Genomic DNA, 115,343 nt, shown 5'->3' on the forward strand with positions numbered 1-115,343 from the left:
CTGCTGAACTGTTAAATAATCCGAGTCCGTTACCTGAGATCACTGCACCCATACTTAAAAACTTCCTTCAAAAACATTATTGTTTATTTTTATATAAAGACCTTATCCAGTATTTTCTGAAAAAGTTTAGAAAAAATTTAAATGTATATGAAATTTCTTTTCTTACATCAGCTCAACGAGTACAAAACCGCTCTTAAGCCATTGTTAATACAACTATGAACAATCCGTATCAGCCCTCGGTAAAAAACTTAAACAGAAGCAGCGGAACAACCATCTATACCCTATATCACCTGTTCCATACGCAACCAAAGTAAAGCCCTTCAATGTAATAACACGTCAACTCACCACCAGCTTTTTAGCAAAAAACTACGATTAAACATTCACATAGTGAAAGAAATTCTTTAGACTAGCCTCGGACTATTTATTGAGACCTTTATGCTTCAACCATTTTCAAAAATACTGGTTATTTTTATAATGATGATTGCCTTTTTTGGGCAAGCTGCAGCGTATAGCATTTCTGTAACAATGAATGTATCAATGGACCCTCATTCGGTGATTGATACCGCCAGCATTGCTGCTGATAATTTAGCCACAACAAACAGTTCAAGCGATGATTGCTGTGACGTTGAATGTTGTGAAGCTGAATGTATTTGCCCAGCCAATACATGTACAACTACCCTATATTTGCCTCATGAAGAAGCTGGCGCTGAGTGTACTGCTTCATCGCACTCAATCTTTCCTCATAATACTCAACGCCCCACTCCCATAGTGAAATCACTTTTTCGACCGCCAATTGTAATCTCATAAGAGATGAGCACCGCTTATTCTTTTAAAAGTTAAAAATAATATAAATCAGTGCATTGCACACAATTTTTAGCGTTCTTTGAGGTCAAAAATGCTTCCTAAATATACCAAATTGGCAACAGTAGTGTTGCTAATACCTTCGCTTACTTACGCCAGTGAGCAGCATAATGAACATGAACACCATAAACATGAGCAAAAAAATATAGAGAAAATTCAAGTAACAGCCTCTCGGTTAGGTCGTATTGTTACAGAGTCAGCCACTCGCACCGAAATCATTAATGGTGAAGAAATTCAAGAGAAAGCACTGATGCGGCCAGGGAATATTTCTATGTTGGTGGCCGAAACAGGAGGCGTAAGAGTACAAAATACCTCGCCTGCACTCGGTAGTGCCAACATTCGGCTACAAGGGTTATTCGGTAGATACACTCAACTACTGAGCGATGGGCTACCCTTGTACGGCGGCCAAACCGCCTCTATTGGTTTGCTACAAATTCCTCCGACAGACCTCGCAAATGTAGAGATCATTAAAGGCTCTGCGTCTTCCCTGTATGGCGGCTCTGCACTTGGTGGAGTAATCAATCTGATTTCGCGAACGCCCTCTGACAAGTTTGAAGGTGAAGTACTTCTAAATGCAACCTCTAAAAATGGCCAAGACGTTACATCTTATTTTGCATCTCCATTAACTGATTCACTGAGTGCATCGGTCACAGCAGGGTTGCATCACCAGCAAGAACAAGACCTTGACGATGATGGCTGGATAGACCTAGCTGGGTATAAAAGGGCCAGTGTGCGCCCTCGATTATATTGGTATGGTGACAGTGGCGCCAATTTATACCTTACGTTTGGAGCAATGACAGAGCAGCGAGAAGGTGGCACATTGCCTAATGCAACCGTACCTGATGGAAACTTCTTCTTGCAAACACAAGACACCCTCAGAGTAGATAGTGGTTTTGTGTTTGATAAGCCGCTGGATGATGCTCTTAATATGAATATGCGTGGTTCCCTTACTCGTCAAGAACACCAGCATGAATTCGGTCAAGCATTAGATGACGACACGCACGAGAGCTATTTAATAGAATCAAGTCTATCAGGGTATCACGATGCAACCGCTTGGGTTATCGGAGTTGCGTATCAAGCTGACAAATTCAATTCTATTGCGTATCCAGAGTTTGACTACCACTACGAAGTCCCTGGGTTATTTTCACAACTTGACTATGATATTAACCCAGATACAGCGATATCATTGAGTGCACGCACCGATTGGCATAATGAATATGGCACCCAAGTAAGCCCCCGTATTTCAGTGCTGTACAGCCCTGAAAATTGGCTATTCCGAGGCTCATACGGGCAAGGCTTTTTTGCCCCTACCCCATTTATCGAAGACATTGAAGATGCCGGATTATCTCGGCTCGCTTCATTTGAAGGCCTTAATGAGGAGCGGGCCTCTACCGCTTCACTCGATATAAGCTATATCCTTGATAATATCGAAACCAGTGTGACCTTATTCGCTTCTGATATCGAAGACGCAACCGAGCTGCACACCATAGAGCAAGCTCAAAAAAATGCTCAAAAGCAAGTTCGTATTATTAATGCGATTGGTCAAAGTGAAATTCGTGGAGCTGAACTGTTGCTGCGCTATCGTTGGAGAGATATTAAATTTACCGGCAGCTATTTATACACAGATGCAAGCAAACAAGGGCAAACTGCCTTTGAGCGTACCACCTTAGCACTCACACCGGCTCACTCTGCGGGGTTAGTTGTTATGTGGGAAGAACACGGTAGTCATTTACTTGGGTTTGAAGCTTACTATACAGGAACCCAGCACTTAGAAGGCAACCCTTATCGGGACAAAAGCGACGCGTACTGGCATTTAGGCTTGTTAGGCCAAATCACCCTTGGTCACATTAGCTGGTTTATTAATGCCGAAAACTTACTAAACATCAGGCAAACCAAAGAAGACACGCTGATATTACCTAAGCAATCACCGAGTGGCCGATGGACAACCGATATTTGGTCAAGAAATGATGGTTTTACGGTCAATGCAGGTGTTCGTATTCAGTTTGGAGGTTAAACCCAATGTGAATCACAAAAGATAGACATAGAATACATTTTTCCTGTGTCTATCTCATTTTAACTCGTATTTAAACCGCCTTATGCCAAACGTAGATTGCAGTGCTCAATGGTCATTTCACTATTCGCAATATTATGACCTTTAACCTAAATTAGCCAATGCACTCGGTGACTCCCAGCCATAAATAAACTCTTTCACTTTATTTCCACAAGGGGTGTGCCAGTACCCATAGTCAATATTTTGTCCACCATGGTACTTGTAAAGCCGAATTGCCTGCTCATTACATGCGAGTACCTCAAGATACAAACCATCATTTTTATAATTTACAAAGGCCCATGACGCTGCCGCTATCAGCAATTTAGTACCTAACTGCTGGCAATACATCACCATAAGTTTCACGCCAACTCTGTGCATGCAATCGAGCAATATTTGATAAATTTTTAAGACTCGCTTCGCGAATGTCCATGTTTACACCTAGATCCTTTGATTATTTCACTACTTGTTTTATAAGCCAAAGCATATAATTTATCCAACACAGTCGACCTGCAACCTATGTGACTAAATAAACACAACGAAGCCATCATATTTACTCAGAGCACTCATCACTTTTTTGCTGTTAGGGTATTTATTCATCTTTAAACCGCCTGTCCAGTTTTCTTTTTTTCTTTTTCCTATACGGTTGAATAAATAAAATAATGCCGGTTATTGAAATAATAAGAACAACTAAAGAAACTGGCAGCATGAGCCAGATGTTGGCATTTTTCTCGAAGAAAGTACCATCATGAATTGACTCGATTAACTCTGAGTTACGTTGTGCTATGTGAAGTACCTTACCGGTCGTGCTATCAACTTGAATCTCTACACTATTGTGACTACGTATTTTCGTTATACCTTTACTCGGCCGAACATCTAGTCTGCGAATATCATCCCAATCAGTTATATTGGCACTCTCTACTGATTTAGCCACCGTCAGTATTTGCTCAAATGTCATTGTTGGCACCGTAAACTCCCCCTTAGCCGTCGGGGGTTGAATAAAGCTAAACTCTTTTTTGACCAGTAGCAAAATACCGGTGACTAATACCACAAGCAGCGGTAATGAAATAACAATACTCGCCCATTTGTGAATGCTTCTATTGGTTTTATATACACTCATTGCGCTTCTTTAAAACTGCCAGCTGGTTGATAACTTGAAACTTCGTTTAGGTTGAAATGCAGCATCTTCATCTAAACTCGCATAATATTCTTCATTGGTTATATTATTCACACTTAAACTCACACTGTGATGTACATTCAATTGATGCTCTAAAGATAAATCCCATACTGTAAAGCTATTTCGTACCTGCTCAGAGTTACCAACTTGGTTAACCTCTAAATAGTAGCTATAAGAATTTGTTAATGACCACCGTTCGAAAGTAAGGCGTGCTCTCCAACTTAACTTTCTAGGGTGTAAATCAGCTAATACTTGCCCTGAGTCATCTTCGCCAACTTGCTGCTGGTAACTTACTTCATGCTCTATGCTATCACTTTGATACCACCGCAACTCACTCTCAAACCCATAAACCTGTGCTCTACCTAAGTTCCGATAGCTCAGTTGGACATCATTAAGCGTGTAACGCTCAATATAATTGTTTAATTCATAGTGGTATAATGCGGTGTGGACGCTAATATGCTCTAGTGGATACCAAGTCACAAACAGTTGAGTACCAACGCTGGTTTCAGGCCTTAATGTTTGTTCACCAGCAATAACACCTCTAGGCGTTTTACCATAAAAAAATCGCTCCGTCAGCGTTGGATAGCGAAAACCGTTGCCAATATCTAATCCGGCCTTGAACGTATCAGACAAAGGGAGCTCGATGCTCAGTGATGCATTAAAGTGATTATCAACAGAACGTTCAGCTTGCTGACTGTGTTGCATCAACCAATCATACCTTAACCCCAGAGCAAGTTGCACATCCTTCCAGTGCCATTGTGTTTTGCCATACAGAGCAAAGTTATCTTCTTTGCCCGTCATCTCATTACTGATCAAGCTGTAACTTATGTCCTCTTTCTCACTATGAAGATGGTAATCACTGGTAATTTTTACCCCTTTACGTGATAGCCAGTCAATACCCCAGTAACTTTCTTGCTCTTTGAGTCTGATCTGATGTAGCCACTGGCCACCAAGTGTGTGGCTTTGATATTGCGTCAACCCATCGTACTGATCAAACCTGTGTGTTTCGCTATCCCAGTTTTGATAGTGATGAAAAAGTTTAACTGACCACTTATCATCAGCACTTACTTGAAGCTGTGCCAATGAATGTTGTTCTTGCGGGTAACTACTGACTTGTCGAATTGGATACTTGATATTACTTTTGCCAATATTCTTGCCAATGCTTGGCAACCAAGAAGCCGTCGTTGTATACCCATCGAACTGATGTTTGTACCTTAACAGTCCTGACACACGTTCAAACTCAGTGTTTAACACGTCACCATTAACAGCTTCGGCATCATTAGCCTGCTGATAAGCGAAAGCTGACGTAAAGTTATTATCTTGATGATTTACCGCCACGCTTATTCCTTGGTCAACACTTTGTCCAGATATCCTTAACACGGTTTTATCCAGCGACTCAGTACTCAGGCTCACTACGCCCCCCAACGCTTGAGAACCATATAAAGCGGAACTCGGCCCTTTAATAACCCTGCCTGTACTGAATAGCTGTGGTGCAATAAAAGAAGCCGAGTTACCTGCACGTCTGTCAGTAATAATAGGAATACCGTCTATTTCAGTTCTTATTCGCCCTCGACTAAAGCCACGAATAGAATAGCTTTGGAATTGGCCTCCTTGTCCACTTAGATTAACGCCCACCAGTGTCGATAGCTGATCAGCAATGGTGCGATTTAAGGTATAGGTAGACCTATCATCTATGTATGACATGGCGTGCTCTGTTCCGGCGATGACCAAAGGTTGTTTGGGCACTAAAATCTCAATGACTTCAAGCTCACTACCTTGCGCATAGACGAGCAAAGGAGCCGACATCAATATAAAAGAACTTATGGTTTTCATTGTAGAGATACTGCTTTATTAGCTGGTTATTAAATAATGATTTGGTAATGAAATTACACTGTGATCTTGTCTACTCTCAAACCCCGTTAAAAGGTAAGCGACACTGTAACAATGACAGTGTCGCTCATTATTGCATATTACTTAGTGATTAATGGTGCGCCCTTACTCCATGGACCACCCGCGTCAATAACTGACTTCTGAAGCTCAGGTATGGTCGTTTCTTGCAAACGTTTAATACGCGTACTTACATTGTCTAAACGTTTAATTGCATATGAAAACTGCTCTTTATGCTGCTTTGTTGGCCCATAAGAAGACCAATCTGCTGTCATAGCATAGCCTAAACGACTCGAAATATTAGCAGGCTTAGTGCCCATTCTATCTCGCGCATTCAACCCATTAAGTTCAAGATTAATCGCATTAATTTCTGTTTGAGCCTGCGCATAACGTGATTCCAATGAGGCAATATTGTTTGGCGTACGATCTATCGCCGTACGCAACGTCTGCATTGTCTTATTCAATTCACTTAGTACAGCATTCACAGCAGTGATCCGCTTTTGCGCTACCGCTATTTCTTTGCCGAACTTAAGTACCTCTTGATTAGCTGTAGGTAACGCACTATCAGTAATCGGTTTTAGCTCAAATTCTACCGCCTCAGCAAGTTGTGAAACAGCCCCATTAACGCGTTTATGCAAAGTCGCCGTATATATTCCAGGAATTGCCATTAAGCCAGCATTAAATGGGCTCCAACCTGATGATTCAACTCCCGTTACTGCTTTGCCTGTTGCATACGTCATATCCCAAGTTACACGATGTAGACCTTTGGTATTTTTACCCATAACTCGGTTCACAAACTTGCCCGCTGCATCTCGAATTTCAAGGTATACGACCGGCTTAGCTTCTTGATTCTCTTTTTCTATATCTTCCCAAGCTGGATATTTTGGATAATCCTGCGCTTTAACCATGTCTTTTTCGACCTTTTGACGGGCCTCTTTAATGGTTAATAAGCTTTCTTTCAAGAAGTAGGTTAAAGTTGCGCCATGCTCTGGATTTTTCGCTGCAAAACGATCATCCCCATCCGTATTCGTATGATTCGTATCTAACTGAAACCACTTAACGGGGCGACTAGGAGCCATGAGAAGTGCATCTTGCTCCATCGACTTTTCTGTTAATGCGCGCAGTGGTGCATAATCATCAAGAATATAAATACCACGACCAAATGTACCCGCTACTAAATCATTTTCACGGCGTTGTATTTTTACATCACGCGTTGCAATGGTCGGGATCCCACCGTCTAATTCAGTCCATTTCTGACCACCATCAACAGTAAAGAAAATACCAAACTCAGTACCAATGAACATCAGGTTTTTGTTTACATGATCTTGAACTATGCGCCAAACCAAATGTTTTTCAGGTAAAGTACTTGCGAGTGATTGCCAGCTTTTTCCTAAATTAGTTGACTTGATTAAGTAAGGTTTGAAGTCTCCATATTTATGATTATCAAGTGCGACATACACAGTGTTAGAATCAAATAAATCGGCTCGAATGTCATTTACATATGCGGTGTCAGGAATACCATCAATAGTACTAAGATCAATTTTTTTCCAGCTCTTTCCTGCATTTTTTGTCACTTGAATAAGACCATCATCAGTGCCTGCCCATAAAACCTTTTCATCAACGGGGCTTTCCGTGAAATTAGCAATGGTATGGTATTCAGACATCGCATAAATATCCCAACCAGCTTCGACTGACCACGTTCTCCCCATCACAGGCATATGCATTCGATTACCATTTTTAGTTAAGTCACCTGATATTGGTTCCCAACTGTCGCCTCGATCATCCGAACGCCATACCCTTTGTGATGCAAAATAAAGACGCTTGGCATCATGACTTGAAACATTAATTGGCGCATCCCAATTGAAACGTTCAGCCGGCTCGCCTGGACGAGGTTGAGGTTTAATGTATACGCCTTCTCTGGTTTTCAAGTCATGTCGCGTCAAGTTACCTTGCTGCCACTGAGAATACATAATGTTAGGGTTGCCAGGCTCTACAGCTGGTTGATGGCCATCGCCACCTAAGGTTAAAAACCAATCTTTGTTTTTAATACCTTCTTTACGCGTGGTACGAGAAGGGCCGCCTTGTGTTGAGTTATCTTGCGCACCTGCGTATACCGTATAGAAAGGTTCAGCATCATCAGGCGCTACTTTATAGAATTGAGTCAACGGCAAATTCGCCATAAAGCGCCAGTTGTCCATGCGGTCATGCGACATATAAATACCGCCATCAGAGCCAATTAAAACAAAATCAGGGTCAGTGGGGTGAAAAGCAAAGGCATGATCATCTACGTGTTTGCGCTTTGTATTGATTGGTATCCAAGTTTTGCCACCATCGTTAGAAACTTTGCTGTAATTACTGGCAATATAAACTCGATCGAAGTGGTGTGGGTCTGCAAAAATTTCTTGATAATAGTGTGGCCCAGTACCACCACCTACTTCATCAGATACTTTAGTCCAACTTGCCCCTCGGTTTTGTGAGCGGTAAAACCCCCCTTTACGGTTATCTGTCTCAATTGTCGCGTAAAGAACATCAGGATTTATAGGAGAAATTGCCATACCAATTTTACCCATATTGCCCGTTGGTAAACCTGTTTTCAGCTCAGTCCAAGTCTCACCACCGTCATCGGATGTGTGAATACCTGATCCTTCACCTGTTCCAACATAGGTAGCAACTGTTCTTTGCCGAGACCAGGTTGCTGCATACAATTTTTTCGGGTTTCGCGGGTCAATTAATAACGAAGTGACCCCAGTCCATTCATTTTCTGGTGTTAGTACTTGTTTCCAGGTTTCTCCACCATCTGTGGTTTTATATAACCCACGTTCGCCGCCACTACTCCAAAGTGGGCCTTGAGCTGAAACCCAAACTGTTTTTGAATCTGTTGGGTGAATGATAATATCTGAAATGCGTTCAGACTCTTTCAAGCCCATATTTTTCCATGTTTTTCCGCCATCTTCAGATTTATAAACGCCATCACCAAAACTAATATGACGACCGCCATTATTTTCACCTGTACCCACCCAAATAATATTGGAGTTGCTTGGGTCAATCGTCACATCACCTGTTGAATATACTGCTTGTTTGTCAAAAATAGGCGTCCAAGTCGTCCCTGCATTTGTGGTTTTCCAAACACCGCCCGAACCAACAGCTGAGTACCACGTTGATGGGTTATTTTGATCCACCGCAATATCTGCTATTCGCCCTGACATATAAGCAGGCCCAATATTACGCAGTTTCATTGCTTCGAAGGTTTTGCTACTAAAAATTGATTGTTCTTCATCAGACTTTGCTGCCAGCGCGTTAGAGGCAGCCAGCGCTAATGACACAGCTAACGCTGTTTTTAGGAGAGTTTTCATTTTCACACCAAAAGTTGTTTTTATTGTTTCCAATAGAAACATTACCCTAACATACGTCTAAACAGTGTAAAAAATCGCTCAAATTACAAAAAACAGAGTTTAATGAGATATTGTAACAATATATGTAATTGATGCATTCCCTCCTTTTTATGTTTCACCACTAGAATGTATCAATAGTGAGCTCAGTACAAAAATAATGTCGCTATCTTTCCTGTCCAACGACGGAACAAGAAAGTAAATATACTAACATCATGCGTAATTTACCCCACATATCATATTTTAAGCGAGTGCAATAAAATCGTAATTACTTCGCCAATATGATCTGCTATGGTTTTACTGGTTTTAAAAAAACAACAACAAGGACTTGATATGTACACTAAAACGATTAAAGCACTTTTATGGGGAACATTCATATCCCTCACAACTCATTCTCAAGCTCAAACTAAATCTGAAGAAGCCCCTCTGCTAATTATTGGTGCTTCATTTGCAAACGCTAACATGCCGTATTACAACGATCTTCAGGCACCACTTAATGGTATTGCCATAAACTCTGGTCGCTACCTATCTTTAGGCAACGCCCTTATCAGAGAACGCAGGCTATCGGGTCATGTAATTAACGAAGGCCAAGCAGGTGCAACAACATTTGACAGATTAACTTGTTTTCCTGGACCAGAATGTGTCGGTCCAGGTTGGGAAGGCTATGAAAAACAGTTTAGTAAAGCTTTAAGCCGCGTAACTTCATTTTCAGGAGAGGTTGCTGCTGAATATATTGTGATTATTCGTGGTAATGATTGTAATCATCCCGATGCATTTGGCATTCCTATGGCACAAACGAGCGAATGTACCTTAGAACAAATGGAGTCATACATCGATACCTTTGTAAGCGTGGCTAACCGAGCCTTGGCTGCCGGTATCACACCTATTTTTTCGAAAGCGCCAACCTATGAAGCAATTGATTGGGAAACAGTACGAGGTCGTTTCAACTGGCCATGGATCATCAGTAAAGATAATTATGAGGTTTTCTCTGATCTAAGGTTAAGCAGGTTACGAGCAGAAGTACCAAACGCAATATTTTTAGATGTTTGGCAAGGCTTTGAACCAATGGCGGACGGTTTACACCCCAATAGAAAAACAATGCAAAGGGCTGCAAAGCGAATTGCAAAAGCGATTAAGAAACATCGTAAAGAAAAAAGGAAATAGACCTTTCTATCCATATTACATTGGACGAGGGTTACCCATTATGCATAAACCATCAAAGTACATCAAAGCAATGCACAGTATTTTGGGCCAACCCTCGTAGAATCGCGGTCTATTTGTTTTTCTCAACATCGCTCTAAAGGCACAATCTTAGATTCATTTTCTAGATCTTTTACCTCAATAGAATCGCTCTTTTCGGTAAACATTACATGTCCTATCAGTTATAAAGTGTGACTGATTCATAGCCTGCTTTGGCTATAAATCCTACACCCTGACCTTTTTCCGTATTATCAGCATTTATAAATAGGGTTCGTAACTCTAAATACGCGTTGAATCTAACCAATAGAAAAGGAGCAGCTCAAAACAAGCGCGCCATCAACCTCTCTTCATTTACTTAATTCACGCCATATTTCATTATAATTTTTACAGTAAATTATTTTATCCTCATATTCATGGATAAAGTCTAAGATACGAACCATATTGTCTTGGTCAAATCCTTGATTCCACCAAAACATTTGCAGAAATGAGGCTAGCGATTCTTTTTGATAGTGACCCAACACAAACTTTCGTTTCAAAAAGCGTTTGAATATACGCCATTGCCTTAAAAGCGTGGGGGGATTTAAAATAACAATGAGATCAGCGTCACGAAATAAGCTTGCTAACCATTTGTAATAAACGCCTTCAACGATCCAATTATCGTGGGATAATATATGATTTAGCTTTTCTGTTCTTGCATGCTCGCTTGAACGAACATAAGCAAATTCATTTTTCTCCCAAAAGACGCTATCCAGATCAAACCCATTCAAGCCTGTTACCTGTTGAAGTTTCGCAGCACTAAACGTTTTTCCGCTGCCTGGGCCACCAATAATATGAATTTTACGATACTGCAAAACGACTCCCTCTATCTTAACATTGATATTCGAATTACATGTCTGCTATCAGCTGTAACCTACTATTCCGTATTGTATTGACGTTCAACCCGCCGGCTTTTTTAACTTCGAACATAACCAAAAGCTATAACCGACTCTGTTATTAGAATGCGTCAATTTCCCCTGTACATGTACAATAATAAGACAAACATAAGGTGACATATGAACATTAAAATCACGCAAACAATACTCATACTTGTAACATACTGGTTATCCTCGGTTGTGTATGTTGGTAAAACCCTCGCTGAGGTTGCCAATATGCTTGCCATGTCACCGTTCGATGCAGCCATACAGTTAGTGCAGCAAGGAGATGTACGTGTTGCGTCATTCAATATGGCTGAGTCAGACTTAACTGCATTTATGACCCAACCATGGGTCGTCACTTCCTCAGATGGTACGAATGGGCATCCGAGGAAGTTCGCATCATTTGCACAGAAGTATCACCAATATGTTAAAGAGAAAAAATGGCTCACTTTAACAGAGTATCTAAACCGCAGCACAACGCTGACGGCGAACATACTTGGGCTGGATAATAGAGGTAAAATCAAACTTGGTTTTCCGCAGATATAACCATATTCGACCCAAATACATTTCAAGGTGAGGCCGATTACCAACATTGGGATGCTATTTCAAAGGGTGTTCATACGGTTATTGTGAATGGCAAGATTACCGTTCACAATACCATTCACACAAACGCGCTTAGTGGGCAAGTTCTGCTTAAAAACAACTAGCATTCACCACAGGAAGGCGCTACATCTATAAGCTTTCCTGTGATTTTATTGTCGCATGCGCGTACGTTGTAACCCTACAAGCTGGCTTTAGCCTCTCATATTGGCCTCTATGCACTTTTATCCTGATGATAAGTCGGGTAATCACTGTAACCCGCCTCTGAACCGCCATACATAGTAGTAGGATCCACTTGATTCATTGGCCAATTGTTTTTTATCCGTTCAGGTAAGTCTGGGTTAGCGATAAATGGTCGTCCAAATGCAAAAAGGTCGCCATAGCCTTCATGTAATATTCTTAGTGCTTTTTCAACCGTATATTTACCTGCGTAAATGATCTTGCCTGAAAATAGCTGACGGGCGGTCTGATAGAACGCCACCGGTAAATCAGGGGCATTTTCCCAATCAGCTTCGGCAATCGATAAATATGCCAATCCGGCCTCTTCTAATAATCTAATTGCAGCGGTGTAGGTCTTTAACGGATCTGGTTCAACCAATCCTAAATATACCCGCTGCTCAGTGGTACTTTCAAATAGCGGCGCAAAGCGAACCCCTACTCGGCTCGCGCCAACCACCTGACTGACAGCCGCAACGACTTCTTTTAAAAATCTTAAACGATTTTCAAGCGAGCCACCATATTCATCCGTACGTTGATTTGTATGTTCAGAAATAAACTGATTAATCAGATAACCATTGGCACAATGTAACTCAACGCCATCAAAGCCCGCATTCAGTGCATTTTGTGCCGCAGCTGCATACATGTTCACTAAATCTTTTACTTCGGAGGTTTGCAACGCGCGAGGCTCGCTGGGGTTGGCCAAATCCCCCTCACCTGGCGCTGTTTCAACAAAAACCTTAACGGCATCGGCAGCCATGGCCGATGGTGCAACAGGCTTACCATTGTCAGGTTGTAAACTTGTATGAGATACGCGACCTACATGCCACAGTTGTGCAAAAATAATCCCCCCATTTTTGTGTACTGCATCAGTTACTAGTTTCCAGCCTTCCACTTGCTCTGGTGAATGAATACCTGGCGTCCAAGCGTAACCTTGCCCTCTAGGTTCTACTTGTGTGCCTTCAGTTACCATAAAACCCGCTCCCGCTCGCTGCGCGTAGTACTCAGCCATCAATTTATTTGGAATATTACCCGGCTGAGAGCTTCTTGAACGCGTTAATGGCGGCATTACAATGTGATTTTTCAACTCGTACGGGCCCAAAGTGGTGCGTTCAAAAAGAGCTTGGGTGTCAATATTTTCTTTTAACATGCCTATTCCTACTTATCTACTCAGCCTGCGTAACATCTTACTTAGACCAATTTTTTAATACTGCCAAAGCGCGATAAAACACGCTGTAACACAGCCAATTTAATTTGAGCCGCTAGCTTAGCTGCGCTAAGATACAAATAGAAACAAGGTTTGTTTGTATAGGCAACAAATATGAGTGGTTTACATAAATTAGAAATAAAGCAATTACGCATTTTAAGTGAGCTACTCGCGCTACAAAATTTGAGTAAAGTGGCACAGAAGGTTGGGTTAACCCAACAAGCGATCAGTGAACAGTTAAAGAAGCTAAGGGACATTCTGGACGACCGCCTATTTGTTCGCCAAGGTAATAAAATGGTACCCACACCCAGGGCACTCGCATTAGAAGCCCCGATAGCAGAGGTGCTGGTTCAGCTCGAGGACATTGTTAAGCCAGAGCATTTTGAGCCTGCAACCTATCAAGGCGTATTTTCTATCAGTGCAACCGACTACGCTACTCAAGCTTTATTACCTGAAGTGTTAAGTATTGTTAGGGCACAAGCGCCAAGTTTAAAACTCATTGTGCAAGACTTTGCAAGTGACAACGTGGTTGAATTAATGAGTTCGGGACAGTTGGATTTACTGATCAGCTTTCCTGACTTTATCCCTGATAATTTACCTTATGAATTGTTATTCGCAGAGCAACATTTATGTGTGGCAAGCAGGCAGTCGTCGTTGAACCAAAACACCCTGAGCATAGCCGATATCGCGAAGCAACCCCAATTAGTAGTCTCACCATCGAGGGCAAATCTAAAAGGTTCGCACGATCAATGGTTTGCTAATCTTGGACTAAAAAGAAACATCATCATGTCTGTGCCCAACTTTTCATCCGTGCCTGATTTATTATATGCGACGGATTTAATCGCTTTTTTTCCATCAAGATTACTGCCAAACAACAAGGTATCAATATTGGAAGTAGAGGCTCTGCCACCACCCTTTGAAGTCATTGTTGCATGGCATCCTCGTAGTAGCCAAAGTAAAATCCACCAATGGCTTATCGAACAGTTACGCTTGGTCATTAATCAACCTCGCACTATAGAGTAAGCATATACCGACATGGGTAAATAATTTAAGCCTTAAACCTATCGTTCATAGGGTAACAACCTCGTCTATAATGAGTTGGTACGATATTCGTTTTCTGCTTCATAAATTGCACTGCATAGTTTGAAATCCTGTGCTTTTTTGTTTGATGGTAGATTTTTCTCGTACATAAGAGTCAACTCAGTTAACTCTTCCATACCAAAATACCAATCCTCTTTTGAAATCCCATCTAAATAATTATGATTTTTAGATTTTAATTTAACCAAAGTGTTTTCAACTTTTCTCTCCTTCGCAACAATTGTCGCAGGTTTTGGTATGCCCGAATATGAATGCAGTTTAGAATAAATTTCTATGAGAGAAATAAGTCTATTAATCTTATAAACGTACATCTCAATAAAAAAGCTACTGGATCCCGACATCCAAGCTTTTAGAAAATGAACATCTTCTAGTGTGTAATTGGTTAAAGGTGAAGAATTTACGCCAGAATTAAAAGGGTCGCTTGATCGATCAGTTTTCCGATATTTTCCAAATTTAATTGAGCAAACATCAGTCCACAAATCATCATCAAATTCTGCATAATGCTTAGAGGTATTTGGTTTTTTAGAACGTTTATATACACTAAGAGCAGCTGGCTCTAAGATGTTTTTCATTGGGGTTAATGAATATCGTTTTGTCAATAGTTCCCCTTCTGAATAACCGGCTACCGCATATTCGATAGGTGCATCTATAGTAGATCCTAGATTAGTTTCTCGCACGGTATAGTCTCCCGCAGAACCATCTATACGGAACTTAACTTCGTAACCATTATGTGTGTCTCCAGATATATAACGGACAGTTTGATAGTCAGTAAATAGCTCCTGAATTCTTTGATATGACTCAATATCAAAGTCTACTAATGGATGATGTCCTAAAATAATCGTATCGTTTTCTTTCGTTATGAGGCCTTTAATAACTTTCCACTGAGGTATAGAGATATGTGCATTATCAGCTGCGCCATAACTCTTTAGATCCATCATCCAGCCTGAAGGCTTCAAAGCATGTCCTGGCGAATAAGAAGCGGTATCAACTATAATAATATCCACTGATTTATTTCCAAACTTAGCTTTTAGTTTTTGAACCAAAAAATTTCGCCAAGGAAAACGCTCTTCCCATTGGCTATCGTCATCGCTCAATATAGTCGTCCAACCCTCTTTTATGTTGTCCGTTTTTAACGAGTTTATGAAATCATCATTGTTTTCATGCTTTGTCCAGCAAACATTGCTCATATATCCTTTATGTAAGGCACCTGTTGATTTCTCAAAGTCAACACAGTTTACAGAATAACCTTCATATCCCAAATTATTTGAAATTTCTTCGATATCAACTGTTAGATCTCGTTTATGTATCGCAGAATTAACACCTATGGCATCGAGATAAAGCCCAATAAAGGAAACTTTGTCGGCGACATAAGTTTGGTATGTAGCATAATTACTAAAGGTTACTCGGCCAAACTCATCTGTTTTCGTTTTTACATCAACGCATGCTTGAGCCCAGCCAGCTCTTTCATCAAGTGGACCATTACCGGGCCAATAAATTCGTTTCGAAATTGAAATCGGTGACGTGATCCCAAGGTAATAGCCATCATGATTACCAGGTGCAACGAACCAAGGAACTCCTGAGTTATTTAGTGTTTTTTCAACTTGTTTAAATTCCCAAGTGCAAGAGTTGTTCAATATATCGCCACCATGAAGAATAAAGTCAAACTTATCCTTTTTGGAGATGTAACTTAGCACATCTAGTGAGAACGCATCTAAAGCCGGTTTGCGATGTGCTGTGTTAGCAATTTTCTCTACAATATTTCCTTGCTCTAGAATGGGTTCCGCAGTCACTAGCGCTTTTTGGTTGTCTGCAATCAACAATACTTTTATACCATCAATTGTTTTGCGATTTTCTTCCAATGCGTCCGACTCTTCCTCGAAAACAGGTACACTCTCTAAGGTTATGTGGGGCACAGTTGAAGAACATCCAACTAAAACATAGAATGCGATCCAAATTAATTTTTTTAGCAATTTATCAAACTCCATCTGCAAGACTATGATGTCCCGTTTTAATCAAGCCTAAAGCATATTCAGATAGCGGCTTGTACAAGTAATGAGCCCACAAACTCTTTATTATTATAAAGAATTCAGAGTCACTTTGCCCAAACTCGCTTACTGAGATCCTCGACTGTTCATACAGCAGCCTGACGCTCTATTGGACGTAGGTTCGTATGTTAAAGTAGCAGATAAGAGTGCAGAATCAACTACAACTAAGGCCTCTAATTTTGCAAGCAAGATTTACCTTAGATATAACGTCAATTGAAGTAAATCGAAAAAGAAATTGTAACGCATAACCCTCATAAAAAGTAAGAATCTAAAATATAATCATAACTTAGAGGGTTCCTTACGATTAACATAGTCCTCATCTATGTACTGGGAACAGACAAAGTAATAAACATTCTCAGGTTGCGTTACAGTTATAATGTTAACTTTTATCGCAAGCCAGCGTTGCTTTCAATTACATCCCTATGCCCCACACGGGCTCAGTACACCCCATGAGTTACAAAAACCACCCAAGTGGGAAAAAAGGTCATCAAACCTTTTCTGCTCTTGAATTATAAACTCATACGTCACTTTACTTTTTACCGTCACCGAGACATACCCTGATTCATCTCCTTCTTCAATCGAATCTTCATCAGGGTCTACAAAACTCGCGTTAGGCAACAGTTCTAAAATTGCAGCTCGCTGACCTTGATTTAATGGCCAAGACTCAAAGTCAATATTAAACTCAACGTCATGCACAGCGCTGAAGTCAAAGTTTCTTTCCTCTAACAAACGCAGTACATCTGCGTCGGAATCAGTCGGCCAACTGTTTTTCTCTATCATTAATGAAATCTCTTTTGTCTATCTGTGCAACCCACGGTATCACATATGATAATCATTTACATTATTGGTCAAGATTAAATTGCTAGAGATTTCGATATCAATAACCCACTTGTATATCGATTTAGCGCATTTTATTAAAACAACAAATTGACGTGACTTAAACATAAAACAATAATATCAGACAATTAGCTATAGCTTTTAGTCTCACCTGGCAAAGCTGCTCACATTTGATGTTGATGTCAACCTAAACTGAACGAACACGCAATGGCGTCGCCAACCTCTTTCCATAGACAGTGTTAAGGTTAACCTAGGCATGCCTTGACTCTGGAGTCTTGCAATATACTTGTTTTTACAATTTATACAGTCAACTGGCCTCATCCAATCAAAAGTATTATTTTTATTGTAAACACCTTCCTTTTATTCGCTTCGTTTTATTTTACAACACACAAAAACAACCAACACCAATTTAACATTCGTGACTTTTAAGATAATAAAGTGTATTTTGTCCCTGTTATATTTTTAAAATAATAAAAAGCAAATACTTAACTTTTAGCTGTATTGCCAAAATAATGAAAGGAAGCAAGGAAACGATATGAGTTATATCGCAGACACCAGTGCGCAAGATACAACAATAAAAAAATCCCGTTCACTAAAGAAGTTGATTGTGCCAGTTTTTGGCGTCGTTATCGCGGCAACCCTATTTTATCTATTTATACTTCCGCCAATCATCAATTGGACAAAAGGCACAAGTGCCGTACACAAAGAGAAGCTTAATATAGCGACTGTTGAACAAGGCCTATTTATTAGAGACCTTTCAGTACAAGGCAAGGTCACTGCGGCGCGTCGACCTACGTTATACAGCCCCGCACAAGGTACCGTAACGTACTTAGTTGAAGCAGGCGACAGCGTCATGTCACAACAAACGGTTGCCATCATCGATAGCCCCGAATTAAAGAGTGAATATAATCAACAACGAGCAAATTTGATTAGACTAAAAAACCAACTTGAACGTGAAAAGATTCAGGTAAAGAAGTCAAATTTAGAACAAGAGAACCAAATTGGTCAGGCACAAGTCGCACTCAATGCAGCCAAAAGAGAAATGCGACGCGCTAACGAAGCCATGAAAAATAAAGTGATCAGTGACATTGATTATCAAAAAGCCAGTGATGATTTACAAAATGCCAAGCGTGAATATGAACACGCAGTAAAAGAAGTTGCATTGGTAAAAGAGAGCCAAAAATTTGAAATTAAAACCCGTGAATTAGAGTTGCAATCTCAACAAGTCAAAGTGACTGAATTGAAACGTCAGGTTGATGGTTTAAAGGTCACATCACCGGTGACTGGTCTAGTAGGAAACTTAAATGCACAACAAAAAAACTCGGTGGCTAAAAACCAATCTCTTTTGAGTATTGTTGACTTATCTGAATACGAACTCGAAGTGCAAATCCCTGAAAGTTATGCGGATGACCTCGCCTTAGGCATGGAGGCCGAAATTACCCTCAACCAAAGCATGTATCAAGGTGAATTAGTCGCCATATCTCCCGAAATCACTCAAGGGCGTGTTCAAGGTAAAGTACGTTTTAAAGACTCGAATTTAACTGGCCTGAGACAGAACCAACGCTTAACAACGCGGATTATTCTAGAACGCAAACATAATATTCAATACCTCCCTAGAGGTCAGTTCTTAAAAACCTATAACGGGCAATTTGCTTATGTTGTAACCGATAATTCAGCAGTTAAAACCGCCATAAAAATAGGCTCACGTAGTCTAGGTAAAGTAGAAGTGATATCTGGCTTAAAAACAGGTGATACTGTGGTGATATCTGATTCAGATATTTTCAAAGACGCACCAAGCGTACGTATTTTACAATAAAAAGGAATAGTAATGTTAAAAATGAAGAGTTTATCAAAAGCGTTTGTAACGGATGCAATAAAAACGCAAGCACTTCACCCATTTGATCTCACTATAGAACAAGGCGAATTTGTCAGTATTATTGGTCCTTCAGGTTCAGGGAAAACAACCTTTTTGAATATTGCAGGGTTATTAGAAGAACACTCCGACGGTTTATATGAGCTGGATGGGCAGAATGTCGCTCAGTTTACCGATAAGAAAAAATCCGCCTATCGAAATGAAAAAATTGGTTTTGTATTTCAAAGCTTTAATCTCATACCGGAGCTAAACCTCTACGATAACGTTGACATGCCTTTACGCTATAGAAAGTTTAACCGTGATGAGCGGCACAAACGCATTATGCAAGCACTTGAGCAAGTCGGATTAGCGGGACGAAAGAGTCATTACCCTACACAACTCTCTGGAGGTCAACAACAGCGTGTTGCGATTGCTCGCGCTATAGCAGGCACTCCTTCCGTTATTCTCGCAGATGAACCAACGGGTAATTTAGACTCTAAAATGGCTGAAGGCATTATGTCCTTACTGAAAGACATCAATGCAGCTGGCACAAGTATCATCATGGTGACCCATGATAATGAACAGGCAGCTCAGGCTAACCGCATAGTACAAATTAAAGACGGTCACCTATCTGACTACACACACAATAAAAAAGCCATCGCGTAAGGGCATAACATGTATTCTTATTACTTCAAGCTCGCCCTGCTCAGCTTGCGTAAAACGCCATTACTAAGCCTTTTAATGGTGATAATGATCGCGATTGGCATTGGTGCAACCATGACCACCTATACTGTCAGCTACATGATGTCTCAGGATCCTATCCCAAATAAAAGTGCAAACCTATATCAGGTTCAACTAGACAGTTTGGATTACGAGTTTGCTGATGGCGATACATTGCCTATCACTATCTCATATCAAGACGTCCAAGCATTATTAAAATCTGACATACCAAAAAACCACGTTGCACTGAGTGCCATTCAAGAAGAGATCCGCCATATAAATAACAAAGATATAGAACCTAGAAGCTTGGAAGTTCGCTCAACTACCAGCGACTTCTTCAATATGTTTGAAGTTCCCTTTTTGTTTGGCGCAGGGTGGAGCGAACAAGATGGCAAAGATGCTGCCCAAGTTGCCGTGCTATCCAAAGAAACTAACACTTGGCTTTTTAACGGTGAAAACTCGGTTGGCAAAACATTTTATTTCGGTAAAGACACGTATCGTGTCATTGGTGTATTAGACGATTGGAACCCCTTACCCAAGTTTTACGCCCTTCAGAATGAAGCGTTTAAGAAACCAAATGGTATATTCATTCCCTTCAATACCCAAATTCAAAATGAACTGCTGACTTTAAAGTTAATGAACAATTATTGCTGGAAAGAACCAGATGATCAGTCCTTTGCATCTTTACTGGTATCAGAATGTATGTGGGTCGTTTTCTGGGTTGAACTCTCGAATAAGAAAAGCCATGATGAATATCAAACATTTATAGATAATCATGCTAAAGAGCAGCAATCTTTGGGGAGATTCCCACGTCGTATTTTCAATAAACTTTTACCATTGAAGCAATACTTGATAGTTGAAGAAATTATAAGCGATGATAGTAAACTGGCCGTGTGGTTAGCAGCCCTATTTCTGTTGGTCTGTTTGCTTAACTGTATGAGCCTCATGATAGCCAAGTTTGATGCCAAATCAGGTGAAATCGGATTACGTCGTGCTGTCGGAGCAAGCCAACAGGATATTGTCAAACAATTTGCAATTGAGTTATCAGTGATCGGTTTCGTGGGTGGGTTACTGGGATTGTTGCTTGCAAAGCTTGGGCTTATTGCCGCAGCCAACACATACCATTACCTGCACTCAGGGCTAATGCAAATGAACTCTCAACTAACTCTTGGCACAGTACTATTGGCGGTTATATCGAGTTTAGTGTTTGGCCTTTATCCAATCATCAAAGCAAGTTACATGCAGCCCTCCAGCCAACTTAAAAGCTTATAGGATAAAGAACATGCGTGATTTTTTACCCATAGTAAAAACATTTAAAAAGAAAAAAACGACCCCTGTTTTATTGGCATTTCAAATTGCTGTTACATTCATGGTACTTGTCAATGCCATTTATATGATTTCAGAACGAAACGACTTAATCGCAAGCCCTGTCGGCGTCGACATTAAAAATACACTTACCGTAATTACTAATTTATCTGACGAGCACGGTGATTTAGTCAATCAACTAGAAGACGATTTACTTGCATTAAAAAATATTCATGGCGTCATCAACGCCGCGCCAATGACAGCACTTCCGCTTGAAGGCTGGGGGTCTTATATTGAGTTTAAACTCGTACCCGATGAAGAATATGTTGCCTTTGGCGGATACTTTGGCTCAAACGAGGACGTGATTGATGCGTTAGGGCTTACCTTAGTCGCTGGTGAAAACTTCTCCCCTTCTGATATTCAAACGGCTGAGCGAGATGGTATATATAAACCCGCAAAAATACTGATAACCAGAGCCTTGGCTGAAAAAATATCTCCCAATGATTGGCGAGACATACTCGGTAAAAATATATACTTCTATAAACAATCTCACGAGGTGATTGGTATCATTGAGCGATTGCAAAATGCATGGAGTTCTTGGAGTGCTGTTGAATACACCGTAATTTCGTCGGTACGTGAGTCAAACCATAGCCAACGTTATATAGTTCGCGTTGAACCTGATCAAATGGACTACGTCATAAAAGCGATACCGGCAGCTTTACTCACGCATGCTTATAAACGCATAGAAACAATTGAGCCTTTAAGTGAAGTGAAAAAACGCAGTTATCAAGAAGACTTAGCAACCAACCAATTACTCACATCGGTCTGTATTGGCCTCACCATCATTACCCTATTTGGGATCTTAGGTCAGGCTAGGTTTACAATTAACAGACGAGTAAAACAAATTGGCACACGACGTGCGCTTGGTGCCAGTAAATCTCAAGTAGTGCGTTATTTTATGCTAGAAAATGCCATCATCTCAACTATAGGTGTGGTTATTGGCATACTCACCGCCATCATATTAAACAACCAATTTGTGGAACTACTTGCAATCACACCTGTCCCGCTAAACTTTTTACTGTTCGGCGCTATTGCGATTGTGTTGCTTGGACAAATCGCAGTCGCTTATCCTGTTAGTCAAGCGGCCAAAGTGTCTCCCGCAATCACAACCAGAGGTGCGTAAGCTCTCTCCCCTAGCAGCCTTAATTATGCTAGGGGAATGCGTTTTTTTAATGAGAATTCAGTTTTTGAAGTAAGTGCAGTTTTTTTGAATATATTCAGCGTACTCTTACTATGCCAAGATACGGAATTAGCAATACCTCACAAATGAAAAGTTAAGGATAATAGCCTTATTGTATTTCGTATTCGCACAGTTTGTTTCCTGACCAAAAAATAGTGCATACACTAAACTACCCACGACCTATACAGTTAACTTCTTTACTAGGCTTGCTGTAGCACATATCTGTCGCTGGCGCATCTAATGACGTTGATGTTGCGAATACATTAAATGGCGCATGTGCCGTTCAGTCATTTAATGATGTACAGTGCTGGGATGAGTTACCCGTTTCAACAGATCCTACTGCCCCCAAAACAACATCACCCGTTAAAGTCGTATTTTAACGAGTGATATGAATGGGAGACTATAAGCCACATACCTCAGTATGTGGCTTATTAGATGGTATGCACCGTGATGTAGCTAACAGGCAAAAGTAAACAGAGATAGCTGCTAACGGTGAAGTACAGTCAATGGATCACCTTTAGCTCTTGGTAACACCTTTAGTCTCAGTTGCGCTAAACGCTAATATGTCGCCAGGCTGACATTCTAAATAGTGACAAATAGCCGCTAATGTTTCAAAGCGAACCCCTTTGACCTTGCCGCGTTTAAGTAATGATAAGTTAGCTTCGGTGATCCCGATGGCTTTCGCTAACTCTTTAGAGCTCACTTTTCGAATCGCTATCATCACATCTAAATTTACAATAATTTCCATAAGCTAAATAAACTCTTTATTTTCAGCTTCGATTTCTTTGGCTGCTTTAAGTAAATACACAATCACTAGCATCAACAAAATAGTGGTGATCTCATTGAAATCAACCGTCAGCTCAATACTGACAGTGTCTTGAAAGTGTCGCGCGTAATTACCTATCAGTAGCGTATCAATAATGCCCAGTATAAAACTTGCCAGTTTTAACCACACTAACCATAAGTAGCAATGCATTGAATCGGGTCCAAAAAATTGCCCTTGTTGATAATGACTCAGTAATTTTTGCAACCAATAAACACCAAGAAGAAAGCTAAGTAGTAATGGCAGTTTCGATGCCAGCAGAAAAGATTGACTCGCTGACGGGTTATCCCAAAGCGCAAAGAACAATGCACTAGAATTGAAATAAACGTTATCGTCTATAAAGTAACCATAAACAAGATAAAAAATCACAGTGGTTGCTGCCAGTAATATTAATACTCTTAATAACCCGCTCATTCTCATAAGCTTTTGCATACTTACATTCATTTATTGCTCTTTATTCCTCAAAATACTTAAAGCAATAGTACCACACAATAATAAAATATTACAAAACAACATAAAATTATCGTTTTACAATAATTATTTTTCGTGTAACTATACTTACAAGTTACTTATCACTCTTTCAGCATGAGTAAAAACAGCGAGAACCTAATTATGATCACCAAATACTTACTACCAAGCTTAATCATCGGCGCTTTATCGTCGGCCGTTACTCCACTGGTTTATGCCAGCAACATAGAAGGTAACATTACTAAAAATCAGGTAAATACAACGTTGATCCCGATGGCGGACTTTTTTAATAAAAGTTTAGTGAGCGATATAAAGTTGTCGCCATCAGGGCATTGGATAGCATTTTTTAAAGAGTTCGATGGCGCACAGAATATTTTTCTTGTCCGTAAAGGGCAACCATTGACACACGCTTACGCAGTGACTCAGTCTAAGGATCCCATAAAGAGTTTTCAGTGGTCAAATAATGACGACAGCCTATTCTTTATTCAAAATGAAAATGGTAATGAAAAGGATCAAATTCATCATTTAACGTTTGGCAAAAACAAATCTCAAGAAGAAGTTCACCTTAAACCGCTCACTCAAAACAAAGATGCAACATACGCTTTGTTAGGCCAAGTTAAAGATATGCCTAACCAACTAATCGTGATGTCAAATCAAGATCAAAGTGGTCAGCTAGATATTTTTCATTTAGATGTCATAACCGGTAAGCTAAAAAAAGTACTTGAAAACAAAAAGGGATTTCGTTCACTGTCATTTAACAGTCAAGGTATTCCAATGATTGCTGTTAGCGCCAACAGCGACAATACCAGTACACTTTATGTAAAAAATAAGCATGAATGGCAAGCGGTATTTGACACCGCTTTTGGCGAAAACATGACTTTATTAAAATATGATGAAGCTAACCATAAAGCCTATTTAACGGGTGACATTCAAAAAAGAGACAAGCAGGAACTCTTATCATTTGATTTTAAAACACAGTCATTTACCACGCTTCATCAAGATCCAGAAAATCAATCAGACGTATATAAAGTTGAATTTAATGATGATAACCAGCCCATAGCCGTGTCATATTACGGTGGACACTTACGTACTTATCCATTAAGCCAATCGTTCGCTCAACATTGGACTAAAATCAACAGCTATTTTAACGACACGGTTGAAATTAGTGTTAAGTCAATGAATAAAAAAACGGGGCAATGGCAAGTTACCGTCGGCAGTGATATTAAAACCGACCGTGATTACAGCTACGATGTGAATACGCAAAAACTGCATGCGCTCCTAAACCAAAAGCCAACAATTGCCCCTGAACGTTTATCAAAACGCCAATCAATCAATTATAAATCACGCGACGGTGTGAACATTCAAGCCTATTTAACTTTGCCTAAAAACAAACTTAAAAACCTACCCACGATTATATTGCCACATGGTGGACCTTGGGCTCGAGATTACTGGACATTAAGTTCAGGGTATTTCAACCCGATAGCGCAGTTGTTAGCCAACCGAGGTTATGCGGTGTTACAGCCAAATTTTAGGGCTTCAACAGGCTTTGGTAAAAAATTTCTAAACGCAGGAAATAAAAACTGGGGGCTTGGTAATATGCAGCATGACTTAACTGATGGCGTTAATTACTTGGTTAAACAAGGTATCACAGACAAAAGTCGGGTTGGCATTATGGGCGCATCTTATGGTGGATACGCCACATTAGCAGGTATCACGTTTACGCCTGATATGTACAAAGCCGCCGTGTCATACGTAGGGCCTTCAAGTTTAATTACCTTACTTGAGTCTTTTCCGTCGCACTATCGCCCTTACTTAGGGCAGTTCTTCAGCGCCGTTGGTGACCCTGAAGTGACCGCTGACCGAGCGCAGATGAATAGCCGCTCGCCCATTAATTTTGTTGATAACATTAAAACACCATTACTTATTGTACAAGGTGCAAATGACCCAAGAGTTACCCAGCTTGAGTCTGACAATATTGCTCGTGTAATGCATAAAAAAGGTTTACCTGTTGAATATATTTTGGCAAAAGACGAAGGCCATGGCTTTCTTAAGCGTGACAATAAACTGGCCTATGTTATGGCAATGGAGCAATTTTTCGCTAAACATTTAGGTGGAAAAACCAGTAAAGAAACATCAACAGAGATTGCAACCCATCTTAAGACATTAAAAGTTGACCTAAGTAAATTATAATCTAAAAGCAAAAAGGGCAAGCAAACAACAGGCATAACTTATTATGCCTGTTTCATAGGTTTTTTTTCGATGACAATACACTAAAAGAAACACATGATGCGTTTACCGTAAGCAACTCGCTTAACTCAAATCAGCTGACGACAGCAAAGAGTTAGGTTAGTGCAATTCAAAATACCTAGCTATATTCACTGGTTAAATCGGCAATACGGAAAATTTTACACATTAAGTTTACTAATGGTACCCAATGCCACCGCGACCAACTTTTCACTTTTATCACTTAGTGCGTACACTTTACATTCACAAGTCGCTTGCGTTTTCCCCGAAGATAAGACTGTAGAACGGGCAACTAACATGTCGCCTGTTGCAGGGCGCACATAGTTTATTTTGTATTCTGAAGTAACACATTTACCTAAAATAGATGCAGCTGAAAATGTAATACAATTATCAGCTAAGTAGCTTAAGACACCCCCATGAACAAACCCGAAATTTTGACTCAACTCATCACGAATAGCCAAACATAACTCAGCTTTGCCTTCTTCCAACTCAGTTAACTCAGCCCCCAATAGAACACTAAAGGGTTGTTCACTTAAAATGTGTTTTCCAAAATCAAGCATACGATTCAGATCCATTGAAAATATAACGAGCCTTAACGTACTCGTATTTAATTTACCGAAACAATGGTGCAACCATACCTGAGTTCCTGTTTTGAATCAATTATTGAGGGATTATTGAGCGGCTCACCATTAATTAGTTAGTCTGTAGCTCCGTCTCAAATCAATAGGATCAAAATCGTCGATTTAAGGTAAAAACACAGTCGTAAAACTACGGTATTTCATGCTTACTCCACATCCTTCACCTTATTTTTCCTAGCATCATTGGCTGCGCCAAAAAAGAAGCTAGAACACAACCTAAGCGGCAATAATATATTCCTGATATTCAAATAAATACAGTACTATAAAACAAGCTATGAAAATCACTCTGTAAAAATTCACAGATTCATTTCGGAGAACAATAATGATCAAACTTTATGAACTGACGGGCAACAACAACCTTATTTTTAGTCCTTACTGTTGGCGAATTCGCTTAGCTTTACTCCATAAAAAAGTGCGTTTTTCTAGTGAAGAGACCGCCTTTATCGACATCAAAACGATACCTAACGGCAATTTCAAAACGGTGCCTGTTCTGCTCGATAACGACACTGCAATCAGTGACTCTTATAAAATCGCCGAATACTTAGATGCCACTTACCCAACTCAGCCTTTATTATTTAACTCGAAAGAGCTTTGCGCTTTTTCAACATTCATCGAGGGATGGGCAAACGCGTTACATTCAGACATTGCTAAAATTGCAATTGCTGATATCTACGACCATTTACAAGAAAAAGATAAACCATATTTTAAAACATCACGTGAAGCATTTTTTGGTGATACGCTAGCGGAAATTCAATCCAAGAACGGAGATACTGCCAAAATAACTTTGCTGGCCAAGCTGACTGTGCTGGATAAATACCTCGATAAATTTGAGTTCCTCGGCGGGACTACCCCACTATATTCAGACTTTATTGTATTTGGCACTTTACAATGGCTATTGTCTACAAGTAACACATTTCAAATATCTGACTTTAGCCCCACAGTCCAATCATGGTTTCTTTCTTTGAAAAAAATCTACGATATAAATAACTAACACCAACAATGCTCACATCTATAAAGGGTCGTAGTGCAGTGGCACTACACTACGCATCCTATTTCTACAAGTGATGTTATCGTAACGATACATCACTCTATGACTGTTTTCCTTATAAAGTAAGAGTTAAAGCAAGCGGGCTGATAATAACGCAGCCTATTCCATATCCCCAACAACGCTGTGCGTAAGTATATTGGTGTTTCACACTCACACCGAAAAGAGGTCGCAGCGCATCAAAGCGATAAATTACTGAGAATAGCGCTGTACACACAGCAAACGTACCGCCAATAATAACCAAAGCTTCTAATGCTGCACCGAGTTGCCAAGGCGTTATCCAAAAGGCTAACGCAATGACAACACTCTGATGCAATATATAAAATGGAAATACCGCTTTATTCAAAATAGGTAAAAAACGATGATTGTGATTCAAAAAACGCCCAGCTAATGCCAGCATTAAACTGACCCCTATAAGCCCTTGCGTCACATACACTAGATTCAGCACTTCTATTTGCCACTGTTCCGCCTCTGGGTTTTTCCATATTTGAACATATCCAATCAATATCAGAAGATAGCCAGCAATAAAAATCAGCAACAAAGACTGCCAATGGTGTTTCAAGCATTGAAATAAACTTGATTGCCTGGCGAGCATATATCCATACAGTAAAAATACAAACCCTAGCCCATAACGAAAATACTCACTTTCACTATAGAATTTCAATAACCATATTGGGCATATCAAACATAAAAATAATACACAGCGTGATTGCTCAAAAACAGGCGAAAATAACCGTGACAAACGGCGACTATGTAAAAACGGTAATAGCACTAAAAGTAACAGTGTAAATTGCCATAATGATCTTAAATACCAGAGGTGGTTTACATCTACATGAGGCCATATACCGGCTTGATAGTCTTTAAATATCGGACTAGATAGGTCGACAAATTGTACAACAAAATCACTAAACGTTATTTTCAACCCAACTTCTTGGCTCATTTGAGCATAAAGCTGCACGGGTACGACAAGCCACACTCCAACAAGTAACGGCAAGAGTATCTTCACTGTACGCGTAACAACGAAATGTCTTAACGAGTATTTTGCAACCAAATACCTGAGTGCAACCCCTGAAATAAACCAAATAAGCGCCATTCTCCAGGGTGAAAAAATCAGCATCACATACTCGACGTGCTCCGTTAAATAAGCACTTTTGTAGTGAAACGACCAATTTAGGCTATACACCATGCCTGAGTGATAAAATATTAAAGAAATAAATGCCAATATACGTAGCCAATCCAAATCGTAGCGTCGAGTAGAAAACGCATGCTCAACATCAAATATCGCCAACCAGGGATGAAACAACTTCTTTACCACACGACTAAACAGTCTTTTCATGACGTACTTTTTATCAATTAAACGGACCTTCAGTATCAACAATCGCTGAATTATATAAACCATAGAGTGCTTATAAAACAATGAGTAGGGATAAACGGTGGCATACAGGGATAAGATAGTTGGTAATGTACCCACTCCTTGATATGCTCAATACCTCCTGTTTTTAAAAGTGAATTTATGCCAAGCCTCAATCACATACAAAACTATCAAGAACGCTATATGTGGCTCCTTCTCTGCGGGTATATTTTTATCAATAATACCATTAACGCTACATCAAATATTATGGAGGCTCAGAGGGAGTCGAGTTTGTCATTTAGTTGGTGGGAACCCTTTGTGTGGGAATACTCAAGCGCGGTAAGTACATTAGCTGTGTTACCTGCAATTGTATGGTTACTAAAAACTTTTCCATTTAACTGGCAGAGAATATATTCATCTGTATTGCGCTACTTCCTAGCATCGGTTCTATTTAGCCTAGCGCATGTATTCATTATGGTTATGCTGCGTAAATTAATTTACTTTGCACAAGATAGATATTATGACTTTGGTGTTTTATGGTTTGAACTAATTTACGAATACCGTAAAGATTTATGGGGGTTCATCTTCCTCATTTTTGTTATTAAAGCCTACAACTACATCATCTCGCAACTCTGTGGAGAAGCAGCACCTATTCTAGAAGGCGAAGAACCTACCACGCCACAATATGATCGCTTACTTGTCAAAAAGCTTGGGAAAGAATTCATTGTTAAAGTAAATGAAGTTGATTGGCTCGAATCATCAGGTAATTATGTTAATTTGCATATAGGGGCGCGTATTTACCCCTTGCGAGCAACATTAACACAACTTAGCGCCCAATTAGCACCGCAAGGGTTTTGCCGTATCCATCGCTCATACGCAGTACGCCTTGATGCCATTGACTCTATTACCTCTCTACCCAGTGGAGACAGTGAAATACAACTGCATACAGGTAAAGGTCTTTCCCTTTCACGTCGCTATAAAGAGCAATTTAAAGCACAACTAAAGCTTTAATAATCGATGAGCTCGATGTTGTTTATTTGACTTCTATCCACATAACCAGCAAAACAAGGATGTAAAATAAAAAGGACATGCAAACATTTTACGCCTGTCCCATTTCACTCGTTACTCTATTGCGTGTATCAAGAAGATGATTGTAATCCTAAATTCGATGCTCAGAGACGGTGTTATGTGGGAAGCGCCAAAAGTTTAAAATTAGCTATTGACGCCATAGTCTCTTAAGTGGATTTTTCGACACACACTTTATAGAACTCGCTATTTATCTGTAGTTCATTTGTATTAAAAGTCCATGGTATTTCAGTGCCATTAGAAAACTCAGCTACGCCAATAACAGCTTCAGATGATAATAAATTCCTCAAGAAAACCATAACGTCAATCCCATAAAAGTTATTGTCAGATAAAGCTGCATTTAACTGAGTGCCATTAACAAATAGATTTTTCGCCCCTAAACGCTTATTATTTTTTGTTAAAAGATACGGTTCTATTTTTAATATTGGGTTATTAGTTAATAATTTATCCGCATTAGGATGACTTTTCGAGATAAATTTGAATATAACGGCGTAACTAAACAACGCTGTTTCATCGGTATAAAATGAATCAACCAGCGTCATAGAGCAAAATGAGTTTTGATAACTAAAATCCCATTTACCAGCAAGAGCATGCGATTTAAAGTTAGCAAAAAGACAAATTAATAATATAGTAAACTGTACCATTGCATATCCACATAACGAATGATGAGAACTCCCCACTCGGCGTCAATGTGCCATAGTGAAGTTGATAATAGGCTTCAATTGATGACAGTCCACATGTCGTTAATTAAAGCCATGGGCTTCCTTACCTTTAATCAAGAATACCACATTAGTGTTTAATATTCATGGAATTGATAATATTGGCAATGTAAATAAAAGGGACATGCAAACATTTTATGCCTGTCCCATTTCACTCGTGCAATTTCACTCGAAACTCAGTCACCTTGCCACTCAGAAGTAGTGCCTCTGCATTCTTCCCAATTAAGTTCTCTTACTCTCTCAACTTTTTCTTTCAATGCTCTGCTATTATCTAAGATTTGCTGACATTGTTCGGTTCGATGTTTGTCGTTATAAAAAATAATATTGCGGAACTCTTCCGCTATACAATCTGATTCATAACCAACTTTATTATAATTACTAAACACCATCACGGATTGGTCACGCTCTAGCAGTCTTGAAAAGCTGGTCACCCACGAATAAGGATAATGACCTGAGTACTGTAAAAATTTCTCATATTTTTTCAATTCGTCCGGTTCCTTCATTCGATTATCGAAATCTGTGAGGTTATCTGGACAATCAGCCACCATCCCATACTTACTGGGAGTGATATAAGTAACAAACCAACCGTAACCAAAGTATTCGCATTCATTCTTATTTTCGGTTCTTTGATAAGGTGCAAATGCCCTTCCCTTTTGCTCGGCATTTAAAATTTTATCGCCATATAGCCCTTGATCCCACTTGTGCATATCTTTGACTGTAGAATACATATCTCCTGCTGAATAAAGCACCAAAGGGTTGCTGTACGGATTTAGAAAAATATTTTCATAAGGTGCAGGCCCTCCTGTTGGAGGTAAACGGCCCGTCGTGCATGGCAAGTATGGGTTTTCTTTATAGACGTAGCCGTTTGTCATGTTCTCATAGATGCCAATGGCGTTAAATGTTCCGCTGTCATGCATAGATAGCGTATCTAATATTTTCTCTTTTACGATATTCCCAAAGTAATAACTCGGGTCAATTTCACCTTGAGTACCAGCCGCAATCTGCTCGATAATGTTGCCAATTAGGTAGTAGTTACAGTTACTGTAGGTAAATTTAGAACCTGGTGTAAAACTGGGTTTATCTCCTTGCTCTGTGCAGGTGCAAAAACCATTCGCAAACGCTTCAGGGCCATTTAAATCTAAACTTGCATTACCCAAGTAGGGTCGCCAACCCCAGTTTAAAAATACTTCAGAGTTATTACTGTAATCGTCAATACCTGACGACATACTCAACAAATTGTGCAGTGACACTTTCTTACATTCGTTATTAGGATACCAAGGTAAATAGTCACCAATGGTCTTGGTTTTGAGATCTTCGTGAGCGAGCATTTTTAACAAAATGGCTGCCGTAAATGCCTTGGTATTTGAACCAATACGATATTTAGAGTCAGACGTATTGAATTGCACCTCTTTTTGAATGTTTTGTGGTCCACAGTTAGCCTTATACACCTCGCTTTCACCGGAAGTCACATAGATACTGCCGAAAAATAACTGTTTGTTTTTGTCGCAGTATTCATTCACTATAATGTTAAATTTCTCAAGTTGTTGTTGCGTAATGGTGTTGTCTTTCGCCACGCTATCTTTAAAACACGCACTCAGAAGCACACATACACAACACAAACTTATAACGCTTAATGGTTTTTGATAAGGCCAGTTCATTTTTCTTTCCTTAAAGGTGCATAGTTAATTTAAGTCAATGTGATGACCATAAAATATTAAGCGTTGTGCTTAATATTTTCTATTACGCCCTTATCACACAATATCAAAAACCAGTTACAGGCCTACCTGTATTTTAAACCTTTTAATTGATTTACGAATTTACTGGAACATTAATAATTGCCGCATCTCATGCTCGTTCCGGCCAACTCTAGTCAACAGAGCTGTCCATATTAGTATGATTTGATTAACCGACGAATTCATAGCGCTACTGATTCACCATAAGAATTGTACAAAAAATGGGCCTGGATGGAGTCACTAATAACATCTCACTATGTGTTTGATCTAAGTGACTTTGGCAGCCATATAACAGACGAAGTAAAGGACTTTTTAATTGAAAATAAAATTGACGGTGGCCCAGATCATATGAGTTAAGTTGCTACTCTAATAAAAACAAACCTGATTTATCTATCGCATCTTTAATTGGTTGTAATTTTTGAGCATCTTGATAGCAAATAAGGTGTGTATCGTCCCAATATTGTTGGTACCAAAGGTCTAATGCAGGGATCACAAAGCTGACATACCCAGCTGACTCCATCTTATCTAAGCGAGTCATCAATAACTCGGCGCTTCTTGGAGCTTTAAAAACCAACTTTTCACTTCGATATTTAACCATGTAAACATCAAAATCCTGACTCAAGACTTTATATAGAGCAGACCACTTCAAATCTCGTTTATTGCGTTCTTCTTTAGATATATTTTCTAGTAGCTCATTTGCTTCATCACCATCAAGAAAATGGTCAAATACACAAACCCTAGCATCATAATTAAAGTCATCTAAACCACAATCACTGCACTTAAGCTGCGGAAATTGTAATTCCAGCTGTTTAGTTTGTTTTCTTGGTATTACTTTAAATGCACGCATAACTCTCGAACCGCCTTAATAACGATAATGGGACAGGCACATAATTATACGCTCAACATTGCAATGTAATGCCACCCAATTATGCAAGAAATTTGTGACTGTCCCATCTTACTTTGAATTCATAGCCTTTTTCATGCTCTTGCCCTGCACCTCAAGGCGGGTTGTTATAAGCACATTACTTCATTGGTTGAAGCTCAATAAGCCTACCTTGCATCGTAACTCCAACGACGTTTCGAGGATTACCAAGGAAAAACATATAAACATGCATGCGTTTAAATTCGTTGTTTACGACACAATCGTATTGCTTTAAATCTACCTCTTCAATATCCAATTTCATGTTTCTATTTGTAGATTGGAACCAATTTTTAACATTAGTAGTAGCTTGGTTAATATCTAATGGAGGTGCTTCGATTTCAATTATCCACGGAATATAATTATGGAAATCATCCTTAATAAAGTACATACCCTCATTTTTTCCACTTGTCATGAGGGGTTCTTCGAAACAACCAAGTCTTCCTCTTTCTGCATCAGAAAAAACATTGAATGATGATATATTGAACAATAATAGGAGCAGATACCTCATGACTTCCTTGTGCTTATAGACATAATGACTCCCACACGGTGCTAGCCTCCGCATTTTCGTGGGTTAGCTTAAAGCCAGAGCCATAATTAGTTTGTCAAATAACTAAATAGCAGAGGATAGCATGCACAAACATAACATACTTTTCATTGGCTTAGATACTCATAAAGAGTTTAATGAAGTGGCTTATATTGAAGAACAACGCGGCGCTCAACCTATCCATCACGGCCGAATTCCTTCATCTAAAGTCACTATTAAAAAGCTTATCAGGCAATTTGAATCTAAATACCCTAATGCGACTCTGCATTTCGTTTATGAGGCAGGCCCTTGTGGTTACTGGATTTACCGTTTAATTACTTCTCTTGGGCATTGCTGTTACGTGGTTGCACCATCTTTAATACCTAAAAACCTGGTGAACGCATTAAAACTGACAAACGTGATGCACTAAAACTCGCAAAGCTTCTTAAATCTGAAGACTTTACCCCTATTTATGTCCCCGAGCCTGAAGATGAAGCTATTCGCGATTTATCTCGTGCTCGAGAAGTCGCCATGAAGGATTTAAAAGATGCCAAATAACGATAATGGGACAGGCACATAATTATACGCTCAACATTGCAATGTAATGCCACCCAATTATGCAAGAAATTTGTGACTGTCCCATCTTACTACCAATTCTTAACTTATTCATACTTGAACTCCGAAAATAATTCCTACCTCAGTGTAGAGGTTGGGAGTCCAATTATCTTGTTATATGATTTTAACGCATTTTAGTTAAGTTTATACAACTTGAAAACATATCCCGACACTCAAATGGGAAAAGTTTTCGAGCACTACATTGTTCAGCAAGTGAGAGCCTATTTGACTCAGTTTGGTATAACGTCATTAACCTTGCCTTATCTTTTACTGCTTCAAATTCACCAAGATACTTATTCTCCAAGAACCCATTCTTTAAATACAAGCTATCATCATTAATTGAATAGACCTCATTCAATTCTTTTAAAATTGCCATTTTATTAATCGCAGGAATACGCAGTTTTTTTAGTGGTTGGCTATTTCCAGTTTCCTTTAAATACTCATAGAGGTCATAACTATTCTTACTTTCCTCGTTTAACGGTGAATGTCCCCAAATCATGAATGCACCAGACTGCATCCTTACTCTAGGATTAATTATGTTTGTATTAACAAAAGCTAGCTCCTGCGTACCATTTGGATGAGCATTGTACGCTGAGAATTTAGGATACTCATTCTGGTCGCAAATAAACAATGCGCCATCAGCATTAATTTCGGCTTTATCACTACAGGCAAAAAATAAAGACACTAGCACATCATGGCTCCAATCAAGCAAACGAGTTGGAACCCCGTAATGCTGACATAACATTAACCATTCAATATCATAGGTGGTGTGGAGTAAAGGTGGACAAGGGCTATTAGGTTTCATGTTTAAAACAAAATTTTCATAATTAACAGCTTGGTATCTCTGAAAGCCCTCGTAACGATAGATTGTTGGCTGTATCAACCAATTAAAGTTAGACTGGCCTCGAAAACAATAACTAGCTTTATCCACTGACAAATTATAAAGGTAGGATAATACCTCTGAAACTGACGTAATATTCATTTTTCTTATCTCAATAATCGCGCTAATCATATAACGAGCCTGTAGAATTACTCGTTTTAACTTATTTTTTATTGATGCCTCAACCATAGCCGAGTTCCTATTTTGATTCAATCGTTTAGAGGCTTTTCACTTGGATTTTCATTATGTACTTTGAGGGGGAGGGTCGGTCTTAACAGCGGGCCTTTGTGGCTTTATTTTGGTTAAAACGGCTCTACTCTTCTTAATGTATCCTGTTTTGTAACTTTTCTATATTATGTACCAGACAATACAGCTGCCATTGCGCGTTCACTTTCGTTTGTCCTCGTAAGGTCAGTTTATTCACCCCTTTATTCACTGTGATATTTCGCTTTTAACCTAAAGGAAAACAGGCTCGATACACCCCAAACTTATACCATTTTTTATAATAAGTTGTTGTCTTTGGGGCTGTCTATTTTGACTTTCATTTTATTCATGTAACTGACCTTTTTACGCGAACCATCTTTTTATTAATTGCACTTGTCTGCCTGTTTTTATCGGCGGTTTTCACATACATTGTTGTTGCAGGGGGCAAACTTTACAGTCTTTTAAGTAACCGCAGAATCGTGTGTATTGTTGATGATGACTTTTTACATTTATGCCGCTTCGCCACATCTCATTGCCTGCTAGGCATCTGCACGTTTGTGTTATTTCATTATAATAAAAGTCGTCTGAAGTAAATAAGCGGGGCTTGCCATTACGTCGTTTTAGTCGCCGTTTCTCTTGTTCTGTTTCATACGTTTCACTCTCTTTGAACAGCGGGTTTCGCTTTCTAAACTGGTTATCGGCTATATAAGTATCAAAGCCACTTTCGGCCATGAATTCGAGGTTCGCTTCGCTGTTAAAACCGCTGTCAGCGGTGAACTTAGTATGTTGTCTAGTTAACTGAGGGTTCTGACTAACCTGAGCCAATTGTTGTTTTAATTGTGCCACCGCAGGTTGTAAGGTTTGTTGCTCTCCTACTGACCCCCATGCTTGTGCTTGCAGTATAACTTGGTGTTTATCATCGATAATGGAACAGGCACATAATTATACGCTCAACATTGCAATGTAACGCCACCCTGTTATAAAAGAAATTTTTGACTGTCCCATCTTAATCAGTGTAATGCCACCCTATTATGCAAGAAATTTGTGACTGTCCTTTTTTATTTTTCCTTGTTGCGAGCAATATACTTTTGCTTGCAATACATCTCACATTAGTTATGTCATCATTCTACATACATTTACGTGACAAAGCAGTGATATTGTATCGCAATATATTTGTTCATACTATTCTCATTGAATTCACACAGAGAAACCGAGAGAAAGTTATGAATGTATTAAATAAAAAAGTCTTGTCATTAATTGCAGTGTTATTGATGTCCACAGGTTGTGCCGTGCAGCATGATAAAACAGAGTTTGGCGCTATAGGTTTATCTTATCACTCAGACATTGTAGAAAATACTGATGGTAGCTATTATGCTGAAGTTGAAGCAGCCTTAACACGAGGAAGAATTGGTGGTGCAGAAGGGATTGTGACAAAAAGTGCTGTAGAGAAGTGTGCCAGCTTAGGTAAGGCAATGAAAGTTGTTAAAAAAGAAACAGAATCACATTTGTTAATTAACGGCGTAGCACGACTCACCTTTCGTTGTCACTAGCAGTCACGTAGTCGGAACAGCTATAAAGTATAGTAGTGTGATTACCAAGGGGAACTGTCGGCCTAATTACCGAGCGACTTTGTCGTAAATAGCATATCAGCCAATTGCTAAACTGGCTGATATGCAGACTTATGTAAGGGTTGTGATTTTTCAACTCTCAGAGCCGTGGAATTCATATTATTTCTTGAAAACAGTAATGGAACAGGCACATAATTAGACGCTCAACATTGCGATGTAACACCACCCAATTATATAAAAAATTTGTGACTGCCCTATCTTAATCCTTACAGCAGCAACAGGAAAAATATAACAATATATCGTGGGCTACTACAATTATTACCGACCCCATTAACATAATGACTGTGGTTCGCCGATATCGAAAAAAAACCAGTATTGGAAAACTTATAATGAGGTCAGTAATGGGACAGGCACATAATTATACGCTTAACATTGCAATGTAATGCCACCCTATTATGCAAGAAATTTGTGACTGTCCCATCTTACTTCTTGTGAAGCTACCTCCTGATAATTCCAACTTTTCTGGGCTGGTTTTTCCCGCAAAGGAGGTAGAAAAAAGCGAAATAGAAAGTTTTCCTATTCGTTTTTTAGCCTATATTTAGTGTGCAATTTATATCAACAACCAATTTTCTATTAAGTAAATATTCAATTAGCTTGATCACATTCTGCTCAGAGGTTTCATCCCTATCATAAAATAACGCACCCGATAATTGTTGTATTTCTCCGACTTGAATTTGAACACCATTTTCAATTAAAGCCAATATCAAATCACTATCCAAAATTGTGCGCCAATTGCTTACCAACCCCGTAACTGGTGTAGATAAATTTGAAAAGGTTACTCGAAATGGTTTTTCATCTATATTTAACAAAACCTCATTTCTTGATAAGAGTTTCAGCAGAAAAGAACGCACTCTTCTCCATGGATAATTTAGATGTACGCCATTATTATTCTCAAACTCCGATTTAACCGTAGCGACAGCTTGGTTAATCAATGCGTTTGTTTCAATAAAGCCCAACTCCCTACCTATCAATTCTTCAATAGAGTTAAATAACTTATGTCTAATTCCCGAAAATGGACCTAAGCCATCCCCTTTTAAAATCTCAATATACTGACCAGATATGGATCCCTTATGAACAAAGTTAGTAGAATTGATTTGAGCCTTACTCTTGAAGTCACCAGCCAACCAAATATAATAATTTGGATCCGTTCCATTGTGGAATGTATGAACTAATTTTCTTTCTTCTGCTTCATTTACTATAGATTTGATTAGACCTGTTTTGCTAGCCACTGGATTTGATTTATTAAACCTAGAATCTTTATTCACTAACAAAGAGCGTAAATCTGAAGCTCGCTGCGCACTCTGCCTTGAAATAGAATTTGATTCATTCATTGCATCAACTAATACACTAACAGCCTCATCAATTGGCATTAACTGTTCTGGCCAACCACCAGAGTTAACAAGTTTTCTTCCTAAAACTTCTTTCCAAGTTATGGCTGAAACCCTATTAGTATATCTTGAAGCTAGTGTTAACACGAAACTATGAAAAGAAACAATTATCGCGGTATTGTCTTCGCTTTTGTTTAATTCTGCATCCAAATCTGAAGATATCATCGTTGTTAAAAATGAAATTTCTGCTGGATCAACTTTTTTAATTTTGAATCTGTCAGTAACTATATTTTCGTCAATTAGCTGTTCCAGTAAACTGTATATGTAAACGACAATATTATTGTGGCTTTCATACCTTTCTAAAATGGAATTAACTAAAGATTGTTCAGTCCCAAGATTTGCTCGTGTTATATCTGCAATAATTAATTTCATTTCGGTTTTCCTTAACAAGGTTGGGGGGCTTTGCCCCCCTATTTTATTTATCCGAATTCAGCAGAAACGTCGCTGCAGTAGATAACATAACACCTACAGCCATTTCTGGTGAATAATGCGCTAAATAGCCAAGGACAACTCCCAAGCTAAGTATTGCAAATCGAATTGATTTTGTATTTTTCATATCAATTCAGCCTCTATTTAGGCAAGACTAACCGAATCAGAACCGTCAATTAGCGGATTAAAAGGAGGAAACCACTAATAATTTCGTCAAATTAGAATTTTCGTAAATAAGAGTTAGCGAATTAACATACAATCGTATTTTCAAAATATCGAATCCGTGCCACACCGTGCACAGCGTGAGGATAAGTGTTCTTTATATCACAGCACAAACGAAAATCAACGCGCTATACTAACTATTTAGTCTTTATGCGGCACGTTGCTTGTGCTACATAATCGCTTGTTGGACTGAGCCGCTACCTGCTCGATGTGTCAGAGTTGGTGTATTTATGCTATGGGAATTTGCTTTTAGTGGCATAAGGTGTTTTATGCCTATTTTATCGGCTTATCTTTCGTGCTTAAGCTATCCCTGCATTTATGCTTTTCTGACCCAAACACTTAAGTAGGTTCACATTTTGATTTGTTGGTTCAAGCTCTGCTGCTAGCTCGTTCGCGCTAATTCTATTGCCTCTTCAGCTAAAATGACCCCCCTATTAACCAAAAATATTACACCGCATTTCGGCGACATTGGCGTTTAAAATTATAAATAATCAAACCTGTGTTAAAAATATACAAAAAGTTTTATTTACAATCACTAAGCATTACGATGACTGCCGTTGTCAGTACTCATTGGCGTAAACACTTCATAATTACCTGATGTGGAAACTGATATTTCCATTCCAGAAAAAACCTAAATGATTGTTATATAAAAGTTAAACATGGTAATTAATAAATTATTCCAAATTCAAGGCTTTGCTACCTCATTTCTCCACAATCTTTTCATATTTATATCTCACTATTGCGCGTAATCACACAAACCAAGCATAGAGTTCGAATGCCGCACAGCGTAAAACTGGTAACCCCAACTTCAAATACAGAGGTGCCCGATCACACCGTCAACACGCCTTTGCCACACGTATCTCAAGAGCTTTGTATCACGGCAGATAGTTTGGGCTCATATGAATTTAGGCAGGCCTACGGATTAAAATATGCGTATTTGTCAGGGGCGATGTATCGCGGTATTGCTTCTAAAGAGTTGGTTATTGCGATGGCAAATGCTGGATTAATGGGTTTTTTAGGCACCGGTGGATGTAGCTTAGATCAGATTGAAAATGACCTTCTGCACATACAGCGCGCCCTACCAACAGGGCAAGCTTATGGGTTGAATTTAGTGTGCAACCTGAATGACCCAGCGCACGAAATGGCCTTGGTGTCACTGTATTTGAAGTACGCAGTACCGTGTATAGAAGCCGCTGCTTTTATATCTATGACACCCGCGTTAGTGCTGTATCGCGTTAGCGGTTTATATCGAGATACAGATAATCAAGTCGCATCACACTATAAAATCATTGCTAAAGTTTCTCGCCCTGAGGTAGCCAATGCATTTTTACAACCAGCTCCACTGCGTATCATTGAACAGCTGCTCAGGCGTGGCCAAATAACGCCTGAACAAGCCAAAATGAGCCAGTCTATTTTAATGTGCGACGATATCTGTGTTGAAGCCGATTCCGGTGGGCATACCGACCAAGGCCAGCCCAGTGTTTTGCTCCCTGCAATTCAAAGTCTACGTGATAGCGTCGTATCAGCGCAGCCCTTTGCGCACGCTCCGCGTATTGGCTTGGCTGGTGGCATAGGCACACCAACTTCAGCCGCTGCGGCGTTTATCATGGGCGCTGACTTTATTATGACCGGCTCTATAAATCAGTGCACCGTTGAAGCTGGTACATCTAATTTAGTAAAAGATATGCTGCAAAGCATCAACGTACAAGACACTGACTACGCACCTGCAGGAGATATGTTCGAGCTAGGTTCAAAAGTACAAGTGCTTAAAAAAGGGGTGTTTTTTCCGGCCCGTGCGAATAAACTTTTTCAGTTGTATCAACAGTACGACTCCATTAATGCACTACCAACGACGATACAAACCCAACTACAAGAGAAGTTTTTTAAAAAAAACTTCGACGAGGTGTGGCAAGAAGTTGAACAATATTTAACTCAAACTAACAGAGCCGATGACATCATTAAAGCGCAAACAGATGCCAAATACAAAATGGCGCGAATATTCCGTTGGTACTTCTCTTACAGTATGAAACTGGCCTTTTCGGGCACCACACAAGACAAAGTGAACTTTCAAGTACATACAGGCCCTGCACTCGGTGCTTTTAATCAATGGGTAAAAGGCTCAAAACTTGAGCGTTGGCAAAATCGCCATGTGGCCGATATTGCCAATAAACTCATGCAAGAAACGGCTGAATTACTCAGTATCAAAACACAGCAGCTCGTTGCTTTTAGTAAACCCAGTGCCATATCCTCCCAGCAGTAAAACAAGGCCTTTTGTAATGATGAACACCTATTTATTTCCGGGTCAAGGCTCTCAATATGTTGGTATGGGTAAAACGCTTTTTGCGCAATTTCCAGAGCTCACAAACCTTGCTGATAAGCTCTTAAGCTATTCCATTGAGCAGCTTTGTCTTAACGATACACATAAACAGCTCAATAAAACCCAATACACACAACCGGCCCTATTTGTCGTTAATGCCCTCGCCTATCATCAGCAAATAAAACAATCTGGACAGTCAGCTGATTTTTTAGCGGGTCACAGCTTGGGAGAGTTTAATGCCCTTTATGCATCTGGCGCTTTAAGCTTTGAAGACGCCTTAAAGCTGGTGATAAAACGAGGGGAACTCATGAGTAATGCACCACAAGGTGCAATGGCGGCAATTTTAAATATCGATGAAACAACCCTCCAAAGCTGCCTTGAACACCCACAGTTACGCAGCATCGATATTGCAAACTTTAACTCGCGTGAGCAAATTGTGATCTCTGGGTTGGCTAAAAACATTGCGCACAGCCAAGCCATAATTGAACAACAAGGTGGGCGCTTTATTCCACTCAATACCAGTGGCGCCTTTCATTCTCGCTACATGGCAGATGCCCAACAACAGTTTGCAAAGGTCATTAATAATACTGTTATTAAAACAATGCAAACACCTGTGATTGCCAACGTTACAGGCTTACCTTATCAACCTGATGATATAAAGCACCATTTGATTGCACAAATGACCCAGCCCGTAAAATGGAACCACAGCATCCAATACTTGTACGCACAAGGTAACATGCAATTTAAAGAGCTTGGACCAAAAAAAGTACTTACAAAGCTAGTACAAAACATCACGCAAGATATAGCGCAAAATAGCGAGCAAGATACAGGTCGGCATTCAACACGCCTAGATACTAATCCACTAACGACAAAATCACATGTCAGCCCGATTAACACGCCTGTACCAGCAGAACAGCGTCAAACTGAAACCATGCTTGCAAAGGCTGAGCCGTCCAAGTTAAGCCCACAGCAACACGTTGAATACTGGAACTTACATCACCCTATTGGCACGCAAGTTCTCAGTATTACGCACGTCACTTCAATGACAAACCCTATTATGACAACACGCTCACAGGCCACGCTTATTTTTGGCCAAAGAGCCGTTGTGTATTTGCACAACTTTAATGGCTACTTTGCCCTTGACGAGCTGCAATGCATTTAAATTTACTCGCGCTTAATAATAGAGCAGCAACTTAAAGATGACACTCATTTTTAAATTGAAACAAACACTTAAAATACTTTGGTAGATACAATGAAATATTATATTGGTTTAGCAACATCATTCCATGATCCTGCACTGGCAATTGTTGATGCCCACGGCAACGTAGTTTTTGCTGAAGATGCAGAGCGATTCTTACAATATAAAAGAGGTTTATATTGTCTGCCCGATAACCCCTATTACATAGAAGAAATACTCAAACAATACTGCGCTGACTGTACTGAGCTGGTGATTGCAAAAACATGGAGTAAAGGTCGAGCGAAAAGCACCAATATCCTTGAAAACATTTTATTGAGCGTATTAGAAACCTTCTCATTTAATATTGATGTAAATACCAGAGACATTAAGGATCAATTTTATTTTGCCAGAGCCTCTCATGCTGCTGCGGGTCGTACTTTGTCTCGGTTTTTTGAAGCGTCTTGTCGAAACTTCATCGTCGGCAATTACCGTAAGAAGCCCGCAACTGACATACGCTACTTCGATCACCACTTAACCCATGCAGCAAATGCCTGCTTTAATAGCCCGTTCAGTGAAGCATCTTGCTTAATTGTTGATGGCATGGGTGAAAAAAGTAGTATTGATTACTTCACCTATAAAAATGGCGTTATTACCCCTGCGCCCATCAAAGTAAAGCGCTCGTTTAAAAGCTTAGGATTGTTTTACACCATTATTTGTGAAAACCTCGGATTTGATCCGCTCAAAGGAGAAGAGTGGAAAGTTATGGGGCTTGCGCCATACGGTAAAAAAGATGACACAGTATATAACTTGCTACGTTCGTCGTTACAAGTTAAAAACGGGAACTTCGCAGTGCCCAAAAACCTGAATGCCATCATGCAAGAAATTAAAAGCATGGCGCGCGCGCCGGGAGAATCGGTTGAGCAGTACAAAGACTTTGCCTATACCGGCCAATTGGTATTCAGTGAAATCTTTATGGATCTCATTAACGCTATATACGAGCACGCCCCATCGAAAAACCTCACCATTGCTGGCGGCTGCGCATTAAACTCATCCTTTATGGGCACCGCGTTAGGACAGTCCAAATTTGATAATATTTATGTGCCCTCAGCACCTGCCGATAACGGCAACGCCATTGGTGCTGCCCTTTTAAGTTATCAACAAGATCACCCGCAGTGGCAGCCTGAAACAACAATCCAATCTCCCTATACTGGCTGTGTTATTAAGCAAAAATCACTCGACAAACTTGCGCAATATAGTCATTTAAAAGTGACAGACCACGGTGATGATGTCTATAGAAAAACTGCAGAGTTCTTAGCTGAAGGTAAAATTATTGGTTGGGCACAAGGACGCGCTGAATTTGGTCCCCGCTCTTTAGGTAACCGCTCTATCTTAGCCAACCCATGTTTAACCGACATGAAAGATATTATCAATGCTCGCGTTAAATTCAGAGAAGAGTTTAGGCCATTTGCCCCCTCAATTTTACATGAATATGGCGAAGAGTACTTTGAGAATTATCAAGAGTCGCCTTATATGGAACGTACTTTGGTATTTAAAGAAGCTGTGCGAAGTAAAGTGCCTGCTGTGGTTCATGTTGATAACACCGGCCGCTTGCAAAGTGTTAAAAAGCAGTGGAATGAACCTTATTACACCTTAATCGAAAATTTCAGACAAATCACTGGGGTACCCGTAGTCCTGAACACCAGCTTTAACATTATGGGAAAACCCATTGTTCACTCAGTTGAAGACATGCTGGCTGTATTTTTGATGTCGGGCATCGATATTCTTGTGATCAACAACACCATTTACGAAAAATAATGCGCTGTTATCTCCAAACCGCCTGTTATTGCAGTCGGTTTTGGGGCTCGTATCCGCAGCGCATCGCTATTTTAGCTGGTACAAGCCAAAAATATAACGCAAAAGATAGTAATTAACCGCTTATTTTATCGCACTGTGACATAGACGTTTTAGAGACAAATAATGAAAGATACCCAAACACCATCGGCACCCGTTAACACCCACTCTACTCAAGATATTGCAATTGTGGGTTTGTCTCTTCGCTTTCCCGGTGCGCTCACAAAAGAGCAGTTTTGGCACAACCTAAACAACAAAGTCAGTAGTATTACAGAGATCCCAAAAAAACGCTGGGATTGGAAAAAAGATTATGATCCTGCTCCTAAAAAACATGAACAAAAAATAATAAGTAAATGGGGCGGGTTCATTGACAACATCGACGGCTTTGATGCCAGCTTTTTTGCTATATCGCCAACAGAAGCGCAAAGTATGGACCCACAACAGCGTTTAAGTTTGGAATTGGCTTGGGCCTGCTTTGAAGATGCGGGCTTATCTCCTTCAACCTTTAAAAATACCAAAACAGGTGTTTATTTAGGGTGTAGCAACACCGATTATCAAGAGTTTGCAACGGGTAACATTGACCCTCACTTTTTAACGGGCATGTCGACCGGCGTATTTGCAAATCGTATTTCTCACTACTTTAATTTTCAGGGGCCAAGCGAAACCGTAGATACCGCCTGCTCTTCCTCTTTGGTGGCAATTCACAAAGCGCTCAACGACTTTAAAACCAATGATATCTCGGCCGCTTTGGTAGGCGGTGTTAATTTACTGATCACCAAAAGTCGATATGTATCATTTAGTAAACTCGGCGTATTATCCCCCAAAGGTCGCTGTAAAACACTGGATGCCGATGCCGATGGTTACGTTCGCGGTGAAGGCCTTGGCATGCTTCTATTGTTGCCGCTCGACAAAGCACGTGAAGCCAATGCCAACATTTACGGCATCATTAAGGGCAGCAGTATTGGCCATTCCGGTAAAACCAACACACTCACATCACCGAGCCCATTTTCTCAGTCTCGGGTGATCCAACAAGCCCATGAGTCAGCGGGGATCAGCTCAGATCAAATATCGTTTGTAGAATTGCATGGGACGGGCACCAAATTAGGGGATCCGCTTGAAATTCAAGGCTTAAAGCGTGCATTTAGAGCCACAAAAGCGAAAAATAGCAAAGAGTCAACGTGCTACTTAAGTACCGTAAAAACCAATATTGGTCATCTTGAGTCGGCTGCGGGTATTGCCGGTGTTATAAAAGTACTATTGAGCTTCGCCAACAATGCCATTTCACCGCTACAAAACTTTACCACGCTTAACCCCAAAATATCCCTCGCTAAGTCACCATTTGAACTGGTCACTGAATCGACGCCATGGCCACGCAAATCAGCTTCGCCACGTATTGCAGGTGTCTCATCGTTTGGTTTTGCTGGCGTCAATGCCCACATCATTTTACAAGAGCCTCCCGCATATACTGCAGTGCCATGTGTCGTTGATCACGAAAACATCGTTCAATCCGTGTTTGTGTTATCAGCCAAAAACAAGCGTGCATTACATCAGCGGGCTTCTGCGTTATTGGCCTTTATTGAAGAAGCTTTAACTGATGATAAAAGCAATGCGCAATTAACCATACAAGACTTGGCTTATACTTTACAAGTTGGTCGTGATGCCATGGCATATCGTGTCGGATTTGTTGCTTCTTCGTTGTCTGAGGCCATGCAGCAACTTCATGCTTATCTTACAAATACCCCTGATCACTGGTGTGAAAATATAGTAGATAAACACACACTGACTCAGGCTGAACCTTGGCCAGAACCTCACTCAGACGCACGCTCACACCTAGATTTATCGGCATTGTTAACAGCGTGGACTCACGGGTACTTAGTCGACTGGGAAACCCTGTATGCTGGTTTTACTCCATCTAGAGTTAGCTTACCCAGTTACCCTTTTTCGCACAAACAATACTGGATAACGCAAACCGAGTCGGTCGAAAAATTAATCCCGAACAGCACACACACACTTCATCCATTGCTCCACACAACGGTGCCTGCCATGGATGAACTGGTATTTACTGCGACATTTAATGGCCAAGAATTCTTCTTCGCAGACCACAAAGTCAATCATCAAGCAGTATTGCCAGGGGTGTGCAGCTTGGAAATGATAGTCGAGGCCATTCGTCAGTCACATAACATGACAGCCGATCACATCGTAGAATTAAAAAATATTAGCTGGCTGCGTCCTATCGTTCTTGAAGAGCATAGCCCACAGACGAGCGTATACTTATCATTATGGGAAGACCAGAACACCCTCACATTTGAACTGTGGAGTCATTTAGATGACAACCCGCAGGTCTATGTTAAAGGGAAGGCTCTGCTGACCAATCGACTCTCGCAACCCACGGCCTCCATCAATTTATTCACGTCGTCAACGAAGGCTCATTGGCCGAGTCTTGCGTTTAAAGATAGCGCAACCCACCCTGAACTAATTGAACACACAAAAACAGAAATTTACAACATATTTGAAAAAGCAGGCATCAACTATGGCACGGCCTTTCAAGGACTGCATAAAATTCAAAAGCAAGGTGACGAATTACTTGCTCAATTATTACTTGATAAGTGCTACTGTAAAGGCTTTAACGTATCACCAACCATACTCGACAGTGCCTTACAATCACTCATGGCATTTTCTGATAGCGAAGAGTTAGCATTACCCTTTGCCTTAGAGCATACTGCCTTTACTGATATTGCCGCTTTATCGGAGGCGTTTTCAGCAAACAATAAACCCACCTCTAACAGTGAAAACTCGACAAATACACAGGTAATGTTATGGGTTCACGCGACAAAAACATCAAATAATGGCGACTCAGTCAAAAAATTCAACCTCACAATATACACAGAAAATGCGAAAGCATGCGTGCGTTTTACGGGGTTTTCTACGCGTTCAATAACAGCGCCTATTGACATTAAGCTTACAGAAAATGTACTTGAAACAAGCTTGCCGTCATCAGATATCACTAATCAAGCCCCTAATGCTCAGATACTTGCGACGGTTACACCTTGTTGGGTTATTACGGCGTTTGATGACGTTAAAAAGCCACTTAGCAATGACCTTTTGCAAGCGACACTGTGGGATTATCAAGGCCCTGCTCAGTATAAACCGCCCTTTGCTAATAACACTCAAAATGACATACAACACAGTGAAACAGCCGTACATCTAAATCATTTATCGAATCACCTTATTTGGCTTGCGCGTGATGAGTTCGCCGATCCTTTGGCTTTTTTTAAGTACATTAAATCACTGCTCCGTTCGGGTTACGGTGAAAAAGCACTGACCATCACCTTAATGACACTACAAACCCAACGTGTTCATTGTGAGCAAGTTAATCCACAAGGCGCAGGGCTGATTGGATTACTGCAAAGTATCGCCCAAGAATACCCGCTTTGGCATATTACCATTGTTGATATGCCTACCAATCTATTTGATTGTTCACCCGTGTCCCAAACCGACATCCTGTGGCAACAAGTAGTCACTCTGGCACCTGCATTTTATGCCTATCGCAGCAGCCAATGGTATGCGTTTGATATTGCATCACACCACTATCAAAGCATGGGTGTAACACAGGAGACAGCTCAGTTCCCGAATACATCTGGTCAATGTGCGTATCGTCAAAATGGGGTATATGTGATTTTAGGCGGTGCCGGTGGGCTTGGATACGCCTTCAGCGAATGGTTAATTCGCACCTATGATGCTCAGCTTATTTGGCTTGGCCGTCGTGAAAAAAACAACGATATTCAACGCGCGCTAACGCAATTAAGTAATCTAGGTAAAACACCGGTATATTACAGCGTTGATGCCGGCGATAAGAGCGCAATGCAAACAGTACTCAATGATATAAACGCCACATTTAAACACATTCACGGCGTAATTCATTCTATTTTGCAGCTCAATGATCAAAGTATCGCGAAAATGAATGAAGCGCAATTTATCAGCAGCTATCACGCTAAACAACAAACGGGTGACGTTGCGCTTGAGCTATTCAAAGACATTGATTTAGACTTCTTTTTGTTTTTTTCATCCCTTCAATCATTCTCTCCTGCGCCAGGGCAAAGTAACTATGCGGCTGGTTGTCACTACCTCGATAGCCTCGCACAGTCTTACGCCCAAAAGATGCCCATTAAAGTGATCAATTGGGGGTATTGGGGATCAATTGGCATAGTCAGCGATGCGTTTTATAAAAATAAAATGGCAAAACAAGGGATAGGATCAATTGAGGTTGATGAAGGAATGCAGGCGTTAGCGCAATTTATGCAATCTCCCCTCGCCCAAGTTGGGGTCATTAAGCTCGCGCAAAATACACTGACTCACATGACAAAACACTATAGTTATTCAGCTGATGAGTCTTTATTGGTTAATGACGCTCTGTCTAATACATTCACGTCACGTGTACCTTATGATGTAAGTAACCCCAGCACAGACAATACTCAAATACTTGCCTTGTTGCGTCATGCACTTACAAAAGCCCAGTGGGATACTGAAGATAAACGCACTGCTGCCCTCTGCCAACTGCCTGCGCACTTCAGCCTCTGGTGGCAAGAAACACAAACATATTTAACTGACGCTGAATTGCTTGTCAATAGTGAAATTGTTAGTGCTGAACCAGCTAACACCGACATACTAGATGACACATACAATGAGGCGCTTGCATCACAAAACCCGCTCCTTGCTGCTTGTTTAGCGCAATTGCCGGATATTTTATCCGGTAATCAAAAGGCCACTGATGTGGTATTTCCACAGGGTAAATTAACGTTAGTAGAGAGTGTCTATCAAAACAATGCCCAAGCCGACTATGCCAATCGCGTTTTGGTTGAACAAGTACAGCATTACCTCACTCATACTAACGTCAGTACTATAAATGTACTTGAAATTGGCGCTGGCACGGGGGGGACCACCCACGCAGTGTTGCCTATTTTAGATGCATGGTCTGTAGGTGAATACGCCTATACCGACTTATCCCAAGCATTTTTTAATCACGCAAAAGCACGCTTTCAAAATGACTACCCATTCTTACACACGCAATATTTTAATGTCAGTAAACCACTGGCAGCGCAAAATATTAAATTGGCGTATTACGATGTGGTGATTGCGACCAATGTTCTGCACGCAACGGCGCATATTAGAACAACACTACAAAATGCCAAGGCCTGTTTAAAGCCTGGTGGGGCGTTAATTATTAACGAAGTCGTTGAAAAATCGCTATTTACCCAACTTACGTTTGGCTTACTTGAAGGCTGGTGGTTAAGCGAAGATAAAGCACTTCGTATTGATGGGTCACCCATGCTATCGGTTGAGGGTTGGCAGCAAGTGCTGGCTGAAGAAGGCTTTACACATATCCATGTGTCAACTCACAAAAGCTCTGCACAACACATTATTCGAGCGCGCAGTAATGGGAAAATCGTTCAGCCCGTCGACACAATTCAGTCAAATAATAAACAAACTAACAACTCAGTACCTCCAACCAGATCTGACAACCAAGAAAACACCATGGCTATGCCCGATACACATAACACGACTTCGCTTGCTTCGCGCACACTCACTTTTACCACGCAAACTTTGTTTGCTATTGCTAGCAACACCTTGGGGATACCACAAGACGAGTTAGATTCCCAAGAATCGTTTGCTGACTATGGTGTTGATTCCATTTTAGCGATACAAATGCTAGACGATATTAATGCACAATTTGATTTGAGTTTACCTGCAACCTTGCTGTTCGATTATCCTTCTATTGCGTCATTGAGTCAGTACATCGCCACAGAGCATCACACCCATCTTGCGCACCAATTACCGGACTGTGCACCACAAGCACATGTAAATGAGACTGACCCAAACAACAATATTATTAACGGCAATACGAATTCAGTAGCCAGTATGGGCGAAATAAGCAACAAAAAAACATATAGAAAGCCTTATTCAATTGATTTAACGCCATCAAACAAAACCGCTTTTAGAGCTGAGAAAACGCATTCGCCACCGGCACCAGACCCTGATATGGATAACAAAATTGCCATTATCGGTATGAGCGGTCAATTTGGTACAGCAACAAATTTAGATGAATATTGGTCTCTGATCCAAAACCAACAAACCTCTGTGGTAGAACAACAGCGTTGGAGTCTCAATACCCTCGCAGAACAAGAGCAAGCGTGGTGTCGTTATGCCAGTTTACTCGATGATATTTCGTCTTTTGATGCTGGATTTTTCTCAATTACGCCACAAGAAGCCATGTACATGGATCCTCAGCAAAGGGTATTTTTACAAGAGTGTTATAAAGCATTGGATGATGCCAATATGGCAACTTCGGTAGCGGGTAAAAATATTGGGGTGTACCTTGGATGTGCTCAAGGAGATTATGCGAGTTTAGCGCCTGATGACGCGCCTGCTCAAATATTTTGGGGGAATGCCGGCTCGGTTATTCCGGCTCGTGTATCATATTTTTTAAACCTAAAAGGTCCAGCCATCGCTGTGGATACAGCTTGCTCGTCGTCTTTAGTGGCCATTCATATGGCATGTCAGGCGCTGGTTAATAACGAAATCTCTAGTGCCATTGTTGGTGGAGTCGCAACATTATGCACCGCCAAGTTCTCGAAACATGCGGGGAAAGCGGGTATGTTAAGCCCTGACGGTACTTGCTATACGTTTGACGACAGAGCGAATGGATTTGTCCCCGGCGAAGGGGTTGGCGTATTGATATTAAAACGCTTAGTTGATGCCATTGCCGACAAAGATCACATTTATGGCGTTATTTTAGGCTCAGCGACCAATCAAGATGGCACAACCAGTGGCATTACCGCCCCCAGTTCAGTGTCTCAAGAAAAACTGCATCGTGATCTCTATAATCGCTTTAATATTCCCCCTGAATCCATTGGTCTTATTGAGGCACATGGGACAGGCACAAAGCTCGGCGACCCCATTGAATTTCAAGCTTTAACACGCGCGTTTCGACACGATACCGAAAAAAAAGCGTTTTGTGCGTTAGGCTCTGTTAAAACCAATATAGGTCATTGTTTAACTGCCGCGGGTGTGGCTGGCGTGATCAAAACCCTCCTTGCGCTGAAGCACAAGTCCTTGCCACCTTCGGCTAACTTTAACATCGGCAATTCGCATATAAATTGGCAAGATTCACCATTTTTTGTGAACACACAAGTGCGAGATTGGCATGTGGATGTGGGTCAAAAGCGACGAGCTGCGATAAGTTCGTTTGGATTCAGTGGCACCAATGCCCATTTGGTTGTTGAGGAGTTTACACCACAACCGATAGCGACTGTGATGAGTGCATCACAACCATTCATTATCAATTTATCGGCTAAAACCCCCTATTCGTTGCGAGAAAAAGCGCAACAATTACATAATTGGATACACGCGAACAGCACACAATGTTGTCAAGCCATTGCATACACACTCCAGATTGCACGTGAAGAAATGGAGTATCGTATGGGGTTTGTGGCATCAAGTACTGAACAAATCAAAGCCGAATTACACCTTTTTATTCATAAAGAACAGGGTCTTTGGAAAAAAGGGGAAGTAAAGCAGGGAAAAACGATTCTATCAGCCTTAGATAGCAGTGACTTTAACCGTTGGGTCAAACAGCGAGAGTATACTAAGTTGCTCTCATTATGGGTGGTTGGCGCACCAATCGATTGGCATTTGCTCTATGGAGCTCACACCCCCAATACAATACGCTTGCCGAGTTATCCGTTTGCAAAAGAGCGGCACTGGCTGCCTAATGCTCACTCTCCTCAATTAACCTTGAAAAGAAACGAGCAACATGTTGTCTGTGATAAAGCGGACCATATCACACCGCCTAATAGTGAGATGGTGGCAGCTAGTGCAACAACAGCCCTTGGCTTAGAGCCTCACACTGATAACAACTATCAAACGAGCAACTTTACTCATACACGACATAGCGGGCAAAAAGAGAATAAAACACCATACTTAACAAGCGCCGCAGCCCACTTGCTGCATTACATCCCACAATGGGTTGCTGCTGACATAACACAAACCCGCAGTGAAACATACGCGCACCGCCCAACACATAACATTCGTCATATCATCACGGTGGGTGATGCTCAGCTTAAGTCTCATACCCGTAACATGATAGCTGACAATACTACGGTGCTGCATTTGCATGCGCTAAATACCGCTACAACAGACGCATTTCAAGATAACAACCACGCGCACATCATTGCACAAAACCTGGTGCAAAGTTATGCCTCGCAACTGTTAGATTACTTACACTCATTGAGCCCAATCACGTCTCCTACTTTATTACAACTGGTGATCAATGATAGCGCTCAAGCATCACGGCTCTCTTGCTCTGACTTACTGCTGTCGTTGTCTGGGATACTTAAAACAGCGTCACTTGAGTATACTCAGCTGCACACTCAACTGATCATGTTTGAACCAAATGAAAACCCTCAAGGTCATTACACCACATTCAGTGAAGAAGCGGTTATAGCTAAGATAAATCATGAAGCGACCCTGCCTCAACTTGCCGTTTCCCATGTTAAAACACGGGGTAACTCGATTGATAATTCAATTGATACCTTGTTTGGCGTAAACGAAACCTCTATCAGCAACATAGTACGCTACCACGGTGATAACCGTTCAATACTCACTTATATCGGTGTTAACTGCGATGATAGTACTGATACAACGAACAATGATGAGCAAACACCTTGGAAAGAGCATGGGGTTTATGTCATTTCAGGAGGAATGGGAAAACTCGGATGTATATTCGCACAAGAAATTTTGCATAATACCGCCAATAGTCAAATCATTCTTATTGGTAGAACGCCACTAAACAATACCATCAATGCCCAGCTCAATACGCTGAATAACGCACAATATCGTTCGGGTCAAACTAGCAACGCGCCACGAGTGCACTACGTCAGCGCCGATATCAGTGATGTAAGTAGTGTGTCGCAATTGCTCAGCCAAATAAGCTCGAATCATGGCACCATTACGGGAATTATACACAGTGCAGGGGTCATAAAAGACTGCCTTATACAGAAAAAACGCACAAATAACGCATCAAACGATCACAATTCCAGCTTAAATGAAGTCTTTGCCCCAAAAGTCTCCGGCGCTATTGCGCTAGATGAAGCAAGTAAAACGCTAGACCTTGATTTCTTTGTGTGCTTTTCGTCAATTGCAGGGGTTTTGGGTAATCTAGGTCAAGCCAATTATGCCAGCGCTAATGCCTTTGTAGACCTGTTTATGTCACATCGACGTACGCTAGAAAAACAAGGCAAACGCCGAGGCATCAGTGTGTCGATTAATTGGCCTTTATGGTGTGATGGTGGCATGCAAATTGACGACATAACGCTTTCAATGTTACGCAAACAAGGCGTTTGCCCACTCCCAACTGAAACGGGCATTCATGCTTTTTATCAAGCGCTCTCTCATGCAAGTAAAGCTGCGCAACATTGTTTTTTATATGGTGAACCTGACAAACTTTCCCAATTATGGCACCAGCCTATATGGCCAAATTCAACCGCGTCATCGAATGGTACACTTAACAGCGCACCACACAACGGTGAGGAGCATGCCAATTCAAAAGCACAAAAAAGCAGTGAAGAAGTCATGCGATATCTTAAATCCGTCATTTATGATATCACTCAGATCCCACCGAGTGATTTAGACATACATGAAAACTTCCGCGAAATGGGGTTTGACTCAATTATGCTCATGTCTATCGCACAAAGAATAGAATCAGACGGGTTTTTGAGTGTCTCAGCCTTACCACCGGCATTGCTCTTTGAAGTAGATACCATCGACACACTAAATGCCTATCTGTTAACACATCAAGTGTGTTCATCACACCATCAAACAGCAACGCCAAAGATCAACCTCAGTAAAGACGCTTCGCAATTACAGGGCACAATGGCATTATCAAAAGCACAACAAGGCCTATGGTTACAACAAAAACAACAACCAAGTTTAACTGCCAATAATGTCCCTTTAGTATTTGAAGTTGCCGATGTGAATGTACAAACGATGCAAAATGCGCTCGATTGGGTATGCCAAAAGCACCCTATTTTGACCGTATCAATGCGCGAAATTGAAGGCTTTCCAACACAAGCCTTATTAGACCTGACACCAATAATTAGTACGCATCTAGCACACTGTGGCTCTAAAACAGAGTTAATTCAACAGATTGATAATACGATAAATATTCCCTTCGAGCTGAATCAGCAATTACTCATTAGAGCCAGTTGTTGGCATGTTAACAACAATGGACATTCTCTGGACTTAATGGTCATTGTCTTCCATCACATAATCATTGATGGCGTGTCAGCCAGTCTGTTTCTTGAATTACTGATGAGTACATATACCGAACTATTGCACTCTAATACGCACGCACCGCACACGCTAAACCATCAAGTACTCACTGCACCGGAACCTGACTTAGGATTTTTCTCCTACTTAGAATGGGAAAAAGCCATGCTAAACAGTGAGTCAGGTGTCATCATGCAGCATTTTTGGCAAAATGAACTGCAAGGTACATTGCCCGTAATGACACTAAACCATGTAAAACCCCCTGCACCAATGCCCACCCATAATGTTTCAGGGGTGAATGTATCCATTGCCCCCCACACTCACAGTAAGATTGATAATTACTTAAAGCAAACTGGCGTGAGTGCATCAGTATTTTTCTTAACCGTGTATCAGTTAGTATTGCAGCATTTTAGTCACTCGAAAGAAATGCTAATTGGTATCCCTGTTTTACATCGTCCAACAACAGACATGAGTAAATCGTTAGGGCTATTCGTTAATCAACTGCCTTTGCGCAATACCATTGACACATCTTGCACATTTGTTGAATTAGCACTGAGCAACCAAGATAAATTAAACTCCATCATTCGCCACAGCGGATATCCGTTCTCTGACATTGTCAGTGCCATACGTACACCGAGAAATGTCTCTCACCACCCTATTTTTCAAGTGGGTTATGCGTATCATAACTTTGTTCAAAGCTCATGGCTTGATCGCAATAAAGCACTGGTGAATACGGTATGGGACGAGTTTCAACAAAACCCTGCGCTTGATTTAAGTTTAGAAGTTACCCCAATATCAGACCAATATCGGGCTACGTTTAAGTTTAACCAAGCGATTTACCATCAAACAACGGTTGAGCAATTCGCGCAAACGTATCAAAACCTTATTGTCGATATTTTAACTGCGGGTGCGAGAGCCCATGATAAAGCCATTGCCGAGTACTCTGTCAATACAGCGCTCGCGGCTAACACACGTGAAATACGCGCTTCTGCCAATAATTACAGCGTACCAAACGTTGGCAACACAACGCCCCCTCAATATTCATCATCACCGATGAGTATCGTCGACCTGTTTGAAAAACAGGCTATTTCAGCACCACACAATACCGCGCTCATTTTTGCGGAGCGTAAGGTGTCGTATGGCGAACTGAGTCAAAAATCCACCGCTTTGGCTGTTTATTTACGCAACCAAGATGCATTTAAGCACAGTCTAACGCAAGATATACGCGTAGCTGTGTGTGCAGCACCCTCGTTAGAGTTGATAGTGACTATTTTAGCCATCTTAAAAACAGGTGCAGCGTATGTGCCGATTGACTCAAACTCACCACCAGAGCGAGCTGAATTTATTTTAAATGATGCAAATCCAGCGTTATTTCTAATCGACTCTGCTTTGTCGTTTGCCCATGAAAGTACGTTAAAAAATGCACTAAGGCTCAGTATCAGTGCAGCTCAAATTATATCGCTCGACACTGCTCTAATAGAAAGTGCTGAGTGTTCGAGCAAGCCCTGTGACACGGTATTCATGCACACCACACCTAATAAAGGGATATTTGTGGATGCACGTAATGTGGCATACATCATCTACACTTCAGGTTCTACAGGGCAGCCTAAAGGCGTGCTTGTTGAACACCAAAATGTCACACAGCTTCTACAAAACAGCCAGCAATTGTTTAACTTTTCAGCACTAGATACTTGGTGTCTATTTCACTCATATGCCTTTGACTTTTCCGTTTGGGAAATATGGGGGGCATTACTCAATGGCGGTAAATTAGTCGTTGCTGATGATTTTACCAAAAAAGATTGTACAGCCTTTGCAGATTTTGTTGCTGAGCACAAAGTGACGGTTTTAAATCAAACGCCGTCTGCTTTTTACCCCTTAATGGATATTTTTACTGCGAGCCCCGTTCTAACATCGCACTTACACACAATTATATTCGGCGGTGAAGCACTCAACCTATCACGTTTGAAGCCTTGGTTTTCGTCACCCGAGCCCATGCCAAAATTGATCAACATGTATGGGATCACTGAAACCACCATACACGTTACAGCTGCCACAATAACTTCCGAACTGGTATCGCAGCACAGTGATAAAAGCATCATTGGTCAACCATTACCTGGTTATCAGATCCATCTATTGGATGAGCAACAAAACACGGTTAAACAGGGCGTGGTTGGTGAAATGTATGTGGCTGGTACCGGTGTTGCGAGAGGGTATATAAATCAACCTGAGTTAACCGCTAAAAAGTTTGTCTCGCTTGCAATAAGCAGCTGCTCGGATGTGTCACATCCAATTCGCTTATATCGTACCGGAGACTTTGCACGTTTAAATCCACATGGACTACTTGAGTATGTCGGAAGAAGTGACGACCAAGTGCAGATCCGTGGGCATCGAATCGAATTAGGAGAAGTACAATATGCACTAGTAAGCCTCAGTTATGTGACCGATGCATACGTACTCACACAGCATAAACAACACGGTGATGTGTTAACTGCATACCTTATTACGACAGGGCCCATACCTGTCACTACGCTTCGAGGCGACTTACAGCGTTGTTTACCCGAGTATATGGTGCCCGCATTTTTTATGTTTGTTGATAAGTTTCCCCTTACGGCGAATGGTAAAGTTGATAAAAATGCATTATGCGATCTCGCTAAAAACGATAAAACGCCCTACGCAGAGGCACGTGTCGCAAACTCTCGCACCGCATCAACCACCGTTAAGACGCTAGGCAACCAAGTTACCCAAGCCTCTGATATCAATCACCTAGCGCCTCTGTCTCAATTGCTAACAAGCATTACTCAAATTTGGTTAGATGTACTTGACATTGACCACGTTGGCGCTGATGACCCATTTTTTGAGGTTGGGGGTAACTCCTTATTTGCAAATGTGTTATCTGCAAAACTCGCGGCACAATTGAATGTAGAGTTTTCAATTACTCATATATTTCAATACAGTACGATTCGAGCGATGGCCTTACATATACAAGACAACGGTCTCACTCATCCTGTGTTACAAGCAACTAACCTCGTTGGGTCAAGTCTTAATTTGCCAAGCCAAAATGATCGTCAGGGAATACATACCAAAAGCGATAACACGGGTGCAACAGCACATATACCAACAAATGAACAATCGTCCAAATCATTAACAGGGCCATCTACTGAGCCGCCAGCTAGCTCACCTTCCCCTGCCTATTACGCTTCAAGCATTGCCATGATTGGGATATCTTGCCATTACCCTGATGCAGATACGCACCAAGCATTTTGGCAAAACCTCATTCAAGGCAAAGATTTCATTAAAAGGCTGAGTGAAGCCAGTGAAGCATCACCAATCACTTGGTTAGACTCATGGGTTGAAGGGCAAGACCTGTTTGACCCCGCGTTTTTCAATATTTCAGAAAAAAATGCCAAAACCATGAGCTATTCTCAGCGTCAGTTGTTACTTCATGCTTGGAAAGCAGTCGAAGATGCGGGCTACAATTGCGATAATATTCCAAATACAGGGGTTTATATCAGCGCTTCTGCCACCGATACGCCTGACTTAAATTTGCATGATAAAATCAAAGATGACCAGTTCATTCTAAATGCTCAAGACTATGTTGCCTCAACACTTAACCAACCCGGCACACTGCCCACAACCCTGTCTTACCATTTAGGGTTTACAGGTCCAAGCCTATTCGTGCATTCCAACTGCTCATCATCTATGTCGGCCATTGCTTTGGCATGCACGGCGCTCAAAGCAAAAGAAATAGATTATGCCATTGTTGGGGCAGCTTGTTTGTATCCGCAGCGTTATACCGGTTATCAATACGAAAAAGGCTTAAACTTTGCCCCTGATGCTCGCTGCAAAGTATTTGATGAACATGCCGATGGTATGATTGGCGGTAACGGCGTATCAGTCATTGTTCTTAAACGCGCTGATGATGCTGTCAACGATGCTGATAACATTTACAGTATGATCAGGGACATTAAAGTCAATAATGATGGAAAAGATAAGGCTGGCTTTTTTGCACCAGGCATTAAAGGCCAAATGACGGTAATAGAGCAAACACTTCGCAGTGCGAATATTAACCCTGAAAGTATTAGTTATGTTGAGGCCCATGGCACAGGAACGGCTTTAGGTGACCCAATAGAGTTTAGCGCCTTACAACAGGTTTATCAGCAATACACGCAAAATAAGCAGTTTTGTGGTTTAGGAGCGGTAAAATCTAATGTCGGCCATACAGATACATTAGCTGGCTTAACAGGATTACTTAAAACGTCACTGTCGTTGCACCATAAACAGCTGCCAGCGTCTTTGCATTTTAATACGCCAAACCCACATATCGATTTAGCTAACTCACCTTTTTATATAATCGACACGCCCCAAGACTGGCACACTCCCTATTTACCTCGACGCGGCGCGGTAAGTTCATTTGGGATAGGCGGCACCAATGCACATGCCATTTTGGAAGAGTACGTGCCCAACAACACGAATACAACAGATATTGCCCATAGCAGTTTAATACAACAACCCAGTATTGTGGTGATTTCAGCTATCAGTGCACCGGTATTGAAACAGCAAATGGCGGCCCTACTGAGCCATCTCAACTCACCCCTGATAAGCGAGAAAGAGAGAGTAAATCTCGCGTATACATTACAGACTGGCCGTAAAGTCATGGCACATCGTACTGGTTTTGTGGTGTCTTCTTTAACGCAATTAAAAACCCAATTACAAAACCATTTACATCGTACCACCTTGGATAAGCCAATAAATACGGACGCAATGAGTATTACGCAAAATGAGTTAACACATCTTTTCGCGCAACATGCATATGACGATATTTTGCAGCTTTGGCTTAAAACTGGATTTAGTGACTGGCAGTTTTTATATCAAGGTGCAAAAGTTTCGAAATTGAGTTTACCCACTGCACCTTTTGCATTAAAAGCCTATGCGTTGCAGCATAGTCAACTAAACCATTCAGGGCTAAAAAACACGGCACTAAATGAGATTACTGATCCAAAAAGGCCTGCTGTTCTGAATGAGCAAGACTTTGATAAATCAAAAAATCGCGTCAGCAAGAACACCGATACAACTGCTTTGCAATTGAAAACACCAACATGGGTCGCTAAACCCCCTTCAAATGTGTCCAAAAGTGATCCAATCCCCCCTCAACATCATGTGGTTTTTTGTGAAGTCCCTGAATTTAATATTAACGGCGCAATCACACAGTCACTTCTTTGTAGTCATTATACGATTGAGCAAAAAGTAGAAGCATATGCGACCCAGTTGTTAGACATACTCAAAGGGATTGCTAAGTCGAAAACAGCAGCCGTATGTCAATTGGTACTCAATGACCGCAATACCACAAGCGCCAGCTCAAGCCAGTCCAACGTATACTTTTGCCTGCACAGTTTATTGAAAACGGTCAGTTTAGAATGCCCAACACTCAAAACACAGCTTATTTTGCTGGATAGTGCTTTATTAAGTGATCATACATATCGTGCTGAAACTGATGATGAAACCACACAAAGTGCTGTCGTATCGACCAGCACTGTCGTGAAGAGCCTGCTCACGCCTTATATAACCAACAACCTTTACAGTGATGATCATGTGATCCGCTACCAAATAGAGAATGGACACTGTAATCGCTATATTCTGGATTACCACCCAGTTCAAACCCTGTGCCCAACACCGGCGTCACAACCACCATGGGTAGACAAAGGCGTATACTTAATAACCGGTGGCCTAGGAGGTATTTGTACGCATTTAATTCATGATCTCAATCGTCAAGCAGGTCATAGAACCGTGATCACAACGGGGACGAAGCCAAGCAGTCACCCACATGTACAAAAACAGCTAGCGGCATTAGCACACCCAAACACCCGCCTCAAATACTACCAGGTGGATGTAACGAAAAAAATGGCGGTTATTTTGCTCGTCAGAGACCTGCTCACTGAATTTAAAAAGCTCTCTGGTATTATTCATGCGGCTGGCGTAGTGAAAGACGGTTTATTTATAAACAAAGATCATGACACGTTTGCGCACGTCCTAGGCCCTAAAGTTAAAGGGGTGATAGCCCTTGATGAAGCAACTCAAGACCTCCCATTAGATTTCTTTGTGTGTTTTAGCGGTTTAAGCGGCGTTAATGGCGCTTTAACGCAAGTTGACTATGCAACTGCAAACGCATTTTTAGACAGCTATATGCATTATCGCCATACACTGGTAAGTCAAGGGTTACGCAGCGGAAACAGTTGCAGCATTGATTGGCCATACTGGCAAGATGGTGGTATGAAAATCAACCCTCAATTTGCCCCCCTGCTGACTCAAACAGGGTTTTCACCTATGCCAACGGCTGCGGGGATTACTGCATTTTATCAAGCATTCAGTCAGACCCAAACTGTCGTTGAGTATCAACAAGATCACGCTCGTATGACGGACTCAAACACCTATACCGAAGCAACTGAAACACCCACCAAAATCACGGCCACACCACGCTTTTCCAATAAAACCGAGCTATCGGTACAATTACGCAAAGATATAAGCTATATCGCAGCTTCTTTACTCGGTGTTGATGCAAGCGACATCGACCCTGATGCTGACCTGGGTGATTTAGGCGCTGATTCAATTGTGTTTATATCGTTTATTAATCAGCTAAATAAATTGTACCAGCTATCCCTGTCACCGAGCTTGCTGTTTATGCACTCAACACTCAATAGCATTTTAATGCACTTGTTAGAGCAACATGAAACCGACCTATTAGCCAGCGTAACCGTGCTAGACAATACTGACGCAACCCAGCAAAACACCGCTGATGAGCCGCATAAGCAAGGGCAAGTGACGCAACGACCGGCGCAAGTTGCAGCCTCCGAGCGTATTGCGATTATTGGGGTCAGTGGTGAATTCCCCGAAGCAAAAGATATAAACACTTTCTGGCAAAACCTATCTCAAGGTAAAGACTGCGTCGGGCCCTACACTTGGCCTGAGGTGACAAACGCAACCGGCAAACAGCTGCCCGAGCAAGTCAATTGGCTCGCGCGCGTTAGCCGCACACAACATTTCGATCCCTTGTTTTTCAATATTGCCCCTGCGGAAAGTAAGCGAATACAGTTACAAGAAAGCCTCTTAATGATGCATGTATGGAAATGTATTGAGGATGCCGGCTACGACCCGACGTCTCTGGCTGGTACAAATACCGGCGTATTTATTGGTTGTCAGTCTAATTACTCTGATGGCTTGCTCACGTCATCTGCTTTCGCACCTAACCGCATGAGCTTTTTGCTTGATTTACATGGCCCTAGCGAAGGGGTTGATACAACGTGTTCCTCGTCGTTAGTGGCAATTCACAAAGCCATTCAATCAATACAACAAGGTGAATGTACTCAAGCTATTGTTGGTGGTGTCAATATCATTGACTCTCCTAACGCATCTATTGCCATGAACGACATTGGTGCTTTGTCCCCATCAGGACGTTGCAAAGCATTTTCTGCAAACGCCGATGGTATTGTGCGCGGTGAAGGCGTTGGAATGATGTTTATTAAAAAACTATCGGCATCAGAGTCTGATAACGATTCGATTTACGGCACAATTTTAGGATCTGCGGTGAACCATGGTGGTAAATCTCATGGTTTTACCGTACCGAATGCTAAAGCGCAAACCAGATTACTAACACAAGCATGGCAAAACGCCAATATAGACCCTACAACACTTAGCTATATTGAATGCCACGGCACTGGTACATCGCTTGGCGACCCAATAGAAGTAGAAGCTCTTAAACACGCAATGAGTAACAGCGCAGTGCAGCATGCTCAGCCATGCGCGCTTGGCTCTGTAAAAAGCAACATTGGTCACTTAGAAATTGCAGCAGGTATTGCTGGAATAATTAAAGTGCTGTTGCAGTTTAAGCATAAAACGCTTGCACCTTCATTGCATGTCGATACGCTTAACCCATACCTTGCACTTGATAATTCGCCATTTTATGTGCAAACCGAACAGGCCACGTGGCACAGTAAAGGTAACCGTCGCGCCGCTGTGAGTTCATTTGGGATCAGTGGCGTAAATGCGCACATTGTATTAGAGGAATACCTAGCTGATGAAGATCCCGTTGAGCTAACTTACCAAACTGAATCTCATCACATGCAACAAGTTGCAAAGTCTGCTTCCCTTAAAATTAATGGCGAGCAACTTTCTGGCTCAGCTCAGTCAATCGTTTTACTCTCTGCCACCAGCGAAGTTGCACTACATGCAAAAATTCAGACTTTATATGACTTTATAACCGCATCAAACCATGATACATCCAATGCAGATGCAGTTAAGTCAGCTCAAAGCTATTTAACTCGTTTAGCGTATACTTTACAGGTTGGTAGAAAACATCACCCCTACCGTGCTGCTTGGATAGTATCGTCTGTAGATGGGTTAAGCACACAACTATTAGACACTCTCTCAAAGATTAAATTTGGTGACTTTAAAGCGTCAAAAGTAAAAAATGCTGACAAAGAAAAGATCACTGACCACGACCTAATCACGCTTATTAACTCTGGTAATTTGCAAGCCATTGCGCAGTTTTGGTTGACTGCAAAACAGATCAACTGGCCTACACTTTATCGTGAGCTTGCTCGGCCGCCAATGAAAATGCATTTACCAACGACCCCTTTTATTCACCCTAAGGAGCTGGCTGTGTGTGATGACACCAACATAGCGCCTGTGAGTAACACCACTAACACGCCAGAAACACCTTGGTTAGTGCTAAAAAACCATTGGCAACATACACCATTAGCGTGTCCGACTGACTGGCTGCTAAAGCTCATAAACGTGTTCAAGACTCAGCGTGTGTTGTTTATTTCGCAAACAGCACTTGAACAAACGTATTTGCATGAGTTGCTAAATAATACAGAACCAACACACGACGTGAACAATGCCAGTATCGTCTCTATGCTATTTGATGATATTGAAAATAGCAGCGCCCGGTTTACACCTGAAACGCTACCTGACGTTGTCTTTTTTATTGGTCAATCTGCCGACTTAAATCACGTCAATAGACAACTACAACCGTTGTATCAGTTTATTCAAGCAATTGAACCCTTTGATTCACAGCCAATCCAGCTATTTTATGCCTCGTTTATATCTGAGCACTGTGCTGCCAGAGAAGATATCACCGCCTTATTGAGAAGCTATTCACTTCGTAACCCTAAGCACCAGTGGGCTATGGTGGAATTCATGACATCGTCGGTACCCCAAAACGATTCACAGAACTGGCAATCTCAATTGCTAAAAGAGTTCATAGCCCCTGTACTCACGCACTCTATTGACGAGCAATTTAACTATGTGCAATATCAAGGTGACCGCCGTTTGTGTGCGCAACTGGTAAAAACAGATCTATCATCAAAGCTCGTTATGACGAGTAACAGCGATGCAAAAAGCCTAATCCCCAACTCGATACAATTTAAGCACAATGGTACCTATCTCATCGTGGGCGCACTGGGTGAACTCGGTAAAAAGCTCAGTCAACATTTGTTAACGCAATATAGTGCAAAGCTTATTTTACTTGGTCGCAAGTCTGAAAATGATGCGCAAACTGACTTAGAGGCACTTACAGCACTGCCTGGTAACATTCACTATTTGTCTTGCAATATAGCTGTTGAGCAGGACATGACGCGGGTCGCAAAAATAATAAAAGAAAACCACTTAACGGACTCTGCGCTGAATGGGTTATTTCATCTTGGTACTGCATTTTCCGAGCAAGAGAACAACTGGAAAGACTTTGAACAGTCGATGGCCGTTAAGGTGTCCGGCTCGCGATTATTAGATGAAGCATTTAGTGACGAGCCACTGGACTTCTTTATAATGTTTTCTTCGGTGGCAGTGTTCGGCACTTTGAATCATTTATCATATTCATACGGTAATGGTTTTCAAAATACCTTTGCAACAATGAGAAATGCCTTAGTTGCCAATAACAAACGTCATGGTAAAACACTAGCAATCAATTGGGGATACTGGCACTCAGACGATGCACTAAAGCGCATTGAAAACGGCTTTGCTGAGAAAAAAGGGTATGCCCTTATCACTATGTGTGATGCTTTTGACTATATGACAACCCTACTTGCATCTGAGCAAAGTACGCTCTGTGTTGTCATGAGCCATGATAAAGATAAAATTTACCAAAATACCTGTCAGCGCCTCAAACGCGTTGCAAATAAAGCCAAAGTGCCAGTCAATCACCAAGACGTCGTCACCGATTCAGGCCAACACAACGTCGCAGATATTGTGGTTAACATTATTGCTAATGTGATCGGCGTAACAGCAGAAGAACTTGAGCTTGATTGTGATCTCTATGAATACGGTTTTGATTCTATTTCGCTCCTAAAAACATTTCAGCAACTTAAAACACAATTACAAATAGATATTCAGGCTGATGCATTCAAAAATATGAACACCATACAGGCATTGATTGATGAGATTGAGCGTATATATCAGCGTAATGCACTTAATGTGAATTCAGATAACTCTTTTGTTAACGGTGGCACCGCCACTATTCCTGATTTTATATTAGATGCGGGGGTCAGTTTGCCTAACTTAGCCGACTCGCAGCCTATAGCATTCGAAGCCGACATTAAGTCTGTGCTTCTGACTGGCGCCACTGGCTTTCTTGGGAGCCATATACTTAAGCAGTTATTAGACTCAACTGACGCTATCATTTATTGTTTAGTCAGAGCCAATACCGTTAAGCAAGCACAACAGCGTGTTAAACAAGCCGCCCAATCTTATCGTCTCGCTATTGATTTGCATCGTATTGTGCCGGTCTTAGGTGATATGGAGCAACCACAATTAGGACTATCCAAGAAAAATTGGGCCATGCTGTGCAAGCAGGTGCAACATATTGTCCATACCGCCTCATATGTCAATCACATACAACCCTATTTTGCCTTTAAAAAGTCGGTCAGTGGTACCAATGAGCTACTGACCATCGCCAGCACACACACGTTAAAAATGATCCACTTTGTGTCAAGCACAACGGTCAGTACTCAGGTGAACAATTCACACTTTTCAATCAACCCTATTGAAGACTTTATCGACGTAGACGATGCCGCTTTAATTTGTAGCGGTTATGGGCAATCTAAATGGGTGCAAGAGGAAAACATCAGACAAGCATCATTGACTGGGGTGCCATACACCATTTATCGCTTTTCTGAAATTTCAGGTTCATCCGCAACAGGCATTGGTAACACTGACGATATTTTTCATCGTATTTTGCGCATGATGCTCAGTGTGCCGGCTCGTGACGATACAGCATCGTACTTAATTGATGTGATCCCGGTAGATAAAGCAGCTCAAAGCATTGTTTTTGGCATGAACGACACACAAAAACGTAACAAGGTGTTCAACGTTGCCAATAAAACGCCTCTCTCCATAGCTGCATTTTATGTCTTTGCAGAGGCTCATGATTTGTCATTCACTAATGGTGATAAAGCCAACTTTATTGACGCGTGTGTAGAGTATGTGGCTAAAATAAAGAATGAGCATGAGCAAATTATCATGCAAGGCTTATTGTCTTCTCGCCCAGGATATGACGAATACCTGTTTGAAACCTACCTCATGCCAATGGACCCTTATCACAAAGACAACTTCTTAGCGTTCGTCGATACCTACCATGTTGATTTCCCTCAGTGGGACACTTTGTTTAACACCTACTTTAAACAGTGGAAAAAAGATAAGCACTACAAAGTTCTATGGCAATAGACTGTCATCATAGTCATTAATAACCGCCCGTTTATTGAATCTATTTTTTACTTCATTGAACGGGCCAAATCAGCGCAGGTCCAGTAACCTTGGTACTATCCAATATGCCACGGTGGAACTTGGCTAAGCGTTTAAAAGACTCACAGTGCGATTTTCAAATAAGTCATCGGCAACTAAAACGGATATACTGCCGGGCGTTAACTTAACCTCAGGTTTGGATAAGGGTTTTGGAATAGAAGATGTTTTATAAACAAACTTACGTACAATCCAATGATGATATTTTGTTCAATATCAAGGCGCTTTTATACAGTAATAGCGGGCTATTACAAATGAAAGCAACGCCGAGAGTGAGAAAAATAGCTTTATTGGGCAAATTCGCTTATCCAGAGCTGAGGTTAACTTAAAAGCAAGGTGTCCCATACTTTCAATATCCAGCTTTTGAAATGCCGCTATGACAAAGCTTGCAGCAAAACCGTGTGTGATGACTAATGCATCACCGTCCAGACGCATAATTTCGTCGACAAAATCAGCCACGCGTATGGCAACATCACGCCGAGACTCTGCACCATCACAGATCCGATGCCCTAAACGGTCGCCTATCGGGCTTGTTGGTATGATAATTTTATCATGCTCTTTTTGGCACATTCCTTCATGGGTTCCAAAAGACATCTCTCTCAACCGTGAGTCTAGATTCAGTGGCAAATTCGAGTCAGCTAAGACTATTTCAGCCGTTTGCACAGCACGCGTTAAATCTGAACAGTACACAGTCATAGTATCGAGTTCAAAACCCAACCTCGCAATATTTTTCACTAAAGACGCCGCTTTAACCTTGCCCTTGTCCGTTAAATTTGAATCAAACCACCCCCTACTTTACCCTCGACGGAGTGGGTTGCTTCAGCGTGTGTAATGAGACAGATCTTTTTCACTTAAACTCCGATATATTGAACGCCAGTATCTTATTATTGGATTTTTACCATAGAAATTTGTTTTTTAATGCTTGAGTAGGCAGCATACACGCATGAGTTTTACCAAAAATATGGTATCTATTTCTTGCAAAAAAACGATAAAAATAGTCGCGAATTGGTCTAGGAAGTACTTTAAACACACGAACTAAAGGCCAACCACCGCATAAATCTTGAGCTATCTCAATTGCGGCATTTGTGCGGTAAAAACACTGACCGTTTTTAATAAGTAAGAACGTATCTACCCCGACATTTTCAGCGCTATAATCAGCGATTAACTTTTGCGCTGCAGGACTTTGCATCGGTGCAAAAACAAATTTATTTGTATGGTCTCGTTTTATAATAAAATTGATTGAACGATTACAAAAATTGCAAACGCCATCAAAAATAATGATATGGGGTGTACTCATAATTTTCCATGATTTAAATACTCGTTGAGACTATTGAGATTAAATAGCGCTTAAGCGTTGTTAAACGTAATTTATACTCCCATGAAAAGCCAACTGGCAATACTTACATAAGCACCAGTCTATATCAGCGCAGCTTCTCTGTCATACCCTTTACCCACTAAAACGGGTGAAGAGTAATAGCCCTCTAAACGGGCCAGTTATTAATGAAATTTCTGGCTTATTCATTGTCATTAGGTGAATCACTCTTGCGTTGAAATTCAATCCGTAAGCCTGCGTTATCAACCGCTATATAGCGTGTTTTTGTGTAACGGCAACACTTTTAGCATTCGCTTTAGTCTCCTATAATCGAAAACCAGCCAACGACTATTTGAGCCTGTTTTTGATGCGGCTTAACCCGACGGGAGTGACGCCAAGATATTTAGCAATATCATTTTGTGTGAGTTGCTCGGCGAGTATAGGCTCTCTTTCCATGAAATTGAGATAACGACTTTCTGCACTAAGCGTTAACAATTCATATTCGCGTTGTTCTTTCTTCATTGAAAGCATCAGCAGTCTGTCAATTAATTGATTGGCGATGACGTGATGTTCTTTTGCCGCTTTTGTTAAGCACTTAAAAGGGATTTCTAGCAACTGGGTGTTTTCAAGAGCGAGTAAATTAAAAGTACAAGGTAACCTCGCGTGAGCGGAGCTTAAGCTACCGATCATATTTCCTGGTTTTATGAAAGACTTGATACTCTCTTTGCCATCAATAGAGAGGTAATACGCTTTTGCCAACCCACTGATGACAAAGTACAGAGAATCATTTGAGTCCCCTTGGTGAAAGACATGCGCTCCTTTTTCAAAGGAAACAGGTATACCAGTCCTTTTTACAAACTCATCAAAGTTCATCTCTATTTATCCTCATTAGCTGCTGCGAAGTCAGTCTACCTACTCATTAGGATAACCGCTAATGATACATCACGTTTTAACCTAGGTTAATGCGCAGACCGTTGGTATGAATTAATTTATCTATCACGCGTATCCACACAGCCTGAGAGGAAAAATGAAGTTAACGAACAAAACCATCGTGATCACAGGGGGAACATCTGGTATCGGCTATCAAATGGTTAAGCACCTGCACGTTGAAAATACTATCTTGGTTATTGCACGGCAAAGCGAACGGCTGGATAAACTACTTGCCGAATTTCCAACTATCGAACTTTACCCCTGCGATCTTTCAAAACCGGCAACATATGAAAAGGTGGCCGATACCTTAACCAGAACACATAGACGTATCGATATCTTAATTAACAACGCCGCCATTCAAAACACGCCAACTTATTTAGCGGATGATTTTAATTACGATGCCATCGCCCCTGAAATTAACCTTAATTTTACGGCTATTTGCGCCTTAAGTTACTTATTGTTGCCCAGTTTATTAAACAACGGAAAAACAGCGTTCATCACAAATATTAATTCAGGATTAGGACTGGTGCCAAAGACTAACTCAGCCGTCTATTGCGCGACCAAAGCCGCTATGGATATGTTTTCTCAAAGCCTGAACTATCAATTGGAAGAAACCAACGTAAAGGTGATACAAGCATTTTTGCCCCTGGTCGATACGCCAATGACAGAAGGTCGAGGTAAAGCAAAAATAACGTCAATCAAAGCCGCCACAGACATTTTAGCTGGCATTGAAAAAGAAATCGTAGTTAATGATCTTGGTAAGGTTAAGTTATTAAGATTATTACTGTTAATTGCACCATTCATTGCTAAAAAAATTCTTAAAGGAGGATAAGTATGAACATAAAATCAAGCCAAGTCATGTTAACTATTGGAGTATTTTTAATGGGTGTAACAAACACTTCTGCTGCAAAGACAATGTCTGTTCGAGTGACCAATATCAACACTGAAAAACCTGGAAATATCATTGCAATGCTGTTTGCCATGGAAGGGTTTCCTAAACAGCATGATCAAGCACTTACTTTAAAAAAACAGGAGATAAACGCGAAAGAAACCGTGTTTGATTTCACCATAAACATAGAAAAATTCGCGATTAAAATTCTACATGACGAAAATGGTGACGGTAAGACAACGAAAAATTGGACGGGCATTATTCCTGCCGAAGGTCTTGGATTCAGCAATGGCGCAACATTGAGTTGGCAAGGTCCGCCATCATTCAAAAAAGCGCACCTCACACTTGCTCAGTCTGTTGATGAAATAGTGATTCCGATTATCTACCCCTAATTTATGTCATGAGAATACGCGATGAAATCTTTATTAAAAGTCATATTAATTCTGGCGTTGTTTTTTGCCAGCACATTTATTGTGCTGAAATTCACAGGGATCATCACGGTTGAAAAAATTCAATTATGGCTAGATGCTGCCAAGTCAGCCAATCTTGCATATGTCATGCTGATTGTCGTAGGACTGCTGTTTGCTGATTTGTTTATTGCCGTGCCGACGTTAACAGTCATCACAATAGGTGGTTATCTATTAGGGCCCATTTATGGAGCCATTGCGAGCACGGTTGGACTATTTTTAGCTGGCACGTGTGGTTATGGGGTGAGCCGATATTATGGCCATGTGCTTTTTCATTTTTTAGTCAAAGACCCTCATAAACGTGACGAAGTCATAGCACTGTTTAATAGTCATGGCCCGGTTATGTTACTTCTGTCGCGCGCAACGCCTATATTACCAGAGGTATCTGCTTGTATGTCAGGCATGACTAAAATGCCATTTTTTAAGTTTTTAATATTATGGTTAGTCAACGTTGTACCTTACACAATTATTGCGTCGTATGCCGGTTCTATTAGTGACTGGGATAATCCCATGCCAGCAATCTTTACAGCCATCGGTTTAACTCTGTTTCTTTGGTGTGGATGGCTTGTTTTCAGATTTATGAACAAAAGCAAGTTATCAATCGGCTAAAGTTTAAATGGTCAACCAAATAACGATGCGCTCGTGATACTGCCAGCGCATCGACTAAAATCACTGCTTCACCACGAAAGGTTGCCTCTCTCGAATAAACTCAGCTAACACCTTAGTACCTACTAGCACACCGACTTAATACAGGCGATTAATAATGATCTCAATATACTTTGTATAAAGTAAAGGCTTTAGATTTTGACAATATCAATTCGAAATTACGTACTTTGGTAATTTTATGCTACAAAAGCTGTTGATTGGGCTGATATAACTTGCACATTATGCCCCTTTTTTAACCACACTCTTGAACATGCAAAACGCCCATTAGACTCTGCGCCTTGATACTTTGCGGTTATGTCAGCATTCACATGGACCAAGCCACAATCTCCATAAGCATGCACTTGCATGCCACTCAAGGCAATTGAAGTAATCGATAATAAACCCGATTGATGTAATGCGATATCTTCTTGTTTTGAAACACGATGTCCGAGATGATTAATAAAAATGAGTTCATCGGCGAGTAAATCATGCAATGTCTCAATATTAGAACAGACCATTGCCAATCTTAACTGTTGCTCTGCATCTATCACTGCCTGAATTAATGTGTGTTCCATACTTACCTAAGGGCCTATATTTTATGAATTAAATAGAGCAAAACTACCTAGTTTGATAAGGCTAAGCAACCATTTAATTAATTCGCTATCGTAACGCTCTTGGCTATAATTTAAAATCGCCATACTTACACTACCATCACTTCGATACCACTTAGCTCGGAGCCTTTATGCTTAATACCTTAATTTCTATCGCATTGCCAATTGCGCTTATTATTATCATGATAGGCGTTGGTCTCAGCTTAACGTTCGATGACTTTAAACGAGTGTTTAAACAACCAAAAAGCTTTCTCCTTGGCGCTTTTTGTCAACTTTTAGTACTGCCTTGCACAGCGCTATGCATTATATTTATAACGGGTATGAAAGGTGAGTTAGCTGCTGGTTTATTTATTCTTTCACTTTGTCCTGGCGGCACCACATCAAATTTGTTTAGTTATTTAGCTAAAGCAGACGTGGGGCTATCGGTATCATTAACAGCTGTAATTGGCTTTATTACCCCTTTTACCATACCGCTACTCAGTATATGGGCCATAAATACTTACGTAGGCACCAATTCATCATTCTCACTTCCTCTTTTTGAAACTTGGCTCAAATTGATGATAATCACCGTTATTCCTGTCGTATTCGGTATGATACTACGTAAAAAATGGCCAACCACCGCCACAAGCGCTCAGGCATACGTCAGCTGGCTTTCAATGACGATTCTTGCATTAGTCATCATCAGTATTTGTGTTACGTTAGACAATAAAATTGTTGAATATACTCTTTTGGCTGGCCCTGCAGCGATAGCGCTGAATATCAGCACAATGCTAATTGGCTTTTTAGTAGCCCACTATTTTTTACACAACCGAGCGCAATCACGAACCATTACATTGGAGGTGGGGCTTCAAAATGGCACCCTCGCACTGCTGATCACAACTGGCATGCTTAACAACCCTGTTATGTCTATTGCGCCCAGCATTTATAGTCTAATCATGTTTTTTACTGCCAGTTTATTTACCTTTACTGTGCTCAGAGTACAACCGCCACAGGCTATCATTAATAATAATTAAATTAATAACAATTATTAAAGACTAATCATATTAATACGTTTAGTATTTATTTGAAGGTAAGCTTTGTGTGGCCTCTTACTGCTGGTTTGAATAAATAACAAGCTGATGTGTGCAACCGCCGTTTACCTTTTTAATCTCGCAGTAATTCAAAGGAAAATTAATACAAGGAGCATATGAAATGCAACTCAAAACACGACTTAATACTAAGTCATCCATTCTGTGTGTTGTAGCCACACTCATCACACAACCTGTTCTCGCAACACAAGTATGTGATTTTGTTATCCCCTCTTCGCAATACAAAATTGATGGTTCACAACTTCAAACATCCCCAGGTGATAGGCTATGTCTAGCGAAAGGTGAAAGAGGACCGCTCAGAGTAACTAATTTACATGGTTCGCCTGAACATAATATTGTCATAACTAACCAAGACGACACAGTAACCACCATTGAGTATGAATATAGTATCGCAATAGAAAACTCAAGTTACCTGCAAGTGACATCCACAGCACAAGACTCTGCTTCCCCATACAAACTCAAACTAGGGGGCACATTGAGTGTCGGCAAACTCAGTCACCATATAGAAATTGATCATGTTGAAGTCTACCGAGCACGGTTTGCTGGTTTGCTAATCAAAACTGACCCCAACTGTGACAGCGCAACATGGGCCGAAAACTTTACTATGTCAGGGCTGTCTATACACAACAACTTTATACACGATACAGAATCCGGTGAAGGTATGTACGTTGGCTATACAGGACACAGTAGAACGCTCGAATGTGACGGAAAATCAACCACTGTCTACCCACATAAGGTAACCCATGTTGATATATCCAACAATATACTTGAAAACATCGCCGCTGACGGCATTCAACTAAACTCGGTGCAAAACAATGCACGAATAGCCCATAACAAAATCTATCGAACTGGGTTAAGCCCTTTCTCACCAGCATGGCAAAACACCGGTATTCAAGTAGGAGGAGAAGGCGTTGTTGTTACAGGTAATATGATTTTTAAAAGCGGTGGTAACGGTATGATGCTAGATGGAGACAATTTAACGATTGAGCACAACACCATTATCAAGGCTGGCGAAAATGGCATATTTGCACGTAACCCTGCGCAGCAAGATATTACTCGCAGCAACGGTCTACCTCATATCTATCGGTATAACCACATTATCCAAAGTCAGAGCTACGGGATTAAACTCTACGCTATCAATACCGCTACGGCGAATGCCATTTATCAAAATACTATTGAAACGGATGGAAGCTTAGATGCTGCGCAAAGGCCTATGACTTTGTCTTACCTTAACGACTCTGTGCTACGTACTGAAACTGACAACCGATATTTTATTACGCCTTGATAGTTATCACGCCGTAATAGTGCCAATGTTTATATCAGGCACTAGGACAATAAAAACGTGAATAAATCCAAATTAAAGTAGGCTTTTAATAGCCTACTTTCTTTGGCAGCTTAGCCATGGACTGTATGAACACCACTCTCTCATACTTTAACTAACGCTGCTGCACTCAGTGAATAACCCAAGTTTCCAATAATTAGTCAAATGCCACAGCTTTTCCTCACTATCGCCAACCCACCTTCCACATATCCCCTTCTTTTAGCGTACGCCAGTCAACTTCAATTGCACGTTTTGTCATCACAGCCTCAATAATACACAACGTAATACGCCCTTCTTCATCAAACTCCACTTCTGACACAATAAAGTGTTTTTCTTTATGCTGAGGAGAAATAGCGGTCCATTTACTGTTCAATAACTTTCTAGGATTCATTTTATGCACCATGCCCTCTTTTAGCTTCTTTCAACCCATTGTTAACGTTCTACATTAAGACTACGTATCAATCACACACAAAGATCGATTAATACAAACATGGCGGTAGGATTTGCAGCGCACATTCATTAGAATGACAACGAAACGTCACAAAAACTCACCAAAGGATAAGGCGTGTCTACACTTTACATTGCTCGATTCATTATTAGTTTCAGCTGGATTTATCATGGCATTTTCCCAAAGTTACTGCATATTGCGCCACTCGAACACGCCATGACAGCAAGCATTGGATTGTCAGAAACAACCTCTTATTGGATCACAAAGTCAGCTGGGGTGGCCGAAGTGGTATTTGGATTGTGCGTGTTTATCTACTTTCGAGTACGTTGGGTGATCTATTTAAATATATTGGCGCTTACAGGCCTATTAATGTTGGTCGCCTTACTCTACCCAGTTGTATTAATTGATGCTTTTAATCCAGTCACAACGAATATTACCCTCATTGCATTGAGCTTAATTTTGCTAAATAATTTAAATCAAAAAAAAGGCTGATCACTCAGCCTTCAACTGGTGGAACGAAGAATCTGTTACGCGGCATCCTGTTTCGTTGCGACAGGGTTTTCAGGTGTTAACTTTGGTAATGGGTTACGAGACCCAATAGCTTCTTCAATCGATGAAAAACCATCCGCTTTTAGCAACTTCACCAGCCCACGATTAATTTCATTAATACTCTGTGGACCGTCGAAAATGAGCGTCGAGATCATATGCAATAAGCTCGCGCCTGATGTGATTTTTTCATAGGCATCTTTGGCGGTAAAAATACCACCAACACCTATAATAGTAAGCTTTCCCCGTGAGCGACGGTATACATGCCTAATAACATTGGTGGAAATACGCTGTAACGGCAAACCGCTCATCGCCCCTTTATGATAAGGCAACTCTGCTTCTATAAACTCTTTGTTATGTGAAGGTTTAGCGAGGTTAGTTAAAACAACGCCATCCATTTGGTGCTCAATACACGCGTCTACAATTGTATTTATTTCATCGTTAGAAAGATCCGCTGCGAGCTTAACATAAATTGGTCGGCCAGCGACACGATGTGCATTCACAGCAATAAGAAGCGCATCTAAATTTTCTTTAATAACAAAAGGTTCGCCATCTTGAGTATTTGGACAACTAATATTAATCGTGTAATAGTCGCCAATGTCTTTAAATAAAGACAGTGTTTTGGTGTAATCATCGATAGAATCTTGTAAATCAAATTCTGAGGTTAAATTTGATTTAGCCGCATTGATCCCCACTTTTAATTTACCAAAATCCACATCTTTCAAACGCTTTGATATGGTTTCTGCGCCTTGGTTATTTAAACCATACCAAAATTGACTTAGATTTTACCATTCGAAACAGTCTTTTCCCAGGATTCCCTGGGCACACTTCACCAGTAAACGAGCCAAGTTCTGCTAAACCAAAACCTATTGATGGGTATATTTTTGTCAACTCTCCATCTTTATCAAATCCCGCAGATAAACCTAGAGGATTTCGATACTCTATACCATCAACCGTTGATTTAAGACTTTTGTGCCCATAATTGAACAACATAGAAGTAAGTAGTCGTGTCAGAAAATTTGACCCAAGAAATACGCCTACACGTTTGAACATATAGTGCGCCTCTTCAAGGTCCATTAAGAATATCAACGGTCGTGAAATACGATAAAGAACCTTAAAGAAAAAATTCCTCAGCCCGATTATAAAGCTCATTTTAGCCTCCAGTTATTGTGTGAATGATTATTGATGCTAATTTGAATGTTAATTACCTTACACCCTACAAATCTTAATAGCAATCCCACTCATTATCATTATCATTTATGTTATATTTAAAAAATAATGGAGTCGCTATGAAAACACTGCTAACAACTTGGTTTACGAGTCGAATGGCAAAGTCACGGCCGAGGCCAGATAAAGGTACACGCGCAACAGAGACATGCACGCATTCACAGTGGAAAGACACTGGCAAAATATATTATGTGCTAGAAACCCTCAAGATAAGTTACGTTTCAAACAATGGCGATATTACTTTTGAAAATTTATCAGAAGAGACAGTCGCCTCATTGATATTAGATATTTATGAACTAGGCAATGCGCAATTGACACCCAAAGTAATCGCCGGTGTACAGTCATGTTTGCATATCAGCGTATGCGGGATAAGTTGGCAAGAAAATGGCTCTCAATTGCGAATTAAAGCGATCCCCAATGCTGCGGTGCTCCGTACTTGGAACAGTATATTTAGCAACAGCCAAGCCCAGTTTCAACATGCTTCATTCGCAGTGGATGAATCAACCCTCGAGATCCCTGAACGCGCAGCTACACCCTCGATATTTACGTATCGCAATATTGATTTAGCGCAGTTTATTTCCCAACTAAAGCAAGCAAACGCAGCCCTACCTGATACATTGCCTCGCAAACCACCAATATGGAGAAACAATTTTATGAAGGTATACAGTGACCACGAAGCGTCAATTCTTACACAGTTATCATCAGTATAGAAATACCCAGCTTTCACAAGTTGACCAAGCAGATCTATACTTAAGCATTATCAACCAACTAAGCTTAGCCATGTATCGTATTCGGTTAATTTTGCTGTTGATTGCACCATGGTACTTGGCAGCTTTAGTCCCAAGTATCCGAGTTGTGACCGAAGACTTGCCACCTTATCAAATTGTAAAAGATACAAGGATAGTTGCTGGGAGCTCATTTCAAATAGTCAAACGTGCGCTCTCAATTGCTGAATACCAGCAAAATATCGAAGTGCTACCATGGGCACGCGCCTATAAAATTGCACAAACACAACCGAATACTTTAATTTTCTCTATTGCAAAAACACCAGAAAGAGCGCCCCTTTTCCATTGGCTTTTCAAACTACAACCTTTGCAATATCAATTCTATTCATCAACAAAACACAGCACTGTGACAATTGGGAATATTGATGATGCCAAGTCTCTCATAGCCGTAAGTGTAAGGGGCAGCTACGAAGCAAACGCGTTAAGAGAAATGGGGTTTAAAGAAAACCAAAATTTACTCATTGTTGGTAATTTCACCGCAGCGTGGCGTAGTCTTGAAATGGGTAGAGCTGATATTATGTGGGCTTCTCATATACCTGCTAACGCGTTGGTAAATAGTCAATATGGTTACTTTCCACATGAGCATGTTATTAAACACCATGAACTGTATGTTGCGCTTAGCCTCAACACCCCAGAGCCCGTTGTAACTAAACTCAAAAATGCCTTTATTGAGGCCAGTCATGAGTTAAATAGTCAGCAGTAACGCAAATTATGTTGTTCTGAAAGCTGTCTAATCCACTGGGACTTTGCTAAACCTATATTATGATGTAACGATTTGTAACGGTCATGAGCGATAGCAATAAAACACATCAATTTCAATATGACATATTAACCGACTTGCCAACCAGTATTATAAAGGTGTCGGTGAAAGGGTCTGGAACCCCAACAGAAGTCATCAACATGTATGATGAAATTAATCGCGTCGCAAAACTGCACAACAAGCCAAACTTATTACTCAATGTGGTTAATTTAAAGCTAAATTACAACGGCAGTGATGTTTTAAAGGTGATGAAAGCAATAGAAAATATCTTGCTTCATGTGCGTATCGCAAGAGTCGTGAGCCCAGCCGATTTTAAAAGTGATCTAATAGACTTGTTTGCAGATAACAATGCTTTAGAAATTAAAAGTTTTTATAGTGAAGAACTTGCCATTACTTGGTTGAATGAGCCTTAGTTAACAGATGATAAACCTCACTCACAAACCAACTCTATGAACCTATTAATTGCTGGTACATCAAAATGCGTTGAACTGAGATAACAGCCTACAAAGAGCTGGATAACGTTCACTATTTAATGTTAAAAAAACACCGCCACAGTGATGCCCCATACCACCTGCTTTGGCTTCTACTTGTGTTAAACAACGCGTATCCTGTGAGTAATCACATCGCCTTGTAAAGCCTGCACCTGCGATATTTTAGGTAATTTCAAATGATAAAACCGCGTTTTTTTATAGTAACTTTATCTTTGACTCTTTAAGGTTAACCGCATTTTATTATCCTTTATGTTATGAGTTCACTCAACTAAGTCCATTATATTTATACACAAAAGAATATTTGCAGCAGTTTGATTGGATTTTATACAAGGTGGAGGCTGCGTAGCATGGTTACTCCATGTGAGTCAACCGATAACATAGTAGAAAAGCCAATCGAGCGCTGCCTACCGGTTCTTTTTAGCACTCCTTTCTCTTTGTTGCTTAATGTTCGCTTAGATTACTAGGCCACATATTAAGTGCCGCGATCAAAGCACGCTCAAAGAGAACAAAAGTAGAACAGCAAAGATTAACAACCCCTAGTGTATATAATATATTCCAAAGTAAAACTGTCACTATTTTATACCTCGCTGAAAGTTATCCCCTTTCGCTTGCCGTCCATTGTTTCATAGATTGTCCATACTGTGCTTTAAATTGCTTATTTAACGCGCTCAAATCTTGATAGCCGACCAACTCTCCAATCGCATCAAATCGATGCTCAGTTGAGCGCAACAATTGCTTTGCTCTTTCAAGTCGCGCCAAGCGGACATAAGCCGATGGTGATAATCCCACATGTTTATTAAATCGTCGGATCAGTGTTCTCTCACTAACACATAACCTATCGGCTAAAACGGGTAATGTAAGATCGTCTGACAAAGATTGCTTAATATAGTGTTGTAGCGCCAATAATTTACGGTCTTGATGTAACTCAAACGCATGGCACGCCATAAACGAAAGCTGAGACTCCCGTGATTTTGGAATGGCAAGCCATGAGGCAACATCATCTGCAAACTGCTCGCCAAGCACCTGTTGTATAAAATACAACATCATAGGAAAATAGCACTGTACAGCTCCTGAAGTAATGAACTTATCGTCATGTATATAAATCGCTTCTTGACTGACATTTAAATGCGGAAAATATTTGGCATAAAATGTCTTCAGCCACCAGCTACTGGTTAACTTAATATCATTTAACACACCAGATTTTGCCAAATAACTCACTCCGGTACACCCAGCCAAAACAACTTCACTTTGCTCAATAAGCTTTGTGATATGAAATTTTAGCGGTGCAATTTGTTGGCATTGTTGCCATAACGCTTGCTGCCCTAAGTACTGACTCCCGACCCAAATCATCGCATCACATGACTGTATACCAGCCAATGGAGTACAACTTTCAAACACCATACCTTGACTCGCGCGCACTGTATCAGTTGTTAAGCTCACCAATTGCCACTCAAATATAGGCCGTCTGGCCAACGTATTGGCCACATGTAATACATCGATAACGCCCATAAGACCACTGGCGAGTACGTTATCTGGAATAATGATCGAGACTTTCAATGTGTCACTTTTAGCTTAAAAACTGTCATATATGACACCTTAGCCAAACAGTGAATGCTGGTAAAGTAAATTCATCATCAATATTTAGGAGCACACCTATGTGGATCCAATACCCTCTATTCTTCTTACTGATACTCATCGCATTTTTGTGGATATTAACCACAGTATTACGCGTGCGAGCTTATATAACTCAGTCAGTATCACCCACTGATATCACTTTCATTAACAAACACAACCTCTCGAAATTAACGGTTTTGGCGGGTAACAGTTACGACAATCAATTTCAACAACCTGTGCTATTCACTATCTTGCTGATCACCTTGCAGCTGCATCAACTTGATGGACATTTATGGTATGTGATCAGCTGTTTTTTTGTCGTTGCACGTTATTGGCATTGTGCAGAGCACATTATGGGCCGCAATTTACTCTTACGTACCATCGCATTCGCTATGAGCTCTTTAACTTTATTTATTGGCTGGTTTTGTTTTATCTATCGAATGTATACACAATAGGTATATTTCACGCCAAGTGTTTTACCAAATCTAAGTGCTTAATTGTCGTCAAGTGTAAAATGGCCTTTAAGCGCCTCTCAGGCAATGATAAAATTGTGTCACTCAATTCAAACCAGTAACACAGAGCGCACCTTGGACAGTTCAACTTATATTCCCGATGCATTTATTGATGACGTACAAACATATATTCCCTCACATTTGGCGCTCACGGATTTTTTAGATGCGTGTAAAACCCCACTTAGGCGATCTGTTCGGGTTAACACACTTAAAATGTCGATTTGTGCATTCAAAGCTTACTGTGTTGAGCATGACTGGCAAATAACCGCGGTACCATGGTGCGAAACCGGTTTTTGGCTCACTCGTCCAAATGAGGAAGAACACAACTTAGCTTTGGGCAATACTGATATTCATTTAAGCGGCTGTATTTACGTACAAGAAGCCAGTTCAATGCTGCCACCTATTGCATTAGAACCTGCGCTTAGTAACAGTACTTATGTGTTAGATATGGCATCAGCGCCAGGTTCAAAAACCTCGCAATTAAGCGCGCTAATGAATAACCAAGGTGTGTTAGTTGCCAATGAGCTATCGTCTTCTCGACTCAAAGTACTCGCAGCAAATATGAAGCGCATGGGTGTTGCAAATTGTGCGCTGTCGCATTTTGACGCCGCCATATTTGGCGATTATATGTTTGAAAGTTTTGACAGTATTTTACTCGATGCGCCTTGCTCAGGCGAAGGTACAGTAAGAAAAGACGCAGACGCGCTAAAAAATTGGTCTATTGACTCAAATATTGATATTGCAGCGGTTCAGAAAAAGTTAATTCGTAGTGCATTCCTTGCACTCAAACCGGGTGGTACATTGGTTTATTCTACCTGTACATTAACCCCTCTAGAAAATCAGCAAGTGTGCGATGCCTTACTCGACGAATTTACGGATGCAATTAAAGTTGATCCGTTATCATCATTGTTTCCCGATGCAGACAAAGCAACAACACCTGAAGGTTATTTACACGTTTGGCCTCAAATTTACGATAGCGAAGGCTTTTTCATTGCCCGCTTCATCAAAACACATTCGGTAGACAATGATCAGCAAAAGTATAAGAAAGGCGCGTTTCCATTTTCCCCCTCAGATCATAAGTTACAAAAGAGTTTTATCGACTATATTAACACGCATTTTGGGCTCAATGTGTCGTTGCCTGGTCAGCTTATGAGTAGAGACAAAGAGCTCTGGCTATTCCCTGATGGGTTTCAACCTATAGAGAACAAAATTAAATATGCCCGACTGGGTATACAGTTAGGTACTACTCATAAAAATGGTGTGAGATTGGAGCATGAATTTGCAACAGCACTTGGAAAGTACGCCACAAAAAACACCTATGCAATGTCTAATAGTGACGCGCGTGATTATTTCAATGGTAAGGATATTCGACTGGCTGACCCTGTAAATGTAACGGGCGAAGTCATCTTAACGCTGTGCGGTGCGCCTGTTGGGTTAGGGAAATGGCAAAAGAGTAAAATCAAGAATAGCTTACCCAGAGACCTTGTTAGTGACAGTCAGTTAATAACTTGGGTATAACATGAATATATCTTTTTATATTTTTTAGATTAAATACTTATATGAACATTAAGTAATTGATTTTAAATAAATTAATATTTCATTAAGTTGTTTGTAAGTTTTGTGAAATATTAACTACACTTAAGTTACTTTCTACTTCTCCCTACAGAAGAAAGGTGTTTTTTAGTAACGCTTTGGCTCCATTGGAGCTATCCCCTAAGCCCAGAGCAAGCGAGTGCTCTGGGCATTTTTTCACGTATTTTTTAAAGAAATAATTACGTTTGTTACATTAATTAGCACGCTGACGACAAATTGGTCGCAAGAACCTAAGCATGGCATTTAAACCAACAGATGTGCTTCGAACATCTGTCGATGATGGGTATGGGCCACCATGGTTCATTGATGGACACACTTCAACACCCGTTGGCATCTGATTTTCAATGATCCGCCCTACTTTGTATTCTAACGCTTCAATCACTGCTGCTGATTTCTTCAGGTCTTGACGAGTACCATGAACCGATGCAGTTAATTGCCCATCAAGTAGTTCGACCAAGCGCTGTAGTTGACTTTCTTTATCATATGTCACCATCATAGCCATAGGTCCAAACACCTCTTCACGTAAAGAAGCATCATTTGTGAACGTATCGATATCTGTCGCGAACAAGTGGGCATTCGCATGGTGCTGTTCACTTAATTCACCTTGTGCAAGCAAAGTGACGTCATCTCGAGACGTTAATTGTGCAATACTGTGTTTAAAACTCGCCACAATGTTTGGTGACAATAATGTGTCTGATGCACTCACTTGAATATTTTTTATCGCTTGATCAACAAACTCATGACTGGCTGCAGGCACCAACCATAAACCAGGACTCGTACAAAACTGTCCATTGCCCATTAACAGAGCCTGACTTAGCTGATCTGCCACAGTTGGACCCGCTTCTTGTACTTTTTCCTTTAAAATAAGCTGTGGGTTTATGCTGCCTAACTCTCCGTAAAACGGGATCGGCTCTTGTCGCTTTGCGATTGTGTCTAACAGTTTATGTGCAACCGAGAATGATCCTGTAAAACCAATTGCTTTAACTTGCGGCGCACCAACTAACTCATGCGCAATGTCATAGCGTTTTGCTTGGATCATTGAAAATACGCCTTTTGGCATAGCACACTTATTAATAGCCTTTTCCATTGCTCTGGCCATTAATTCACTCGTCGCAGGGTGAGCTGTGTGGCTTTTCATTACCACCGGACATCCAGCTGCCAGTGCTGCAGCAGTATCACCGCCTAAGGTAGAAAATGCATACGGGAAGTTTGATGCGCCAAACACGCCAACAACCCCTAGGGGTAAATAATCAAGTGCTGTATTTGGTTTTGGTAAAGGAGAACGATCAGGGATCGCAGCATCAGCACAGCCAAAGTTTGCAATACTATCTTGACTACCTTCTAATGCATGGGCAAAAGCACGTAACTGATTCATTGTACGTCCACGCTCACCTTGCAGTCTTGCAATGGGTAGATTCGTTTCTTGATGCGTCGTTTCGATTAAAACATCGCCCAATGCTTCAATTTCATCTGCAATAGCATGTAAGAACGTTGCACGTTGTTGATAATTGGTTTTCCGATACGTTTTAAATGCCAACCCAGCTTGCTCAATCGCACTCGCCAACATATCTGAACTTGCTTCGTAAATAGGTGCTTCTAGACTTTTATTCAACTTAGGTGAAAAGCCAAAAAATGCCTCGGCTTGATCTGCTATCACCCAATCGCCCGCAATAAGACTTGCTCCAGTAACTTGCATATTACCTCCAAAAATTTGATTAATTACACTACTTGAAATCCGAAAGCATACGGGTCACTATCATCAACACTAATGTTGCTAGTACCAGTTACTTTTGACCATCCTCGGATGCTTGGCTGTATCGCTACTCGCCCAGCAACTTCTGTAATACCTTCTATACATCCAATAAATTGGCTGCCAATATAACTTTCATGAATAAACGGCTCATGCGCTAACAGTTTGCCTTTAGCATGTAGCTGCGCCATTCTGGCACTGGTTCCTGTTCCGCAAGGGGATCTATCTAACCCTTTTTCACCGTAAAAGACGGCATTGGCAGCATGTGAGTCAGATTGTTTAGGCCGTCCGGTCCACAACACATGCGATGCGCCTTGCACTGTAGGGTCTTCTGGGTGAACACATTTGAGTTTTTGATTCACCGCATTTCTCACTTTCGGGCTGAACGTCAATATGTCACTGGCGCTCCATTTATCAATGCCCGGAAAGTTTTGCTGCGGCTCAACGATGATGTAATAATTACCACCATATGAAATATCGACGGTTAATTGACCTAAATCAGGCACATCTATCACAACCTGTTCATACGCCAAAAATGCGGGAACATTGAACAATTTAACCCATTCAACATGCTCACCACTGCGTAAATACTGTGCATTGACCCGTCCTGCCGGCGTATCTATTTTTAACTCGCCTTCTACTTTTGGTTGTAATAGACCAGCCTGCAGCGCAAATGTGATCGTGCCTATTAAGCCGTGCCCACACATAGGCAAACACCCTGAGGTTTCAACAAACAATACGCTTGCATCACCATCTTCTGTGGTCGGTGGATAAATAAATGCACCTGACATCATGTCATGGCCTCTTGGCTCAAACATTAACGCCTGACGGATCCAGTCAAAATCAGCCATGAAGTGCTGACGCTTCTCACTCATTGTGGACCCCAATAAATTTGGGTGTCCACTGGTGATCAACCGCACAGGGTTACCACATGTGTGGCCATCAATACATGAAAATGTCCCTCTGCGCATACTATTTGCCGTCACCGTTAAATTGAGTTATTACTAATGAGTAAACCCCTTGCCAATTTGCCATCTTGGTTTTTCCTCTATCTGGTTTTTATGTTTACCATCTTAAGTATATTGTATACAATAATCAATGTCCAAGTTAAGAAAATATTACCATGGATAATAACAATCTTAACTTTTCATCCAGAGACTATGGGTAACTTACGGATAAATATGAAATTTGTATTTATAAAAATAATAATAATAGACATCAGTTTGACTGCAATGGAGTAGATACAATCTACTGAGATTTACAATATTGATAGTCAATTCAGCTAAAAAAGAGGAAAGTGCATGTCTAATCAACCTAAAATTGCTGTTATTGGCGCAGGTGTCGTCGGTTTATGTACAGCCAAGAATTTACAAGATCAAGGCTTTTCTGTTACTTTATTCGACCAACAAGGTATTGCTGAAAAATGCTCAAAAGGCAATGCGGGACACTTTGCCACAGAGCAAGTTTTTCCACTGGCTCAAGCAAGCTTATTAAAAAAGCTGCCTGGTATGTTGTTCAACCCCAACGGCCCGCTAAGGATTGATTGGCGCTATCTTTATAAAGCCTTTCCATGGTTTTTTAGATTTGTTTGTAACATGAGAAAAGCCAAGCTCACCGAAAATACCAATGCCTTAAAAGCGCTTAATGAGCCTGCTTTATCAGCCTATAAAGCGTTATTAGGCGATCAAGATTTTACCGACCTAATTACCTTAAATGGCAGTTTGCTGACGTTTGAAGACACCCCTGAGAGTGATATTGAAAAACTGTACCAACAATATAAGCAACATAATGTTGCGGTGAAATGGCTTAAAGGGAAAAGTGTGTTCTCTATTGAGCCTAACTTAGATAAACGCGTTAAAAACGCACTCTTATTTACGGATGTAGGACATAGCATAAACCCCTATCATTTATGCCAGCATATTTTTTCTTTGTTTCATCGTGCGCACGGCGAATTTCAACAAGTGGGCATTAAAGCGATTCAAACAACAGACCAAAATATAGCACTTACCACCTCCGACAATACCACACATCAGTTTGATAAAGTCATTATATGCACAGGTGCATGGAGTAAATCTCTCACCAGCCAATTAGGCTTTAATGTGCCATTAGATACAGAGCGCGGCTACCACGCCATGATCAAAAATCAAAGTACCCTGTCTCGTCCAGTTGCATCTGCAGAACGTCAGTTTATTATAACGCCCATGTCAGAAGGCTTACGACTCGCAGGCACGGTTGAATTTGCTGGGCTTGATGCACCAGAAAACCATCACCGCGCGACAATGTTATTGAAACACGCAAAGGCACTACTGAGTGGCATTGATGAAAAACCCCCATTTGACACTTGGATGGGATGTCGCCCATCATTACCCGATTCATTACCCGTAATCGGCCGCAGTCCAAAGCATCGCAATGTGTACTTTGGGTTCGGTCATCAGCACCTTGGCTTAACTCAAGCGGCAATTACAGCAAAACTATTAACACAACTTTGTAGTGGTGAAGTACCTAGTTTGGATTTGACCCCATATCGAATAGATAGATTTTAGGAGAAATTATGACAACCCATGGTGTAGGCATACAAAGCCAACAACAAGCGCTAGAGTCGTTAACTAACATGACGACTGATGTGCAAGCAATTGGTTATGAAGAATATCAACAACGTATTAACCGTGCACAAGCGTACATGCAAGAACATAATATTGCAGCAATATATCTGAACGCTGGCACTAACTTAACTTACTTTACAGGTATGCAATGGTACGCGAGCGAACGTATGGTCGGAGCAATATTACCAGCCAAAGGCACTGTACAATTTATTGCACCAACCTTTGAAATTGGTACTTTGATTGACTACCAAGTAATTGAAGGCCCTATTCATTGCTGGCAAGAGCATGAGAGCCCTTATCAACTGTTTGCTAAAACACTATTAGAGCTTGATATTACCGTTGCAGCGACGATTGGTATTGATGAAAGTACTGCTTTTTTCATTTTCGATGGCATACGCCAAGCTGCACCACAACATACTTGGATCAATGCTGATACAGTTACCGCACACTGCAGAATGCATAAATCAGCCACTGAGCTTGCTCTTATTCAACGTGCAATGGATATGACTCTAGCAGTACATCAAGCAACAGCCAGTATGTTATATGAAGGGATCACCACCACAGAAGTAGAAACTTTTATCAATACAGCACACAAAAAAGTCGGCGCATCGGGTAACTATTTTTGTATTGTTCTGTTTGGTGAAGCCTCTTCATTTCCGCATGGCGTTAAAGAGCCACAAACGCTTAAACAAGGTGATGTCGTACTCGTTGATACAGGGTGTAAAGTTGAAGGCTATTTGTCGGATATCACCCGAACTTATGTCTTTGGTACCCCCTCACCAAGACAACGTACTATGTGGGATCATGAGAAAAATGCCCAAATAGCCGCGTTTAACGCTGCAAAAATTGGTAAACCGTGTGGGGCTGTGGATGATGCAGCGCGTAACTACCTAACCTCTGTCGGATTAGGCCCAGATTATAATGTCCCTGGCTGCCCGCATAGAACAGGCCATGGTATTGGCTTAGACATACATGAATGGCCATACTTAGTTCGTAATAACCCGCAACCTTTACAAGCCGGTATGTGTTTTAGTAACGAGCCTATGTTAGTCATTCCTGATGAGTTTGGCATTCGTCTAGAAGACCATTTTTACATGACCGAGGCAGGCCCTAAATGGTTTACTCAGCCGAGCCACAGCATTGATGATCCATTTGGTTTAAAAGAATAAGTACGTCCATACTCTGAAATCGATGCCCTATTCACTTTAGGGCATTCTTCTATTGAAGTAAGAATATAGAGTATTACTGCAAACTATTTCTTTTGAAGTCATCCAATTCATCGCTTTATATTATTAATATCATTGAGAAATTGACGTATAACCAAGACCAAAAGTTGTACACCGCAGCGCGTGGTGTATAGAAAATAGTGAAATGTAGTAAAGAAAGGGTGAGTAAATAATTTTAACTCTTTATAAAACATGGCAACTTATTAGTTGCCATTGATATGCTAATTAGCCTCTAAATGGCGGCACATTACGACAGATGCAATGCCCTTGTGGCGTACCCGGTTTACCATCGTGAACCGCTGGGCAAAGAATGTTACGCCCACCTGAGATCTGCGTTAAGTGCTTTATAGATATAATTTCAAGGACTCGTGATTTTGATTTAACTTTTTTCATTAAACTTCCTTTTTCTAAATTAAGAAATAAAATACCAATTAAGGTAAGAAAACCGACTTAGTAAACGCAAAACCGCTTTTCTGTAGCGTATTACCTTAAATCGGAATTAAATTACACCCCAAAAAATTGAATACAATATACAAGCCAGTGAAGTTGATTGAAAAATTTGAGACTAAACTAAAGTTAAATTAGGAGCATGACATCAACGTCTCTATTTTCATCTTTCTTTTTACGCCAACAATGATACGATATATATATAAACCATATACGGAACATATATTTTGGGTATCGTAAAAATTTCAGATGAATTACATGAAGAGCTACGCTCAACATCACACGTTATGTCTCGCTCTATTAATGCACAAGCCGAATTTTGGATTAAAATAGGCAAGCTTGCCGAGCATAATCCAACAAAAACCTTTGCTGAGCTTATTCAGGCGGAGCTCACTAAACACATAGACGCTGAGACAAAAAATAATGTCTGACGTTTCAATCAAAAATGCCAGTCAAATTGCGCTTATGCGTCAATCAGGTAAGTTACTTGCACAAGTGTTTATGATGCTCGATGAGTATGTAAGACCGGGTCTGACCACAATGCAAGTTAACGACCGTGTTGAGCAATTCATTGTTGAAGAACTGCAAGCCCGACCGGCGTCAAAAGGGCAATATGGCTATCAATTTGTTCTAAATTGCTCAATTAATGACGTGGTTTGCCATGGCGTTCCAAGTAAAAGCCAAATTATACGAAGCAGTGATATTATCAATCTTGATATTACGCTTGAGAAAAATGGTTATATTACTGACTCTAGCAAAATGTATGTGATGCCTGATGCAAGCACTGAAGCTAAGCGGTTAGTATCAGCAACCACAACTGCACTATACAATGCGATTAAGTTAGTCAAGCCAGGCGTTAGACTTGGAGACATAGGCCACATGATTCAAAGCTTTGCACAAGCCAAAGGGTATAGTGTAGTGCGCGAATACTGCGGTCATGGTATTGGTGTAGAAATGCACGAAGCCCCTAATGTTTTGCATTATGGTACCCCCAATACAGGCATGAAACTACAAGCTGGCATGACCTTTACCATCGAGCCTATGATTAACCAAGGTAAGGCCAAAATAAAAACAAAAAAGGATGGCTGGACTGTAGTAACCAAAGATAAAAAGCTCTCAGCCCAAGCTGAACACACCATTTTGGTAACCAATTCAGGCTTTGAAGTACTGACCTTACGTCCAGAAGAAGCAGGTATTTTCGATAGTTAATGCGCTCAGTTTATCATTAATGATCCTGACGATAGCTTAAAGGTAATTTACACCATGTCGCTGCACACGACGCAGCAATAAATATGGCTTAAAAAAGCAAAGTATACGCGCCTAATGCTGACTAAAAACAGTGTCTATATTCATTATCAGAACATGCGATCAATACACACATTAATGAGCGCGCGATATGCGCATTCAGATGGGGGTAAAATGAGCAAAAGCGCTGAATAAGCTCAGCGCTAATCATGAACTTTTTAACGACAAGTACCGACTTCAATTAAACGTTTAACCGATGTTCTTTGGCCCACTAGTTTACCCATTCGGCCAAAACAAGGTCGATAATAAGTTCCTACCTGACTACCCGCTGAATCGTAGTAACCATATACTTTAAACGTAAAGTAATCACTCGATGCGTAACTGTGTGCGGCATAAGTCAGTACTGCAATACCCGCGGCTGCAATTGTTGCTAACATAGATTTTTTCATTTTTATATTCCTTCGTTATAGAGTTACCAAGCATCCCTTGGTGTAATAAACGTAGTAAAAGAATGAAATAAATACAACATTGCCAATAAACGTATAATCAACACGTTAAATATAAAGTGTATAAAAGCACTCAGGCATATCGTCAAATCACGTAAACATTCAGCACTCATTGCTATAGTTCAACACTTCATTGAGCTGAACCATAAAGCTTCGCCGCCCTAAACCAAAAAATTGTCACACGAATAAAAGCATTGTTGCGTTGAAAAAGCCTTCATGGCTGTGAACCAGCACCCTTCTTCGCTCTGAACTAAAATTTCGTCGCTCTGAACTTGTTTCAGAGTCCACTCTCATTATCCCACAAAACACATAGACCCTGACCTACGTCAGGGAGACAATACGGGGCTCTCCCCCTGTATTTCCACATCGTTATTCAATAAACCTGACCTACGCCAAGGTGCTATCTTCCAGTACTTGCACACTAACTAAAGCATTATGACTCAGTGCTTAAGCGACGGCTTAACAGAAACTTCGTTGTTATGAAGCAACACTTCATTGCGCAGAGCCACCACCCTTCGTCGCTCGGAACTAAACTTCGTCGCTCTGAACTTGTTTCAGAGTCCACTCTCATCACTCTACAAGCACTAATGACCCTGACCTGCGTCAGGGAAACAATACGGAGTTCTATACTCTGTATTTCCACATTATTGTTCCAAAAACACCAAGGGCCCTGACCTGCGTCAGGGAGACAATACGGAGTTCTATACTCTGTATTTCCACATTACTATTCCACAAACACCAAGGACCCTGGCCTGCATCAGGGTGACAATACGAAGGCTCTATTAGCCTGTATTTGTAGATCATTCCCCCGAAAACATTATGAGCCTTAACCAGCATCGGGGAGGTAATTCGCCTCTGGATCAAAACGCAAAAGGCCAACTCAATAAGTTGACCTCTTCCTATATCGAAGGTGTAAACCCCACGCCTAATGACTTACATTCATCAATGAAAGCAGCTCAGAGCCGTGCCCGCTATTATATATCGCGCGTACTTCGCTGAGCGTAATAGCACGACGCCATACTGCAAAATCATCTAAATCCGCTTTTAAATTATAATGATATCTGCCAGTTCCATCTTGACCAATGTTCCAATCAAGCTCTGAATTAATATCACCCACGTTTGAAATATCACCAGCAATAATATTCAACTCACCAGAGGGACTACCTGCGTACAAAGTTGCCACGCCTTGGCGGTCAAACGATGCCACCAATAACCACCAACCATTAAAAGTGTAATCAATAGGGTCTATGTCTTTTCTATCAGAGCGTAATGAGGCGATGTTAATACCAAAATCATCCCCATTCCCCTCATTAGCAAGCAGTAACGTACCTCGGTTTGCACCACTTACCCAGTTTTTGTTCCCGACAATAACAGGATCACCCACTTGATCACCGCTTACTCTGTACCATGTCATAAGGGTAAAGTCGGTGTCGGTGCCAAAATCTAACTCACTTGGTTTACCTAAAGTTAAGTGCTCTTTTTTGCCATTTATTTTCACATATGTACCAAACTTTCCGTTCGCGCGAAGCTCTGGTGATCCACCGCCTACCTGAGCATGAGTGTGATTACCCGATGCATCTTCATAGTTACCATCAAAAGGAAGGTACGTTGTCAGGCCGTGATTAATTCCTTTATCACTTTCCGGTCGAGTATTTTGCCCTTGTACTGTGCCATCCATATTTGCTGGCACAGCCAAACCATGGTGAGCCAGTACAGTGGGGGCCGCATCATAATTGCGCGGAATACCAGACAAATACCCCTGCTTAGCCACCTTTGATGTGACTAAAAAAGGAATTGTGTAGTTATCAGCAGCATGAATACCATGCGATGAGCCTCGTCCGCCATGATCTGATGTCACCACAATTTGCCAATCTTCATAAGTAAAATTAGGACGGGCTTTAATCGCCGCTAACAACTGCCCAATTTGACTATCAACGTCATTAATTTCATCTACATAACCATCATCAGATGCCGTAAAACAACAGGCATGGCCTGCCCCATCCACATCGTCTAAAAATATAAATAGTGCATCTATGTCGGTACCTTGTGGCCAGTTTGATGCACTATAGGTACCCTTGATAATATTCACTGCATTTTGGGTGTTAACTGCATCATTTGCATCAATTTTAAGATCCGCCGTGTTAGTAATTTGCATATCGGTTCCCCAAGTCACCAGATACGCAGTATTGAGAGAAGAGTTTGACTGCTCTAATAGTGTTAGATAATGGGGATAGGTTGAATAATTGCCACCCGCAACATTACCATTACCAGTTACCCCACTTTTTTTAGCGGTTACACCGGTCATAATACCAACATGATTCGGGCCACTGTTTGGCGCCGCGTCTGTCATCGTTTGCGCATAATGGGCAAACGCAGCTTTATAACCCGCGGCCCAGGTACCATTGATTAATGTATCAAGATGAGGCGTGTTCGCATTTTCAATTCCATCTCCACGTAACCCATCAACTGCAATTAGTAATGAGTGTGTACTGGCCAAAGGTGCTGAAGAGATACCAAGTGCCGTACAGCACAGTGTTGTGTTTAATAGCTGTTTGAATTGGTAACAAAGCGTTGAATATTTATTTTTCATCGTTTTTCCTGTGAGTTAATTGGTCTATCAAATATTGGACTAGACCAGAAAACGATAAACATTGATTATTACTTTTCGGTGATTTAAATATTGCATGTAGATAACAATTTGATGAAATATTCAACAAAACGATACAAAAAATGAATGCTTGCTTAGTAAAGTAGTGACATTAAAGCCATTGATGTAAATCTTAATTAAGTGTGCCAAACCTGAGATTATCTGAACGTTGCTCTGTGATTCATAATACGGAATTATAGATTTTAAATATTCAAGCCAGTTAAAGGCCACCGCTTAAGATATTGTTTAGTGATAAAATTTGTGCCTGTCCCATCTTACTTTCTTAGCTACTCCATTGATGCAATCGATAGCTGCCGCCAAGTTCCCTCACTTCGTTCAAAAATAACAAGCCCTTTATCCTTTAATAAAACAGTAACAGCATTTTGAGTTGCAAAAAAATATTCAAACTTCTTTTCGATTAATAATACTGAATAAATTGCTGCGACAACATCATCTTCTAATTTCCCCTGTAAAGATGATATGTCGTAACTCCCTTTTTTCATCAACTCCATTACATCTGAGACACTTAATTCCGAGTAATGGAGATCAATTACTAATGCATTTCCACCATTACAATTTTCATAGATAATAGTGCCTCCATATTTTTCTGAAGAAATGCATTTATTTAACTTAACAACGTCATACGCATAGGTATTTTCCGATAATAATAAAAAAACTATAGTTAATAGGTAGTATTTCATTTATAAACTCCTGTATTCTTACCCACCAATAAAAACCTATGTTCATCAAAGAAGCTATCAAACGTTGCTGAATTAGTATAAAAATTACTTCGAATCACCTGTATATCCCACATAGCGAAAACCTATGATTGACATATATGGACACTCCCAGTATGTCTTGTGAAATTCGTTGTCACTGTCCCATCTTGCTCTGATTCAGATTCCTATAAAGAACCAATAAGTAAACCACCAATCATCTCTCCCCTTTCTTTTTTTGAATAATCACTGAAATCCTTAACTGCATTCTCCCTTTTCACAAATGGAAATATCAAGAATGAAATCAAAAGAATAAAAGTGGTTATAAATAAAAACACGCCAATAAAAATTGTAATTTTTGCCATTACAGTCTGTTCATAATAATACAAACTTCCACCTGAGATAAAAAAAATGTATAAGTAAATTTCTTTAATTATCTTTAGAAAGCCACAGGAAAAAACATTTATATCTAATAGGTTATTTTTAAAGTAACTTGCTTTATTCATTTTTTAGATCCTCAGTCAAATATTGAATTGCATCCTCTGCAATTGGAATTGGTGATATACCATCTACAACACTTTTTACAGCTTCTACCCCAGGGTTATCTCCGCTAGCTGCACCTTTAATTGCTCCAGCTGAAGCAACTTTGGCGCTGCCATCAATTGCCTAACACTTCTAGCCGCTTTTGAATCTACTTTCCCTGCTTTTGTTACACCAGATATGGCGGAGTTAATAACTTTTAACCCGCTTGCCCCAACCGCATCACCTATCGACTCACCATTAACTAAATTCTTTCCGACTTGTGTCGCATATTCTGATACAGTTCCAAGGCCAGCCCTATAATCCATGGTGCGATTGGGAATTGACCGTCAGGGTCAGTATATTTATAAGGGTTATTATTAGTATAAGTGTAGCGTCCGAAACCTTGGACAGGATTCCCACGAGCGATATGCCCCATCGCATCAACAGGATCATTCGAGTAGAAACGACCTATAACTGGATCATAGCATCGTGCCTGCATATAACTTAACCCTAAATCTGTATCAAACTTATGGCCTGTATACCCTACATCATCTTTCGGTGCTTCAATACTTTCACCAAATGGCCTATGGTGTTGGCGACTTTCTGCCACCGTTTTCGGTGTTACATCGCCATACTTAGCAATCAGTTTTTTACCTAGGAGAATGTAACTTGTCCCTTCACCAATGAAGCTGTCCTTTTCACGATATAATAATGTGCCATCTTGGCTGGACATTGAGTAGCTCATGCCTTTCCATCCACTTGTTTTACTCGGCGGTTGTGACCGTCATATAAATAGGTATTGCCTTTGGCGCTTTTAAGCTGCTTTACTGCATTAAAGTTCAGGTCAAATTTGCCGCTATGCTTAATGGTACACCCTGCATCATATTTGATGTCTGCATACTTTCCATCTGTGCCCGTCCCCGTTACGGATGTAAGACGATTAAGTGATGTATCATACGAAAAGCCTAGAGATGACACATATGGACACTCCCAGTATGTCTTGTTAAATTCGATTAAGTTAAACATTCGGAGTGACTGCCAAGCGAAATTCAGCTAAATTTGTCTCATCTCTTTTTTGTATAAAAAATATAAAATTACACTCCCTATAACGTTCAGAAACAGCAAGGTTCCAATAGCAACAAAAAAGTTCTTTTGAAGCTTATTACAAACGAATAAAGGAACTACAAGTAGCAACACAAAACCACACTGATAAAAGAACCAGCGATAGAATGTACAGCTGAACTTGCTGGATCTAAAGATGAAACAACTAAAAAAATTGCTAATAAAGTAAATTGCGACACGATTAAGAGAAGCCAAAATACTTTCATTTTTCTTAACTCCATATTTATATCTCTCACTTCAACTTATCCAAATCCACCCCAACTGAAATTTTTACAAAAACGGCTGTAACTTCTGTCTTAACTTTATTACCCTCAGCTGCCATTGAGCTATTACCATTGTGAACTTTTACTGCTAATTTCACCCCTGAACTACTATCTGAAGTTTCTTCTACCTTAACAACTTGAGCTTTTTCTTCAATAGATTGCCGATAGAATAACCTAGAGATGACACTGAATAACCTTACTGAGTTAGTTGTAACTTACCGAAATAGCGCGGTGTTTCATAATCTGCTTTATCACTGCAGGTTTGGGTAGATTCAACCCTTAATTTTAAGGTAGACGATTGAGCATGAAGCAAAGCCCGATATAAATCAGGGCCATTTTGAGTGTTTAAAGAAAACGCCCAAACATTGCTATTGCCTGCTTCCACACATACTGCTGGGGTTTGATTTAAATACATAAAATATACAATGTCATCGACAATTTTTACATTTGATATATTTGCCAAAGTAGTACTTGAAAAAAGCGCTTAAAATAAGCAATTTTATAAGCATTACCGCTTTTACTATTAATTTAATAGACATAATGTAGAGTGCTAAGTTAAAGGGGCCGCATTTTAATCAAAATATCGTTAGGTGTCAAAATAGGTAAATTCATATAACTCAGTCATTTCCAACAACAAAATGAAATGCATAAAGCGATACAGTAAACTGTACAAATAGCGGAGTTAGCCTCTTTTTGGGCTGCAGGGGCAATGTACAGCATAGCCGCCATATAACCTTAACGTATGAATATATTGAATGTGTGCGCTCAAAACTTCAGCGGCTCAACAACGTTCCTCAATATTTCGCTATTTACCATTTTAGAGGTTTAAGGTGACCTACAGAAACTATTTCATAAAAAACCCAGCTTATCGCTGGGCTTTTAATGTACATTAATCAACGCGTATTACTATATGCGTTTAGTTAAAATTTATAATTGAACTTAATATACGCTTGTCGTCCTAGTGCACTGTGGGTTTTATTATCTACTCCCATTGATTCTGATGGTGCTTGAGGCGCTTCTTCATTAAATAAGTTGGCTGCACCGACTGTCAGTACCAGTTTATCAAAACCAACATAGCTGACGGTGGTATCAACGGTTGTCCAAGAGTCAATTTCAAACTTATTGCCATCGCTGTCTTCTAAGTCTTTATATGAATCAATGTGGCTCACACTTAAGGTTGCCACCCAATCGTCACGATTCCAATCTACACCACTGGTCCAACGCAGCTCAGGGTGTTGGTATTCACCGTTACGGTCGTCAATCACGTTAATACGATTACCTGCGTCGTCACTTTCAAACGTTTGCTCTTCAAAATTAAGCGCATACGTTAGGTTATAATTGAATTTAAACTCACCTAAATTGTCGGTCATTAATTTATATTCTAAATTAACGTCAAAGCCATCTGTTTCACGGCCACCAATATTCACAAAGGTGTCGTTAATTTGTAAAATACGACCCAATGTACTGCCCTGATTTGGTGCGCGTACTACAAGGCTTGTATCACTGCCACAACAATCAACCAGTTTTTGTGCGCCAATTTTCTTGATCAGGTTTTCTTGATCATAGTTCCAGTAATCAACACCAATACTGAAGTTATCTGTTGCTTCCCACACCACGCCTAAGTTGAAGTTTTCAGACTCTTCTGGCTGCAAGTTTTTGTTACCCGCCACAACCGCAGTGTACTCTGTTGGTTCACAATCCACTTCAGCACCTGTTTGACGACAACGCTCTTTATCAATCACACTTGGGGATTCATCGGTACGGCCTAAGTGTAACTGAACCAGCGAAGGCGCTCTAAATGCGGTACCCCAAGAACCTCTCACAACAAGCTCATCAATCGGTGACCAACGAAATGCCACTTTTGGGTCGGTAGTTGTACCAAAGTCACTGTAATCTTCATGACGTACGGCCAATTGCAGCTCAAGGGTTTCAAGTACCGGAATACTAAATTCAGCGAACACAGCGGTATTGTCACGGTCGCCATTGGCTTGTGTTGCTTCTGTGCCAAATATCTCGCCACGTAGATACTGGCTATCTGGGTTATCTTCGATTTTCTCATAGCGATGCTCAAAACCAAATGCCGCAGCGATATAGCCCGCATCTAATTCATACAACTCGCCAGAAATAGTACCATCTAAAGATTGCATCGTAGATGATCCATAACGTGTTGTTGTGGTCTCGAAAAATGCTAACCCTTCCGCTGTATTTGTGCTGGGTTCAAACGGGTTCCATAAACCTGTATCGATTGCTTGCTGCGCCCTAACTTTATTCGGGAAACCGTCAAATCCGCGCTCTACCGCACTTGAACGGATCATGGAATAAGCCACTTCCCAATCCCACTCTTGAAAGTTACCACGGGCGCCTAGTACGCCTCGATAATATTCTGAGTCCACATCTTTCTTTCGGTTGCCAATATCAAACGTACGACGGCGCATTGAAATATCAACACCATGTAGGAAATGACTTGGGTCGTTTGCAAGAGGATGATTTGGGTTGGTCCCACTCATTGTTAATTCTGTAAAACTTGGGCTGCCAGCCCCTTGAATAAAAGTTGACGTATGCTGTGCCGAAAACTCTGCGAAGCCTTCAACATCATCCATTATTTCTTGCACACCATTATAGTTAAAGCTATAGCGCTCGGTTGATGGCACTAAACTCATGTGCGGTGCATAATCATATCGGCATATATCACCAATGATCAGCGAAGGGTCACATTTGTCATTCCCCCACACATCTGCAAAAATCGTTTGCCTAACTTGTGTGCCATCATCTTCAACGCGTACCACAGGCAATGCATTCCACTGAGCTTCAGTCAGCATGCTACGCACCACTTCAACGCTACCTGGAATACCTGAAGAACTTAGGGCATTGTTACCACCGCGAAAGCGCTGATCAGCGGTAGCCGCGTAGTCTCTATCTGAATAAAAGATATCGCCGCGTTTGAAATAGTCTAGCGAGAAGTTATGGTTGCCCTTGTCATTTGATGAGCCCCACAAAATAGTGAAATTGTGTTCTTCTCCGCCGCCATCGGCTGTATCAGACACTTTACCCGACACTTCAAACCCTTCAATATCGTCGCGTAAGATAATATTAATTACCCCAGCTACCGCGTCAGAGCCATACGTTGCCGACGCGCCATCTTTTAGAATATCGATACGTTTAACCGATGAAATAGGAATACTGTTTAAATCTACAAATGATGTTTCGATGTCTTTTGCAAACGGGCTCACAGCAACGCGGCGGCCATTAATTAAAACTAACGTAGAAGATGCACCTAAGCCACGCAAAGCAACACTTGATCCCCCATTGGCTGTATCATCACTTGAGTTACCTTGTGTACTAAATGTACCAGCGCCTGATACGGGTAACTTTTGCAGGGCACCGATTAAATCGGTTGAGCCCGTTGCCGCAAGATCCGACGCAGACAATGATTGAACCGGTGATGGGCCTTCCATATCTGTTCGCTTGATATGCGAACCGGTTACTTCAATTCGTTCCACTTGATTTTCTTCTGCAGCAAGCGCTGAACCAGAGTGTGCAAGCAAGATTGCTGCTGACAATGCACTGAACTTAAATGTTGTCTTCATTATGTTTGTCCCTGTTGTAGTGTAAGTTATTGTTTTAATTAATCACATAGAGTTTTATCACAATTTAAAAAGACAAACAAATCAACATATTTACAACAAAAACAAAAACCACGTACACAAAATGACAACAAAAAAACAGTAATTAGCCCTTATAACATGTACCTTTAGTTATTTTATTTAGCTTTACTGAATGGAATGATTAAAAAAACCACACCCCACACAGCATTAAAATTCGCATTTTTTTAACATTAAAGGTACATAGCCGCGCCTGGTGAGTCTCTTGTTACCTTATTTAAAGCACTCTACAGCCTATCTTTTGTCGTGTTTCACAAAACGACTTAAAATTATTTAGATAATTGTAAGTAAATGAGAATACATAATTAGAATCTATATTTGCATTAGATACATTAGCAATATTAATACAAATAGCATGCAATATACATTTCAGTATTGCATTTGATGAAACTCAATTCACTTAAACTCTGATCAAAAGAATAAATAACCCTTGATTTACGATATTTTATGAATAAAATCACCTTCGTTATAAAGTTGTAACTCTATAAACCAAAATAAACCTTAAGGATGAATTATGAAAAAGCTAATCGCTGCATTGATTGCAGCCACGACGTTAACCGTATCTGCGCAATCAGATGAGATTAACACACAATTATTGAGCCAAAAAATAAAAATTGTCGCAATAGGACAAAGTGGTTTTGACCCAAGGTGGCGGGAACCAACCTGCAGTATTACAAAAACAGATAAAGATGAGTTTGGTCAGTCTTATATGATAAGCCATTTTGATATGTGTACCTGCCAAAACAGCTTAAAAGCCAGTTATTTAATCGAAGATACTCAAGATAACCCAGATCAAAAAGCCGTTATTTGTTACATTCCCAACAACTAGCATTATTGTCGGTCGCTTTATTAAGCGGCTGATATAAAATCCCCCTAAACACCCTTATTATCTGTAAAACACTCACAGTTTTACCGTATTACTGCATTTATTATTTCTCTTCTAAAATTAGAAATGGACTTCTCTTTGCCTTTTTGTAAACTTTCCGTGATAGAACCTTGTTCAAAAAAACACCTCAACGACTAAATAAAACACACCCGCATACGTTTAAGTAACGTTTTTTACAAAAAAAACATAACCGTTTAAAAATAGGAAAATGACTCTATATGAAATTATTTAAAGGACTAAGCTTTACCATTGCATTATTGCTGAGTGTCTTTGCATTACCGCACAAAAGCTATGCTCACGGATTTATGCTTTCCAACTTCGTGCTAACAGCAACTGTATCCTCAAATAGCAACTATAAAATTTACCCGCATCAATATAATAGTGCGTCGTGTAAAAAGGCCGAAGAGTGGAAGTTCAGTGTACACGATATACTTAATTACGACTGGCTCGAAAATGCCATGTTGATGACCAATGGAGAATGCTACATTAATGGGTTGACGACCAACGATGCTGCCATTGACGGTATGCTTCAAGACATCTATGAACCCGCGATGGACCAATTTTCACTTATTAGACAAAACTTTCAAGAAATAAATACGCAGATCGTGAATAACATCGCCTATGAATCTGATGGAAAAATATCAAAAATAGACACCACCATTGTGGGTGATATTGTCATCTCAATAGACGGTGTGGTCAATTCAAATGGCGATGTACCAGTCAAAATTCATGGCTTTGACGCGGTTACAATAGGTAAAATCACGAAAAAAATACTTTTCTCTAATGTACACATTTACCCTAAAATCACCTATGCGAGTGTCAATTTAAAAGGTCGATACAACATACATAATCGAACTTTAAATATTGATTCTAATTTATCCAACTTCCGCCCCGATGTAGCGGTAGATGTTGATATTCCCTCTTTCTTAGACCTACTTGACAGGCTGACACCTAAAATATTTGAAACACTACAAAGAGAGTTTGGTCGCATCGTTATCGACGTATTCAAATTCGTTGGAGTCGATGTCATAAACAAAGCACCACAAGCAGTACAACATAACGTAACGGTTAGCAATTCTTCTATTGTGCCTATTACACAATTAGATAGTTATCAAAGCGGTGACAGAGTGAAAATGGATATCATTTTATCATGGGGCCAAGTAAGACTAGTTGATGCTCAAAGTGATATTGCCTTACGAATATGGTTGACCTATATATTCTAGTGCGTATTTGGGGTTAAAAAGCGTGCTTTTTAACCCCACTATTTATGTTAATATACATCAACTGAAATCGCAGCAATCCGCCACTTCTCGGCTTCCAAAAGAGACGCCGATTGCTCTTGAGTTAATATTTGTTCTTGCACTGCCAGCTCTACTTGCTCGATAAATGACAAACTAACAGTATCTACACGACCTTTAACCCATTTATTAAACAGCGCCCTATAGTTAAAAGTAGCACGACTCAAGTTGTACGCATGCTCCATAGTATGAATAGCACCTTGATCTCCTATGCAGCATAAATGACTCACTCGCTCTCTAGATGCATCGCTTTGGCGCAATGCTGAACACACTTGTATCACCAATTTATCATTGGGTTGTTTGCAACCATGACCCACAATGTACATTAACCGTTTTAATACGAAAGCAAGTGGCATATTGGCAAAGTTATCGATGAACTCATCTAATGCGGTAAATCCCTGCACCAAATGGTGTTCCACTGCGTAGCATACACTTGGCAAGTCCCCTTGCTGGCGGCCATCATGTTCATACTTTTTCAATACGCATGATGCTAAGTATAAATGACTTAGCACATCTCCTAATCGCGCTGAAAGCATCTCTTTACGCTTTAGCTCACCACCTAACCTCAGCATCGCGAGCTCTGCACTTATCGATAAACAGCTGCTCAGCCAGTTTAATTTCTGATAGTACCTTTTTGTGGGCCCCGATACAGGGGAGGCCGAAAATAAAGCACCGGTCAGCCCATAGCCAATACACTTTATTGCATTGACACCAGCATGCTGTAAATGCGCCATGAGTAGTTTGTCAAATGGTTTAACCGCTTCATCTGCGGGTTTATTTTGAATCGTTTGTATCTCTTGAAAAATGTAAGGATGGCAACGTGTTGCACCTTGACCAAAAATCATCAGGTTGCGCGTCAAAATGTTAGCCCCTTCAACCGTAATTGAAATAGGAATGCCCATATAATTATTTGCTAAATAATTGCTTTGTCCTTTTTGTATGCCTTTTCCAGCATGAATGTCTAACGCGTCATTCATTACAACTCGCGACATCTCAGTGAGGTGATATTTGGCAATTGCCGTAATAACCGCCGGGCTTTTCTTCATATCAATAGCCTGCGCCGTTGTTTGCCTACACGCTTCAATACTATAAGTCAGCCCTGCCACTCGAGCTAAGCTTGCTTGAACGCCTTCAAAAGCCCCTATAGGTACACCAAATTGAGACCGAACTTGTGTATATGCAGAAGTCGTTCGCGTGCATAAGTGCGCCGTGCCGGCACTTAATGCCGGTAAAGAGATCCCTCTACCGGCGCTCAAACAAGACACTAACATACGCCACCCTTTGCCTACTCCTGCTTGCGAGCCAATGACCCAATCCAGAGGAATAAATACATCCTCTCCTTGCGTTGTGCCATTCATAAACCCTTGGTTAAGGGGATTATGCCTCTCACCCACTTTGACTCCTGGATGACAGGTTGGGATCAGCGCACATGTGATCCCTAAATCTTCAGTGTCTCCCAATAGCTTATTAGGATCATAGGCCTTAAAAGCCAAGCCTAATACTGTGGCGACCGGTGCTAACGTAATATACCGCTTTGACCATGTAAGACGTAAGCCAAGCCTGCTTTTTCCTTCATACTCTCCTTCACAAATAATGCCAAAATCTTGGATACTGCCAGCATCTGAGCCTGCATCTAACGCCGTTAATGCAAAACAAGGTAACGCGTCGCCTGATGCAAGCTTTGGTAACCAATCGGCTTGCTGTGTCTGTGTACCGTAGTGTAAAAGCAACTCCGCTGGACCCAAACTATTAGGTACCATAACAGTGACTGCTGTAGAGAGGCTTTTGCTGGCAATCATCGCGACGATAGTCGAGTTAGCTTGTGCACTAAACTCCAACCCCCCAAATTTTTCAGGGATAATAAAAGCAAAAAACCCCTCTCTTTTTAAATACGCCCAAACTGCTTCAGGCAAATCTTTATCAGCTTGAATTTGTTCTTCATCGAGCATATCGAGTAGGTGAGCAAGTTTTGTATTAATGAAAGCTTGCTCTTTATCGCTCAGCTTAGGGGCATCTATTTGATGCCACTGTTGCCAGTTGGGCTTACCTGAAAATAACTCCGTATCCCACCAAGTATCTCCGGCTTCCATCGCTTCTTGCTCGGTCTGACTCAAAGTAGGCAGCGCCGATTTAAAATATTTCATGGTAGGTAAAGTCACCAATTTATATCTTATTGAATGCACCATAAAAATCACACATACAGCAACAATAACCAACACAATAAAGCTCATTTTTGACCTCCTGTTCACAGTTTATGTATTGAATTAAAATATAGCGTAAACTCAATTTAACACTGCATTTATCGTACAGTAATTGTAGCTCATCACCTTCACTGTTATCATTTCCCTGCTTTTACAACAACAAGTGATAATTTCATGAAACCACAATTTAAACTTAGCTTTGGGGCATTGATTGTCGCAAGCACATTAGCCCTGACAGCTTGTAACAATACAGCACCTAAAAACAAACAAGTAACAGAGCAAGATGCAGAGCTATTTCTAGCTCAATCAGAAAAAACCTTAGTTGATTTGTCTGAACGCTCTGGCCGCGCAGAATGGATATACGCAAACTTTGTGACTGAAGATACAGCCAGCCTTGCCGCTGATGTGAACAGGGAACAAACCGATATAATAGTGAAGTTAGCCAGTGATGCAGCTCGATTTGATAACGTAAAGCTCAGTGACGATAATCGTCGAAAAATGAATAAATTAAAATTAAACCTTACGTTGCCTGCGCCTCAAGACCCAGAAAAGTCAAGAAAGCTTGCCGCACTTAAAGCCGAGTTAGATGGCCTGTATGCAAAAGGTGCCTATTGTAAAACGCCAGACGAGTGTTTAAGTTTAGGTGACATGACGTCAAAAATGGCTTCAAGTCGGAACTATGAAGAGTTACTCGATTTATGGCAAGGATGGCGACAAGTTTCACAACCTATGCGCCCTTTGTATGCGCAACAAATAACCCTAACAAATGAAGGTGCTAATCAACTAGGTTACGCTGATACCGGCGCTATGTGGCGCAGCAAATATGATATGCCTGCCGACGACTTTGCCACTGAATTAGATCGTATCTGGGGCCAAGTTAAGCCTTTATATAATGCATTACACTGCCATGTTCGTGCAAAACTTGGTGAAAAGTATGGCGAAGACAAAGTACCTCAGAACCAGCCAATTCCTGCGCACTTGTTAGGCAATATGTGGGCGCAAACATGGGGTAATATTTACGATGTTGTTGCACCAGAAAATGCAGATCCCGGCTACGATGTAACTAAATTACTTGCCAAGCATAATTATGATGAGTTAAAAATGGTACAAGGGGCAGAAACCTTCTTTACCTCGATGGGTTTTGAAAAGTTGCCAGACACATTTTGGACTCGCTCTTTATTTACCAAGCCAAAAGATCGTGACGTACAATGCCACGCTTCAGCTTGGAATTTAGATAACAAAGATGATTTACGTATCAAAATGTGTATTCAACGCACTGGCGAAGAGTTTTCAGTTATTCACCATGAACTAGGCCATAATTTTTATCAACGTGCCTACAACACCCTACCTTATTATTATCAAGAAAGTGCAAATGACGGTTTTCATGAAGCGATTGGCGATACGATTGCTTTATCCGTTACGCCTGGCTACTTGAAAGAGATTGGATTACTAGAACAGGTTCCTGACGAATCAAAAGACATTGGCTTATTGATGAAAATGGCACTCGACAAAGTCGCATTTATTCCATTTAGTTTATTGGTTGATCAATGGCGCTGGCAGGTATTTTCAGGGGAAATATCACCTGAGCAATACAACCAAGCTTGGTGGGATCTCCGTAAGAAATACCAAGGTGTACAAGCACCTATCGCACGTAACGAAACCCATTTTGATCCAGGTGCCAAATATCACGTACCAGGTAATGTACCTTACACTCGTTATTTCTTAGCCCATATTTTGCAGTTTGAATTTCATCGCTCATTGTGTGAAATTGCCGGAAGCAAAGAGTCAATTCACCGTTGTTCTGTTTACAACTCAAAAGAAGCGGGTAAGCGTTTAAACACCATGTTAGAAATGGGCAGTAGCCGTCCTTGGCAGGAAGCATTAGAAAGTGTCACTGGCAGCAAACAAATGGATGCAACCGCGATGCTTGATTACTTTGCACCACTACAAACTTACTTAGATGAACAAAATAAAGACCGCCAATGCGGCTGGTAATTTAAGTACTGTGAATTAATTTGTCACAATTGCCACACTCTGAAACAGTTTTCTGCTTTAAATTCAGTACACAACAGGGTACTGTTCAAAAAAAGGAGAAATTATGTCGCTATTTAGAGTGTGGCAACTTGCTCAGTTTGAGCTAACACGCCTCTTCGCTACCAAGCGTGGCCTACTTGCACTCAGTGCGTTTGCCATGGTTTGGTTTATGATCCTGAACTATCTAATTGCGCAAGCTGTGCCATTTATCAGTAGCCCTGAGTTTTCTGAGGTTGCACAAGAACTTGCTGGTAACATCGGGCTACAAGAGCTCGTGAGTTGGCCTCAAGCTGAATTAGCGGTATTTTGGTTAATTGCATTATATAGCTTTCCTGGCTTTTGCATTTTCGTCTGTTCAGACCAAACTGTCGGAGACAGGTTAAGAGGGACACTTCGCTTTATCAGCTTACGCTGTACACGTGATGAAATCTTATTGGGCCGTTTTCTTGGGCAATTACTCATTATCGCGATCCTTATCTCGCTCACCGTATTAGCCACATTTCTCGTAATGATTTATCGAGATATGAGCCTATTTGGTTCGGGGCTCGTACTTAGCCTACAGTTAATTCTTCAGCTTGTTATTATTGTTATGCCGTTTATCGCGCTCATGTCGCTACTCAACCTTATATCCAGTTCTTCACGCTTAACTGTTGTGTTAGCCATTTTGTTATTCACCTTAGCGAATGCACTCATTGGATACCTAAGTTACTACCTGCCTATTATTTCAGGGTTATTGTACGCTTTCCCTGGCGTGCAATTGTTGGATATCGCGCCGCAAACCCCAACATCTATAGTCAACTGGCTATTACCTATAGGACAGAGCGCTGGTTTGTTAGCACTTAGTGCATTTACATTTAGAAGGCGCTCACTATGAACTCTTTAATTCAGGTTAATAACCTATCCAAACACTTTGGTGATAAATACGCTCTAAATGATGTCAGTTTTGAGGTGAAGCAAGGGCAAACGGTTGCATTGGTTGGGCCCAATGGCGCAGGTAAAACAACCCTATTCAGTATATTATGTGGGTATCTTCGACCAAGTTCAGGGTCAGTAAGCATTATGGGAAAACCGTTGGGTGACCCCTCACTGTTTGGTACACTCAGCGCCCTACCTCAGGATGCCACCTTAGATCCACGTTTCTCATTACAAAAACAGCTCAGTTTTTATGCTCGACTACAGGGCTTAAGCCTAGCTGATGCTACTAACGAAGCCAGCAGAGTGCTAGAGCTGGTTGGTTTAGCAGATAATCACCACGCTAAAATTAGTGAGCTGTCTCATGGCATGAAAAAACGTGTTTGTATCGCACAAGCGCTTATTGGTGAACCAAAAATAGTTCTGCTAGATGAAGCAACTGCTGGGCTCGATCCGTTAAATGCACGAGAGATACGTCACGTCATTGCCTCATTGAGTGAAGATATTACCTTTATATTAAGCTCTCATGACCTTGCAGAACTAGAAAAGCTATGTGATCACGTTTTATATTTAAACCAGGGACAGCTTACCACGCATGACCGTGATACCAGTACAGGCAGTAGCCAATACGTTACATTAACGCTTATTGATAGTCCCCGTAATGCCATTGAACAATTGAAGCAACTTAATGGTGTTTTACACGTTTCCCAGAGCCAAAACAAAGAATATATTATTGAGTATCAAGCCAACTTTGAACAATTTGATATACACTTGCTTAAATACTGTCACAAATTAAGCTGGCAATATCGCCAATTAGTTAATGGGCATACTCTTGAAAACCAACTTTTTCAGAAGGATTAGTCATGGGATTATTAAGCGGATTACTCGGCAATGCCAGTGAAGTAGATAACGACAAACTTGATGAGTTGCTCGCTGACACATTAATTGAGTCAGAAGAAATTGAAAAAGCTTACCAAGTAATACGAGATATGTTTGTTTTTACCAACAAGCGTCTATTACTTATTGATAAACAAGGTGTAACTGGCTCAAAAATGGAAATACTCTCTATTCCATACAGTAAAATAACCAAGTTTAGCAAAGAAAGCGCCGGTCATTTTGACATGGACTCAGAACTCAAGATTTGGGTAGGCTCTGACGTAGAGCCGCTCACAAAAGAGTTTAAAGCCGGTGATAATATTAACGACGTATATAAGATCATGAGTAGCTATATACTATAGATATTATTTCGTTACAGTGTACGTGTATGAAGTTGTCATTGCTTCATACACGTACAAGTTTAACCAAACAGTGGTGTTACAGTCGCATTTTGTTGCATTTTGACCATAATGAAATACCTAACCTTTCAATCATCACACTTAAATTAAGGCCTATTTTTTCAGCCAACGGCTTTTTAATTTTATAGCTCACCTTAAATAATTGAAAATGTTCATTGAATGACAGCAGTACATCATCACTGGTTTTTATTTCGTCAACTAGATTAAACGACTGAGCATGAGTTGCAAACCAATGCTCTCCAGTAGCAACCGCTGAAATATCTAATGTAGATCTATGCTCTGCAACGAATGCCTTAAATAACCCATGAGTATGTTCGATTTCTTCCTTAAACTTTTCACGACCTTTATCGGTGTTTTCACCAAACATAGTTAAAGTACGTTTATATTCTCCAGCTGTTATTTGCTCAAAATCTACATCATTCTTTTTTAAGATTTTGCTAAAATTAGGGACTTGGGCAATAACCCCTATCGAACCAACAATCGCAAAAGGTGCTGCAAATATTTTATCTGCTACGCAGGCCATCATATAACCACCGCTTGCCGCAACCTTATCAATACATACCGTCAGAGGTAAGCCATAATCTTTCACGCGGATCAGTTGTGATGCTGCAAGGCCATAACCATGCACCACTCCACCACCACTTTCTAAATTCACTAACACCTGATCTTTTTCTTTATCTGCGATTGTTAATATCGCACTGACTTCTTCACGTAAACTCTCTACTTCATGGGCATCCATACTGCCATTAAAATCGAGCACAAAGACCTTTCCTTGCGGAGAAACCTCCTCTTGTTTTTTAATGGCTTTTTTATGTGCCTTCAGTGCTTTTTTATCCAATGTTTGTTCAATAAATTGGTTTCGTGTTTCATCAATTTGTTTTGATAGGTCTTTCAGCTCGATTTCTCCAGCTTTCCCTTTTGGCTTTTGGCTTGCACCAATAATCATAACTAATATAACCCCTATTGCAGCAACAATGGTGACTGCCTTAGCTAAAAATAAGCCATACTCAAATAAAAATGCCAACTCGAACTCCTATAAACTTTGCCAATAAAAAAAGCCGCTAAATTTAGCGGCTTTTCATAGTGAACTAATTGTAATTAATTAGCAATAACTGCAGGATTAGTTACTTGTAAAAACAACCCTTTCGATTTTAAATACGACACAAGCTGAGTTTGCATTTCAACTGTTGCCATCGCATGACCTTGCGCTGTACCACCTGCTCCTTCACTGAATGCAGTGGTGATAATTGACCCATGATGACCTTGGCTGAAATTAACCACATAATTTCCTGCTGGTTGAGGTCCAGTTTCTGTCACGGTTTGTAATCCCATAAAGCGTGCCAACGGTGTTGAACCAGACAGTGGATTCGACGTTGTCGGTGGAATAACAGTATCCGGTTTATTACCATCAACACCGCCCGTCACAACATTCATATACACTGGTGTGTTCACCGCTTGCACAAGCCCAGCATAATTTAATGGGTCGGCACTATCTAATGCAGATTGAGCTGCAACCGCAAACTGCTGAATAATCCCATTGATCGCGGCTAACGATGCCGTGTCTCCGGTTTCAGTTAAGTGTTTAATATACGCAGCATAACCACATGGAACTATGTTTTCCGCGGTACAACCAGCTACGCCATCGCTGGCTAAGAATGCCAAGAATGCTTTAGAGGCAACGTTACCCGCTGCGCTCAACACTGAGCCTTGTACAAATGAACCAAATTGTTCTGATGCAATTAAGAAGCTAGCAATCCCGCTACCACCGCTGGCAAGTGCCGCACTTTGAATTTTAAACAACCCATCTACTTGTTCGTTCAAAGGGGAGTTTGTATGTGCAATAAAGCTTGGTGCTACAATAGAACCCAACGAGTGACCGACAAAACTCACATCTGTTGGATTTAAGCCAATTGCTGGGGCACCAAAATTAAGTCCTAGACGCAGTGCAAGTAAGTCAGCTGTTGATTGACGTAAGTTATCACGTGCCACTAACAATGATGTTAAATTCATGTATGACAGGATTGACCCTGTCGTGGCATTAAAATCGTCAGAGCCATCGTTATCAACATCAATACCACGTTCACCGTGCATTGGGTGGTCAATAGCAACTGTGGCAAAACCTTGCGCACTTAATGCTAAAGTTAAACCTAACATGGTCTCTTTATTGGTGGTTATACCATGTTGCAAAATAACAACTGGCCACCCTGTTGCTGGTTGCTCAATACCGAGTAGTTGCGGAATTGGTTTAGTAATTTGCACCGGCACATTAGCTAGCCATTGCTGCTTAGGAATACTGTTAAACTTTGTGACGTGACGGACTGTGTCTAGTCCAAAGTCCCTTAGTAAACCACCCGATAATGCTGCACAAGCCGCATCATTAGTGCCAGCTTCAGGCGCAGGTAACGTACCTCCAATTGCCGCTTTATAACCGGCAACCACTGCACCATTATCACATCTGGCTTGCCAATATGTATCAGCTAAACTCTCTACACCTGTGGCTTGTGGCATACCTGAGTACATAGGTAACTGAATACTGCCTTTCATGTATTGAATGGCTTGAAATGGTGCAACAGCTGCTGCATCTTGACCACCCATAACCAACACATCTCTTACTGTAATTACGGGCTGTTCGGGTACTGCTAACTTCGGATTCGAGCCCGACGCTAAGCTCGCTGCTAATAAGCCTTTAACCGCACTCATTGCTGGGCCGACCGACTGAATAGTCGCAGCAGCAGAATAAATAATGTCTTCTTTGCTTAGTGCACCCAATGCGTCATCAAAACTCCCGCTGGTCACCGCCGCTTCATAACTATTAATCGCTCCTTGTAACGCAAGCTGAGCTGGTGTTACAAGTGGTGCTGATTGCCTAGCTAATGTATAGGTCGATGACGCTTTCACTGGCCGACCATCCGCCATTTCGATACCAGATGTTAATACCGTAATATAAGTTGAACCGGGTTTAAAAGGTTTTAACGGTTGAATCGCAATTCCATCACCAGAGCTGGTTAGCTGAGCGATAAAGTCCCCCGTCAGCCCATTACTTAACTCGGCAATAGACTTACATGCAGTCCCTACGGGTTTAGTTTCACACTCACTGTCGGCTGAACTGGCCCCCATTATCACTTCGAAAATACGGACTGAGCCAGGGGTTTTTACTGAGTCTCCATTCACACTCATACCAGCGGCCATATTTAAATCAATGATATAAGGCATTTGTGAAGACCAACCATCCAAGGCCCCTAAAGCCAATGATGGGTCTGCGTAGTGTGCACGTGTGATTGCAGGGTTGCCTTCTGCATCCAGCTCACCGGGTAAATTGAGTGTGCCATCTTTGGTGCCACTCAATAATAAATCATTTGGTATAGATATAACCCCATTTGAGGGATCGAACTTAATTGAAACAGAAGGAAGTACTGGGGTTGTTTCGTTTTTGACATCTTCTAATGTTTCACCACCACCACAGCCAGCTAGGACTGAAGTGACTGCGAGTGAGAGTAGCATTTTTTTCATTTTTTAGGCTCCGACAGAATCTTATTATTATTTTGCTGTAATTAGTTAAATTTTTGTAATCGTATTTTTAATAAGACATTAGACCAGTTAAAGTTAACGCAAAGTGTAGCCTTTCGCCACTTATATTTACAATAAATTCGATAACTTGAGTGATTGCTATGATAAAATGTCCAAAAGTTCTAATTTGGGGTCCACGATGCACAACTATCAAGCTGCGGCAAATGCCTTAGAAAATAAAACCATACTTATTACTGGCGCAGGCGACGGTATTGGCCGCGTAGCTGCTATTACTTACGCAAAACACGGCGCTACTGTAATCCTACTGGGCAAAACAACACAAAAACTCGAATGTGTTTACGATGAGATAGTCAATCTTGGCTATCCTAAGCCAGCTATTGTACCTTTAGATATGCGTGGCGCAACAAAACAAAACTACCGGGATCTTGCCGCTACGATTGAGCAGCAATTTGGACAATTAGATGGACTACTCAATAATGCCTCTATTTTAGGTTCACTTGGGCCCCTTGAGCATTTTTGCGTATCTACTTTTGAAAATATTATGAAAGTAAACGTCACTGCGCAAGCTATGATCACTAAATATATGTTCCCATTACTGAGAAAATCTGCTTCTGCATCTGTTGTATTCACTTCTTCTGGAGTTGGACGTCAAGGTCGTGAATTTTGGGGACCTTATGCGATTTCTAAATTTGCCACTGAAGGCATGATGCAAACTTGGGCTGCTGAAGTCGGTAAAACCAATATCCGCATCAATTGCATTAACCCAGGCGCAACTCGAACCAGCATGCGTGCTTCTGCTTTTCCCGGAGAAGACAAAGACACATTGAAAACAGCTGAAGATTTAATGCCTACTTACCTCTACTTAATGAGTGAAGATTCAGCCACTGTAAATGGTCAATCAATTGATGCTCAACCAAAGTAGTATAAGTTCAATATTGATTCGATGTACAAATCAGTGATTAAAAAAGCCGCTTAATTAGCGGCTTTTTTATCATCTCGAACCATCTCGACTTACGATTGACGACGTTTTGGCTTTTGAGCCCGTTGATTATGTTTTTTAACGGCCTTACGAATTTGATTGATTTTCGCACGCTTATCTTTGCGTTTTTCAGGCATAACAGACAACTTCGTTTGCGTTTCGTTAGGCAAACGAACTGACTTTCTTAAGTAATTTACATCCGCCAGCTCAAGCTCTTCCCAGCCACCTTGCGGTAATCGTTTATTTAGCTCTAGTTTTCCGTACCGGATGCGGATCAAACGCGATACCTCAACATCTTGAGATTGCCATAAACGTCGTACTTCGCGATTTCTACCTTCGGTCAACATAACATTAAACCACTTATTTATTCCTTCGCCACCCATTGGCTTAATATTAAGGAATTTTGCATGGCCATCTTCCAGCTCTACGCCTTTCGTTAATGTACGTAATGTTTCATTCGTAACTTCACCAAAAACGCGTGCAGAGTATTCTCTTTCTACTTCATACTTGGGGTGCATTAACCGATTTGCTAATTCACCATCGTTCGTAAATAACAATAACCCTGACGTGTTAATATCCAAACGCCCGATCGCAATCCATCGTTCACCATCTATGCGAGGGAGCCTATCAAATACAGTACGGCGGCCTTCAGGATCTTTTCGGGTACACAACTCGCCTTCCGGCTTATGATACATAACCACACGACAAATACGATCTACTTCTTGCTCTATTTTAACAATGTGGCCATCGACACGGATCAATGCATCCTCTTCAACTCTATCACCTAGCTTTGCAACCTTGCCATCTACACTGACGCGATTTGCGTCGATGTACTTTTCCATTTCACGGCGCGAACCCACACCAGCTCGGGCTAATACTTTTTGTAACTTTTCACTCATTCGGATGATTCTCTCACAGAAGGATCGCTTAATATCTGGTCAATTTTAACGTCATGCTGCTCAGGTAAATCAGGCAACATACTTAAACCAGACAACGAAAAATAATCTAAAAATTGGTTGGTCGTTGCGTATAGTGCAGGCTTACCCGGCACTTCTTTATAGCCCACAACTTTAATCCATTCCCGTTCCTGCAAGCTCTTCATTATATTTGAGCTCACTGAAACGCCTCGTACTTGCTCTATTTCACCACGTGTAATCGGCTGTCTATACGCAATTAACGCCAATGTTTCTAAGGTTGCACGTGAGTATTTTGGTGCTTTTTCTTGCCACAAATGACTCAACCAAGGTGTCAACCTTTTACACGCTTGAAAGCGATACCCGCTGCCAACTGCTACAAGTTGAATACCGCGAACTTGATAATGCTCTGAAATAGAGTTAATAGCCTCATCAATTCTCATATTTGAGGCTGCAATATCTTTCAATACTGTTTCTTTTAATCGCTTTTTTGACAATGGTTTATCTGAAACAAAAATGGCAGCTTCTATTAGCTCTACTAACTGCTCATCACTAACACGCCGCATTCTTTACACCAAAAGCAAAACACAATCCCCTATTATGACAGAGGAAAGACTACTCTTGTAGTTGTAAACTTAAATAAATCTGACTTGAAGGTGAAACTTGCAAACAATCTATTAATTGTTCCTTAATCAACTCCAAAATTGCAATAAATGTGACAACAACCCCACTTCGCCCCTCGTCTATACTAAATAAATTAGTAAAAGCACACGGCCCGTCATGATCTGATAAATACTGTAAAATGTCACTCATTCGCTCTCTTGTAGAAAGCGACTCGGCACTCACTTGATGATGATCAAAAGTTCGTGCACGTGCCATGACCTCAGTTAATGCCAATAACAATTCCTTTACGTCAATATCAGGACGCTCTGAAATCGACGCGTCACTGTCATCAAATAAAGCATGCGCAACAAAAATATCTCGCTCAACTCTGGGAAGTTCGTCTAAATTTTCTGCGGCAACTTTAAATTGCTCATACTCTTGTAACCTGCGTACCAACTCAGCCCTAGGATCTTCCTCCTCCTCAAGCTCTTCGTGTACAGGCAGCAACATTCTCGATTTAATTTGGGCTAGCAAGGCTGCCATGACTAAATATTCACCAGCCAGCTCAAGTCGAAACTCTGTCATCAACTCAACATAAGCCACATATTGTTGCGTGATACTTAGAATCGGTAACTCTAAAATATCGAGTTTATGCCGCTTGATTAAATATAACAGTAAGTCCAGCGGACCTTCGAATGTCTCAAGAATAATCTCTAATGCATCGGGCGGAATATATAAATCTTCTGGCTTTTCAATAACCGCTTGCCCATTTAAAAAAGCAAACGGTTGGGGGGTGTCTGATACAACGGTCATTAATTGAGTATCAAGAAAATGGTGCGGTATCACCACACCCTACACGTAAAATATCGATTTCATCTTCCGATAAATCAATCACCGTGGTCGCTTGTTCAACCAAGTAGCCACCATGAATGATCAAGTCAACTTGCTTTTCAATTCGTAATCGAATTTCATCTGGATCCGACTCAGTGAACTGCTCGTCAGGTAAAATTAATGAACACGACATCATTGGTTCAGCCAGCTCTTCTAACAAAGCAGCAGTAATTGGATGATCGGTAACCCTAATACCTATCGTCTTTTTCTTATCATTTAACAAACGCTTAGGAACTTCTTTTGTACCTTTAAAAATAAAAGTATAAGGGCCTGGCGTATTATTTTTGATAAGTCTAAACATCTGATTATCCACTCGCGCATAAGTCGCAAGCTCAGATAAATCTCGGCACATTAATGTAAAGTTATGGTGTTTTTCAATGCCACGAAGGCGCTCAATGCGCTCCTTTGCCTGCTTGTTACCAATACTACAGCCTATGGCGTACCCTGAATCAGTCGGATATACAACAACCCCACCTTGCTGAATAACCTCCACGGCCTGTTTTATTAGGCGAGCTTGGGGGTTATCTGGATGAATATGAAAAAATTGGCTCATACTAACATTCCTCGTTTTCTTCCCAAAACTGCCAAACACCTTGGCAATCTTTTGGTAAGTATAGGTTTTTCCCTAATTCTAGCCAAGGCATTGGATAATGAAAGTCTGAACCTTGGCTTGCAAGCAACCCATATTCACGACTCAATAGTCCCAAAAACTGCCGCTCGCTTGGCGCTTGTTGTGGTTGAGCCACTTCCATAGCCTGACCACCTGCGTCTGCAAATTCCTGCAACAATTTGCGTAACCATTTATTAGACATTTGATAACGAGCAGGATGGGCTACAACACTTATGCCACCAGCAGCTCTAATCGCCTTAATTGCTGTTGCCATAT

At 40.8% G+C, this 115,343-nt stretch carries 85 protein-coding genes and 3 pseudogenes (1 of these 88 running past the window's edge); 42 read left to right on the forward strand and 46 right to left on the reverse strand.

What is annotated here, in order from left to right; genetic code table 11:
* The 3 genes from J8L98_RS11785 to J8L98_RS11795 all read left to right on the forward strand — a co-directional run.
* The coding region (locus J8L98_RS11785) for a hypothetical protein (RefSeq protein WP_210996575.1) at positions 1-197 on the forward strand (197 nt) is incomplete at its 5' end.
* A 238-nt stretch (positions 198-435) separates the two neighbouring features.
* Positions 436-807: a hypothetical protein gene (locus tag J8L98_RS11790; protein WP_210996576.1), complete on the forward strand. Its 372-nt coding sequence runs from the start codon at positions 436-438 to the stop codon at positions 805-807.
* An 88-nt stretch (positions 808-895) separates the two neighbouring features.
* Positions 896-2,875 carry a TonB-dependent receptor gene (locus J8L98_RS11795; RefSeq protein ID WP_210996577.1) on the forward strand — a complete coding sequence of 660 codons (1,980 nt, stop codon included), beginning with the start codon at positions 896-898 and terminating at the stop codon, positions 2,873-2,875.
* Positions 2,876-3,016: 141 nt separating this feature from the next.
* On the opposite strand, the gene J8L98_RS11800 is transcribed toward J8L98_RS11795, so the two are convergent.
* The 4 genes from J8L98_RS11800 to J8L98_RS11815 all read right to left on the reverse strand — a co-directional run bounded on the left by J8L98_RS11800 (position 3,017) and on the right by J8L98_RS11815 (position 9,325).
* Complete coding sequence (locus J8L98_RS11800; RefSeq protein WP_348771903.1) at positions 3,017-3,265, reverse strand: GNAT family N-acetyltransferase; 249 nt, start codon at positions 3,263-3,265, stop codon at positions 3,017-3,019.
* A 235-nt stretch (positions 3,266-3,500) separates the two neighbouring features.
* The gene (locus J8L98_RS11805) at positions 3,501-4,028 is read right to left on the reverse strand and encodes a PepSY-associated TM helix domain-containing protein (RefSeq protein ID WP_210996579.1); all 528 of its coding nucleotides are present in this window, start codon (positions 4,026-4,028) and stop codon (positions 3,501-3,503) included.
* Between the two features lie 9 nt (positions 4,029-4,037).
* Positions 4,038-5,918: a TonB-dependent receptor gene (locus tag J8L98_RS11810; RefSeq protein WP_210996580.1), complete on the reverse strand. Its 1,881-nt coding sequence runs from the start codon at positions 5,916-5,918 to the stop codon at positions 4,038-4,040.
* A 137-nt stretch (positions 5,919-6,055) separates the two neighbouring features.
* Positions 6,056-9,325: a glycosyl hydrolase gene (locus tag J8L98_RS11815; protein WP_210996581.1), complete on the reverse strand. Its 3,270-nt coding sequence runs from the start codon at positions 9,323-9,325 to the stop codon at positions 6,056-6,058.
* 369 nt (positions 9,326-9,694) lie between these two features.
* On the opposite strand from J8L98_RS11815, the gene J8L98_RS11820 reads away from it, so the two are divergent.
* Positions 9,695-10,525, forward strand: coding sequence for an SGNH/GDSL hydrolase family protein (locus J8L98_RS11820; RefSeq protein WP_210996582.1), 831 nt, complete (start codon positions 9,695-9,697; stop codon positions 10,523-10,525).
* A gap of 383 nt (positions 10,526-10,908) precedes the next feature.
* Here the strand turns inward: J8L98_RS11820 and J8L98_RS11825 are convergent, their stop codons facing one another.
* Positions 10,909-11,412: a DNA topology modulation protein FlaR gene (locus J8L98_RS11825; RefSeq protein WP_247682538.1), complete on the reverse strand. Its 504-nt coding sequence runs from the start codon at positions 11,410-11,412 to the stop codon at positions 10,909-10,911.
* Positions 11,413-11,613: 201 nt separating this feature from the next.
* Here J8L98_RS11825 and J8L98_RS11830 point away from each other — a divergent pair, with 201 nt between their 5' ends.
* On the forward strand, positions 11,614-12,021 hold the full coding sequence (locus J8L98_RS11830) for a hypothetical protein (RefSeq protein ID WP_210996583.1): 408 nt from the start codon (positions 11,614-11,616) through the stop codon (positions 12,019-12,021).
* A gap of 268 nt (positions 12,022-12,289) precedes the next feature.
* Here the strand turns inward: J8L98_RS11830 and J8L98_RS11835 are convergent, their stop codons facing one another.
* Positions 12,290-13,441, reverse strand: coding sequence for an alkene reductase (locus J8L98_RS11835; RefSeq protein WP_210996584.1), 1,152 nt, complete (start codon positions 13,439-13,441; stop codon positions 12,290-12,292).
* A gap of 171 nt (positions 13,442-13,612) precedes the next feature.
* On the opposite strand from J8L98_RS11835, the gene J8L98_RS11840 reads away from it, so the two are divergent.
* Complete coding sequence (locus tag J8L98_RS11840) at positions 13,613-14,521, forward strand: LysR family transcriptional regulator (RefSeq protein ID WP_210996585.1); 909 nt, start codon at positions 13,613-13,615, stop codon at positions 14,519-14,521.
* A 65-nt stretch (positions 14,522-14,586) separates the two neighbouring features.
* Here J8L98_RS11840 and J8L98_RS11845 read toward each other — a convergent pair whose 3' ends face one another.
* Complete coding sequence (locus J8L98_RS11845; protein ID WP_210996586.1) at positions 14,587-16,581, reverse strand: metallophosphoesterase; 1,995 nt, start codon at positions 16,579-16,581, stop codon at positions 14,587-14,589.
* A gap of 480 nt (positions 16,582-17,061) precedes the next feature.
* Positions 17,062-17,421, reverse strand: a complete 360-nt coding sequence (locus J8L98_RS11850; RefSeq protein ID WP_210996587.1) for a ribonuclease E inhibitor RraB — start codon at positions 17,419-17,421, stop codon at positions 17,062-17,064.
* A 592-nt stretch (positions 17,422-18,013) separates the two neighbouring features.
* Between J8L98_RS11850 and J8L98_RS11855 the strand changes: the two genes are divergently transcribed.
* Genes J8L98_RS11855 through J8L98_RS11870 form a run of 4 tightly spaced genes read left to right on the forward strand, consistent with a single transcriptional unit; the run spans position 18,014 to position 22,538 of the window.
* Complete coding sequence (locus J8L98_RS11855; protein WP_210996588.1) at positions 18,014-19,294, forward strand: HlyD family efflux transporter periplasmic adaptor subunit; 1,281 nt, start codon at positions 18,014-18,016, stop codon at positions 19,292-19,294.
* 12 nt (positions 19,295-19,306) lie between these two features.
* Positions 19,307-19,996 carry an ABC transporter ATP-binding protein gene (locus J8L98_RS11860; protein ID WP_210996589.1) on the forward strand — a complete coding sequence of 230 codons (690 nt, stop codon included), beginning with the start codon at positions 19,307-19,309 and terminating at the stop codon, positions 19,994-19,996.
* Between the two features lie 9 nt (positions 19,997-20,005).
* Complete coding sequence (locus tag J8L98_RS11865; RefSeq protein ID WP_210996590.1) at positions 20,006-21,322, forward strand: ABC transporter permease; 1,317 nt, start codon at positions 20,006-20,008, stop codon at positions 21,320-21,322.
* Between the two features lie 10 nt (positions 21,323-21,332).
* Positions 21,333-22,538, forward strand: coding sequence for an FtsX-like permease family protein (locus J8L98_RS11870; RefSeq protein ID WP_210996591.1), 1,206 nt, complete (start codon positions 21,333-21,335; stop codon positions 22,536-22,538).
* A gap of 574 nt (positions 22,539-23,112) precedes the next feature.
* On the opposite strand, the gene J8L98_RS11875 is transcribed toward J8L98_RS11870, so the two are convergent.
* Together J8L98_RS11875 and J8L98_RS11880 are read right to left on the reverse strand one after the other, a co-directional pair.
* Complete coding sequence (locus J8L98_RS11875) at positions 23,113-23,343, reverse strand: helix-turn-helix transcriptional regulator (protein WP_210996592.1); 231 nt, start codon at positions 23,341-23,343, stop codon at positions 23,113-23,115.
* Positions 23,344-23,346: 3 nt separating this feature from the next.
* Positions 23,347-23,862 (reverse strand): DUF2975 domain-containing protein, encoded by a 516-nt coding sequence (locus J8L98_RS11880; RefSeq protein ID WP_210996593.1) that lies wholly within the window; start codon positions 23,860-23,862, stop codon positions 23,347-23,349.
* 168 nt (positions 23,863-24,030) lie between these two features.
* Between J8L98_RS11880 and J8L98_RS11885 the strand changes: the two genes are divergently transcribed.
* A complete protein-coding gene (locus tag J8L98_RS11885; RefSeq protein ID WP_210996594.1) occupies positions 24,031-26,076 on the forward strand; it encodes a S9 family peptidase in 2,046 nt (681 codons plus the stop codon).
* A gap of 215 nt (positions 26,077-26,291) precedes the next feature.
* On the opposite strand, the gene J8L98_RS11890 is transcribed toward J8L98_RS11885, so the two are convergent.
* Positions 26,292-26,690, reverse strand: coding sequence for a PaaI family thioesterase (locus J8L98_RS11890; RefSeq protein WP_210996595.1), 399 nt, complete (start codon positions 26,688-26,690; stop codon positions 26,292-26,294).
* A 400-nt stretch (positions 26,691-27,090) separates the two neighbouring features.
* Here J8L98_RS11890 and J8L98_RS11895 point away from each other — a divergent pair, with 400 nt between their 5' ends.
* Positions 27,091-27,759, forward strand: coding sequence for a glutathione S-transferase N-terminal domain-containing protein (locus J8L98_RS11895; protein ID WP_210996596.1), 669 nt, complete (start codon positions 27,091-27,093; stop codon positions 27,757-27,759).
* Positions 27,760-27,871: 112 nt separating this feature from the next.
* Here the strand turns inward: J8L98_RS11895 and J8L98_RS11900 are convergent, their stop codons facing one another.
* Positions 27,872-29,149, reverse strand: coding sequence for an acyltransferase (locus J8L98_RS11900; RefSeq protein WP_210996597.1), 1,278 nt, complete (start codon positions 29,147-29,149; stop codon positions 27,872-27,874).
* Positions 29,150-29,326: 177 nt separating this feature from the next.
* Here J8L98_RS11900 and J8L98_RS11905 point away from each other — a divergent pair, with 177 nt between their 5' ends.
* Positions 29,327-30,175 carry a LytTR family DNA-binding domain-containing protein gene (locus tag J8L98_RS11905; RefSeq protein ID WP_192507463.1) on the forward strand — a complete coding sequence of 283 codons (849 nt, stop codon included), beginning with the start codon at positions 29,327-29,329 and terminating at the stop codon, positions 30,173-30,175.
* 224 nt (positions 30,176-30,399) lie between these two features.
* On the opposite strand, the gene J8L98_RS11910 is transcribed toward J8L98_RS11905, so the two are convergent.
* Positions 30,400-30,894, reverse strand: coding sequence for a hypothetical protein (locus tag J8L98_RS11910; RefSeq protein WP_210996598.1), 495 nt, complete (start codon positions 30,892-30,894; stop codon positions 30,400-30,402).
* 251 nt (positions 30,895-31,145) lie between these two features.
* Complete coding sequence (locus J8L98_RS11915) at positions 31,146-32,627, reverse strand: serine hydrolase domain-containing protein (protein ID WP_210996599.1); 1,482 nt, start codon at positions 32,625-32,627, stop codon at positions 31,146-31,148.
* A 306-nt stretch (positions 32,628-32,933) separates the two neighbouring features.
* Here J8L98_RS11915 and J8L98_RS25075 point away from each other — a divergent pair, with 306 nt between their 5' ends.
* Positions 32,934-33,059 (forward strand): hypothetical protein, encoded by a 126-nt coding sequence (locus J8L98_RS25075; protein WP_282098769.1) that lies wholly within the window; start codon positions 32,934-32,936, stop codon positions 33,057-33,059.
* Positions 33,060-33,063: 4 nt separating this feature from the next.
* On the opposite strand, the gene J8L98_RS11920 is transcribed toward J8L98_RS25075, so the two are convergent.
* Entirely contained in the window at positions 33,064-33,549 is a 486-nt protein-coding gene (locus J8L98_RS11920) for a hypothetical protein (protein WP_210996600.1), read from the reverse strand.
* 175 nt (positions 33,550-33,724) lie between these two features.
* Positions 33,725-34,036, reverse strand: coding sequence for a hypothetical protein (locus J8L98_RS11925; protein ID WP_210996601.1), 312 nt, complete (start codon positions 34,034-34,036; stop codon positions 33,725-33,727).
* Between the two features lie 217 nt (positions 34,037-34,253).
* On the opposite strand from J8L98_RS11925, the pseudogene J8L98_RS11930 reads away from it, so the two are divergent.
* Positions 34,254-34,702: pseudogene (locus J8L98_RS11930) on the forward strand (transposase); the annotation flags it as partial.
* Positions 34,703-34,886: 184 nt separating this feature from the next.
* Here J8L98_RS11930 and J8L98_RS11935 read toward each other — a convergent pair.
* Positions 34,887-35,831, reverse strand: coding sequence for an FRG domain-containing protein (locus J8L98_RS11935; RefSeq protein WP_210996602.1), 945 nt, complete (start codon positions 35,829-35,831; stop codon positions 34,887-34,889).
* A 133-nt stretch (positions 35,832-35,964) separates the two neighbouring features.
* Positions 35,965-36,773, reverse strand: a pseudogene (locus tag J8L98_RS11945) (transposase); the annotation flags it as partial.
* A gap of 296 nt (positions 36,774-37,069) precedes the next feature.
* On the opposite strand from J8L98_RS11945, the gene J8L98_RS11950 reads away from it, so the two are divergent.
* The gene (locus J8L98_RS11950) at positions 37,070-37,396 is read left to right on the forward strand and encodes a hypothetical protein (RefSeq protein WP_210996603.1); all 327 of its coding nucleotides are present in this window, start codon (positions 37,070-37,072) and stop codon (positions 37,394-37,396) included.
* A gap of 605 nt (positions 37,397-38,001) precedes the next feature.
* On the opposite strand, the gene J8L98_RS11955 is transcribed toward J8L98_RS11950, so the two are convergent.
* Positions 38,002-39,234, reverse strand: a complete 1,233-nt coding sequence (locus J8L98_RS11955) for a hypothetical protein (protein WP_210996604.1) — start codon at positions 39,232-39,234, stop codon at positions 38,002-38,004.
* A gap of 1,054 nt (positions 39,235-40,288) precedes the next feature.
* Between J8L98_RS11955 and J8L98_RS11960 the strand changes: the two genes are divergently transcribed.
* The 4 genes from J8L98_RS11960 to J8L98_RS11975 all read left to right on the forward strand — a co-directional run bounded on the left by J8L98_RS11960 (position 40,289) and on the right by J8L98_RS11975 (position 66,893).
* Entirely contained in the window at positions 40,289-41,773 is a 1,485-nt protein-coding gene (locus J8L98_RS11960) for a PfaD family polyunsaturated fatty acid/polyketide biosynthesis protein (RefSeq protein WP_210996605.1), read from the forward strand.
* A 16-nt stretch (positions 41,774-41,789) separates the two neighbouring features.
* Positions 41,790-42,992, forward strand: a complete 1,203-nt coding sequence (fabD, locus tag J8L98_RS11965; protein ID WP_247682539.1) for an ACP S-malonyltransferase — start codon at positions 41,790-41,792, stop codon at positions 42,990-42,992.
* 90 nt (positions 42,993-43,082) lie between these two features.
* On the forward strand, positions 43,083-44,822 hold the full coding sequence (locus J8L98_RS11970) for a carbamoyltransferase C-terminal domain-containing protein (RefSeq protein ID WP_210996606.1): 1,740 nt from the start codon (positions 43,083-43,085) through the stop codon (positions 44,820-44,822).
* A gap of 162 nt (positions 44,823-44,984) precedes the next feature.
* Positions 44,985-66,893 carry a non-ribosomal peptide synthetase gene (locus J8L98_RS11975; protein WP_210996607.1) on the forward strand — a complete coding sequence of 7,303 codons (21,909 nt, stop codon included), beginning with the start codon at positions 44,985-44,987 and terminating at the stop codon, positions 66,891-66,893.
* 291 nt (positions 66,894-67,184) lie between these two features.
* Here the strand turns inward: J8L98_RS11975 and J8L98_RS11980 are convergent.
* The 3 genes and pseudogenes from J8L98_RS11980 to J8L98_RS11990 all read right to left on the reverse strand — a co-directional run.
* Positions 67,185-67,745: pseudogene (locus J8L98_RS11980) on the reverse strand (histidine phosphatase family protein); the annotation flags it as partial.
* 118 nt (positions 67,746-67,863) lie between these two features.
* Positions 67,864-68,265: a DCC1-like thiol-disulfide oxidoreductase family protein gene (locus tag J8L98_RS11985; protein ID WP_210996608.1), complete on the reverse strand. Its 402-nt coding sequence runs from the start codon at positions 68,263-68,265 to the stop codon at positions 67,864-67,866.
* Positions 68,266-68,628: 363 nt separating this feature from the next.
* Positions 68,629-69,153 carry a Crp/Fnr family transcriptional regulator gene (locus tag J8L98_RS11990; RefSeq protein ID WP_210996609.1) on the reverse strand — a complete coding sequence of 175 codons (525 nt, stop codon included), beginning with the start codon at positions 69,151-69,153 and terminating at the stop codon, positions 68,629-68,631.
* Between the two features lie 154 nt (positions 69,154-69,307).
* Here J8L98_RS11990 and J8L98_RS11995 point away from each other — a divergent pair, with 154 nt between their 5' ends.
* From J8L98_RS11995 to J8L98_RS12005, 3 genes are read left to right on the forward strand one after another with little or no spacing between them, the layout of a single operon-like run.
* On the forward strand, positions 69,308-70,042 hold the full coding sequence (locus tag J8L98_RS11995; protein ID WP_210996610.1) for an SDR family NAD(P)-dependent oxidoreductase: 735 nt from the start codon (positions 69,308-69,310) through the stop codon (positions 70,040-70,042).
* A 2-nt stretch (positions 70,043-70,044) separates the two neighbouring features.
* Positions 70,045-70,491, forward strand: coding sequence for a DUF2141 domain-containing protein (locus J8L98_RS12000; RefSeq protein ID WP_210996611.1), 447 nt, complete (start codon positions 70,045-70,047; stop codon positions 70,489-70,491).
* A gap of 21 nt (positions 70,492-70,512) precedes the next feature.
* Positions 70,513-71,175: a VTT domain-containing protein gene (locus J8L98_RS12005; RefSeq protein ID WP_210996612.1), complete on the forward strand. Its 663-nt coding sequence runs from the start codon at positions 70,513-70,515 to the stop codon at positions 71,173-71,175.
* Positions 71,176-71,408: 233 nt separating this feature from the next.
* Here the strand turns inward: J8L98_RS12005 and J8L98_RS12010 are convergent, their stop codons facing one another.
* The gene (locus J8L98_RS12010) at positions 71,409-71,786 is read right to left on the reverse strand and encodes a nuclear transport factor 2 family protein (RefSeq protein WP_210996613.1); all 378 of its coding nucleotides are present in this window, start codon (positions 71,784-71,786) and stop codon (positions 71,409-71,411) included.
* A 167-nt stretch (positions 71,787-71,953) separates the two neighbouring features.
* Here J8L98_RS12010 and J8L98_RS12015 point away from each other — a divergent pair, with 167 nt between their 5' ends.
* Positions 71,954-72,835, forward strand: a complete 882-nt coding sequence (locus tag J8L98_RS12015) for a bile acid:sodium symporter family protein (RefSeq protein ID WP_210996614.1) — start codon at positions 71,954-71,956, stop codon at positions 72,833-72,835.
* A 178-nt stretch (positions 72,836-73,013) separates the two neighbouring features.
* Complete coding sequence (locus J8L98_RS12020; protein WP_210996615.1) at positions 73,014-74,195, forward strand: right-handed parallel beta-helix repeat-containing protein; 1,182 nt, start codon at positions 73,014-73,016, stop codon at positions 74,193-74,195.
* A 220-nt stretch (positions 74,196-74,415) separates the two neighbouring features.
* Here the strand turns inward: J8L98_RS12020 and J8L98_RS12025 are convergent, their stop codons facing one another.
* Complete coding sequence (locus J8L98_RS12025; protein ID WP_210996672.1) at positions 74,416-74,631, reverse strand: TIGR02450 family Trp-rich protein; 216 nt, start codon at positions 74,629-74,631, stop codon at positions 74,416-74,418.
* 165 nt (positions 74,632-74,796) lie between these two features.
* Here J8L98_RS12025 and J8L98_RS12030 point away from each other — a divergent pair, with 165 nt between their 5' ends.
* Positions 74,797-75,171, forward strand: a complete 375-nt coding sequence (locus J8L98_RS12030) for a DoxX-like family protein (protein ID WP_210996616.1) — start codon at positions 74,797-74,799, stop codon at positions 75,169-75,171.
* A gap of 35 nt (positions 75,172-75,206) precedes the next feature.
* Here J8L98_RS12030 and J8L98_RS12035 read toward each other — a convergent pair whose 3' ends face one another.
* A complete protein-coding gene (locus tag J8L98_RS12035; RefSeq protein WP_348771902.1) occupies positions 75,207-75,941 on the reverse strand; it encodes a hypothetical protein in 735 nt (244 codons plus the stop codon).
* 37 nt (positions 75,942-75,978) lie between these two features.
* Positions 75,979-76,278 (reverse strand): hypothetical protein, encoded by a 300-nt coding sequence (locus J8L98_RS25080; RefSeq protein WP_210996617.1) that lies wholly within the window; start codon positions 76,276-76,278, stop codon positions 75,979-75,981.
* A gap of 236 nt (positions 76,279-76,514) precedes the next feature.
* Between J8L98_RS25080 and J8L98_RS12045 the strand changes: the two genes are divergently transcribed.
* The 3 genes from J8L98_RS12045 (at position 76,515) to J8L98_RS12055 (ending at position 78,410) form a co-directional block, all read left to right on the forward strand.
* On the forward strand, positions 76,515-77,162 hold the full coding sequence (locus J8L98_RS12045) for a hypothetical protein (protein WP_210996618.1): 648 nt from the start codon (positions 76,515-76,517) through the stop codon (positions 77,160-77,162).
* Positions 77,119-77,940, forward strand: a complete 822-nt coding sequence (locus tag J8L98_RS12050; RefSeq protein ID WP_210996619.1) for a transporter substrate-binding domain-containing protein — start codon at positions 77,119-77,121, stop codon at positions 77,938-77,940. The genes J8L98_RS12045 and J8L98_RS12050 overlap by 44 nt, the downstream gene beginning before the upstream one ends.
* Before the next feature lie 83 nt (positions 77,941-78,023).
* On the forward strand, positions 78,024-78,410 hold the full coding sequence (locus J8L98_RS12055) for a hypothetical protein (protein ID WP_210996620.1): 387 nt from the start codon (positions 78,024-78,026) through the stop codon (positions 78,408-78,410).
* Positions 78,411-79,082: 672 nt separating this feature from the next.
* On the opposite strand, the gene J8L98_RS12060 is transcribed toward J8L98_RS12055, so the two are convergent.
* The gene (locus J8L98_RS12060) at positions 79,083-80,045 is read right to left on the reverse strand and encodes a helix-turn-helix domain-containing protein (protein ID WP_210996621.1); all 963 of its coding nucleotides are present in this window, start codon (positions 80,043-80,045) and stop codon (positions 79,083-79,085) included.
* A gap of 98 nt (positions 80,046-80,143) precedes the next feature.
* Here J8L98_RS12060 and J8L98_RS12065 point away from each other — a divergent pair, with 98 nt between their 5' ends.
* Together J8L98_RS12065 and rsmF are read left to right on the forward strand one after the other, a co-directional pair.
* Positions 80,144-80,557 (forward strand): MAPEG family protein, encoded by a 414-nt coding sequence (locus J8L98_RS12065; RefSeq protein WP_210996622.1) that lies wholly within the window; start codon positions 80,144-80,146, stop codon positions 80,555-80,557.
* Positions 80,558-80,689: 132 nt separating this feature from the next.
* Positions 80,690-82,132, forward strand: coding sequence for a 16S rRNA (cytosine(1407)-C(5))-methyltransferase RsmF (rsmF, locus tag J8L98_RS12070; RefSeq protein WP_210996623.1), 1,443 nt, complete (start codon positions 80,690-80,692; stop codon positions 82,130-82,132).
* A gap of 268 nt (positions 82,133-82,400) precedes the next feature.
* Here the strand turns inward: rsmF and J8L98_RS12075 are convergent, their stop codons facing one another.
* Together J8L98_RS12075 and J8L98_RS12080 are read right to left on the reverse strand one after the other, a co-directional pair.
* Complete coding sequence (locus tag J8L98_RS12075) at positions 82,401-83,903, reverse strand: aldehyde dehydrogenase (NADP(+)) (protein ID WP_210996624.1); 1,503 nt, start codon at positions 83,901-83,903, stop codon at positions 82,401-82,403.
* A 23-nt stretch (positions 83,904-83,926) separates the two neighbouring features.
* Positions 83,927-84,928 (reverse strand): 4-hydroxyproline epimerase, encoded by a 1,002-nt coding sequence (locus tag J8L98_RS12080; protein WP_210996625.1) that lies wholly within the window; start codon positions 84,926-84,928, stop codon positions 83,927-83,929.
* 330 nt (positions 84,929-85,258) lie between these two features.
* Between J8L98_RS12080 and J8L98_RS12085 the strand changes: the two genes are divergently transcribed.
* A complete protein-coding gene (locus J8L98_RS12085; RefSeq protein ID WP_210996626.1) occupies positions 85,259-86,500 on the forward strand; it encodes an FAD-dependent oxidoreductase in 1,242 nt (413 codons plus the stop codon).
* Between the two features lie 8 nt (positions 86,501-86,508).
* A complete protein-coding gene (locus J8L98_RS12090) occupies positions 86,509-87,729 on the forward strand; it encodes a Xaa-Pro peptidase family protein (protein ID WP_210996627.1) in 1,221 nt (406 codons plus the stop codon).
* Between the two features lie 282 nt (positions 87,730-88,011).
* Here the strand turns inward: J8L98_RS12090 and J8L98_RS12095 are convergent, their stop codons facing one another.
* Positions 88,012-88,179, reverse strand: coding sequence for a hypothetical protein (locus J8L98_RS12095; protein WP_210996628.1), 168 nt, complete (start codon positions 88,177-88,179; stop codon positions 88,012-88,014).
* 281 nt (positions 88,180-88,460) lie between these two features.
* On the opposite strand from J8L98_RS12095, the gene J8L98_RS12100 reads away from it, so the two are divergent.
* Together J8L98_RS12100 and map are read left to right on the forward strand one after the other, a co-directional pair.
* The gene (locus J8L98_RS12100; RefSeq protein WP_192507432.1) at positions 88,461-88,664 is read left to right on the forward strand and encodes a ParD-like family protein; all 204 of its coding nucleotides are present in this window, start codon (positions 88,461-88,463) and stop codon (positions 88,662-88,664) included.
* On the forward strand, positions 88,657-89,442 hold the full coding sequence (gene map / locus J8L98_RS12105) for a type I methionyl aminopeptidase (protein ID WP_210996629.1): 786 nt from the start codon (positions 88,657-88,659) through the stop codon (positions 89,440-89,442). Before J8L98_RS12100 ends, map begins: the two co-directional genes overlap by 8 nt.
* Positions 89,443-89,696: 254 nt before the next feature.
* On the opposite strand, the gene J8L98_RS12110 is transcribed toward map, so the two are convergent.
* From J8L98_RS12110 to J8L98_RS12145, 8 genes are all read right to left on the reverse strand, one after another.
* Positions 89,697-89,927 carry a hypothetical protein gene (locus J8L98_RS12110; protein WP_210996630.1) on the reverse strand — a complete coding sequence of 77 codons (231 nt, stop codon included), beginning with the start codon at positions 89,925-89,927 and terminating at the stop codon, positions 89,697-89,699.
* Positions 89,928-90,909: 982 nt separating this feature from the next.
* Positions 90,910-92,574: an alkaline phosphatase family protein gene (locus J8L98_RS12115; RefSeq protein ID WP_210996631.1), complete on the reverse strand. Its 1,665-nt coding sequence runs from the start codon at positions 92,572-92,574 to the stop codon at positions 90,910-90,912.
* Positions 92,575-92,918: 344 nt separating this feature from the next.
* Positions 92,919-93,332 (reverse strand): hypothetical protein, encoded by a 414-nt coding sequence (locus J8L98_RS12120; RefSeq protein ID WP_210996632.1) that lies wholly within the window; start codon positions 93,330-93,332, stop codon positions 92,919-92,921.
* 203 nt (positions 93,333-93,535) lie between these two features.
* Complete coding sequence (locus tag J8L98_RS12125) at positions 93,536-93,853, reverse strand: hypothetical protein (protein WP_210996633.1); 318 nt, start codon at positions 93,851-93,853, stop codon at positions 93,536-93,538.
* 278 nt (positions 93,854-94,131) lie between these two features.
* The gene (locus J8L98_RS12130; RefSeq protein ID WP_247682541.1) at positions 94,132-94,614 is read right to left on the reverse strand and encodes an RHS repeat-associated core domain-containing protein; all 483 of its coding nucleotides are present in this window, start codon (positions 94,612-94,614) and stop codon (positions 94,132-94,134) included.
* Positions 94,611-94,895, reverse strand: coding sequence for a hypothetical protein (locus tag J8L98_RS12135; protein ID WP_210996634.1), 285 nt, complete (start codon positions 94,893-94,895; stop codon positions 94,611-94,613). Before J8L98_RS12135 ends, J8L98_RS12130 begins: the two co-directional genes overlap by 4 nt.
* 555 nt (positions 94,896-95,450) lie before the next feature.
* Positions 95,451-95,717 carry a hypothetical protein gene (locus tag J8L98_RS12140; protein ID WP_210996635.1) on the reverse strand — a complete coding sequence of 89 codons (267 nt, stop codon included), beginning with the start codon at positions 95,715-95,717 and terminating at the stop codon, positions 95,451-95,453.
* 457 nt (positions 95,718-96,174) lie between these two features.
* On the reverse strand, positions 96,175-98,841 hold the full coding sequence (locus J8L98_RS12145; protein WP_210996636.1) for a TonB-dependent receptor: 2,667 nt from the start codon (positions 98,839-98,841) through the stop codon (positions 96,175-96,177).
* A 589-nt stretch (positions 98,842-99,430) separates the two neighbouring features.
* Here J8L98_RS12145 and J8L98_RS12150 point away from each other — a divergent pair.
* Both J8L98_RS12150 and J8L98_RS12155 read left to right on the forward strand, forming a co-directional pair.
* Positions 99,431-99,745, forward strand: coding sequence for a hypothetical protein (locus J8L98_RS12150; RefSeq protein WP_192507601.1), 315 nt, complete (start codon positions 99,431-99,433; stop codon positions 99,743-99,745).
* A gap of 275 nt (positions 99,746-100,020) precedes the next feature.
* Positions 100,021-101,025, forward strand: coding sequence for a hypothetical protein (locus tag J8L98_RS12155; protein ID WP_210996637.1), 1,005 nt, complete (start codon positions 100,021-100,023; stop codon positions 101,023-101,025).
* Between the two features lie 47 nt (positions 101,026-101,072).
* On the opposite strand, the gene J8L98_RS12160 is transcribed toward J8L98_RS12155, so the two are convergent.
* A complete protein-coding gene (locus J8L98_RS12160; protein ID WP_210996638.1) occupies positions 101,073-103,331 on the reverse strand; it encodes an acyl-CoA dehydrogenase in 2,259 nt (752 codons plus the stop codon).
* A 144-nt stretch (positions 103,332-103,475) separates the two neighbouring features.
* Here J8L98_RS12160 and J8L98_RS12165 point away from each other — a divergent pair, with 144 nt between their 5' ends.
* From J8L98_RS12165 to J8L98_RS12180, 4 genes are all read left to right on the forward strand, one after another.
* The gene (locus J8L98_RS12165) at positions 103,476-105,296 is read left to right on the forward strand and encodes a M2 family metallopeptidase (protein WP_210996639.1); all 1,821 of its coding nucleotides are present in this window, start codon (positions 103,476-103,478) and stop codon (positions 105,294-105,296) included.
* A 103-nt stretch (positions 105,297-105,399) separates the two neighbouring features.
* Positions 105,400-106,209 (forward strand): ABC transporter permease subunit, encoded by an 810-nt coding sequence (locus tag J8L98_RS12170; RefSeq protein ID WP_210996640.1) that lies wholly within the window; start codon positions 105,400-105,402, stop codon positions 106,207-106,209.
* Positions 106,206-107,108 carry an ABC transporter ATP-binding protein gene (locus J8L98_RS12175; protein WP_210996641.1) on the forward strand — a complete coding sequence of 301 codons (903 nt, stop codon included), beginning with the start codon at positions 106,206-106,208 and terminating at the stop codon, positions 107,106-107,108. Before J8L98_RS12170 ends, J8L98_RS12175 begins: the two co-directional genes overlap by 4 nt.
* A gap of 2 nt (positions 107,109-107,110) precedes the next feature.
* Positions 107,111-107,485, forward strand: a complete 375-nt coding sequence (locus J8L98_RS12180) for a PH domain-containing protein (protein WP_210996642.1) — start codon at positions 107,111-107,113, stop codon at positions 107,483-107,485.
* Positions 107,486-107,561: 76 nt separating this feature from the next.
* On the opposite strand, the gene sohB is transcribed toward J8L98_RS12180, so the two are convergent.
* Entirely contained in the window at positions 107,562-108,566 is a 1,005-nt protein-coding gene (sohB, locus tag J8L98_RS12185) for a protease SohB (protein ID WP_210996643.1), read from the reverse strand.
* A 74-nt stretch (positions 108,567-108,640) separates the two neighbouring features.
* The gene (locus J8L98_RS12190; RefSeq protein WP_210996644.1) at positions 108,641-111,052 is read right to left on the reverse strand and encodes a VolA/Pla-1 family phospholipase; all 2,412 of its coding nucleotides are present in this window, start codon (positions 111,050-111,052) and stop codon (positions 108,641-108,643) included.
* Between the two features lie 196 nt (positions 111,053-111,248).
* On the opposite strand from J8L98_RS12190, the gene J8L98_RS12195 reads away from it, so the two are divergent.
* Positions 111,249-111,992, forward strand: a complete 744-nt coding sequence (locus J8L98_RS12195) for a YciK family oxidoreductase (RefSeq protein ID WP_192507610.1) — start codon at positions 111,249-111,251, stop codon at positions 111,990-111,992.
* An 89-nt stretch (positions 111,993-112,081) separates the two neighbouring features.
* Here the strand turns inward: J8L98_RS12195 and rluB are convergent, their stop codons facing one another.
* The 5 genes in view from rluB to J8L98_RS12220 are tightly spaced (at most 49 nt apart) and all read right to left on the reverse strand, a layout consistent with a single transcriptional unit that may run on beyond the window.
* Positions 112,082-112,948 (reverse strand): 23S rRNA pseudouridine(2605) synthase RluB, encoded by an 867-nt coding sequence (gene rluB / locus J8L98_RS12200; protein WP_192507611.1) that lies wholly within the window; start codon positions 112,946-112,948, stop codon positions 112,082-112,084.
* Positions 112,945-113,529, reverse strand: a complete 585-nt coding sequence (scpB, locus tag J8L98_RS12205) for an SMC-Scp complex subunit ScpB (protein WP_192507612.1) — start codon at positions 113,527-113,529, stop codon at positions 112,945-112,947. The genes rluB and scpB overlap by 4 nt, the downstream gene beginning before the upstream one ends.
* A gap of 49 nt (positions 113,530-113,578) precedes the next feature.
* A complete protein-coding gene (locus J8L98_RS12210) occupies positions 113,579-114,379 on the reverse strand; it encodes a ScpA family protein (RefSeq protein ID WP_210996675.1) in 801 nt (266 codons plus the stop codon).
* Between the two features lie 10 nt (positions 114,380-114,389).
* The gene (locus tag J8L98_RS12215) at positions 114,390-115,010 is read right to left on the reverse strand and encodes an L-threonylcarbamoyladenylate synthase (RefSeq protein WP_210996645.1); all 621 of its coding nucleotides are present in this window, start codon (positions 115,008-115,010) and stop codon (positions 114,390-114,392) included.
* Position 115,011: 1 nt separating this feature from the next.
* Positions 115,012-115,343 carry the end of a PHP domain-containing protein gene (locus tag J8L98_RS12220; protein WP_210996646.1) on the reverse strand. 517 nt of this gene lie beyond the right edge of the window, so 332 of the gene's 849 nt are visible here — the last part of the coding sequence; the start codon falls outside the window, past its right edge; its stop codon occupies positions 115,012-115,014.

It is taken from the genome of Pseudoalteromonas sp. MMG013, assembly GCF_018100885.1.
GTDB lineage: Bacteria > Pseudomonadota > Gammaproteobacteria > Enterobacterales > Alteromonadaceae > Pseudoalteromonas > Pseudoalteromonas aurantia.

Coding starts and splice junctions, on each gene's coding strand:
- J8L98_RS11870 (WP_210996591.1), top strand. CDS start 21,333: ATGCGTGATTTTTTACCCATAGTAAAAACATTTAAAAAGAAAAAAACG.
- J8L98_RS12120 (WP_210996632.1), bottom strand. CDS start 93,332: ATGAAATACTACCTATTAACTATAGTTTTTTTATTATTATCGGAAAAT.
- J8L98_RS12130 (WP_247682541.1), bottom strand. CDS start 94,614: ATGAGCTACTCAATGTCCAGCCAAGATGGCACATTATTATATCGTGAA.
- J8L98_RS11880 (WP_210996593.1), bottom strand. CDS start 23,862: ATGAATGTAAGTATGCAAAAGCTTATGAGAATGAGCGGGTTATTAAGA.
- J8L98_RS12065 (WP_210996622.1), top strand. CDS start 80,144: ATGTGGATCCAATACCCTCTATTCTTCTTACTGATACTCATCGCATTT.
- J8L98_RS11950 (WP_210996603.1), top strand. CDS start 37,070: ATGAATGTATTAAATAAAAAAGTCTTGTCATTAATTGCAGTGTTATTG.
- J8L98_RS11895 (WP_210996596.1), top strand. CDS start 27,091: ATGATCAAACTTTATGAACTGACGGGCAACAACAACCTTATTTTTAGT.
- J8L98_RS11925 (WP_210996601.1), bottom strand. CDS start 34,036: ATGACAAGTGGAAAAAATGAGGGTATGTACTTTATTAAGGATGATTTC.
- J8L98_RS11935 (WP_210996602.1), bottom strand. CDS start 35,831: ATGGTTGAGGCATCAATAAAAAATAAGTTAAAACGAGTAATTCTACAG.
- J8L98_RS12000 (WP_210996611.1), top strand. CDS start 70,045: ATGAACATAAAATCAAGCCAAGTCATGTTAACTATTGGAGTATTTTTA.
- J8L98_RS12015 (WP_210996614.1), top strand. CDS start 71,954: ATGCTTAATACCTTAATTTCTATCGCATTGCCAATTGCGCTTATTATT.
- rluB (WP_192507611.1), bottom strand. CDS start 112,948: ATGAGTGAAAAGTTACAAAAAGTATTAGCCCGAGCTGGTGTGGGTTCG.
- J8L98_RS11815 (WP_210996581.1), bottom strand. CDS start 9,325: ATGAAAACTCTCCTAAAAACAGCGTTAGCTGTGTCATTAGCGCTGGCT.
- J8L98_RS12135 (WP_210996634.1), bottom strand. CDS start 94,895: ATGTTTAACTTAATCGAATTTAACAAGACATACTGGGAGTGTCCATAT.
- fabD (WP_247682539.1), top strand. CDS start 41,790: ATGATGAACACCTATTTATTTCCGGGTCAAGGCTCTCAATATGTTGGT.
- J8L98_RS11800 (WP_348771903.1), bottom strand. CDS start 3,265: ATGGTGATGTATTGCCAGCAGTTAGGTACTAAATTGCTGATAGCGGCA.
- J8L98_RS11795 (WP_210996577.1), top strand. CDS start 896: ATGCTTCCTAAATATACCAAATTGGCAACAGTAGTGTTGCTAATACCT.
- J8L98_RS12190 (WP_210996644.1), bottom strand. CDS start 111,052: ATGAAAAAAATGCTACTCTCACTCGCAGTCACTTCAGTCCTAGCTGGC.
- J8L98_RS11810 (WP_210996580.1), bottom strand. CDS start 5,918: ATGAAAACCATAAGTTCTTTTATATTGATGTCGGCTCCTTTGCTCGTC.
- map (WP_210996629.1), top strand. CDS start 88,657: ATGTCTGACGTTTCAATCAAAAATGCCAGTCAAATTGCGCTTATGCGT.
- J8L98_RS12080 (WP_210996625.1), bottom strand. CDS start 84,928: ATGCGCAGAGGGACATTTTCATGTATTGATGGCCACACATGTGGTAAC.
- J8L98_RS12145 (WP_210996636.1), bottom strand. CDS start 98,841: ATGAAGACAACATTTAAGTTCAGTGCATTGTCAGCAGCAATCTTGCTT.
- J8L98_RS11990 (WP_210996609.1), bottom strand. CDS start 69,153: ATGAACTTTGATGAGTTTGTAAAAAGGACTGGTATACCTGTTTCCTTT.
- J8L98_RS11835 (WP_210996584.1), bottom strand. CDS start 13,441: ATGTTAAAAGAAAATATTGACACCCAAGCTCTTTTTGAACGCACCACT.
- J8L98_RS11820 (WP_210996582.1), top strand. CDS start 9,695: ATGTACACTAAAACGATTAAAGCACTTTTATGGGGAACATTCATATCC.
- J8L98_RS12005 (WP_210996612.1), top strand. CDS start 70,513: ATGAAATCTTTATTAAAAGTCATATTAATTCTGGCGTTGTTTTTTGCC.
- J8L98_RS11900 (WP_210996597.1), bottom strand. CDS start 29,149: ATGAAAAGACTGTTTAGTCGTGTGGTAAAGAAGTTGTTTCATCCCTGG.
- J8L98_RS12055 (WP_210996620.1), top strand. CDS start 78,024: ATGAGCGATAGCAATAAAACACATCAATTTCAATATGACATATTAACC.
- J8L98_RS11890 (WP_210996595.1), bottom strand. CDS start 26,690: ATGCTTGATTTTGGAAAACACATTTTAAGTGAACAACCCTTTAGTGTT.
- J8L98_RS11995 (WP_210996610.1), top strand. CDS start 69,308: ATGAAGTTAACGAACAAAACCATCGTGATCACAGGGGGAACATCTGGT.
- J8L98_RS12160 (WP_210996638.1), bottom strand. CDS start 103,331: ATGAGCTTTATTGTGTTGGTTATTGTTGCTGTATGTGTGATTTTTATG.
- J8L98_RS12180 (WP_210996642.1), top strand. CDS start 107,111: ATGGGATTATTAAGCGGATTACTCGGCAATGCCAGTGAAGTAGATAAC.
- J8L98_RS12170 (WP_210996640.1), top strand. CDS start 105,400: ATGTCGCTATTTAGAGTGTGGCAACTTGCTCAGTTTGAGCTAACACGC.
- J8L98_RS12010 (WP_210996613.1), bottom strand. CDS start 71,786: ATGGAACACACATTAATTCAGGCAGTGATAGATGCAGAGCAACAGTTA.
- J8L98_RS12165 (WP_210996639.1), top strand. CDS start 103,476: ATGAAACCACAATTTAAACTTAGCTTTGGGGCATTGATTGTCGCAAGC.
- J8L98_RS11975 (WP_210996607.1), top strand. CDS start 44,985: ATGAAAGATACCCAAACACCATCGGCACCCGTTAACACCCACTCTACT.
- J8L98_RS12215 (WP_210996645.1), bottom strand. CDS start 115,010: ATGAGCCAATTTTTTCATATTCATCCAGATAACCCCCAAGCTCGCCTA.
- J8L98_RS11910 (WP_210996598.1), bottom strand. CDS start 30,894: ATGGTACAGTTTACTATATTATTAATTTGTCTTTTTGCTAACTTTAAA.
- J8L98_RS11970 (WP_210996606.1), top strand. CDS start 43,083: ATGAAATATTATATTGGTTTAGCAACATCATTCCATGATCCTGCACTG.
- J8L98_RS11805 (WP_210996579.1), bottom strand. CDS start 4,028: ATGAGTGTATATAAAACCAATAGAAGCATTCACAAATGGGCGAGTATT.
- J8L98_RS11865 (WP_210996590.1), top strand. CDS start 20,006: ATGTATTCTTATTACTTCAAGCTCGCCCTGCTCAGCTTGCGTAAAACG.
- J8L98_RS12115 (WP_210996631.1), bottom strand. CDS start 92,574: ATGAAAAATAAATATTCAACGCTTTGTTACCAATTCAAACAGCTATTA.
- scpB (WP_192507612.1), bottom strand. CDS start 113,529: ATGCGGCGTGTTAGTGATGAGCAGTTAGTAGAGCTAATAGAAGCTGCC.
- J8L98_RS11955 (WP_210996604.1), bottom strand. CDS start 39,234: ATGAAATTAATTATTGCAGATATAACACGAGCAAATCTTGGGACTGAA.
- J8L98_RS11920 (WP_210996600.1), bottom strand. CDS start 33,549: ATGCGTGCATTTAAAGTAATACCAAGAAAACAAACTAAACAGCTGGAA.
- J8L98_RS11840 (WP_210996585.1), top strand. CDS start 13,613: ATGAGTGGTTTACATAAATTAGAAATAAAGCAATTACGCATTTTAAGT.
- J8L98_RS12150 (WP_192507601.1), top strand. CDS start 99,431: ATGAAAAAGCTAATCGCTGCATTGATTGCAGCCACGACGTTAACCGTA.
- J8L98_RS12155 (WP_210996637.1), top strand. CDS start 100,021: ATGAAATTATTTAAAGGACTAAGCTTTACCATTGCATTATTGCTGAGT.
- J8L98_RS12175 (WP_210996641.1), top strand. CDS start 106,206: ATGAACTCTTTAATTCAGGTTAATAACCTATCCAAACACTTTGGTGAT.
- J8L98_RS12195 (WP_192507610.1), top strand. CDS start 111,249: ATGCACAACTATCAAGCTGCGGCAAATGCCTTAGAAAATAAAACCATA.
- J8L98_RS11885 (WP_210996594.1), top strand. CDS start 24,031: ATGATCACCAAATACTTACTACCAAGCTTAATCATCGGCGCTTTATCG.
- J8L98_RS11960 (WP_210996605.1), top strand. CDS start 40,289: ATGCCGCACAGCGTAAAACTGGTAACCCCAACTTCAAATACAGAGGTG.
- J8L98_RS12020 (WP_210996615.1), top strand. CDS start 73,014: ATGCAACTCAAAACACGACTTAATACTAAGTCATCCATTCTGTGTGTT.
- J8L98_RS12075 (WP_210996624.1), bottom strand. CDS start 83,903: ATGCAAGTTACTGGAGCAAGTCTTATTGCGGGCGATTGGGTGATAGCA.
- J8L98_RS11845 (WP_210996586.1), bottom strand. CDS start 16,581: ATGGAGTTTGATAAATTGCTAAAAAAATTAATTTGGATCGCATTCTAT.
- J8L98_RS25075 (WP_282098769.1), top strand. CDS start 32,934: ATGGAGTCACTAATAACATCTCACTATGTGTTTGATCTAAGTGACTTT.
- J8L98_RS25080 (WP_210996617.1), bottom strand. CDS start 76,278: ATGTTCAAACGTGTAGGCGTATTTCTTGGGTCAAATTTTCTGACACGA.
- J8L98_RS11790 (WP_210996576.1), top strand. CDS start 436: ATGCTTCAACCATTTTCAAAAATACTGGTTATTTTTATAATGATGATT.
- J8L98_RS11915 (WP_210996599.1), bottom strand. CDS start 32,627: ATGAACTGGCCTTATCAAAAACCATTAAGCGTTATAAGTTTGTGTTGT.
- J8L98_RS11875 (WP_210996592.1), bottom strand. CDS start 23,343: ATGGAAATTATTGTAAATTTAGATGTGATGATAGCGATTCGAAAAGTG.
- J8L98_RS12045 (WP_210996618.1), top strand. CDS start 76,515: ATGAAAACACTGCTAACAACTTGGTTTACGAGTCGAATGGCAAAGTCA.
- J8L98_RS12210 (WP_210996675.1), bottom strand. CDS start 114,379: ATGACCGTTGTATCAGACACCCCCCAACCGTTTGCTTTTTTAAATGGG.
- J8L98_RS11905 (WP_192507463.1), top strand. CDS start 29,327: ATGCCAAGCCTCAATCACATACAAAACTATCAAGAACGCTATATGTGG.
- J8L98_RS11830 (WP_210996583.1), top strand. CDS start 11,614: ATGAACATTAAAATCACGCAAACAATACTCATACTTGTAACATACTGG.
- J8L98_RS12125 (WP_210996633.1), bottom strand. CDS start 93,853: ATGAATAAAGCAAGTTACTTTAAAAATAACCTATTAGATATAAATGTT.
- J8L98_RS12085 (WP_210996626.1), top strand. CDS start 85,259: ATGTCTAATCAACCTAAAATTGCTGTTATTGGCGCAGGTGTCGTCGGT.
- J8L98_RS12095 (WP_210996628.1), bottom strand. CDS start 88,179: ATGAAAAAAGTTAAATCAAAATCACGAGTCCTTGAAATTATATCTATA.
- J8L98_RS11985 (WP_210996608.1), bottom strand. CDS start 68,265: ATGAGTACACCCCATATCATTATTTTTGATGGCGTTTGCAATTTTTGT.
- J8L98_RS11855 (WP_210996588.1), top strand. CDS start 18,014: ATGAGTTATATCGCAGACACCAGTGCGCAAGATACAACAATAAAAAAA.
- J8L98_RS11860 (WP_210996589.1), top strand. CDS start 19,307: ATGTTAAAAATGAAGAGTTTATCAAAAGCGTTTGTAACGGATGCAATA.
- J8L98_RS11850 (WP_210996587.1), bottom strand. CDS start 17,421: ATGATAGAGAAAAACAGTTGGCCGACTGATTCCGACGCAGATGTACTG.
- J8L98_RS12110 (WP_210996630.1), bottom strand. CDS start 89,927: ATGAAAAAATCTATGTTAGCAACAATTGCAGCCGCGGGTATTGCAGTA.
- J8L98_RS12090 (WP_210996627.1), top strand. CDS start 86,509: ATGACAACCCATGGTGTAGGCATACAAAGCCAACAACAAGCGCTAGAG.